The organism is Gordonia sp. ABSL11-1 (assembly GCF_030315685.1).
In the GTDB taxonomy this organism is placed as follows: Bacteria; Actinomycetota; Actinomycetes; order Mycobacteriales; family Mycobacteriaceae; genus Gordonia.
Window position 1 is genome coordinate 1 of sequence record NZ_JASXSI010000008.1, and the last position, 115343, is coordinate 115343.

A 115343-nucleotide genomic window follows, 5' to 3' on the forward strand; every position below is an offset into this window, starting at 1 on the left:
CCGCTCCGGATACGTCCATTCACACCCCCACATCCCGGCCGTTCCGACGATCTCGCGAAACCGGTCGGCGATCCGAGGTTCCGTGTCGGCAGTTAGCTTAGCGTAAGCTAACTTCGCTGCGAACGGTGTGGTGAGTGTGTATCGACGGTGTCGACCAGGTGCGCGTCGGCGCGCCTCAGCTCACGGTCGCGGGCCAGTAGCGCTTGCGGAGTTCACCTTTCACGAGTTTTCCGGTCGGTGTCCGGGGCAGGTCGTCGACGAAGTCGACGGACCGGGGCGCCTTGTACGCTGCGATGGCGTCCCTGGTGAACCCGATCAACTCGTCGGCGAGTTGCGGCGACGGAGAGAACGCCGGATCGAGCTGCACGCACGCCTTGACGACCTCGCCGAGGTCGTCGTCCGGCACGCCGATCACCGCGACGTCGTACACGGCGGGGTGGTTGACGAGGACATTCTCCGCCTCCTGCGGGTAGATGTTCACCCCACCGGAGATGATCATGAACGCTTTGCGGTCGGTGAGGTAGAGGTAGCCCTCGTCGTCGACGTACCCGACATCGCCTGTCGTGGACCAGTTCTGGTGCTCGGGATGCTGCGCCTTGCGGGTCTTCTCCGGGTCATTGTGGTACTCGAAGGCGACCTCGTCGCGTTCGAAGTACACCTGTCCCACCTCGCCGACCGGCATCTCGGCACCGTCCTCGTCGCAGATGTGCACGACGCCGAGAAGCGGTTTGCCGACCGAGCCGGGATGATCGAGCGCTTCCTGCGGGCCGATGAAGGTCGCGCCGGCCGCTTCGGTCGATGCGTAGTACTCGTGGATGACCGGACCCCACCACTCGATCATCGAGCGCTTGACCTCGACCGGGCAGGGGGCAGCGGCATGAACGGCGATCCGCATGCTGCTCACGTCGTATCGGGAGCGTACCTCGGCAGGGAGTTTCAGCATCCGGATGAACATCGTCGGCACCCACTGACTGTGCGTGACGCCATGCTCCGCGATCGCCTGCAGCGCCGTCTCCGGTTCGAAACGGTCGAGGAAGACAACGGTGCCGCCCACTGAGTTCGTCACGCCGCAATACCGCAGTGGCGCCGCGTGATACAGGGGGGCGGGGGACAGGTACACGGTGTCCGTGCCGAATCCGTACATCGGCCCGAAGATCGCCGTGTAGGCGTCGGGGATCTCGTCGACCTGACCCTGCGGGAGGGGAGTCTTGATCCCCTTCGGGCGACCGGTGGTCCCTGAGGAGTAGAGCATGTCCGTGCCGCGGGGCTGATCGGCCCGCGGTGCGTCTGATGCCTCCGCGAGAACCGTGTCGTACGAATCGAATCCGTCGATCGCGCCGCCCCAGACCAGACGACGTCCGGGTGCGGCGAGCGCCGGGATGTCGGCGGTGGTGGCGACCGCATCGGCGACGGATGCGCTCGCGAAGACGACCTTCGCGTTGCAGTCGGTGAGGATGTAGTCGGTCTCGGGCGCGGTCAGGTGGTGGTTGATCGCGGTGACGTACAGGCCGCTGCGCAGCGCGGCCCAGTACACCTCGAACATGTGCAGATCGTTCTGGGAGATCATCGCGATCGTGTCGCCCGGGCGCAGTCCCAGTGCGTCGAGGTGATTGGCCAGACGGGTCGAGTTCTCGTCGAGCTGCCGATAGGTCAGGCACTCTCCGGTGGCGGCACGGATGATCGCGGGCTTGTCCGGAGTGGACTTCGCGAAGACTCCAGGGAACAAGGGTGCACTCCTCTCACGAAGGGACGACCACCCCGATCGCGCACTCTTACCGAGCGATCGATCGGGGTGTCGTGAGTCACAGTACCCCATGGGAGCGAAGCGGTGTCAGTGGGCTGCGAGGAACCTGTCCATCGTGCGTTCGGCGAGTGCGGTGATCGTCAGGGACGGATTGACCAGACCCACTGCCCCAGGGATGAACGAGCCGTCGACGACGTGCAGGTTCTCGTAGCCGCGAACCGCACCGTCCATGGTGGCCGCGGCGCCCATCACGACGCCGCCGAGGCCGTGATATGTGCTGGCCGAACCGAATCCCGTGGCGCGCGACGACACGTGGACCCCGTTGGTGCCGAAGCCGTACCGGGCCTCGGTGCGTTCGTGGAAGCGCGCGATGAAGGCGTTGGCGCGTCGATCGAGATCGTTGCGGTCGGCGGGGTGGGGATAGTTGAGCTGGCCCCGCCGGGTGGCGTGGTCGAAGTCGATCGTGCCGCGTTCGTCGGTGTGCGCCTGCACGAGGTGAGTCGTGGCCGCCTTGCCCAGCGGTGCGGGCAACGGTGTGGCCTGGTAGACCATCGACACCGGCCCGCCAGAGAGATCATCCTCGTAGATCCGCGCATATCCGGGTCCGCCCTGGATGGCGCCGAAGTCCTCACGCGGGTTCGCGCGAATCGTGAGGAAGTCACCGTTGACCCCGAAACCGTCGCCGATCCGCGGCGAGAGGCGGGGCAGGGTGCCCTTGGCGCGTGCCTCGACCAGAAGGCGGGTGGAGTGGAACGAGCCGGCGGCCATGAAGAGGTGATCCGCCTCGGCGGTCACCGTTCGGACCGTGCGACCCCGCTCGTCCAGGACGCGCGCGGAGACGACGAATCCCTTGCTGCGAGAGCGGGGTCGGATGTCGAACACCTCGTGCATCGGTTTGATCGTGACATTGCCGGTTCGCTCCGCTGCCGCGAGATAGGTGCGATCCAACGACTTCTTGGCGCCGCTGTTGTTGCCGTAACTGGACTCGCCGATCGACACCGACGCGGTCCTGCGACCGGCGAGCTCCGCACGGACGATGTCCCAGTCGATGGCGAAGTCGAAGAAGTGGGGCGTCGCGCCGTAGCGGTCGACCACCTTGAGCCACGAGCGGGCGCCGACGTAGCGAGGATGGGCGAGGATGTCCGCCGGGAGCGGTGCGACGCCGAGTCGCTGCTTGGCGCGCGGGTAGTAGGTGGCGGCGAGCTCGGAATAGTCTGCCGCAGCGGGGAAGATGTGCTCGAAGTCCTGACGTCGCGGTACCGGTGTGAACGACCCGAACACCAAGGAACCGCCGCCGACCCCTGCGCCGTAGACGGCTTCGACGCCGTTGCCCATGACGTGATCGAGGACTCCCGGATACGGTTCCACCGGAAGCGCGGTCGCAGCACTCGGTCCGGCGGGACTGCCGAACCACGCTGCGCGCCTGTCCGGGTTCGTCGTCGTCGCAAACGTGTTGCCGTCCGGGCGGATCGGCCACCGACGACCACGCTCGAACACCGTGGTCGTGACCCCGGCCTCACCGAGGCGACGGGCGGCGACGGCCCCACCGAATCCGGTTCCGATGACGATGGCGGTCCGTCCGTCGCGCGGGGCGGCAGTCGCCCCGGAACGGACGGTGGACAGGGCGCCGAGCGCGGACAGGCCGGCGACGCCACCGACGAAGGCGCGGCGGGAGACCGGGTGCCCGGTCCGAGGGGTTTCATTCACCGGATGAGAATACCGGATGAGGATAGCCTCAGCTTAGTGATCCAGGACACGGCGTGGGTCACTGATGAGCGCGGACCGACTCCTCCACCAGGTCGAGGACGTCGTGGAGATCGTCGGTGGGCTGCCCGGAGGCCAGTCGGGTGATCAGGCCGTCGAGTACCAGGTCGAGGTATTTCAGCAGGACATCGGTCGGCACATCGTCGCGCAGGCGGCCCGCCTGTCTGCCGCGTTCCAGGCGGCGCAGGGTCGCCTGTTCCAGCTCCGCCGACCTCGCCACCCATTCGGCACGAAAAGTGTTGTCGGTCCGGAGTTTTCGGGCGATCTCCAGTCGGGTCCCGAGCCAGTCGAAGTCCTGTGGGCGGGCGAGCATGTCTCGCATGACCTGGACCAGACCTTGTTCGGCCGCGACGTCGGCCATCCGTTCGGCGTCCTCGCGTGCCAACGCGAGGAACAGGGCTTCCTTGTCCCGGTAGTGGTGAAAGATCGCACCACGGGAGAGGCCGGTCGATTCCTCGATCCGTTTGACGGTGGCACCGTCGTAGCCGTACTCCGCAAAGCAGTGCCGCGCGCCGTCGAGGATCTCTCGACGACGCGCAGCCAGCCGGTCATCACTGACCTTGGGCACCATGTGCTCCTGGTCGTTCGTCGATCAAGTCGGTCAGCTCTTGATCATGTTGCGCAGCACGTACTGCAGGATTCCTCCGTTGCGGTAGTAATCGGCCTCACCGGGGGTGTCGATGCGCACCTTGGCGTCGAACTCGATGCTCGAGCCGTCCTCCTTGGTGGCGGTGACATGCACGGTCGACGGCGTCTCGCCGGAGTTGAGCACCTCGATGCCCGAGATGTCGAAGGTCTCGGTGCCGTCGAGGCCCAGCGACTTGTGCGACTCGCCCTCCGGGAACTGCAACGGGATGACGCCCATGCCGATCAGGTTCGAGCGGTGGATTCGCTCGAAGCTCTCGGTGATGACCGCCTTGACGCCGAGCAGACGGGTGCCCTTGGCGGCCCAGTCACGCGACGAACCGGTGCCGTACTCCTTGCCACCCAACACCACGAGCGGGACGTCCTTCTCCGCGTAGTTCTGCGCGGCGTCGTAGATGAACGACTGCGGACCGTCCGGCTGGGTGAAGTCGCGGGTGTAACCGCCGGTGACGTCGACCAGCTGGTTCTGCAGGCGGATGTTGCCGAACGTCGAACGGATCATCACCTCGTGGTTGCCACGCCGTGCACCCAGCGAGTTGTAGTCCTTGCGGGCCACACCGTGTGCGTCGAGATACTGCGCGGCCGGGGTGCCGGGCTTGATCGTCGACGCGGGGGAGATGTGGTCGGTGGTCACCGAGTCACCGAGCTTGGCCAGCACGCGTGCACCCTTGATGTCGGACACCGGTTCCGGATCGAGCGCCATGCCGTCGAAGTACGGGGGCTTGCGCACGTAGGTCGACTCGTCGTCCCACTCGAAGGTCTTGCCGTCCGGGGTGGGCAGATTCCGCCACCGCTCGTCGCCCTTGAAGACGTCCGCGTAGTCGGCAGCATACTGCTCGGCCGAGATGGATTCCGCGATCGTCTGCTGGATCTCCTCGTTCGACGGCCAGATGTCCTTCAGGAAGACGTCGTTGCCGTCCTCGTCCTGACCCAGCGGATCCGACTCGAAGTCGAAGTCCATGGTGCCGGCCAGCGCGTAGGCGATCACCAGCGGCGGGGACGCCAGGTAGTTCATCTTGACGTCGGGGTTGATACGACCCTCGAAGTTGCGGTTGCCAGACAGGACGGCCGTCGCGGTGAGGTCGTTGTCGTTGATCGCCGCGGAGATCTCCTCGGGCAGCGGGCCCGAGTTGCCGATGCAGGTGGTGCAGCCGTACCCGACGAGGAAGAACCCGAGCTTCTCGAGGTAGGGCCAGAGGCCCGCCTTCTCGTAGTAGCCGGTGACGACCTGCGACCCGGGGGCCATCGACGTCTTGACCCAGGGCTTGGCCGTCAGACCCTTCTCGACGGCCTTCTTCGCGAGCAGGCCCGCGCCGAGCATGACCGACGGGTTCGACGTGTTGGTGCAGCTGGTGATCGACGCGATCGTCACGATGCCGTGGTCGAGGACCATGTCGCCACGCTCGGTGGACGAGACCTTCACCGGCTTCGACGGACGTCCTTCGGAACCCTTCGATGCATTGTGCAGGGGCTCGGCGTCGTCGTCGGCAAACGAGAGTTTCGCGGCGTCCGGGCTGACCGACGGGGCGTCGGAGGCCGGGAAGCTCTCCTCGTTGGCCTCGTCGACACCGTTGTGGGCGGGGGTGTTGCCCTCTTCGACGTAGTTGTGGATGTCCTTACGGAACGCGTTCTTCGCGTCCCACAGCTCGATGCGGTCCTGCGGGCGCTTGGGGCCGGCGATCGACGGCACCACCTCGGCGAGATCGAGCTCGAGGTACTCCGAGTACTGGGCCTCGGCAGCGTCCTTCTCGAGCCACATGCCCTGTTCCTTGGCGTATGCCTCGACCAGCGCGAGGGTCTCCTTCGACCGGCCGGTGAGCTCGAGGTACTTGATGGTCTCCCCGTCGATCGGGAAGATCGCGCAGGTCGAGCCGAACTCGGGGCTCATGTTGCCGATCGTGGCGCGATTGGCCAGCGGGACCTCGCCGACGCCGTTGCCGTAGAACTCGACGAACTTGCCGACGACTCCGTGCTTGCGCAGCATGTCGGTGATGGTGAGGACGACGTCGGTCGCGGTGACGCCCGGCTTCGCGGAGCCGGTCAGCTTGAAGCCGACGACGCGAGGGATGAGCATCGAGACGGGCTGACCGAGCATGGCCGCCTCGGCCTCGATGCCGCCGACGCCCCAGCCCAGCACGCCCAGACCGTTCTCCATGGTGGTGTGCGAGTCGGTGCCGATGCAGGTGTCGGGGTAGGCGACATCGGTGCCCTCGGCATTGGGGCGGACCATGACCGAGCGGGCGAGGTGCTCGATGTTGACCTGGTGGACGATGCCGGTGCCCGGCGGGACGACACGGAAGTCGTCGAACGCACCCTGGCCCCAACGCAGGAACTTGTAGCGCTCCTCGTTGCGCTGGTACTCGATCTCCACGTTCCGCTCGAAGGCCTGCGCGTTGCCGAAGGCCTCGATGATCACGGAGTGGTCGATGACCATCTCGGCGGGAGCCAACGGGTTGACCTTGTCCGGGTCACCGCCGAGCTGCTTGACCGCGTCGCGCATCGTCGCGAGGTCCACCACACACGGCACACCGGTGAAGTCCTGCATGATCACACGGGCCGGGGTGAACTGGATCTCGATGCTCGGATCGGCGTTCGGATCCCAGTTGGCGATGGCCTCGATGTGTTCTTTGGTGACGTTCGCGCCGTCCTCGGTGCGGAGCAGGTTCTCTGCGAGCACCTTGAGCGCGTACGGGAGTTTCTCGGTGCCCTCCACGGCGTTCAGCCGGTAGATCTCGTACGAGTTGTCGCCCACATCCAGGGTGCCGCGGGCGCCAAAGGAATCGATACTCACGTCTAATCCACTCTCCTCAAGTGCCGGCGGGCTGCGCCGGCCTGCTTCTCCATGGTCCGCGCGACGATCCGGACGGAACCGTTGTGGCCGGTCGGCGAGCGATCGTCTCGGCTCGTCGACGTCGACCGTGTACCGACGGGCTGCGTCGGCGTATGTGCAACGTGCGTCCGTCGTTGCATGGCTGTCACCGTCCGGGTTTCGATCAGCAGGACGCTGCTCGCGGCCGGCGACGACACCGGCCATACTAACAGTACGAGCGTACTGTTAACAAGCCGCCCGGCACCCGACACGCCGATGACGCGCATGATCGGGTACCGGGTTTCTCCGGACCCCATCATTCTGTCGTACCGTGCAGCAGGAGGTTTGGTGAGCCGGAACTGTCCGTGCGAATTTAATGCTCGCGAAACCTCGCCGCCGACCGCGACACGCGACGGGGTGCGCGCCGCGGCGGGTGACCGGTGCGGAGGGTCGAATGACGTGAGGATGGCCAGATGAGTCCGGGTGCGACGACGCAGGGTGTGCTCGCCCTTCCGCCGATGGGTGTGACCGCACCGGCGGTCATCCCCGAGGACGTCGACATGGACGCGCTGCTCGCCGGTATCCGCGACGACGGTGTCGCCGCGCCGTCCGACCAGGTTGCCGGACTGCGCGATGTCGTCGCGCATGCGAAATCCGAGGGGTACGACGTGAGCTTCGTGGTCCTGCCGACGGCGCAACCCAAGTTCACCTACTACCGCGACATCGCGACCGAACTGCAATCCGAGGTGGGCGGCACCGTGATCGTCCTCGGGCCGAATTCGGTCGGCAGTTCGTCGCCCTATTTCAGCCGCGTCCAGCAGGAAGAGGCCACCGACAATCTGACCCTCACCGATCCGCCGCTGGCGGCGCGGCAGATGTGGGATCAGATGAGCGGGCCGTCGATGAACTGGACCGCGATCACCCTGGTGCTCATCGTCGTCGTCGTCATCGGCGCGGCCGTCGCGCGCCTGCGCTCGCGTCGCGCGCACAACCGCGCCACGCCGCCCGGCACCGCGTCGGGGGAGTCGTCGGCGACGACACCGGCAGCGGACGACCCCGCCGCCCCGACCGGGGCGGGCCCGGGCACCACCGACCTCTCGCGCGACCTGCCCTAGTCGGCCCCAGTCGTGCCCTAGTCGTGCCCTAGTCGCGGTCCGTTCACCGGCCGTACATCGCCGGGGCCTCGGCACCGACCGCCGGGACACGGGCCTCACGCGCGTGTACACCCTCCCTCCGAGCGCCAGTCGGGCGACCCGCCCCCGTGGTGCTCTCGTTGCGAATTCGAGACCTCACCCCGCGATGGGTTCTTTGGCCAGTTCACGGCGTTTTCGCAGGTAATCACGCCAATGTAATTCGTGACGACGGTTTTCCGATGTGTCTGATGTGACGTACGGTTCTGATGTCGCGTGTGGTGTCCGAGTGATCGAGGGGCCGCATGTGATGCATGGTGCAGGCCGAGAACGGTCGGGACGGGTGGGCACTGACGTCGCAACGAAGCGGGTGTGGCGGGGCATGCCGCGAACGACAAGGGAGATCTGGTGAGGCGAGGTAGAACCGGTGTGGTGCGCGGGGGTCCACCGCTGGCACGCCTGTGCGCGCTCATGGTCATCGTCGTCCTCGGCGCCTTCGGAGCCGGGCAGGCTGCACTGGGGCCGGCGCTGGCCGCGCCGGCCGGCAAGCAGTCGGGCGTCTCCGGGTTGATCAATCAGATCGCCAAGGCGAATCAGAACATCGCCGACCTCGACAACGCGGTCGCGGTGCGACAGGAGAACGTCAACCGCGCGCTCGTCGACTATCAGAACTCGGTGGCCGCCGAGAAGCTCGCCACCGTCGCCGCGACATCGGCCAAGCGATCGCTCGACGACTCGGGTCGACGGGTGGCCGAGGCGCAGAAGGCCTTCGACCGGTTCGCCCGCGACGTCTACCGGCAGGGCAGCGCCCAGGGGTCGATGTCCAACTACGTCTCCTCCGACAATCCGCAGTCGGTACTGGACCGCGTGACGGTACTCGACCGCGTCGGTCGCCAGCAGCGCGACACCGTCGAGCGTCTCCAGGTCGCGCGCAACCAGCAGGCCAACCGGGTGGCGGCCGTCGAGGCCACCAAGCGTCAGGCGGCGTTCGCGACCAAGAGCGCGGGCACCCGCAAGGACGACGCGCTGGCGGCGGTGGCGCAGGCGCGGTCGGCGGCATCGACCGAACAGCAGCGTCGCTCCGAACTGATCAAGAAGCGCGACAAGGTACAGGCTTCGCTCGACAAGATCCGCGGAGTTGCCCCCAAGCGTCAGGTCGAGGGTCCCAGCGCTTCCGAACTCCTGTCCAACCTCTTCCCGAGTTCGCCCGGTACGCCGGCGACCCCGGCCGCGCCGTCGACTCCGGGTGGCGGCGACAACCAGGCGCTCGCGGTGGCCGCCGAGGCGGCAGGGAAGCTGGCCCTCGACGTCGGCCAGAAGGTCCTCTCCGAGATCGTCGGTCAGCAGCAGCTGCCGCATTCCCAGCTCCTCGACGAGCTCGGCGTGGGCGGATCGGACATGACCGGCAGCGGGCCGGACTCGCTGAGTTCCACGCTGTCCACCGGAAGCCTCGGCAGCCTGTTCGGCAGCTCGTCGGGCGGCGGTGGCATGGTCCGTCCGGGCCTGCGCGGCCCGCAGGCGGTCGAGATCAGTGTTAATCGTGCGCTGTCCCAGCTGAACGTCCCGTACGCCTGGGGCGGCGGCGACGGCAACGGACCGACCCGCGGAATCCGCGACGGTGGTGTGGCCGACAGCTACGGCGACTACAACAAGGTGGGCTTCGACTGCTCCGGCCTGATGATCTACGCGTTCGCCGGAGTGGGGATCGACCTGCCGCACTACACCGGCTACCAGTACACGTCGGGTCCGCAGTTCCCGCTCTCCCAGATGAAACGCGGCGACATGATCTTCTACGGCCCCAACGCGAGCCAGCACGTCGCGCTGTACCTGGGCGACAACAAGATGGTGGAGGCCCCGCAGTCGGGCGACGTCGTGAAGGTGTCGCCGCTGCGGACCGCCGGGGCGATGCCGAACGTGGTCCGCCTCCTCTGACGCGCGCACGACCCTTCTTGGCCGCCTTTCAGGCAACGCGACTACGCTGGCAGCGACACGACAGGCCGCCCCGCGTTGCCGGCCCGCACCGGGTGGTGTGTGCGGCACGTAGACGAACAGGAGCACCGGTTGACCTCTTCGCATCCCCCTGCCGAACCGACGGGCGGAGCAGGCCGAGAAGGTTCGGTCACGCTGTCCCAGGATGACGTCAAGCTGCTGGAACGGGCGATCTACGAGGTCAAACGAGTCATCGTCGGCCAGGATCAGCTCGTCGAGCGCATCTTGGTCGGACTCCTGGCCAGAGGGCACATCCTGCTCGAAGGCGTGCCCGGTGTGGCCAAGACACTCGCGGTCGAGACGTTCGCCACCGTCGTCGGCGGGTCGTTCTCCCGCGTGCAGTTCACCCCCGACCTGGTCCCGACAGACCTCATCGGTACCCGCATCTATCGGCAGGGCCGCGAGGAGTTCGACACCGAACTCGGACCGGTCGTGGCGAACTTCCTCCTCGCCGACGAGATCAACCGTGCGCCGGCGAAGGTGCAGTCGGCGTTGCTGGAGGTGATGGCCGAGCGGCACGTGTCGATCGGCGGCACCACCTACCCGATGCCGGATCCGTTCCTGGTCATGGCGACCCAGAACCCCATCGAGAACGAGGGCGTCTACCCGCTGCCGGAGGCGCAACGGGACCGCTTCCTCTTCAAGGTCCTCGTCGACTACCCGACGGTGGAGGAGGAGCGCGAGATCGTCTATCGCATGGGCAATGTGCCGCCCGCGGCGTCGCAGGTCCTCGATCCCGACACGATGATCCGTCTCCAGCGCACCGCGGCCAACGTGTTCGTCCACCACGCACTCGTCGACTACGTCGTCCGCGTCATCAACGCGACCCGCCGGCCCGCCGAATTGGGGCTCACCGACGTCGCCGCGTGGCTGTCGTACGGCGCATCCCCGCGTGCCACCCTCGGCATCGTCGCGGCCGCCCGCGCCCTCGCGCTGGTCCGTGGCCGCGACTACGTCGTCCCCCAGGACGTGGTCGAGATCGTTCCCGACGTCCTGCGCCATCGCCTGGTCCTGAGCTACGACGCCCTGGCCGACGAGGTCGATGCCGATCAGGTCATCGGCCGCGTCCTGCAGACGGTCGGGCTGCCGCAGGTCGGCGCCCAGCCGGTCGCGGCCGGTGCCCACCCTGGCCCGCAGGCCCCGAATCAGGCTGTGGCACAGCAGTATCCGGGACAGACCAACGGCTCGACGGTGAACCAGACCGCGCCACGGTATGCCGGCCAATAGCGATCTGCCGTCGCTTGGGGCCGGCCTCCTGTCCGAGCCGCAGCTGACCGCTGCGCTCCGGACGCTGGAACTGACCGTGCGACGCAAACTCGACGGCGTCCTGCAGGGCGAGCATCTGGGGCTGATCCCGGGACCCGGATCCGAACCGGGGGAGGCCCGCGCCTATCAGCCCGGCGACGACATCCGGCGGATGGAATGGTCGGTGACCGCACGGACCACGCAGCCGCATGTCCGACAGATGATCGCCGACCGTGAGCTCGAGACGTCGCTGGTGGTCGACGTCTCGGCGAGCCTGGACTTCGGCACCGTCAACTGCACGAAACGCGACCTCGCGGTCGCCGCCGCGGCAGCGCTCGTGCACCTCACATCGGGCGGTGGCAACCGGCACGGCGCGATCGTCGTGACCGGCGACCGACTCGTGCGCGTACCCGCTCGCAGCGGGCGTGCGCACGCGCAGAACCTGCTCAAGGCGATCGCGACGACCACACGTGCCTCGAGCGGGGTACGCGGCGACCTGCACGCCGGGATCGAGGCCCTGCGCAGGCCGCAGCGCCGCCGTGGACTGGCCGTGGTCATCAGTGACTTCCTCGGACCGATCGACTGGGAACGGTCGTTGCGCGCCATCGGCGCACACCATGAGTTGCTTGCCGTCGAGGTACTCGATCCGCGTGACCTCGAGCTCCCGGATATCGGGGAGATCACGCTGGCGGACGCCGAGTCCGGCGAGGTGCGCGACATCACGGTCACCCCGGCGGTACGCCGGGACTTCGCCGCGGCGGCACGCGCCCATCAGCAGAAGGTGCACCGCACCATCCGCAGCTGCGGTGGACCGGTCCTGAGTCTGTCCACCGACCGGGACTGGATCACCGACACGGTCAAGTTCGTCGCGCAGCGCCGGCGTGGACTGGCCGCCGGGGTCGGGTGACGCGGGGTGTCCTTCCTGGCGAGTCCGTGGTGGCTCCTGTTGCTCCTGGTCGTGGCCGGTCTCGGTGCGGCCTATGTCTATGTCCAGCGGATGCGTCGCAAGCGCGCACTGAGGTTCGCGAACCTCGACCTGTTGAACAATGTCGCACCGCCACAACGCAATCGGTGGCGGCACGTCCCGATCGCGCTGCTGATCGTCGCACTGATGCTGCTCGTGGTGGCCGTCGCCGCACCACAGGCCGATCGTCGGGTGCCGCGGAACAAGGCGACGGTGATCCTCGTGATGGATGTGTCGCGGTCGATGAACGCGACCGATGTGTCGCCGTCCCGGATCAAGGCCGCCCAGGATGCGGCCCGTAAGTTCGCCGACGAGCTGACCGACGGCATCAACCTCGGCCTCATCTCGTACGCGGGAACGGCATCGACGCTCGTCTCGCCGACGCCCGACCACAACGCCACCAAGGAGGCGGTCGACAAGCTGCGGCTCGACGACAAGACGGCCACCGGCGAGGGCATCTTCGCGGCTCTGCAGCAGATCAAGACGCTGAACGCCGTCCTCGGCGGTGACGAGGCGGCACCACCCGCCCGCGTCGTCCTGTTGTCCGACGGCAAGGAGACGGTGCCCGACGATCCCGACGATCCGCGCGGCGCGTTCACCGCTGCCCGCAAGGCCAAGGAGGAGAAGATCCCGATCTCCACCATCTCCTTCGGCACGATGAGCGGCACCGTCGATCTCGAGGGCGATCAGGTCCCGGTGCCGGTCGACGACGAGTCGCTGCGCAAGATCGCCAATCTCAGTGGCGGCCAGTTCTTCACCGCGGCGAGTCTCGCCGAGCTGAACAAGGTCTATGAGACCCTGCAGCAGCAGATCGGCTACGAGAAACGCCGAGGGGACAATTCGCGCCCGTGGTTGATCGCCGGTACCTTGTTGGCGCTGCTCTCGGCGTTCGCCGCGCTGGCCATCAACCGGCGACTGCCCTGAGTGGCGCGGTGACCGTCCGCATCGCGCCGACGCGGCGTGCCGACCGACATTTCACACCTGACGCCCATCGCCGGAAGACGAACGGATAAGTTGGCCACCATGGCAGACAGCAACGAAGCTCAGCAGGTCTCCCGTTCGGTTCTGGTCACCGGGGGCAACCGGGGGATCGGCCTCGCGGTCGCCCGCAGGCTCGCGGCCGACGGGCACAAGGTCGCGGTCACCCACCGTGGTTCCGGCGCACCGGACGGACTGTTCGGAGTGCAGTGCGACGTCACCGACAACGCCTCGGTCGAGCGGGCGTTCGACGAGGTGGCCGAACACCAGGGGCCGGTCGAGGTGCTGGTGGCCAACGCCGGCATCACCGACAACATGCTGCTCATGCGCCTGTCGGAGGAGTCCTTCGAGAAGGTCGTCGACGCCAACCTGACCGGCGCCTTTCGCTGTGCCAAGCGCGCCACCAAGGGGATGCAGCGCGCGAAATGGGGCCGGATGATCTTCCTGGGTTCGGTGGTGGCGATGTCCGGCATCCCCGGTCAGGCGAACTACGCCGCCTCCAAGGCGGGCCTCATCGGCCTGGCGCGTTCGATCGCCCGCGAGGTCGGTTCGCGCAACATCACCGCGAACGTCGTCGCGCCCGGCTTCATCGAGACCGACATGACCGCCGCCATGGAGGACCGGTACGTGGAGATGGCCAAGCAGGCCATCCCGCTCGGCCGCACCGGGAAACCGGAGGACGTCGCGGCGGCGATCAGCTTCCTCGCCTCCGATCAGGGCAACTACATCACCGGTGCCGTCATCCCCGTCGACGGCGGCATGGGCATGGGCAACTGACGACGGTCGCCGTCCGCCACGACATCACACCTTTCAAGCATCCAGGAGCACACCCATGGCAGGAATTCTCGACGGCAAGACTGTTCTGATCACCGGCATCATCACCGATGCCTCGATCGCGTTCCACGCGGCCGCCATGGCGCAGGAGCAGGGCGCGAACGTGATCATCACCGGTATCCCGGAACGGCTTCGGCTGATCGATCGCATCGCCAGGCGCCTGCCCCAGGAGGTGCCCCCCGCGATCGGGCTCGACGTCACCGACCCGGAGGGACTGTCCACTCTCGCCGACCGGGTCCGTGAGCACGCGCCCGAGGGCGTCGACGGAGTGCTGCACTCCATCGCGTTCGCCCCGAAGACGCTGCTGGGACCGGACATGGTGCCCTTCCTCGAGGGCCCGGGTCCCGACGCCGCGAAGGCGTTCGAGGTGTCGGCATGGAGTTACGCCTCACTCGCACAGGCGATGCTGCCGGTGATGAACGAGGGCGGCTCGATCGTCGGAATGGACTTCGACCCACGGCGTGCGATGCCGTATTACAACTGGATGAGCGTCGCCAAGGCCGCCTTGGAGTCGGTGAACCGCTATGTCGCACGTGAAGTCGGCACCGCCAAGAAGATCCGCTCGAACCTGGTCGCGGCCGGACCGATCAAGACGCTGGCGGCGAAGGCGATCGCGGGCACAGCCACCGACGACGCCAAGCAGCTGAACATGCTCAACACCTACTGGGACGGCGCGTCGCCGATCGGCTGGGACATCGACGACCCGACCGTGGTCGCCAAGTCGATCTGTGCACTGCTGTCGGACTGGTTGCCGGGCACCACCGGGTCGATCGTCTACGTCGACGGCGGTGCCAGCCACAACCTGTGGTTCCCAGAGGGTTTCGCCGACCAGGTGTGAGCAAGGTGACGAACACCGGCGCCCCTGCTCCGTTCGATGCCGTCCTCTTCCTGTCCTTCGGCGGACCGGACGGCCCCGACGAGGTGATGCCGTTCCTGGAGAACGTCACTCGTGGTCGCGGTGTGCCCCGTGATCGTCTCGAGGCGGTCGCCGAGCACTATCTGCACTTCGGCGGTGTCTCGCCGATCAATCGCCTGAACCTCGACATGATCGACAGTCTGCGCACTGCCCTGCGCACCCGCGGCCACGATCTGCCGGTGTATTTCGGCAACCGCAACTGGCAGCCCATGATCGAGGACGCGCTGGCCAGGATGTACCGCGACGGGCATCGTCGGATCCTCGTGTTCCCGACGTCGGCATGGGGCGGGTACTCGGGCTGTCGCCAGTACCACGAGGACATCTCGCGGGCCGTGTCCGCGCTGGGGCGCCTCGAACCGGCCAGCGTCGACGACCCGGTGCTGCTGCGTAAGCTGCCCCAGTACTGGGACGCCGCGGCGATGATCGAGGCGGGCGCGGATGCCGTGGCGAGGGCGCGCGCAGCACTGCCGCCCGGTCAGGTCGAGCCCCGCCTGGTCTTCACCGCCCATTCCGTCCCGACCGCCGCCGACCGTGCCTCCGGGCCCGCCGCCGGGGGCGGTGGTCTCTACTCCGCGCAGGTCCACGCCGCCGCCACGTCGGTGGCGCGACGTGCCGGCTACACCGAGTTCGACCAGGTGTGGCAGTCGCGATCGGGGCCGCCGCAGGTCCCGTGGCTCGAACCAGACATCTGTGATCATCTGGAAGCGCTTGCAGCGCAGGGGATTACGCAGGTAATCGTCTACCCGGTCGGGTTCATCTCGGACCACCTGGAGGTGATCTGGGATCTTGACAACGAGGCCGCGGAACTGGCCGGGAAGCTCGGGATCGACTATGTCCGGGCCGACACCGTCGGAACGGACTCCCGGTTCGTCGAACTGATCGTCGACCTCATCGAGACCTACGCCGACGGAGATGGTGATCGCACGGCGATGGGATGCGGGGACAACGGTGCGATATGCCGGCCGGAGTGCTGTGTACCGACCGCTCGTCCGCGGCGTACACCTGTGGCTCCGGCGGCGCACTGAGGCTGTGACCCCGGTCGGCGTGGACGGTCGGGTCAGCGGTCGACGGCGTCGGCCGGAAGATGTTCGCGGATGACCTGATTGACCGCGACCGCGCGCGCGGACCGGGCGAGGCCGGCCAGTCTGCGGAGTTCGCCGTCCCCGGCGTCGAGATGTCGTGCGGTGGTACCGAACGTCGGCGCCTGCGACCCGGCCAGGGTCACGATCGCCTCGACCTGCGCCGCGGAGTCGATGACCCGGCTGGCGCGGTGATCGTCGTGCGGCGGCAGGATCACCTGATGTCGGAGGGTCAGTCGGGCGAGCGCGGTCCGGAGGTCGTGGCCGGACAGTCGGGTGCCGCCCGACCCGAGCCCACCGATGATCATCGCGGTGTCGCGGATCGCCTCGCGCAGGTCGAACTCCATCTGCGCCAGCGATTCCGGCTGACGCGGCGGGACAGCGTGTGTGTAACGGCGCAGCGTCCACCGGCACGTGGCATCGGCGAGCGCGGGTATCAGTCCCACGGTGGTGACTCCGACGCCGTCGGTCCCCGCTGAGGCGTGATCGAGCAGCAGGACCTCGCCGGCCCCGAGAGCGTCGGTGGTGACGGGATCGGGTGGCAGGCCCTGCGGATCACCTGCGGTGGGCAGACGCACCTCGATCGTCCGGGCGCGACGCAGCAGCGCCAGCAATGCCAGTCGGGCATCCGCTGGGTGTCCGTCGAGCAGTTCGTCGGCGTCGACGAGTTCGTGACGGTCGCCGAACTCGGTCAGCGTGTCGGTCACGTCGTCGGGTGCACACCGACCGCCCAGCCAGGCGGCCGCCCACGAACCCAGGGCGCAGCCCGGCCACGCCGGTGGCCCGGACACGATGAAGTCTGTGCTGGTCATAGGTTTTCCACGATAGGCCCTCGATGAGGTTGGGGGTAATCCGGCGTGGCTCGGTACGCTCGGTACCCCGACGACCTACGGTGACACATCGTGACCGATGACCGTTATGGACGTGACGTGCTGTCGAGCCCGCGGCCGGCGAGGCCGAAGGCGCCGGAGGTCGCCGCCGACCGCGATCTGGTGGTCGAGGACGCGGCCACCGGATTCTGCGGTGCGATCGTCGGACTGGAGAAGAGCTACTCGGGGGACCTCGTCCGGCTCGAGGACCGGCGCGGCGCCACCCGGGTGTTCCTCATGCACCCGGCCGCCTTCCTCATCGACGGCAGGCCGGTCACCCTGGTCCGCCCACGCACGCGTGGCCCGCAGGCCCGGACCACGACAGCGTCGGGCTCCCGCGTGCTGCCGACGGCGCGTGCCCGGACTGCACGTGCCAGCAGGATCTTCGTGGAGGGTGTGCACGATGCGACCCTTCTGGAGCGGGTGTGGGGAGATGATCTGCGGGCCGAAGGAGTGGTCGTGGAGAGCCTCGACGGGCTCGACAACCTCGCGGCGATCCTCGCCGACTTCGGGCCGGCGGCACACCGCCGCGCCGGTGTTCTCGTCGACCATCTCGTCGCCGGGTCGAAAGAGATGCGCCTGACCGGTGAGGTCGGCGACCACGTACTCGTCTGCGGTCATCCCTACATCGACGTGTGGGAGGCGGTGAAGCCGTCCTCGGTGGGTATCCGGGCGTGGCCGACGATCCCTCGCGGTACCGATTGGAAGACCGGCATCTGCCGTGAACTCCGCTGGGGCACACCGCAGGCCGGGTGGCGAAGAGTGCTCGCCGGGGTTCGTGACTATCGCGATCTCGAAGTCGACCTGCTGCGATCGGTCGAGGAGCTCATCGACTTCGTCACCGCCGCGTCCGACGACCGGTAGGACATTCGCCGGATCTGTCCGGATCGTGTTCTCTGGCACACTGGAGTCATGGCCGCCCTGCTGTGGCTCGCAGCCGCGATAGTCCTGGTGATCGCCGAGATGTTCGGCGGGGACCTGGTTCTGCTCATGCTCGGCGGCGGGGCACTGGCCGCGGCGGGTGTCGACTACGCCCTGGAACCGCCGCTGTGGGTCGACGCGGTCGTCTTCGCGGTCGTCTCGGTGCTGCTCCTGGTGGTCGTCCGTCCGGTGGCCCGACGGCACATGCTGACCCGGCCCACATTGCTCACCAACACCGAGGCTCTCGAGGGCAAGCGGGCGCTGGTGACCGAACAGGTCGACGAGCGAGACGGACGGGTGAAGATCGGCGGCGACGTCTGGTCGGCGCGGACACTCGATCCGGGAGAGGTGATCGAGGCTGGCGCCGAGGTCACCGTGGTGCAGATCGACGGTGCGACCGCGGTCGTGTGGAGAGGATGACGGACATGGAGTATTTCGGGCTCGCCGTACTGGTGCTGCTGGTGCTGCTCGTGGTGGTGGTGCTGGTCAAATCGGTGGCACTGATACCGCAGGCGGAGGCGGCCGTCATCGAGCGACTCGGCCGTTACACACGGACGGTGTCGGGCCAGCTGACCCTGCTGCTTCCGTTCATCGACCGGATCCGGGCGCGGGTCGACATCCGTGAGCGTGTGGTGTCGTTCCCGCCGCAACCGGTCATCACCGAGGACAACCTGACTCTGTCGATCGACACCGTGGTCTATTTCCAGGTGACCAATCCGCAGTCGGCGGTGTACGAGATCGACGACTACATCGCCGGTGTCGAGCAGCTCACCATCACCACCTTGCGCAACGTCGTCGGCGGGATGACCCTCGAGGAGACCCTGACATCGCGCGATTCGATCAACGGTCAGCTGCGCGGTGTCCTCGACGAGGCAACCGGTCGGTGGGGCCTGCGGGTCGCCCGGGTGGAACTCAAGAGCATCATGCCGCCGCCCTCCATCCAGGAGTCCATGGAGAAGCAGATGAAGGCCGACCGCGAGAAGCGGGCGACGATCCTGGCGGCCGAAGGCCAGCGCGAATCGGCGATCAAGACCGCCGAGGGCAACAAGCAGAGCCAGATCCTCGCCGCGGAGGGAGCCAAGCAGGCGGCGATCCTCGGCGCAGAGGGGGAGCGGCAGTCACGGATCCTACGGGCACAAGGTGACCGTGCCGCTACGTATCTGAAGGCGCAGGGTGAGGCGAAGGCGGTCGAGAAGACGTTCGCCGCGATCAAGGCGAGCAAGCCGACCCCGGAGTTGCTGGCGTACCAATATCTGCAGCAGCTCCCGGAGATGGCCAAGGGTGAGGCCAGCAAGGTCTGGGTGGTGCCGTCCGACTTCGGTTCTGCTCTACAAGGTTTCGCGAAGTCCTTCGGGGTTCAGGGCGACGACGGGGTGTTCCGGTACGAGCCGACGAACGACGAACCCAGCGAGTTCGACGAGGCCGAGACCGAGGACTGGTTCTCGCTCGCCTCGGATCCCAAGGTCGCCCAGGCGGTCGCCGAGGCCGAAGCGGTCGCACGAACGCCCGTCGCTCCCGAGGTGACCGCCCGTGGCGCACGAGAACTCTCGTACCAGCAGCCGGCCGATGTCCCGGCGAGCTCGGACCCGCCCGCGGAATGAGACCGTTCGGCGAGGATGTGGCGGTTGCCGAACACGGGCTCAGTGCCCGACGAGGTAGCCGATCCCGGCCATCCCCGTGGCCCACAACACCGAGGCGAAGGTGCCCATGATGAACTGCTCGCTGGCGTGCGGTGCACGTAGTTCGGGATAACGGGCGAGGCTCTTCACCGCGAGGATGACCGCCAGGCCCTCTGGCCATCCGACCAAGAGGGTGGCCGCGACGGCCCCCCGTTCGAGGTAGCCGATCACCCGGCCGCCGCGGAGCGGTCCGGTGGTGTCGGCTTCGGCGGTGTGGGGTCCGGCGGTGTCCGGTTCGCCGATGCCGGTGTCCGGCGAGTCATCGGATTCGTGGACGGCCGGGACCCCGCCGACGCGCAGTACGAGCCGGACGACGAATCCGCCTCCGGCGATCGCAGCCGTCAGGGCGGCGCAGGTGGCGACGACCAGGCCCGTGCCGAGTGCCGGCCCGGCCGCGGCCGCGACGATCGCCGCCGCCGCCGCGAGCGCGGTGGTGACGGCCGTGGTCACGACGTCGACGAGCAGTGCGTGTCGAGGCAGTTCGTGGTGTCGCACGACGCGGGTGCGCAGAACGGCCGGAACCGCCGAGGACACAGCGGTCGCGACCAGAAGGACGATGGCGACTGTGGTCATGCGGTGCCTCTCGGATCGGTTGTGCCGTCGGCTCGGGACAGGAGTTCGGTGACCAGCCGACAGCCGTCGTCGTCGATGTCCCAACGCGCGCTGCGCAACCGTTGGGACATCGCCTGCGGCGTGATGCCGAGTATCTCGGCCCCCTCGGCCTGCGTGACGCCGGTCTGCATCACCCGGACCGCCTCGGCTCCGTGATCGCTGCGACCGGCCGCGACGTCGGCGAGCAGGCGGGCGGCAGTCTGGGCGTGGTGGGTCCACGGCGCCACACCGCCCCTGACCGAGATCGGCACCCGCTGGCGCTTGGCGGATTCGACGGCCTCACGTGCGTCGACGAACGCCGGGCCACGCCCCGACCGGGTGGACATCGGCAAGGGGAGGTCGACACCGCCGATGCCGATACCGACGCTCCAGTGCCCGTCGGCGACGAGCATGATCGCCAGGCGTGCCACGACGGTTGCCGAGTCGGCGACGCCCTGGACCTCGTCACCGGCCGTCCGTTCGAACGGACGGAGCAGTCCGGGCTCGCGCGCGGTGGACATCAGCAGGTCATCGACCCGGTCGACGTCGGTACGACTGCCACGCTGGTCGACGGTGAGGACGAACACAGATACCACCTCCTCGATCAAGGCTAAAGTCTTGATCAGATAAAATCAAGCACTTTTCCTTGACTCTACTGACGGCCTTGATTCACCCAGATCAAGCTCTTCCGCTTGATGGGGCAGGGTTCGGCGTCGGTGTCGACCCGCCGACGGGCATTCGGGTGTCGAGAACCAGGCCGAGGATTCCCACCGCGAACAGGCACGCACTCAGGACCAGCAGGAGTGGATTGCGCTGACCGGCCATCGCATCGCCGAGGAACACCACCGCGGCCGTCCCCGGGGCCATGCCGATCACGCTCGCCACGATGTACGGGACGGTCCGCACCGACGACAGTGCCGAGCAGTAGTTGGCGACCGAGAACGGGCAGGCGGCGATCAGTCGGAGTGAACCGACGGCCAGCCAGCCCCGGCGGCTGAGCCGGTACTCGACCGATCGGGCCACCGGTTTGGTGAGGTACGGCCGAACCCGTTCCCGTCCGAGTCTGCGTACCAGCACGAAGGACAGCATCGCGGCGATGGCCGAGGCGATGATCGCACCGGTGAAGCCGACGACCGGACCGAAGAAGATGCCCGCCATGACGGTGAACGTCGACCGGGGGAACGGGGCGATCGTCACCAGCGCGTAGGCGCCGAAGAAGACCCAGACGAACGCCGGGCCCAGTCCCTCACCCCAGGACCGCACGCTGGCGATCGACGGCATCGGGACGAAGTAGGAGGCGAGGAGGATCACGACGACGACCGCGGTCGCGGTGAGGGCGGGCCGGATGACACGCCGATCGATCCGGCGTCGCGAGGTCACCGATGTCTCCCGGCCGCCGGGATCCGACACATCGTCGGTGGCGGTGGGCTCGAGAGGCACCGGCCCACTGTACTCATCAGCACACAGTGGTATGGGTCACGATGCCCTGGATGTGTGGGCCGAGCGAGCGTTCGGCTAAAGTCGGGTACGCGCTCGACCCGGAGCATCACGGAGGTGCCACGTCCCATGTCGCAGACCCCTGCGTCGACATCCGATCGGTCCGACCGATCGCTCGACGAGGCCTACGAGGCCTGGTCGTCAGCCGCTGCCGCAGTCCTCGCCAAGTCCCGGCGAACCGCCGTCGAGGATCTGCCCGCCGGTGCCGAGGAACTGCTGTCGACGACGACACCCGACGGATTACGTATCCGGCCCCTCTACACGCGCAAGGACGAGGAGGCCGAGTCCGGGCTGCCCGGCGCTTTCCCGTTCGTCCGAGGGGCGGACCCGGACCGCGACGTCGCCCTCGGCTGGCGCGTCACCGAGCGTTTCGGCGACGACGACACTCCGGCCACGACTGTCAACAGCGCTCTCCTGGAGGCGCTCTCGAACGGCGCGAGTGGCCTCTGGCTGTCCCTGGGTGCCGGACTCTCGGCCGAGGATCTGCCCACCGTCCTCGACGGCGTCTACCTCGACCTGATCCCCGTCACCCTGGACGCGGGCGGTGAGGGGATCACTGCTGCACGCGCGTTGCTGAGCGCGCGGGAGAACGCCGTCGCGACACCAGCATCGGCCGCGCCGACCTCGGCGACCATCACCTCGCTCGGATTGTCGCCGCTGACCGCCGCCTTCTCGGGGCGCCCGAGCGTCGACGGAGCCGAGGCGACCGCCCTGGCGGTCGACGTTCCCGCCGGTGTCCGTGCGTTCCGTGTCGACGGCACCGACTTCGCCACCGCCGGCGCCGACAACGGGCTCGAGATCGCCCTGGTCGTCGCTGCGGCGGTGACTCATCTCCGCGACCTGACCGCTGCCGGCGCGTCAGCCGCGGATGCGCTGCGCCAGATCACCTTCGCCGTGGCCGCCGACGACGACCAGTTCGCCACCATCGCCAAGTTCCGTGCACTGCGCACGATCTGGGCCCGGGTGGCCGAGGTGCTCGGCTCCCCGGAGTCCGGTGCGGCGATCACCCACGGCGTCACCGATCTGTCGATGCAGACCCAGCGCGATCCGTGGGTCAACATGCTCCGCACCACGATCGCCGCGTTCGGTGCCGGGGTCGGCGGCGCCGATCAGGTGACTGTTCTCGGTTTCGACGCCGCGATCCCGGCCGAGCGCCGCACCTCGAGTGCGACCTTCTCCCGGCGTATCGCGCGCAACACGCAGTTGCTGCTGTTGGAGGAGTCGAACATCGGGCGCGTCCTCGACCCGGCGGGCGGCTCCTGGTTCGTGGAATCGCTGACCGACGACCTCGCACGGAACGCGTGGACGGTCTTCGCGCAGATCGAGGCCGCCGGCGGCTATCGGGCGGCACTGCGGTCCGGCTGGATCACCGATCGCGTCGGGGCCTCGCTGTCGCGACGAGACGAGTCGGTGGCCCATCGGCGGACCGCGGTCACCGGCGTCAACGAGTTCCCGAATCTCGACGAACGTCCCCTGGGTGCCGACGTCGCCGACAGCACGGACCTGCCGCACGGCTCGCCGCGACTCGCCCGGGTCGGACGCACCTACGAGGAACTACGCGACCGCTCCGACGCGGTGCTCGAGCAGACCGGCAGCCGGCCGTCCGTGCTGATGCTGCCGCTGGGTCCGGTGGCCGAGCACAACGGTCGCACCACCTTCATCGCCAATCTCCTTGCCGCCGGCGGCATCGCGGCCGTCAACCCGGGTCCGCTGGCAGCAGACGACATCGCCGCCGCAGTCGCGGACGCGGGTACACCGATCGCGGTCGTCTGCGGGACGAAGCAGCGCTATGCCGATGACGGCGGGGCCGCGCTGGCCGCCGCACGCGCCGCCGGGCTGTCGACGGTGCTGCTGGCCGGCCCCGACAAGGAATGGCCCGACGGCGACGATCGACCGGACGGCTCACTACGAGTCGGGATCGACGCCGTCGCGACCCTCACCGGACTGCTCGATCAGCTGACCCACGAACCGGCGGGAGCGACGTCATGACCCAGACCGAACCGACCAGCGATCAGGCATCGAACGACGAACCACACTTCGGTGCGGTGCCCAGCTTCGCCGAGATCGACCTGGCCACGGGCGCACCGGATGCGAGCAATACGCCGGAGGCGGCGATCGATCGTCTGGCGCGCGCGCAGGGGCAGAGCGCGGACGAGATCACCTGGACGACACCGGAACAGATCGATGTCCGGCCGATCTACACACGCGCCGACCGCGACGCGGTCACCGCCGACGGTGAGCACCCGTATCCGCTGGACTCCATCCCGGGTGAGGCGCCGTTCGTCCGCGGTCCCTACCCGACCATGTATGTCAACCAGCCGTGGACGATCCGGCAGTACGCAGGATTCTCCACCGCGGCCGAGTCCAACGCCTTCTACCGGCGCAACCTGGCAGCGGGGCAGAAGGGACTGTCTGTCGCCTTCGACCTCGCGACCCACCGCGGCTACGACTCCGATCACCCGCGGGTCGCCGGTGACGTCGGCATGGCGGGAGTCGCGATCGACTCCATCCTCGACATGCGGCAGCTGTTCGACGGTATCGATCTGGGCTCGGTGTCGGTGTCGATGACGATGAACGGTGCGGTGCTGCCGATCCTGGCGCTCTATGTCGTCGCCGCCGAGGAACAGGGTGTGCCGCCGGAGAAGCTCGCGGGGACCATCCAGAACGACATCCTCAAGGAGTTCATGGTCCGCAACACCTACATCTATCCGCCGAAGCCGTCGATGCGGATCATCTCGAACATCTTCGAGTACACCAGCCAGAAGATGCCGAAGTTCAACTCGATCTCGATCTCCGGCTACCACATCCAGGAAGCCGGTGCGACCGCCGATCTGGAACTCGCCTACACCCTGGCCGACGGCGTCGAGTACATCCGGGCGGGTCTCGAGGCCGGCCTCGACATCGACAAGTTCGCACCCCGGCTGTCGTTCTTCTGGGGCATCGGGATGAACTTCTTCATGGAGGTAGCGAAACTGCGTGCCGCGCGGCTGCTCTGGAGTGAGCTGGTGGCGCAGTTCGAGCCCGCGAACGCGAAATCGCTGTCCCTCCGGACACATTCGCAGACCTCGGGGTGGTCGCTGACCGCGCAGGACGTGTTCAACAATGTCGCCCGTACCTGTGTCGAGGCCATGGCGGCGACCCAGGGACACACCCAGTCGCTGCACACGAACGCGCTCGACGAGGCGATCGCGCTGCCGACCGACTTCTCCGCCCGTATCGCCCGGAACACCCAGCTGCTGCTCCAGCAGGAATCGGGAACCACCCGGCCGATCGACCCGTGGGCCGGCTCGAATTACGTCGAATGGCTCACCCACCAGCTGGCGCAGAAGGCCCGTGCACACATCCGCGAGGTCGAGGAGACCGGCGGCATGACGCAGGCGATCAACGAGGGCCTGCCGAAGCTGCGCATCGAGGAGGCGGCGGCACGCACGCAGGCCCGGATCGACTCGGGTCAGCAGCCCCTGGTCGGCGTGAACAAGTACCAGGTCGTCGACGACGAGGAGATCGAGGTCCTCAAGGTCGAGAACTCGAAGGTGCGCGCCGAACAGCTCGAGAAGCTCGCACGGTTGCGCGCCGAGCGCGACGAGACGGCCGTGCAGGCAGCGCTCGCCGACCTGACGCGCGCCGCGGCATCCGATGAGGGTGGACTGGCGAACAACCTGATGGCACTGGCCATCGAGGCGGCCCGGCATCAGGCCACCGTCGGAGAGATCTCCGATGCGATGGAAAAGGTCTATGGTCGCCACCAGGCGGAGATCAAGACCATCAGCGGGGTGTATCGACATGAGGCCGGCCAGGTGAGCAACGTCGACGCGGCGACCGAGATCGTCCGGCAATTCGGCGAGGCCGAAGGACGACGTCCCCGTGTCCTGGTGGCCAAGATGGGACAGGACGGTCACGACCGCGGGCAGAAGGTGATCGCGACCGCCTTCGCCGACCTCGGTTTCGACGTCGACGTGGGCCCGCTGTTCGCCACCCCCGAGGAGGTCGCCGCGCAGGCAGCGGACAACGACGTGCACGTCGTCGGTGTCTCCTCTCTCGCGGCCGGACACCTGACGCTGGTGCCCGCGCTCAAGCAGGCACTCGCCGATGTCGGTCGTCCCGACATCATGATCGTCGTCGGCGGTGTGATCCCGCCGGGAGACTTCGACGAGCTGTACGAGGCGGGCGCCTCGGCGATCTTCCCGCCCGGCACAGTGATCGCCGACTCCGCCGTCGAACTCGTGTCGAAACTCGCTGCCACGCTGGGTCATGAGCTGACCGGGGTCGCCGCCGAGTGATGGCCGATCAACCCGGTGCCGGCGAGCCCGGCGGTGGACCGAACACCGTGGCGACGCGTCGGACAGTCGATGTCGACGCGCTCGCCGCGGCCGTTCTCGAGGATCGACGCGCCGACCTCGCGCGGGCGATCACACTCGTCGAGTCGACCCGACCGGATCACCGTGCGGCCGCGCAGGAACTGTTGCTGGCGCTGACACCGCACTCGGGGAACTCGTTCCGCGTCGGGATCACCGGCGTACCCGGGGTGGGTAAGTCGACCACGATCGAGACGCTCGGCATGTACCTGATCGAGCAGGGCCACAAGGTGGCCGTGCTCGCCGTCGACCCGTCGTCGACGCGGACCGGTGGATCGATTCTGGGCGACAAGACGCGGATGGGCCGCCTGTCCATGTCGAAGGACGCCTACATCAGACCGTCCCCGACATCGGGCACACTGGGCGGTGTCGCGAAGGCGACACGCGAGTCGATCGTGCTGCTCGAGGCGGCCGGTTTCGACGTCGTGCTGGTGGAGACGGTCGGGGTGGGGCAGTCGGAGGTCACCGTCGCCAACATGGTCGACACCTTCACCTTCCTCACCCTCGCCCGGACCGGTGACTCCCTGCAGGGCATCAAGAAGGGCGTCCTCGAGCTCGCCGACGTCGTCGTCGTCAACAAGGCCGACGGCAAGCACCTGAACGAGGCGAAAGGTGCCGCCCGCGAGTTGACCAACGCGCTCAAGCTCATCTATTCACACGACGCGTTGTGGGTGCCACCGGTTCTGACGATGAGCGCCATCGAGAACATGGGTGTCGACGAGTACTGGGATGCGGTGTTGCGGCACAAGAAGACCCTGTCCGACGCCGGACAGTTCACCGCGCGACGCAACCAGCAACAGATCGACTGGACGTGGGCGATGGTCGACGACATCGTGTTGTCGAGACTGGCGAACAGTGCGGAGGTGAAGTCCATCCGCAAGGACGTCGAGCAGCAGGTCCGCACGGGTGATCTCACCCCGGCCCTGGCAGCGCAGCGCATCGTCGACGCGTTCGATCGTCGTTCGCAGTCCTGACCTGCCTGTTGTCCTCGACGGCGGTCATTTCGCCACGCGGTTGTTGTGGAAATGGTCACCGGTCTTGGCCGGCCTGAGACCGACCTGTTACTTTGCTTAGGATCACCTTATCTTGGTGGTTCTTGCCGGGGGTCGATCACACGATCGCGGGCGGCGAGCTGGGGAAGTTCTGGTAGAGAGGTTGGGCGCTTGTTCCGCCGTCTGACAATCATCGTGATGGCCGCCGTCATCACCCTCGGATTCGCCGAGAGTCATGGTTCGCTGGTGGCGCCGGCCGGGGCGGTCCCTGCCTCACCGCCGTCGACGTCGGCTCAGCCGACTACGTCCTCGCCGAACGCGAAGGAGTGTGTCGGTTCAGATTTCGCCACCCTCGGCAAGATCTACGATGCGATCTTCGACTCCTTCCTGCCGTATCTGCCCCCGCAGGTGAAGCGCGACAAGGACAGGATCAAGGCGCAGACGCACCGGGACATGGACCGGCTGCGCATCTCGAACATGCTCGTGTCGAACCATCCGAATCAGCTCGGCGCCCAGCGCGGTGACCCGATCATGAAGTACCGCGACCCCATCTCGCTATACGTCGTGTCGCAGTTGCTGAACGTCCGCCACGGCAAGCAGTTCCAGGCGATCACCGTCGAGAACCTCACCCTGGCCCAGGCCGTCGAGACCGCGTGGTTGCTGATCTACACGACAGTCATCATCCCGCTCACGGTCGTCTTGAGTGCGGTGCCGAACATCGCGCCGATCTGGGGACCGATCAATGTCCGTTTCCTCGTCACCCTGCCGTTCTACATCGGGATCTACGGGGCGCGGTATCTGTACCAGTTCATCTCGAGTGCGCTGGTGAACTCCTGCCTCGTGTCGATGACCAAGGAGGAGCGCGACCGGGCCGGCAAGCCGATCAAGGATCTGCGCTTCTCGGGTTCGGTGCCGAAGTTCATCCAGGACATCGCCGGTCAGGTCGATCTCGCGGACCAGAAGGGTTGCGAGCCCATCGGCAACCAACCGATGTCACGCATCGTCGATCGCACGACGGCGTACTTGACCGACGCCAACAAGGATCCGGCGACTCGCGCTGCGATCGCCGCGATCTCCAAGGACGTCGAGAACCGGATGCGTAACACGTGGGTGCCGGTGAACCTGATACCGGCCGACCCGGCAGACTACAACCAGATCGAGGGCATCATCTCGCTGCTGGGTGGTTATGTGTCGCCGGATATCCCGATCAGCATCGGGGACAACAGCTTCGGAATCGCCACCGGCGGTGCTCCACTCGACATCGTCATCGGGCTGATCCACAACTTCAACCAGGGCAAGAACATGGGGGAGCAGGTCCGACTGTGGGATCTCCCGGTCACGAAGTCGATGACGGCGGCGTACTACACCATGTACTTCAGCATCTACGTCGCTCAGGTCATCTACTCGAACGCTCTGCCGATCGCGCTGCCCGGCGTCGCCAACCTGGTGCCTCGTCCCTTCGGACTGTTCTACGCGCCGTTGAACTTCGGTTTCACCGCGTATCACAACGTCCTGCGGTCGATGTGCTTCGCCGAGGACAAGAAGGTGGAGGCCGCGGTCGCATGATGCGGACAGCGACACGCAGCGCGGCGATCATCGCCGCCGTCGTCCTCGGTGTCCTCGCCCTGGTGGCGGTGCCGCCCGCCCACGGCGCCCCGCAGCAGGGCGCAGGGACGGTGCTCAACACGACGGACATCACCGACCGGCCCGACGCCAAGGTGGCCGGCGCAGGCCGCGTCATCTCGATGACCTATCTGTCCGAGGGGTCGGACGGAAAGATCGTCCCGGTGCGCGGCACGGTGATGATCCCGTCGACCGCTCCTCGTCCGGGTGGCTGGCGGGTGCTCGGATACGCCCACGGCACCGCGGGGCTGGGTGATGACTGCACGGTCACCGACCGCATGGGACATCAAGGGCGGTACGACGATTGGCTCGGTCCATGGCTGAAGGACGGCTACGTCATCACGGCGACCGAGTACGCCGGGATCGGCGGACCGGGCGTACACGCCTACCTGGACGGGGCCGTCGCCGGACGCAATGTGCTCGATTCCGTCCGCGCTGCCCGGACGGTGGTCGCACGGCAGTCGGGGAGCACGTCGAACGGATTCGTCACCAGTGGTGCGTCGCAAGGTGGTCATGCGTCACTCTGGGCGTCGAATCTCGCGCCGTCGTACGCACCGGAACTCACTGACGTCGGCGGTGTGGTCAACTCGCCGCCGGTCGGGCTCGCCGAGTACTTTCAGACCCTGCGGCCGGGCTTCCCGCCGGTAGCGGTCCCCGACTACATCACCTACTTCTCGTATGTCCTGGCCGGACTGAAGGTCGTGCGCCCCGACGCCTACGTCGACTCGTATCTGACGCCGTTGGGTCGCAAGGTCGTCGAGGATGCGAAGACCCTCTGCTATCCCAACCAGGGGCGGGCCACCAAGGGCCTGACAGTCGGACAGCTCATCGCACGACCGTTCGCCGAGGGTCCGTTGATCCCGGCGCTCCGCGAAGCGACGCGGGTCCCGACCGCCGGCTATCGGACGCCGCTGCTGATCCAGCAGGGCACGCTCGATCCGGTGGCATTCGCACCACTCACCGAGCAGTTCGTCTCGCAGGCACGGTCGCAGGGGGCGACGATCGACTTCCGTACCGCTCAGGCGGGCCACGGCCTGGGTGCGTGGTCGGAGACCGCCGCCCTGCGCTGGGCGGATCAACAGCGCTGGCCCTGAGCGAGTCCCCGCTTCGCTCGAGCCCCGCTTCGCTCGAGCCCCGCGTCCGCGTCGACCGTACCTCCCGAATTCGCCGATCGTGCCCTGGATTCCGCCGATCGTGTCCGGAAATTCGCTGACCGTGTCCAGGATTTCGCCGATCGTGTCCGGAGTCTGATCGCTCGGCTCGCGACGTCGCGTCCGGGGCGGCCGGCGAACACGATCGGCGCGATTCTGGACACGATCGGCGTGATCCGGAGCACGGTCGGCGGGGCGCGGGCGTCGCAGAAAGATGTCTCTGACCCGGCTGCCAGGCCTGGTCCGTGCCGACCTCGGTCGGGCCCCGCGCGGGTTCTAGGCCCTCAGCGGGTGCACCCGAGTTCATCGCCCAGGCACGAGATCTCGCCGATCGTGCCCTGGAGTTCGCTGACTGTGTCCTGGATTTCGCCGATCGTGTCCGGCGTCGGGCCTCTTATGTCACGCCGCCTCGTCCCGGGTCCGCCGGTGCGCCCGATCGGCGCGAAGTTGGACACGGTCGGCGGGAACGGCGAGGTTACGGCGGGCGAGGTGTGCCGACGACTCAGGCCCACCGATCCGTTCGGGTGGGCCTGAGTCGTGAGGCGCGCTGTCCGGGTGTCGCTACCGGTGTCAGAGTCGCGCGGCGACGGGGTTCAGCAGTCCGATCACGTAGTCGACCGACGGCGCGCTCGGCACGCCGAAGGCGGGTGCGTTGTCGTTGGTCAGATAGACGACGGTGTCGTCGGAGACCGCGGTGAGGTTGTCCCATCCCGGAACGCGTTGATACACCGAGTCGTCACCGAGGCTCCACGCGACGAGGAGGTCGGAGTCCAGCAGATCGACACGCTCGGGCGAGATGGGCGACCGCGTCGCGCTGCCCTTGTGCTCGGCTGCCAGCCTCGGATTGAGGACGAAGCCGAGTTGGGCGAGCAGCCCTGCAGCGGAGTCCCTCGTCGAGTTGATCGCGCCGATCTGCCCGGTCGGTTGGAACTGCGCGAAGGTGAACGTCTTGCCGACTGCGTTCGGATGATCGGACTTGAACGTCGCGATCTTGGCGTCGGTCTGCTTGATCAGGTCGTCGGCCTCGGATTCCTTGCCGAAGATCTTGCCGGTGGTGCTCGCGACGTCTTCCCACGTGTCCGTGGTGGCGCCTTTCTGCATCACGGGGATGGTCGGGGCGACCGCACTGAGACGGTCGTAGTTCTTCTGGTCGCCGAGGTACCCCGCCAGGATCAGGTCCGGTTTGTAGGCGGCGAGCTCGGAGATGTCGAGAGCGGCGATCGACGGGACCACCTTGACCTCTGAGGTGTGCTCGGGCGTCCATTCGAACGTGTTGTTCGGGCCGGCGTATCCCTGCTCCTTGAACTCGGCCGTGATGGGGATGTCGAGCGCCGCAAGGGTATCGGTCCAGTTGGTGAGCAGGGTGACGACGCGTTCAGGACGCTTGTCGATCGTGGTGGAGCCGTACTCGTGGTCGATCGTAAGCGGCGTGTACGTGGCCGAACTGCTCGACGAATCGTCCTCGGCCGGGGCCGAGCACGCCGAGACGAGGGCGGCGAGGGTGACGAGCAACGCGGTCGCGGCGACGAGAACCGTACGACGACCTCCGGTGCGCATGGTGTTCATGGCGGTACCAATCGTTCAGGTGGGCAGACGAAATCGAGGGACGTGTCACATGTCCAACGTCGCACCTCCGTCGATGCGGAGGTCGTGCATGGTCACGTGTCGTGCGGCGTCCGAGGCAAGGTAGACCACGGCGGCCGCGATGTCTGTCGGAGCCGCGATGCGCTGCAAAGGGATTCCGAGCCGATGCTGTGCCGGATCGCCGGCGAGGACGGCGTCGCGATCGTCATCCGACGTCCACATACCGCGCAGCATCGGCGTATCGGTCGAACCGGGCGAGACGATGTTCACCCGCACACCATGTCCGGCGACGGCGAGGCCGATGCTCCGCGCATACGACGTCGCCGCCGCCTTCGACGCGGCGTACGGCGCCATCCGGGCTCGCGGGGTCGCACCCGCATTGCTGGAGATCACGACGGCACTGCCGCGCCGACGGTCCGTCATCGACTGGACCGCGACATCGAGGATGTTGCGCACGCCGCCGGCGTTGACGGCCATGCAGATGTCCCAGTCCTCGCTGAGGACGCCAGCCGCGCTGACCACGAGATCGATGGGGCCCTCGTCGTTCTCGACCGCCTTCCACGCCATGGCGACGGCCGCACGATCGGAGACGTCCACCGCTCGGACGGCGGCACCGTCGAGGTCCCACCCGTGTACATCCGCGCCGGCCGCGGTGAGGGCGTCGACGACGGCCCGCCCGATCCCGCCGGTGGCGCCGGTCACGACGGCGCGTCTGCCGGTGATTCCCTCGACGTCGGCGACACTCACCGGATGATGCCGCTCGAGACCGTGTGCATGCGGTCGCCCCGGGATTGGGCGGCGGCCGAGAGCGTCTCGGTCACCTGATCGGCGGACACGACGAGACCCGCCCGTTTACCGATGTACTCACCGGCCATCTGGTGTTCCTCGCGGCTGAAGTCGCCCATGGCGTCGATCACGAAGAACGGTTTCACGTCGCTCATGAATGCCTCGGTGGCGCTGATCATGCATCCCATGTGGGCATAGACGCCCACGACGATGAGCTGGTCGCGCCCGTGATGTCCGAGGAGCTGTCGGAGGTCGGTTCGTTGGAATCCGGAATAGCGCCACTTGGTGACCCGGATGTCGCCGTCGTTCGGCTCGAGTTCGGGGACGATGTCCTCGTCTCGACCGGAGACGAGGCCCTTGCCCCAGAAATCGGCAAGGATGCCGCGACGAGACGGATGCTGGTCACCGGGTTGTGCCGTGTAGACGACCGGTACGCCGGCACGACGACAGGCCTCGCGAATGCGGACCATGTTCGGCAGCGCGGTCGCCATCGGCTCCTGGTCGCGCTGGTAGGCGTCGATGAAGTACCGCTGCATGTCGTGGATCAGCAAGGCGCTGCGATGGGCATCCAATGTCCAGTTCACACGAGCGGGAAACGGTCCGCGGGGAATCTCGTAAGGGTTGATCGAAGGAATGGCCACTCCGTTAGGGTAGCCTCACCTCTCGTGAAGGTTTCGCCGTGGCCCCCCGAACTGGTCGACCACTACCGTGCGCTGGGATTATGGCGCGGGGAGACGTTCGACGACATCGTGCGCACCCGTGCCGCCGATCCCGATACCGCGTCGCGGACCGCGGTCGTCGACGCCGAGCGCCGGCTGACCTACCGCGAACTGCACGAGCGCGTGGACCGGCTGGCAGCGGGACTCGCCGCCCTGGGCATCGAGCCCGAGGATCGGATCCTGCTGCAGATCCCGAACCGGGTCGCCTACGTGGAGGCCGTGTTCGCGGTGTTCCGGGCGCGTGCGATCCCGGTGTTCGGGCTGCCGGCCCATCGGGAGGCCGAGCTCGTCGGTATCGCCCGGTCCGCGGGCGCCGTGGCCATCGTCTCGCCTCGCACCCACGAGGGCTACGACCATCGCGCACTCGCCGAGAGCGTTGCGGTGCAGGTGGATTCTGTGCGCCATCTCATCGACGTCGAGGATCTCGAATCGCTGTTCGCCGAACCGATCGAGCATGGTCGCGCGGATCCGTCGGACCTCGCCTTCCTGCAACTGTCCGGCGGCAGCACCGGCATCCCGAAACTGATCCCGCGGACCCACGACGACTACCTCTACAGCGTGCGTCGCAGCAACGAGGTGTGCGGGGTCACCGCCGACACCGTGTACCTCGCGACATTACCGGTGGCACACAACTTCCCGATGAGTTCGCCGGGCATCCTCGGCGCGCTCGTCGCCGGCGGAACGGTGGCGCTCACCGCGTCCCCGACGCCGTCCGTCGCCTGGCAGATCGTGGCTGCCGAACGTGTCACGATGACCGGGCTGGTGCCGCCACTGGCGCGGCTGTGGACCGAGACCGCCGAGCGCGGAACCGATCTCGACATCTCCTCCCTGCAGACGATCCAGGTCGGCGGGGCCCGGTGCCCCGACGAGCTGGCCCGTCGGATCGGGCCGGCCCTGGGCGTCACCCTGCAGCAGGTGTTCGGCATGGCCGAGGGGCTGGTCTGCTACACACGTCTCGACGACCCGATCGACGAGATCTGCACCACGCAGGGGCGTCCCATGTCCGACGAGGATGAGGTGCGCCTGGTCGACGAGGACGGGAACCCGGTCGACACGGGGCCCGGGTTCCTGGAGACGCAGGGTCCGTACACGATCCGGAGCTACTGGCAGGGGGCAGCCTCGGCCTCGTTTGCGCCGGACGGCTGGTATCGCACCGGCGACGTCGTCGAGCGCGATCAACACGGCAACATCATCGTCCGGGGCCGGGGCGGCGACCGGATCAACCGCGGCGGCGAGAAGGTGTCGGCCGAACAGCTCGAAGAGCAGTTGCTCGCGCACCCCGCGGTGCGCGACGCGGTCGTCGTCGCCGTCGCCGACTCCTATCTCGGTGAACGCACCTGTGCCTATCTGATCCCCGAGGATCCGGAGCAGCCGCCCAGTCTGGCCGGGATCCGCGCCTTCGTCCGCGAGGCCGGGCTCGCCGAGTGGAAGCTCCCCGACACCGTCACGGTGATCGAGGAGTTCCCGGAGACGGGCGTCGGGAAGGTCAGCCGCAAGAAGCTGCGCGCACTTCTCGCGGGCTGACCCAGGGCATCACGACACGGACCTCCCGACACCGGGCATCACGACACCGAGGTCTCCTGCACCGCCGGCTCCTTCCGCACCCCCGCCAGCGAGCGCAGCGTGAGAGCGGCGATCGCTGACAGCACGACCATCACGATGCCGTAGTAGATGATGGCCTCGGAGGCAACCCAGATCGTGCCGAACGCACCGGCGACGACGGCGCCGACGGTGACACCCCCGACCTCCTGTGCCATCCAGATGCCGTTCACCCGGCCGAGCAGGGGTCCGGGGGTGTGATGCTGGATGATGGCGTAGCGCAACACTTCCTGGATGGCCTCGATGAATCCGATGACCACAAGCAGCGCCAGCGCGAGCCAGATGATCGGCGCGAGCCCGAAGAGGATCTGGACCACGAAGGTCAACGTCAGTGCACTCACGAGCACCACGCCGGGTCGCTGGACCGCCGACAACCAGCCGCTGGTGAGTGCCGCGACCATCGCGCCGGCCGCGACCGCCGCGTAGAGCAGTCCGGTGGCGCGCGCGTCGCTGTCGAAGCGTTCGGCCACCAATGCGGGCAACAGGGCGACGATGCCCGCGCCCAGCATCGCGAGCACGCCGACGATCATCACACCGGCTACGACACGCTGGCCGACGATGAACCGCACCAGGGATGTCTTTGCCTGCGGTGCAGCGGGTTCGGTCCCGGTCGGCGGCGTCGGTGGCGTGTGGCCGACCACCGGGGCGGTCGGCGGCATCGCCGGCAGACCGGTCAGGATGAGGACTGTGGTGGTCGCCAGGCACGCGGCGATCACGTAGGCCCATTCGACGCCGGCGCCCGCGATGATGAATCCGGCGATGCCGGGTGAGACGGCGGAGCCGATCCGCACGGTCAACGCACTCAGCGCACCGACGGCCACCAACTGATCGCGAGGGATGAGGGTCGGCACCGCCGCCATCAACGCCGATGTCGACAGGGCGCCGATCAATCCGTCGATCCCGGCCAGTCCGTAGAGGACCGCCACGGACGGCGTCCCGGCGATCAGTCCGAACGCGTTGATCGCGAGACCCGCGAACGAGAGTGCCGCTCCGGATCGGCCGATCAGGATCAGACGTTTGCGGTCGAACCTGTCGGCGAGGGAGCCGCCCACGAGCATCCCGACGAAGGTCGTGATGCCGGTGACAGCGGTGGCCGCGCCGACCTGTGCCGAGGACTTCGTCAGGTCGTACATCTGCACCGGCACCGACACCAGCAGCAGTCCGATGCCGATCAGTGAGATGAGCCGCGCGACGAAGATGCGACGAAACGGTGCACTCTCGCGCAAAGGTGAGATGTCGATGAGTAGGGATCGTGCCTTGCTCACAGGGTGTTGCCTCCCAATTGTCCGGAGTCGGTGCCGCCGACGTGCTCGGCGCCGGCCGACTGTTCGCTACCGTCGGCGCCGCCGGCGGTGAGGTCGCGGAGTACCGCGACCCACCGGTCGGCGAGGGCGACGACCGCCTCGCGTGCGATCAGGCCGGGCTGGTATGTCCAGTTCGCCTGCATTCGGGTTCCGTCCGGTCCGTCGAGCGTGGTCACGTCGACGACGAGCCCGTGCCCGGCGGGCATGGCGTCGTCCGGTCCGATTTCGGCCGATTCCGGGGCCATTCCCCAGTCGCCGAACCCGAACGAACGGTACCGGCCCAGATAGTTGAACTCTATTGCGGCACCGGGCAGATCCTGCCGATCGAGATACCGCAGGATGCCGTAGCCGATGCCGCCGTCGGGCAGGCCCGCACGCTGTGCGGTGAGTGCCCGCACCTGCTCGCGCGGCGATCCACCGCCACCCACCCGCACGGGGTGCACGGCCGTGAACCACCCGACGGTGCCGTTCAGATCCGCACCGGGCACGAGGTGCTCCTCCCGACCGTGCCCCTCGAGGTCGACGAGCGTCGGAACGCCGATGGCCACGCCGAACGCTCCGAGCAGCACATCGTCGACGGCGGCGCCGAGTACCGACGGCACCGGCCCCAGGAGGCTCTCGGCGATCTCGACGTCGATCTCGACCCGATGCCGCCGTGCCGTGCCCTGCAGGTCGATCGACGGGTCGAGCGTCCGCATGAACAACGCGTCGGCCGACGGCACCGACCCGCCCAGCAGGTTCTCCCACATCGGCAGTTCCGCCGACCGGTCGAGTGAGACCAGTGCGCGGGCCCACGACGCGAACGCGGTGGGTGCGGCGGGCAAGGAAACCTGCTCGGTACCGTCGTGCAGCTGGGTGTAGATCGCCACCAGTTCCGGTACGAGTGTGCGCCAGGAGACGCCGTCGACGACCAGGTGGTGCACCGCCAGAAGGAGACGCCCGGGGACGTCGGGGCCGCGATCGACCCAGACCGCCGATGCCATCACACCTGCCTCTGGATCCAGGCGTGCGCGGGCTCGTCGCGCGACGGCGGCGATGTCGTCGTCGGTCTCGCGGATCAGGAGTGCGCCGGTCACCGATTCCGGCACCTCGAGACGCCACGGTCCGTCATCCACGACGAGCCTCGCACGCAACATGTGATGCCGGGCGACGAGCCTCGCCAGCGTCGACCGCAGCACCTCGAGGTCGAGGTCGGCGGGTACGGTGAGCAACGCGGATTGATGGAATCCACGGATGAGGTCGACCGGTCGCCCGCCCCTCGTATCGCCGGCCGCCGCGACGCCCGAGCCGCAGTGGCGGACGAGCTCCTCGAGCCACCGGATGATGGGTGTGGCGGGGACCGCACCCGAGGAGATCTCTGGCACTGCACGCACCGCGGGGGCGTCGGCAGGATCGTCGAGCATCTGCGTCAGTTCGCCCGCGGTCTGCCCGGTCATGATGTCGCGCGGCGAGACCACGAAGCCCTCGGCGCGCAGCCGTGCGACGAGTTGCATCGCGACGATGCTGTCGCCACCCAGCTCGCCGAAGTCCTCGTCCAGACCGACCTGCTCGCGCGGAAGGCCGAGGACGTCCGCGATGGCGTGACATATCTGTTGCTGCACAGGGCTTTCCGGAGTGCGAACAGTGGTCTTGAACTCCGGCTCGGGGAGTGCGCGTCGATCGATCTTGCCGTTGGCGAGGGTCGGGAACGAGTCGAGCACGACGACCGACGACGGCACCATGTAGTCCGGCAGCACATCGCGGACCGCCGCGCGCACCACGGATGCGTCGGGTGGGGCGTCGGACCCCGAACCGTCGGAAACGGCCACGGCGTGCCCGACGACATAGCCGACGAGTCGTCCGGAACGCGCCACGGCGAGTGCGGTGTCGACGCCGGGCACGCTGACGAGCGCGGCCTCGACCTCGCCGAGTTCCACGCGGAAGCCACGGATCTTCACCTGATCGTCGCCGCGTCCGCGGTACTCGAGGTTGCCGTCGCGACGACGCCGAACGGTGTCGCCGGTCCGGTACATGCGGGAACCGTCCGCCGAGAACGGATCCGCGACAAAGCGTTCCGAGGTCAGATCGCCTCGCCCCAGATAGCCGCGGGCCAGTCCCGCCCCGGACAGGTACAGCTCACCGTCGACGCCGTGCGGAACCGGCAGCAACGCGCTGTCGAGCACGTATGCCCGGGCGCCGTCCACCGGCGAACCGATGACGGGATGCTCGGCGTCAGAAGCGCGGGCGACGAGGGCGTCGACGGTGGCCTCCGTCGGGCCGTACAGGTTGTAGGCGTCGGAATCGGTGAGTGCCCGCAGCTCCTGCCACTGTGCATCCGGGACGGACTCGCCGCCGAATCCGATGGCGGCCATTGAGCGTTCGGCCCCACCCAGCAGGCGCAGGTGGGACGGCGTCAGCTCCAGGAAATCCCAGGCCTCCGAGGACAATCGGGCGGCCAGAGCCTGTGCGTCCCGCTGTGTGTCCGCGTCGACGATGCTGATCTCGTGGCCGTCGAGCAGCCACAGCTGGGGCTGCCACGAGGCGTCGAAGGCCAGGGACCAGGCGTGACCGACGCGAAGGCGATCACGCCCGGTGCGGGCCCTGGTCGGTTCATGCAGCATCCGCCGATGACTCGCGAACAGATTCGTCAACCCGCGATGCGGGACCACGACACCCTTCGGCACACCGGTGGAACCGGACGTGAAGATCAGGTACGCGGGATGATCGGGACGCAGCGTGCGGATCCGACGTATCGGGGGCACCGGGCCGTCGACCGGTGCGAGCAGCGGATCTTCCGGAGATTCCAGGACGAGGCGCGGACGCGCGGCCGCGAGCATCGAGTTGGCCCGCTCGGCCGGCGTGTCCGGCTCGATCGGGAGATAGGCTGCGCCGGAGTAGAGCACCGCGAGAATCGTCTCGAGCGCGACGACCGAACGCGGTAGGCGTACGACGACGACGTCCTCGGGACCTACCCCGGCGTCGACGAGACGTGCTGCGAGACCACGGACCCGAACATCGAGTTCACCGAAGGTGCGGGTGCCGTCGGGACCGCGCAGTGCCGGCGCGTCGGTATCGCGCGCGACCACGGCGTCGAACAACTCGTCGAATGTGCCCGGCGGAGCCGGCGGACGGACGACGTCGCGGCGCTCGTCGGGGGTCCGCACGTCGAGACCGCGCAGCGACGCATCCGGTTGTGCCGCCATGAATTCCAGGACCGCGACGAGTCGCTGTGCCATGGCCTCGACGGTGGGTCGGTCGAACAGGTCGGTGCTGTACTCGATCACGCCGCCGATCCGCGTTTCGCCCGACGTCGTGTCCTCGGTGAAGTCGAACGACAGATCGAACTTGGCGGTCGTCGGTCGGCCGGATCCGTCGCCACCGGCGATGTCGGGATCGGGCAGTCGGCCGTCGACATAGACGACCATGGTCTGGAACAACGGGTTCAGCGCCGACGATCGTGACGCCGACACTGCCTCCACGACCTGTTCGAACGGGATATCGCGATGATCGAACGCCGCGAGGTCGGTGGCACGAACCCGTGCCAGCAACTCTCGAGGGGTCGGGTCGCCCGACACGTCGGTCCGCAGGACCAGGGTGTTCAGGAAGAAGCCGACAAGGCGGTCGAGGCGTGGATCGTTGCGGATCGTCACCGGCGTGCCGACCGGGATGTCGGAGCCACCGCCGAGTCGGGAGAGCAGCACTGCGACCGCCGAGTGCATCAGCATGAACATCGAGGTCCCGACACCATCGGCGAGGTCCCGCAACCGACCGGCCAGGTCGGGCTCGAGGAGCACGAAGACGCCGTCGCCGCGCCCGGTCGGACGTGGTGGACGAGAACGGTCATACGGAAGTGCGAGTTCGTCGGGCACGCCGGCCAACTCCTCGCGCCAGTACTGCAGCTGTCGCTCCCGTCGGTCACCGGCGACGGTCTCCCGCTGCCAGGCAGCGAAATCGGAGTACTGCAAGGGCAATTCGTCCCACTGCGGGTCGACGCCGGACAGCCGGGCGGCGTACGCCACATCGAGGTCGGCGCGCAACGGAGCCGCCGACCATTCGTCGGTCGCGATGTGATGGATGGTCACCACCGCGACAGCGTCGGTGGCCGTGACGCGGATCGGGATCTCGGTGGCGAGGTCGAACGCATGCGCGGCGCCGGCGAACAGTTCCTCGCCACCCGCGGCGTCGGTGACGACCACTCGAGGCCGGTCGACGAGCTCCGGCATCCCGTCGGGGTATCGGGTGCGCAACACCGTGTGCCTGCCGACGACATCGGCGATCGCCGCGCGCAGCACGTCGCGGTCGATCGGTGCCGTACCCGTGGGTCCGCCCGGGCGCCACAGCATCGGGACGTTGTATGTCGCCGACGGCCCCGACATCGCGTGCAGTGTCAGCATCTGCTCCTGCCCGAACGAGAGGACAGGACTGTCCTCGGGGCGGCGCAGTAGTTCGACGACACCGGCCGGGTCGACCGTGTGGTCCGCGGATTCGAGGTGACCGGCGAGGCCGGCGACAGTCGGGTGATCGAACAGGACCCGCACGCCGAGGTCATACCCCAGCGTCGCGCGCACGAGATTCGTGACCTTGATCGCGAGCAGCGAGTGTCCACCGAGCGAGAAGAAGTTCGCGTCCACGTCGTTCACCGGTGCGCCGAGCGCCGCGCCGAAGATCTCGGCGAGGTCCGCCTCCAGCGTGGTCCGGGGCGACGTGCCCGTCGCCGAACCGCGCGCGGGCAGCGGCAGCGCCCTCCGGTCGAGCTTGCCGGTGTGATTGAGCGGCAACGCATCCACCACGACGATGGGTGCCGGGACCATGTGGGCGGGTAGCGTCGCCGCCAGTCTGCTGGTGATGGCCTCGACGAACTCCTCGGACGTGACGGTGACCGCCTGGTCACCGACGACCCAGCCGATCAGCCGGTCTCCGTCGACGGCGACCGCGGCGCCGGACACACCGGGCAGCGATCGGATCGCTGTCTCGATCTCGCCGAGTTCGACCCGGTTGCCGCGCAGCTTGACCTGCGTGTCCGAGCGTCCGATGTACTCGAGTAGTCCGTCACGGCGTCGGACCAGATCACCGGTGCGATAGACCCGTGCACCCGGGATCTCACCGGTCGGGTCGGCGACGAACGTCGACGCGGTGAGGCCGGAGCGCGCGAGATAGCCACGGGCGAGGGATGTCCCACGCACATGGAGTTCACCGACGGTACCGTCGGGTACCCGCCGCAGGGAGGTGTCGAGCACCAGGAGTTCGGTGCCGGCGATAGGGCGCCCGATCGGGACCGTCCGGGTGGTGGTGTCCGGTTGTGCGGTGTGGTCGGTGACGACCACTGTCGTCTCCGTCGGACCGTAGGCGTTGATCAGTCGCAGGTCCGGCGCCTTGGTCAGGACGCGGTCCGCGAGATCGGCGGTGAGGGCCTCGCCACCGGCGATGATCTGACGCAGCCCGGGCACCGAGCCCAGATGCGGGACGAACTGCTCCAGCAGGGACGGCACGAACACGGCTGTGGTCACCTCGTGTGCGGCGATGATCTCGGCCTGGCGCCGGGGATCGAGCTGGGCGCCGGGCTCGGCGACGACGCCCGTGGCGCCACAGACGAACGGCAGCAACAGCTCCCAGACGGCGCCGTCGAAGCCGACCGGTGTCTTCACCAGGACGGCGTCCCGCGGGCCGGGTGTACCGCCGGGCATGCTCTCGAGCCGCCAACGCAGCAAGTTGACGAGGTTGCGGTGGCTGACGACGACGCCCTTGGGCCGTCCGGTCGATCCCGATGTGTAGATGACGTACGCCGGGTTGTCGGGGGCGGGTGTACCCGGAATGGGCACGGTGGGCTCGTCGACCGTCGGATCGGTGCTCGACGACAGGTCGGCGACGACGTCGTCGGACAGCGTGATCTTCGGCAGGTCCGCAGGCAGCGGGAGCGCGGTCGCCACCGTCGACGCGTCGCAGATGATCGCCGCCGGCGTGCTGTCGTCGATCATCAGCGCGATCCGGTCGGCGGGGAGGTCGGAGTCGACGGGGAGGTAGGCGGCCCCGCTGTAGAGGACCGCCTGCAGCGCCACCAGCTGCCCGATGCTGCGATCCATGATGACGGCGACGACGTCCTCGGGCCCGACGCCGAGGTCGTGCAGGGTGATCGCGATCCGGGTCGCGGCCCGACCAAGTGCGCCGTAGGTCAGGGAGCGACCTGCGGTGTCGCGCAGCGCGAGCTGATCTGTATGCGCCGTCGCGGCGGCGCGGAGGAAGTCGACGACGGTGATTCCCGGGACACCGGCCAACTGCTCAGGGCCGCTCTCCAGCTCTCGGAGGGCGTCGAGTTGCATCTCGTTCATCAGGTCGATGGTGTCGATGCGGACGTGGGGGTCGACCGCGACCGCGGCGAGGACGTGACGCAGGTGATCGAGCAGCATCCGGGCGGTGGCGGGGTCGAACATGTCCGTGGCGTACTCGAGTCCGACGGTCAGTTCGCCGGTGGATGTGATGTCGACAAACGTGAACGCCAGATCGAACTTCGCCTGAACCGCGGAGATCGGCTCGAATGTGGCCGGTGCGCCGAGGAATTCGCCCGGGACGGCATCGAGCGGGAGGTACCCGACGGTGACCTGGAACAGCGGGTTGCGTCCTCGGACCCGCGGCGGGGCCAACCGCTCGACGATCTGTTGGAACGGGACGTCGGCATGATCGAACGCCGCCAGGTCGACGGTCCGGACGCGATCGAGGAGTTCGTCGAACCGTGGGCGTCCGCCGACGTCGGTCCGCAACACCTGTGTGCCGACGAAGAACCCGACGAGATCGTCCAGGGCGGGATCCGTTCGGCCCGACACCGGTGTGCCCAGCGGGATGTCGTCGCCGGCGCCGGCCCGGTGCAGCATCGTGGCGACCGCCGCCTGCACGAGCATGAACATGCTCGCCCGGCGGGAACGGGCGATCTCGTGCAGCCGCGCCCGGCTCTTCGCGTCGAGCGTGATCGTCTCGGTCGCTGCGGATCCCGGGGAACCGGCCGGTCGGGGCCGGTCGCGGGGGAGCAGGAGCTCGTCGGGCAGATCGGCCAGGGTCTGCTGCCAGAAGTCCAGTTGGGCGGTGCCGCGCTCGGCGACACGACGTTGCTGCCAGATCGCGTAGTCGGCGTACTGCACCCGCAGCGGGGTGAAATCCGGTGACATCCCTGCGATCCGGGCCGCGTACGCGATCGTGAGATCGGTCAGCAACGGACGGTCGGACCATTCGTCGGTGGCGATGTGATGCAGGGCGATGGTCAGCACGCCGGTCGCGAAGTCGTGGTCTCCGCCGGTGATCTCGTCCAGGCGGATCCGGATCGGTGGCGCCGTCCGGAGTGCGAACGGTCGGGTGAGGGTCTGCCGCGCACGCTCGGTCACCATGGCCACGACGCCCTGCTCGTCCCCGTGGTCGGCGATGTCGACCTCACCGAACTCGACGACCTCGGGGATCTCCTCGACCGGGAGGACACGCTGGGCGGGTTCCCCATCGACGCTCTCGTCGATGACCGTCCGCAGGCTCTCGTGACGGAGCAGCAGATCGCGCACCGCCGCGCGCAGGGCCGTGCTGTCCACGGCCGCCCGCAGCCGGATGACGTGGCCGTAGTGGTAGGACACGTCGGTGGGATCGACCGCGTGCAGCACCCACAGCCGCTCCTGGGCAGGCGACAGCGGGATGCGGTCCGGTCGGGGGCCGACGTCGATGTCGGTGGCCGAACCGGTCATCCGTGCGCGCAGGGCCAGTTCTGCCGGGGTCCGTGCCTCGAAGAGGTCCCGGATGGCGACCTCCGCGCCGAGTTCGGTGCGCAAGGCCGCCGCGAGCTTCATCGCCGCCATCGAATGGCCGCCGAGCTCGAAGAAGTCGTCGTCGACGCCCACGGCACATACCGGTGCCCCGTCGTCGTCGTGCTCGTCGGCGATGCCGAGGACGTCGGCGAAGATCGCACACAGGTGACGCTCGAGGTCGGTCTCGGGCGCCCGTCGTGTGCCAGTGCGTTCGGGTTGCGGCAGCGCACGCAGGTCGAGCTTGCCGTTGACCGTCATCGGGAACGCGTCGACGGCGGCGAACAGGGTAGGCACCATGTAGTCGGGGAGCCGTGTCGCGAGCCTGCGCCGGATGTCGGCGAAGTCCGGCATCGCATCCGATTCGGTCGGGATGACATAGGCGACGAGGCGTTTGACGTCTGGAGCCGCCGGATCCGCGGTTGCGACGACAGCAGACGACGCGATTTCCGGGAATGCGGTCAACGCCGCGTCGATCTCGCCGAGTTCGACCCGGTGACCCCGGACCTTGACCTGGTCGTCGGTGCGGCCGAGGAAGTCGAGGTTCCCGTCGTCGCGGACCTTCATCAGGTCCCCGGTGCGGTACAGGCGGCCGCCGACGGCGAACGGATCGGCGACGAACCGTTCGGCGGTCAGATCCGGTCGGCCGAGGTACCCGCGGGCCGACCCCGCTCCGCTGATGTAGAGCTCGCCGGCGATGCCGGCAGGTACTGGCCGGAGCCACGGATCGAGCAGATGCGCGGTGGTGTTCCAGATGGGCGTCCCCACCGAGGAGGTGGGTGACTCGTCGGTGCCGATGCCGAGCGTGTTGATGGTGTACTCGGTCGGACCGTAGAGGTTGTATCCGAAGGTATGTGGGTGTTCGCGCAGGCGGGTCCAGACCGGCTCGGAGACCGCTTCGCCACCGAGGAGCACGAGGGGTGGGACGTGGTCGACGCCGTCGAGGAGGCCGTCGGCGAACAGTTGTGCGGCGTAGGTCGGGGTGACGTTGACGACGTCGATCCGGTGGTCGAGACAATAGGCGACGAGGGCGGCCGAGTCCCGCCGCAGGTCCTCGTCGCAGACGTGCACCTCGTGGCCCTCGACGAGCCAGAGGAGTTCCTCCCACGACATGTCGAAGGCGAAGGAGACGGTGTGCGCGATGCGGAGACGTCCGTGGATGCCTGCTCGACGGGCCACCGCGATCGCGGGTTCGAAGACCTTCTCGCGGTGATTGAGCTGCATGTTGGTCAGGCCACGATACGGGGTGACAACGCCCTTGGGCCTGCCCGTCGACCCGGACGTGTAGATGACGTAGGCGGGTGAGTCCGGATCGACCTGCGGTGCAATCCATTCCGGCTCGATCGGCGCGGGTGGGCGATCCGCCGTCAGTACCGCGAGGCCGAGGCCGGCGAACCGGCCGGCGACCGCCGAGTGGGTGAGGATCAGCGACGGTGACGCGTCGTCGAGGATCGCGTGCAGGCGGTCGTCGGGGTGGTCGAGCTCGAGCGGCAGGTAGGCGCCGCCGGCACGCAGGATCGCGAACAACGCCACGACGGTCTCGATGCTACGCGGGATGGCGAGGGCGACAACGGATTCCGCGCCGACACCGTGATCGTGGAGGGCGTGGGCGAGGCGATCGACATCGGACTCGAGTTCGGCATAGGTGCGACGACGATCGTCGGACACGAGTGCGTCGGCGTCGGGGATCAGGGCAGCACGATGTGCGAGCAACTCGGACACGGTCGTCCGCGGCAGCGGGTGGACCGGACCGACGAGGGGGCGATCGGTCGGCAGGCCGGAGTCGAGAGACGCCACCGGCCGCGTCAGATTCCGCCCGATGCCGTCGAGCAGATACCGGAACCGGCGCACCACTGCGCCGGCGGCGTCGTCGGTGATGAGATCGTCGCGGTATTCGAGTCGGAAGCGGATCGAGGCGCCCGGGGTGACGACGAGGGCGAGCGGGTAGTGCGTGTGGTCGAGGCTGCCCTCACCGATCAGACCGTGCAACTGCGATTGGGTCCGCTCCTCCTCCTCGGTGCGGAAGTTCTGCAGGACGTAGAGCACGTCGAAGAGCACCGGGCGGCCGGTCTCCTGTTGCAGCCGTGCCAATCCGATGTGGTCGTGGGACATCAGGGTGACACGGTCGTCCTGGGCTCGGCGGAGGAGATCGCCGACGGTCTCGTCGGGACGCAGCACCGTCCGGACAGGCACCGTGTTGAGGAACAGGCCGATCACCGTGTCGATACCCGGCACCTCGGTCGGCCGTCCGGCGACGGTCGATCCGAACGCGATGTCGGTGCGGCCGAGTACCCGGGAGAGGGTGAGGGTCAACGCCGTCGACACGATCGTGTTGAGCGTGACACCGGCCGTGCGAGCATCGTCGCGCAGACGCGCGGACAGGTCCTCGCCGAGATCCACCTCGATGCGCCGTGGCGCACGCGGCGTCAGACCGACCGCGCGAGGCGCGACGAGCGCGGGCTCGTCGTAGCCGGCGAGATGATCGCGCCACGCGGCGATGGAGGCCGCGTCGTCGGTGCCGTCGATCCACGCCAGATAGTCGCGCAGCGACGCCTCTCGCGCCGGCACGGGTGTGCCGTGCAGATGAGCGAGGAGCCGCGACACGAACACGCCTCCGGACCAGCCGTCCCACAACAGGAATCGGCGGTTGACGACGAGCCGGTCGTGTCCGCCGGGCAGGCGGATCAGCGTCATCCGCCACAGCGGGGCGTGCTCCAGCGCGAAGGGCACCGTGCGGTCGGCGGCGAGGACCCCCGCGATCCGCTCGTCGAGGGCGACGCCGTCCGGTGCCGTGGACTCGGTGTCGGTGAGGTCGACGACGGCGAGTTCGGGCTCGACGGTCGTCATGATCAGCTGGAGTGGCCGACCGTCGTGGTCGACGAACGCCGCACGGAGTTCGGGATCGGTGCGCATCAGTTCGGCCGCGGCCGCGCGGAGCGCATCGGCGTCGATCCGGTGACCGAAGTCCAGCCAGAACTGTGCGGTGTAGATGTCGGCGTCGGAGTCGACCCGGGCCTGGTAGTAGAGACCTTCCTGCAGCGGTGTCAACGGCCACACCTCGTCGACGTCGCCGAAGCGGTCGCGCAATGACGCCATCGCGCGTTCGTCGAGCGGAACGAGGCGGGTGTCGGCCTCGAGGGCGACTGCCGTGGTGATCGCCTCGGCAACCGGCTCGGCGTCGTCCACGCGTGCCGGGTCGATGTCGACGTCGACCGCCCAGCCCGTGTCCGACCGCGTGACGGCAACGCTCAGGGCGTGATCGGTCGGCAGGCCCAGATCACCGATCAGGACAGTGGGTTCCACGATGTCGCCGCCGGAGATCGCGGCCGTGAGCGCTGTACCGATCTGCGGCGACAGGTGCCTCAGGACGTCGAACGCGGGCCCGGGTATCGCGTCAGGAACGGGATCGTCGGTGTTCAGCCGCGCCGGAGAGAGGGCTTGCAGTGGGCCCGCTGTGCGCTCGGCGCCGACTGGCCGCAGATCCCTGACCAGATCGACCAGCAGGTCGTCGGGCATGCGGGTACCGAACACCCCGGCGAGTGCGCGCATGACGACCCGCGCCAGTACCGTCGGCGTCGCAGGTCCCGGTCGATGATCGGCCGGAGTGGTCAGCTCGACCCGTCGGACGATCCGGCCCGCGCGGGGATCGTGCAGCGGGACCGGCAGTGTGGCTCCGGGTGCGAGGATCTCGAGCCACCGCGGCAACGACGACGGATCCGCGGCGGCGGCGCTCAGCTCGGCTGTGACCTGTGCGAGAGTGCGCCGGACCGGGTCGATCTCGATATGGCGACCGACCGCGAGGTCGTCGAGGGCAGTCTGCAGGTCTGACGAGATCACCTGGGCTGAGCGAGGATCGATCACCGCGGCGTCGGCGGCGATGGTGAGCTCGCCGGTCGACGGATCGAAGGTCGCACCCGACCCCGGTCCGCCCGCGTGACCCGTGGACACGGGCAGCGGGCACTGTCCTGAGGGCAGGGTGGACAGCATCCACAGGACGGGGACGGGACGCTCGAGTGTCGTGCGCAGCGCGGCATGCCGGTCCACGATCGCGTCGACGACCGACTGGACCTGGTCGAGCGGTGTACCCGGTACCGCACGGGCGTACAGCAGACGTGGTGCCAGCACGGTGGGATCGACACCGGCCAGGCGCAGCCGATGCAACGCCGGCGTCAGGGCCGACGGTCCGCCGGTGGCGTCTCCTGGTTCGTCGGGACGGTCGTCGCCGAGCATGCCGTCGCCGAGGGCCTGTAGTCGGGCGTGCGGACGGGCGGCGAGCGCATGGAGGAATGCGGCGAGGTCGTCGGCGAGAGCCGCCACCTCGGAGCCGACCGACTCGACGCCCCGCAGCACGACCTCGGCGGGACGGTCCTTGCGGCGCAACTGGATCTGGATCTCGACGTCGGATACCGGACCCGACGCGAGAGCGTGCGCGGTGAGGACATGCCCACCGATCATCTGCCGCGAGGTGTTCGACATGACGTTCACGCCTAGCCCGAACATCCGGTATGGAGCAGTGCCGGAGGCGGTTTCGGATCTACCGGCGGAGGCCAGTGCGCGACCGAGATCCTCGCCGCGGAACCGGCTGTGGGCGATGAGCGAGAACAGAGCGGAGTCGACTCGCCGTGTGATGTCGGCGAGGTTGTCCCGCCCGTACGCCCGGACCCGCAGCGGCAGCACGCTCGTGACCATGGACGGGGCGGTGCGCATCGCCCGGTCGAGCCGCCCGGTGACGGGCAGTGCGAGAGTGAGATCATCGCGTCCCGTGCGTATCTGAGCGAAAGCGGTGATCGCGGCGATCATCAGCACCGTGGGACGCACACCGATCTCGGACGCCAGCGCACGCAACGGCACGAGGTCGGACACCGGCACCTCGAAACGCGCATGGATGTGACCCTTGCCCGGCGGTGGTTCCGCCGCGAGCAGCCGGACCGGCTCGGGTCGATCGCCCATCCGCTCGGTCCAGTACGTCTCGTCGGCGCGGAATCGCTCGCTCGACCGGTAGTCGGCCTCCGCGGTGGCGATGGTCGTCACGTCCCATGCCCGTTCGGCGGGCCTGCCGTCATAGTGCTCCTGCACGGCCTGCAGGAAGTGGATCAGCCCGACGCCGTCGCAGACGAGGTGATGGACCTTGAGATAGATGACGACGTCGTCGTCGGAGACGCGCAGAATGGCGAACTGGGACAGAGGCCCTGCATGGATGTCCATGGGCTTGGCCATGTCCTCGGCCATCCAGGTGTGGGCATCGCCATCTCGCAGGTCGAGGAACGACAGCGACCACCGGTCGGCGGGCAGGAGCCGCTGACGCAACTCGCCGCCGTCATCGGCGAAGACCGCCCGCATCGCCTCGGCCGACTCGAGGGCGGCCTCCAGCGATGTCTGCAGACGGGCGTGGTCGAGGTCCGCGGAGACCTCCGCGTAGAGACCGGTGTTGTAGAGGGTGGGATCCGGGGCCACCTGCATTGCCAGATAGATATCGCGCTGCCCCGCGAGGGTGGGCAGGGTGTGCAGGGAGGTCGAGGTCACGCGTGCGCTCCGGAATCGATCGGGGCCGACAGGGATTCGAGCGCGGCGCGCCACGCCCCGGCGAGGGCGCGGACGGAGTCGGAGCTCAGTTGATCGGGCAGGTGGGCGAAGGTGGCTGCCAGGACGGGTCCGTCGGTCTCGTCGCGACACACGATGTCGATCTCCAGGGGATATCCGCACCCGAGGCCGTCATCCGGGGTGGCGGCGAGCGACGTCGACTCGGCCGACGGCTGCCAGTCCATGCCGCCGCCGACCGGGAAACGGCCGAGATAGTTGATCAACACTGACGCGCGTGACAGTCCCGCCAGCGCGGCCGACAGCTGCGGGTTGAGGTATCGCAGCATCCCGAAACCGGCTCCGGCCGAGGGTATCTCGCGCCACAGTCGTTCGGCGTCGCTGACTGCTGCCGACAGATCGTGGCAGACCGGTAGGCGCAGGGGGGCGACGGTGGTGAACCAGCCCACCGTGTGCGACAGATCGAGATCACCCAGCCCCGCGCCCTCGGTGTCACGGCCATGGCGTTCGGTGTCGATGAGGAGGTCGGCGGTCTCGAACACCTGCGTCGCTGCCATCCGCAGTGCGCCGATGAAGACCGAGGTGATTCCGACCCCCAATCGTGCGGGAGTGTCGGACATCAGAACCGATGTGGTCTCCGCATCGAGTGTGACGACCTGGTGGCGCTGGTCGCCGACCTGCCCCCCCGACGGCGGTGCGCCGGGTATCAGATCGGCACCCGGGGCGAGGACGGTGGCCCAGTGTGTGGCCTCGTTCAGCAGTGCGGGATCGTCGGCGCGGGCGGCGACGACGGCAGCGAAGTCGTGCAGGGTCGTGGTCTCCGGCAGCGGTGTGGGTGCGAGCCCGGCTGCGGCATCGGCGTGGAACGACGCGAGGTCGTCGAGGAGAATCCGGCGGGACACCCCGTCGACGGCCAGGTGGTGGATGACGAGGACGAGGCGACCCCGATCACCTACGCACGGCTCGAGGAATGTGGCCGCCAGCATGGTGCCGGCAGTCGGATCGAGACGTCCGGCGGCACGGCCGGATTCGATCCGTACCGCGGTGGTGACGTCGGTGTGTGTGCCGTGCGGCACCACCTCGAGCACCTCGGCGGCGCTGACCGTGCCGGGTGGCCCCGCCTCGAGACTCCAGACGACACCGGCGACGACCGTCAGCGTCATTCGCAGCGCCTCGTGGGTGTCGATGATCGACTGCAGTGCCGCCTCCAAGGATGCGCGGTCGGCATCGACGGGGGTGTCGACGACCAGCGACTGGTTGAATCGTGCGATCGGACCACCGAGCTCTCGCAGTCGATGCACGACGGGGAGCAGGGGCACCGCGACCGCGGCGAGCCGGGTCGCATCGGATCCGGGCCCAGCCGCATCGCGGTCGGCCTCCGGGTCGTCGTCGATCCATCGGGTCACGGCGGCGAGACCCTCGATCGTGCGGTGGGTGAACACATCTCGGGGCGTGAGCTGCAGCCCACGCCTGCGGGCACGATTGACCATCGTCGTCGAGACGATGCTGTCGCCGCCGAGCGCGAAGAAGTCGTCGTCGACGGACACCGCGGGGAGGCCGTCCTGGTCGCGCTCGATGCCGAGGCTGTCGGCGAAGACGTCGGCGAGCGCGCGTTCGAGGTCGCTGGTGGGACGCCGACCGCCGACGCTGCTCAGGTCCGGATCCGGCAGGGCGGACGTGTCGGTCTTCCCGTTCACGGTGAGGGGGATGGCGTCGAGGACGACGACCGCCGCCGGCACCATGTGCTCGGGCAGTCGACTGCTCGAGCCGGCGCGGACGGCCGCGGGGTCGAGACTGTCACCGACGACGTACGCGAGAATCCGGTCGTTGCCGTCCGGTCCCGGCCGGGTGATCACCGCGACGTCGTCGACGGCGTCGAGTGCGGCCAGGGCGGAACGGATCTCGCCGAGTTCGATCCGGAATCCACGGACCTTGACCTGGGTGTCGGATCGGCCCTGGTAGAGCAGTCGCCCGTCCGTGGTCCGACGGACCAGGTCGCCGGTGCGATACAGCACGCCACCGTGGGAACCGGGATCCGCGACGAATCGCGCCGCGGTGAGCGACGGACGATTCAGGTACCCGGGCGCGACCTGAGGACCGGCGAGGTACAGCTCACCGCTCGCGCCGTCGGGGACCGGGCGCAGGTACTCGTCGAGCACTGCGCCGGAGAAGCCGGGCAGCAGTGCACCGATGTCGCTGCCGGGTGCCGTGCGCGCGGTCTTCTCGTCGACGGTGAGATGGCTGGCGTGCACGGTGGTCTCGGTGATGCCGTACATGTTCACCGGCGTCACGTGGGGGTGTCGGGCCATGAAGTCGGGCAGCCGACGCAGATCGAGGGCCTCGCCACCGAAGATCACGTACCGCAACGCGGACAGGTCGACGTCCCCGCCCGCGCGAACAGCGGCGTCGAGCGCGAAGAACGCCGACGGAGTCTGGCTGAGCACCGACACCCGTTCGGCGGCGAGCAGTGCGCCGAACTCATCCGGTGCCCGGGTCACCGATCGATCCGGGATCACGATGCACGCACCCGTCGACAGCGGACCCCACAGCTCCCACACCGAGAAGTCGAAAGCGTACGAATGGAACATCGTCCACACATCGTCGGCGGTGACGTCGAACAGGCCGTCGGTGGCGTCGAGCAGTGCGACGACGTTTCCGTGGGTGACGGTGACGCCCTTGGGTCGACCGGTCGAGCCTGACGTGAAGATGACGTACGCGAGGTGATCCGGGCCGATCTCCGGCAGCGTCGCCGACTCGGATCTGTCGGTGGCTGTTGCCGCGAGGTACTGCCCGTCCACGATCAGTCGCGGGTGCGCGTCCTCGATGATTCCGGTGACCCGCTCGGCGGGATGATCGGGATCGATCGGCACGTAGGCGGCGCCGGTCCGCAGTATCGCGAGGAGGGCGATCACGAGATCGGCCGAACGCGGCACGCGCAGCGCGACGAGGTCGCCCGGCCCGACGCCGTCCGCGATCAGCCGGTGGGCGAGTGCCGCGCTGCGACGGTCGATCTCGGCATAGGTGAGGCGTTCGCCGCCCGCGACCACCGCCGTCCGCTCGCCCGACCGTCCGAACGTCGTGCTCATGATGTCGACGAGAGTGCGCGCCGTGCGACCGATCCGGAGGTCTGCGCCGACGAACGCACGGGACGACGCGACTCCGGGGAGACTCTGTGGCGTGGTCAGTCGCAGGTCGGCCATACGTGTGCCAGGGGCGGCGGCGAGCAGGTCGAGCACCGCGGTGACACGGCCGGCGAGCTCGTCGGCTGTGCGGCGATCGAAGAGTTCGGTCGCGTACTCGAGGCGTAGCCGGATCCCGGCGCCGTCGGCGAGCTCGGCGAATTCGAAGGTCAGGTCGAACTTCGACGTGGTCGTCCGTGGGAAGAGCGGAACGGCCGTGAGGCCGTCGAAATCGGGTGCGACGATGGGGTCGCGATACTGGACCATCGTCTGGAACAACGGGTGACGTGCCAGCGACCGGTTCGGGGCGAGCGCTGTGACCACCTCGTCGAAAGGGACGTCCTGATGGTCGTAGGCGGCGAGATCGGCGGTCCGCACGCGTGCCAGGACCCCGGCCAGATCCGGGTTGCCGGACAGATCTGTCCGCAGGGTCAGGGTGTTCACGAACATGCCGATCATCCGGTCCGCGGAGGCCGCAGACCGCCCGGCGACAGGAGTCCCGACGACGATGTCATGCCCGGCGCCGGACGCCGAGATGGCCACGGCGACAGCGGCATGCGTGACCATGAACATGGTCGCGCCCCCATCACGCGCGCGAGCGCGCAGCCTTGTCAGGCGCTCGGCGTCGATGACGCGCACGATCTCGTCGCCGCCGTGTCCGCGGTCAGCGCCGCGTGGTCGATCGACCGGAAGGTCGAGTTCCTCAGGCGCCCCGGACAGTTCGCGACGCCAGAACTCCAGTTGGGTGTATGCGCGCGATCCGGGTTCGTCACGGCTGCCGAGGCGCTGCAACTGCCAGACGGTGTGATCGGCGAACTGGATCGGCGGGGGCGCCACCTCCAGACCGTTGTAACCCGCTGCGAGTTCGTCGAAGAGCCGGCCCGCCGACCACTCGTCGGCGGCGATGTGATGCACCGTGATCAGCAGGATCGACGTCGACGGTCGTGACATTGTTGACGTCGCCGACTCCGTCGACCCGACGGCGCCCAGCAGGTCGGCACGGATGGGCAGGTCGGCGGTCAGGTCGAAGGGTCGCGCGATGAGGGCGTCGATCGCCGCCGTCGTGTCGGCGTCGCCGACGACCCCGCCGACCGCGATCTCACCGAGTCCGAGATCGTCGGCGGCCGACGGCGGATCGATGATCTGGGCGCCGTCGACGATTCTGGTCCGCAGGGCCTCGTGGCGGCGCACGATCCCGCGCAGTGCCGTGACGAGGCGGTTCCGATCGGGTTCGCCGGTCAGTCGGACGGCGAACGGGATGGTGTAGGCGGCGTCGTCGACACCGCTCTGGAACCACAACCGACGCTGCGCCGGTGACAGGGGCAACGGACTCGGTCGCACGTCGAGCGCGGCCGGTTCGTCCGGTGCCGTCGTCGAACCGTCCGAAGCGGATGGTGCCGCCTCCAACTCACCGGCGACGAGATCGACGATCTGCGACAGCACCGGATGGTCGAACACCTGCGCGACGGTGAGGACGGCGTCGGTGGTGACCCGGAGGCGGGTCAGCACCCGGGTCGCCGACAGCGAGTGTCCACCGAGGTCGAAGAAGTCGTCGTCGAGCCCGGGCTCCGGGATGCCGAGGACATCGGCGACGATGCCGACGACCGCGCGTTCGAGGTCGTTGGTGGGCCGGCGTCGTCCGGTTCGGCGAACGGTGTCGGGTGTGGGGAGTGCGCGCCGGTCGATCTTTCCACCGGGCGTCAGCGGCAGGCTGTCGAGCCGTGTCCACGTCGACGGGATCATGAACGCGGGCAGGCGTGCGCGGAGTCGCGCCGCGACGTCGGCGGTGTCGGCGCTACCGGTGAGGTAGGCGTCAAGACGGACAGCGACCTCGCCCTGCCCGTCGTCGGACCGGCCGGCGACGACGACGGCGGCATCGACCCCGCCGATGGCGGCCAGCGCGGCCTCCACCTCGCCGAGCTCCACGCGGTTGCCGCGGATCTTCACTTGACCGTCGTTGCGGCCGAGGAGGTGCAGCGTCCCGTCGCCGGCGAGGACCGCGCGGTCACCGGAGCGATACATGCGAGCGCCGGAACCATCGGTGGCCGCGACGAATCGTGCTGCCGTCTCATCCGGACGGCGGTGGTAGCCGCGGGCGAGCTGCACGCCGGCGACATAGAGTTCGCCGGGCACACCCGACGGGACCGGACGCAGTCGGCGGTCGAGCACCCACAGGCGGGCTCCGGGCACGGCGGTACCGATGTGCACCGGGCCGGTGACGATGCCGGTCGCGACGTCACCGGCGACCTCGGAGGAGCCGTAGGAGTTGACGACCTCGGCCGCCGACGTGTGCAGACGCTCGACGACAGTGGACGTCATGGGTTCTCCGGAGACGATCCAGCGGTGTGGCCGCAGCGGCAGGGCGGTGGGCTCCGCTGCGTCGACCATGGCGTGGGCGAGGGACGGGACTGCCGTGATCTGGTCGGCCCCGGTGGCGACGGCGAGCTCGCTCAGTCGTCCGGCGTCCCGTGAGGTCGTGTCGTCGGCCAGGACGACGGTCGCACCGGCCGCGAGCGCCCCGAACAGTTCGGTCGTGCCGTCGATGAATGCGAATGAGCTCTTGGCGAGGACCGTCGTGGCGTCCCAGTGCCGTGCGGCCCAGCCGATCCGGTTGGCGAGGGCGCCGGCGGTGCCGACGACGCCCTTGGGAAGGCCGGTCGAGCCGGAGGTGTAGACGAGGTAGGCGGCGGCGTCGGGACGGATGGCACCGACGGGCATCGTCGACGGGTCGTCGGTCGTCTCCGCGACGATGTCGGCGAGCACGGCGTCGTCGACGACCAGGTCCGGATTCGCATCGGCCAGCATGAACGCGATCCGGTCGGCCGGATAGGCGGGATCGATGGGCAGATAGGTGCCTCCCGTGCGCATCACGGCGACGAGCATCGCCACCGCCGCGGGTGTGCGGTGCAGTGCGATCGCGACCATCGACTCGGCACGGATCCCGCGGCGATCCAGGGCTGCGGCGAATCGTGCTGTCGTGGTCTCGAATTCGCGATAGCTGATCCGTGTGTCACCGGCGACGACGGCGAGCCGGCGGCCGGCCTGTGCCGACATCTCTGCGATCCGTGCCGCGACCGGGCGGAAGGGGAGCGCCGGAATCGGCGCTTGCCGATGCCCGGCGTTGTGACCGGCGAGTCCGCGGCCGGCTCCCTGATCGACACCGTCCGAACCTGATCGGGGCAGTCGGCCGACCGGTACATCGCCGGCGTCGGCGAGCGCGCCGAGAAGGCCCACCAGGGAGTCGAGGAGCCGGGGGTCGACCCCGCGACGTTCGAACACGAGCCGGATCTCCGGGTCGTCTTCGACGATCAGGGTTGCCGAATAAGTGTTCTCGTCATCGATGACCGGACGGACCGAACCCCTCGGGAAGCTCTCGAACACGACGACGGAGTCGAACAGTTCGCCCATCCCCATCGCCGCTTGGATGTCGCCGAGCGCGGTGTGCTGGTGATCGAGGAGTGCGAGTTGCTCGCGCTGGACGCGGGCGAGCAGCCGGGTCGGCGTCTCGGACGGGTCGAGCCTGACGCGCACCGGGATGGTGTTGATCAGCATGCCGACCATCTCGTCGACTCCCAGGACGGCGGGATGACGCCCGGACACCACGGCGCCGAACACGATGTCGTCGCTGTCTGTCAGGTCGGCCAGCACCAGTGCCCAGCTGACCTGGATGAGCGTGTTCAGCGTCGCGCCGGAGCGGTGGGCGAGAGAACGCAGCGCCGACGACCGCTCGGCGGACAGACGATGATCGGCCGATCGGGACGGAATCGATTCCGACGGCTTCCCGGTGAGATGCTGATCGACGAGCGGCAGCCGCGTGGGGCCGCGGAAACCGGACAGCGTCCGCGTCCAGACCTCGGTGTCGGCGGGGCGTGCGGTCAGCCACCCCAGGAAGGTGCTGATCGGTTGCACCGGAGGGAGTTCCACGCCCGTGTAGCCGGCGACGATCTCCTCGAGCACGCGATGGATCGACCACCCGTCGACGGCGACATGGTGTGCCACCATCACCAGGGTCGAGGTGGCCGTCCCTCCTGCCGGCCGATCTGTCACGAGGACGAACCGCACCGGAGGTGGCGACGCGAGGGACACCCCCAGCGAGCGTTGGTCCGCGTGAACCGCGGCGATGTCCGAGGTCGCGTCGAGCTCCTGGTACGACAGCGGGACCTCGACCGCCCCATGCACCCGGGCGACGGGTTGCCCGGTCCGACGACGGGTGTAGGACGTCCGCAGCGAGGCATGGCGTCGCACGACGGTGTCGATCGCCCGCTGCATGACGTCGGTGTCGACGTCGGCCGCGGGGCCCAGGTCGAGGTCCGCCAGGATCAGATAGGGGTCGGTCTCGCCGGCGGCGCGGGGTCGCGTCGAGTGATAGACGATCGCCTCTTGCAAGGGCGTCAGGGGCAGGATGTCCTCGAGGCCCTGCGGACGTGCGGCACTCACAACAGGTTTCCGTCCATCAGCTCGTCCATCTCGTCGGAACCGACACCGGAAGTGGTCATCCGGTCGCTGGTCCCGCTCGTCGAAAACCCGGTGTCGTCCGTGGGCGCAGCGGTGAGGGCGAGCGGGCGCGCACGCGTCGCGAGCGCAGCCACGGTCGGTCCGTCGAAGACGTCGAGGACGGTGATCACGAGGCCGGCGCGAGCCGCACCGGCGACGAGGCGTACCGCGCTGATGCTGTCACCGCCCAGATGGAAGAAGTTCTCGTCGGCACCGACACGAGGAAGCCGGAGGACGGTGGCGAACGCTTCGGCCAACGCGTGTTCGGCGGATGACCGCGGCGCCCGGCCCTGACCGGCCTCTGCAGCGAAGTCGGGAGTGGGCAGCGCCCGGCGATCGACCTTCCCGTTCGGAGTGAGGGGCAGGCCGGGCACCACGAGGACCGCCGCCGGAACCATGTAGTCGGGGAGTAGCGAGGCCGCGTGGTCACGGAGAACCGTCACGTCCACGTCCGTCTCTCCGGTTGGGACCACATGGGCGATCAGCCGTCCGTCGATCGTCGAGGCGACGGCGCGGGCGACCGAATCGTGCTCGGCGAGTGCGTTCTCGATGTCGCCGAGCTCGATCCGGAAGCCCCGGACCTTGACCTGGTGATCGATCCGGCCGAGGCACTCCAGCGCCCCGTCGTCGCCCGCTCGGGCGAGGTCGCCGGTGCGATACATCCGTGCACCCGGGCCGCCGAACGGGTCGGCGACGAACCGCTGGGCCGTCATCGTAGTCATTCCGTGATAGCCGCGGGCCAGCCCATCGCCGGTGAGATAGAGCTCGCCGATCCGGCCCTGCGTTACTGGATACAGGGCGGCGTCGAGGACGCGCACACCGGTGTTGTCGATGGGTGTGCCGATCCGGATCGGGGCTCCGGCCTCGACGTGAGCGGTCGTCGACCAGATCGTCGTCTCGGTCGGGCCGTACATGTTGCGCACCGACCGCGCGTAGGTGACGAGGCTCTCGGCCACCGTGGGCGGGAGTTGCTCACCGCCGACGAGCACGTCGACGCCGGCCAGGGAGGCGCCGTGGCCGCTGTCGAGGACCGCGGTCCACAGTGACGGGGTCGCCTGCATGAGATCGACGCCGTGACGCCCGATGAGCGCGGCCAGCGCCGTCGGGTCGTGGACCTCGTCGGGCGTCGCCAGGACCACGGATGATCCGGCGGCGAGTGGGACGAGTGTCTCCAGGATCGCGATATCGAAGGAGATGGTCGTCACGGCGAGCATCGTCCGGCCTGGGCGCAGACCGATCCGACGGATCATGGCATCGGTGAAGTTCCGCAGGGCCGCATGGCCGACCACGACACCCTTCGGTGTGCCGGTCGATCCGGACGTGTAGATGACGTAGGCGGGGGAGTGTGCCGACGCAACGGGTCCCACACCGGATCGGCGCCCTCGCGAATCCCGCTGGCGTCGGACGATCGGCCTGTCGTGCCCGCTCTCGATCGTCGCCACCGGTCTCGCATCGTCGAGGGTTACACGGAGGCGGTCATCCGGGAAGCCGGGATCGAGCGGCAGAAATGCTGCGCCGCTGCGCAACACGGAGAGGAGGGCCGCGATGAGGTCGACACCCCGGGGCAGTGCGACGGCCACCACGTCCTCGGCATCACATGGCCCGAGTTGCGCGGAGAGCAGGTCGACTCGCCGTCGCAGGTCGCCGAACGTGAGGCGTTCGTCTCCGCACGCGACCGCCGGGAGATGGTCCGGTTGTCCGAGGATGCGGTCGACTACGGGGACCGGGTTCACCGGGACCCGCGCGCGGTCGTCGGCCGCGCGGATCGCGATCCGGCGCGCGTGGTGATCGTCGGCGGCGACGAGGGCCGCGGCGATCGGCGGTCCGTTGTCCGACATCGCGGTCGCGATCATGCCGCCGATGCCACGCGCGATCTCCTCGACCCGGTCCCGGTCGTACAGGGCGGTGTCCGCGTCGAGGACGAGTTCGAGATCCCCGGGGTCCGGGACGCCAAGGTCGAGGGCCGTGACGGACATGTCCACCACCGGACCGCGGGCGAGCGACATGACCCGCGCCGTCGACGTCCCGAAGGCGATCGTGGAGCCGAACGGCTTGATGTTGACGGTCGGGCCGATGGCGCCGTCGACGCCGACGTGTCGCAGATCGCGCACGATGTCCTCGCCCCGATAGCGCGCATGACCGGCGACCGCACGGAGTCGGGCCGACACCCGGTCGGCGACATCGTCGACGGTGTCACTCATGCGCACCTCGACCCGCAGCGGGATCACGTTCACCGTCGAGCACGGGACATTCGCCGCCGGCGAACCGAGCCGGTTCATCATCGGGAAACCGAGCACGACGTCGTCGGTCTCGGCCTCGCCGGCGCAGAAGGCGGCGATCGCGGCGGTGAGTCGGGCGGGCGACCGGGTGATCGCGCCCGCGTCCGGTACGACGGTGCGGACGGTGTGGACATCGGCGGCCAACCGATGGGTCCGAGGACAGCCGGACAGTGTGAGAGGTGCGGTGACGCCGGACAATTCGGATGACCAGAAGTCACGGTCGGAATCCGGCGCGACATCGAAATCGGCGGGCAATGTGGAGATCGAGCGCAGCGCGCGAGCATCGTCGGGGTCGGCGTAGACCGCGGCAATGCGTCGGCCGATCAGGCCCAGGCCGTACGCGTCGAGGACGATGTGGTGGGCGATCAGCAGCAGTGCCGTGTGGTCACCGGCGGTCAGCACGGTGATCGAGGCGCACGGTCCGGCCCCGGGATCGATCACTGTGCACACCGCGGCCCGGGCGTAGCGGTCGATCGCGTCGTCGTCATCTGAGGCACTGCCATCCGGGACGCCCTCATCAGGGAGATCGACCCGGGTCACCGGGATCGCCTCGCCGATCTCCACGGTGACGTCGCCGTCGGTGTCGGCACGGAATCGGCTACGGAGACCGTCGGCCTCGCCGGCAACCCGGCGGGCGGCGGCGAGGAGCCGCGCCGGGTCGGGATCGATGTCGAATCGGAACAACTGGCCGACGGTGAAGACCGGTGAGGTGGGCAGAACCGACTGGGCGAACCACAATCCGCGCTGCGCTGCGGAGGCTCGCATCAAGGTCGTGAACCCGCGACACGACGAAACAATTCGCTGAGGTGATCACGACGGACGATTGCCACATAGCTTAGCCTACCCAATCTTACGGCTCCGATCGAAATCGGGCGCGGGACTCCCGCTGTGCGCGGGGGTGGCCTCACATCAGATCCCAATGAAGGTTAGGCTAAGTAACGTTGTAGTGTTACCGTGCTCCGTCAGCCTCCGTTCATCTGTGGCGCGATGTCTGCCGGGGGCTTGTACCGGAGAGGCCGTCCATGCCGGGACGGCGGAAAAGGGGACATCACCATATGGCGACGACCAGCTCGACCTTGACCAGGGAGCAGATCATCGGCGACATCGCGGAGATCCTGCAGGTTCCCGCGGCCGAGATCGGAGACGAGACCAATGTGCTCGACGTCGGACTGGACTCGGTCCGGCTCATGTCGTTGATCGAACGATGGCGCGCGGCGGGTGCGGTGAAGGCTGACCTCGTCGCGCTCGCATCCGATCCGGTCGTCGGGTCGTGGGTCCGTGAACTGACCGCCAACGCAGCACCCACTGCATCCGTCACCGAGGAGGCACAGCGATGAATGCACCGATCGTCGAGGATGTCGATGTCGTGGTGGTCGGCGGCGGGCCAGGTGGGTCGACCGTGGCGACCCTCCTCGCCAAGAGCGGGCACCGCGTCGTGCAGCTCGAGAAGGAGACCTTCCCCCGCTACCAGATCGGGGAGTCGTTGCTGCCCTCGACGATTCACGGTGTGTGCCGACTGCTCGGCGTGGACCAGAAGATCAAGGACGCGGGCTTCATGCACAAACGGGGTGGCAGTTTCCGCTGGGGTAAGAACCCGGTGCCGTGGAACTTCCTGTTCGCCATCTCTCCGGAGTTCGCCGGCGAGGGCTCCTATGCGTATCAGGTCGAGCGGATGAAGTTCGACAACATCCTGCTCGAGAACTCGGCAGAGTGCGGCGTGGACGTCCGCCAGAACTGTCGTGTCAACGGCACCGAGCAGGACGAGGCCGGGCGGGTCGTCGGTGTCCGGTACCTCGATGTCGACCGCGGTGAACACCACGTGCGGGCGAAGTACGTCGTCGACGCATCCGGCAACACCACCCGGCTCTCGAAATACGCCGGGGGAGAGCGCATCTACTCCGACTTCTTCCAGAACGTCGCCGTCTTCGGCTATTTCGAGGGCGGCAAGCGTCTGCCCGCGCCCGACTCCGGCAACATCCTGTGCGCAGCGTTCGACGAGGGATGGATGTGGTACATCCCGCTGTCGGACACCCTCACCAGCGTCGGCGCGGTCATCTCGAAGGAGAAGGCCGAACACGTGCTCAACGCACAGGAGGAGACGCTGAACCACTACATCGATCGCTGCACGATCGTGAAGGACATGCTCGGCGACGCCACCCGGGTCACCGAGGGCACGTACGGGGAGATCCGCATCCGCAAGGACTACTCGTATGCCAACACCCGGTTCTGGGGCAACGGGATTGTCCTGGTCGGTGACGCCGCCTGCTTCATCGACCCCGTGTTCTCCACCGGTGTCCACCTCGCCACCTATTCGGGAGTGCTCGCGGCGCGGTCGATCAACAGCGTGCTGTCGGGAGCGATGGCCGAGGAGCGTGCCTTCGACGAGTTCGAGGGGCGCTACCGCCGGGAGTACGCGGTGTTCTACGAGTTCCTGTCGGCGTTCTACGACATGGAACAGTCCGAGGACTCGTACTTCTGGAAAGCTCGTAAGGTCACCAATTTCGACCGCACCGACCTCGCCGCGTTCGTGTCGCTCGTCGCCGGCGGCTACTCCGGCGAGGACGTGCTGACCGATCCGGAGAAGATCGTCGAGAAGTTCAGCGCATCCACCAAGGCGCTCACGGAGGCGACCGAGAAGACCGGTGGTATGGACACCGATTCCGGTCAGCGGATGGGACATATGTTCAGTGCGCCGGTGGTCCGCGACGTCATGGAGGAGATGAACGCCTTCCAGGCTCGCGGCGCCAGCGGCGATGGCGCGATCGAACCGCCGTTGCTCGACGGCGGTCTGGTGCCGTCGGACGACGGTCTGGCGTGGGCCGAGCCCGCGACCGTCGACGCGTGACCCGGCGACGATGCTGACCCAACTCGCGATCATCCTCTGTGCCGCGGTGGTGCTGGGGATGATCGCGAGGCGGCTCGGGCTGCCCGCCATGGTCGGCGAACTGCTCGCTGGGGTCGTCCTCGGCCCGTCCCTGCTCGGCTGGCTGCTCCCGGCGGCGCACGACCGCCTGTTCCCCGATGACGGGGCTCCGTCGGCGTTGGTCGGGGGGATCGGCCAGGTCGGTGTGTTGTTGCTCGTCGGACTCGCTGCGGCTGAGCTCGACTTCACCGTGTTGCGTCGGCGCGGCAAGGTCATCGCATCGGTCAGCGTGTGGTCATTCGCGATTCCACTCGCCTTCGGGATCGGAGTCGGGTTCCTCGTACCCGAGCGGTTCCACGGGATCGACTCCACGCCAGTGGAGTTCGCACTACTGCTCGGAACCGCGATGTCGGTGAGCGCGATCCCGGTGATCGCGAAGATCCTCACCGACCTCGATCTGCTGCGCAAGGAGGTCGGGCAGGTCATCCTGACCGCCGGCACCCTCAGCGATGTCGGTGCATGGATGCTGCTCGCGGTCGTGTCGGCGATGACGACGGTCGGCCTCCGAGGGTGGCAACTCCCGCTGACCGCCCTGTACCTGGGCGCGGCGCTTGCCGTCACCTGGCTGCTCCGTCCGTGGGTACACAAGGCACTCGACCGTGTGGAGGCATCGTCGAATGCCCTGTACGTCAACGGAATCGTGGTGGTGATCATCGTCGGCGGAGCCGCAGCCACCGACGCACTGCATCTGGAGGCCGCGCTGGGCGCATTCCTCGCCGGCCTGATGGTCGGCCGCCGCGGGCGCGGGGTGCTGGGGCCGCTGCAGACGGTCACCGCCGCCGTGCTGGCGCCGGTGTTCCTCGCCACGGCGGGTCTTCACCTGGACCTGGCCGAACTCGGCCGGCCCGGCGTCGCGGTGCTCGCGGTCGTCGTGCTCGTCGTGGCCGTGGCAGGGAAGCTGATCGGCGGATACCTGGGCGCACGTATGGTCGGTGTGTCCCGTTGGGAGTCGCTCGCGCTCGGATCGGGTCTCAACGCGCGGGGGATCGTGGAGATCATCCTCGCGACCATCGGGCTGCAGATCGGGGTGTTCTCCGAATCGGTCTTCACGATCGTCGTCCTGCTGGCGCTGGCCACGTCCATCATGGCCGGTCCTATGCTCGTGTTCGCCACGCGCCGTTTCGAATCCGACCCGGTCCCGCCCGCGCGTCCGGCGGCCGTCGGTGCGGATCCCCACTCCAGTCACATGCACATGGGCAACTGACATCCGCTGGGGTTGTTCCCATGTGGATCGATTGTCCCCTCCGTGTGCTTGACCCATTTCGCTGACCGACGAGGGCGATGAATCACGACCACGTTGCTTAGGGTAGACTTACCTTCCGTCTGGATAACGAGTGCGCCTTACCCATCGGTCAGCACAGTCGCAGAACGACGTAGAGGAGCAACGCTTGTGCAGTGATCTTTCTCCGTTGGTCGACGTGGTCGGCATCGGATTCGGACCGTCGAATCTGGGGTTGGCGATCGCGATCGAGGAGCACAATCTGACCGCGGGCCCGCAGCAGACGGTCACCGCGAAGTTCTTCGAGAAGAAGGATGCCTTCGGCTGGCACTCCGGCATGTTGCTGCCCGGGACCACCATGCAGGTGTCGTTCCTGAAGGACCTTGCCACGCAACGCAATGCACGCAGCGAATACACCTTCCTGAACTACTTGACGGAACGCGGTCGACTGACCCACTTCATCAACAGGCAGGACTTCTTCCCGCTGCGCGCCGAGTTCCACGATTATCTGTGCTGGGCCGCCGACCGGGTGAGGGTCCCCGTCGAGTACTCGACGGACGTCACCGCGGTGCACTGGGACGGTGACCACTTCGAAGTGGTGTCCGACTCCGGTGTGGTGCGCGCACGCAACCTGGTTCTCGGGGGCGGACTCCGGGCCAAGCTGCCGGCGGGGATCACTCCCGGTCCTCGGGTGTTCCACAACCATCGGATGCTCCGTCACTTCGCCGACCTGCCCAGCAGGCTCAACGGCCGGTACGCCGTGATCGGCGCGGGTCAGAGCGCCGCCGAGGTGGCCGCCTACCTGCACGATGAGACCGGCGCGGATGTGCACGCGGTGTTCGCGAAGTACGGGTACACACCCGCCGACGACAGCCCGTACGCGAACCGGATCTTCGATCCGGAGGCCGTCGACGAGTACTTCGCCGCCGAGGACGGCTGGCGTGAACGACTGCTGCACTATCACCGCAGCACGAACTACTCCGCGGTCGATCCGGAGCTGATCCAGGATCTCTACCAACGGGAGTACACCGAGCACGTCGACGGACACCGACGGCTGTTCGTGCACGGCGCCACCGAGCTGCTCGACATCGTCGAGTCCGGGGACTCCGTCCGGATCCGGGTCGCACATCGGCTCACCGGGACGGAGACCGAACTCGACTGTGACGCCGTGGTGTTCGCCACCGGCTTCGAGCCGACACCGCTGTCGGACATGCTCGGCGACCTCGCCGAGAGCTGCGGCGAGGACCGGCACGGCCGACCCGTCCTGGATCGGCTCTATCGGGTGCAGACGACCGACGACATCACCGGCCAGATCTTCGTGCAGGGCAATTCCGAGCACACCCACGGGCTGACCTCGACGCTCCTGTCCAACGTCGCGGTCCGTTCGGGCGAGATCGTGCGGGCGCTCGCGGAGGACCGTCCACTGGTCGCCGCCGGCGCCGCACCGAACGGGTTCGCGGACATCACCGGCGAGGCCGCGGTGGGTCGGGACGGACATCGGTGACTCACTCCGACTCGGCGACGGTGGATCTGACGCCGCACGACACCGAGCTCCGGTTGACGATGTACGACCTCGTCCCGCGCACGGTCGAGGTCGTGGCCACCAGGGACCTGAGCGCCGAGATGCGACGGGTCACGTTTCGGATCACGTCCCCGGACGACTTCTGGTTCGTCGAGATGGCGCCCGACGACCACATCAAGCTGTTCTTCGCCGATGAGACCGGCGAGATCGTGATGCCCGGGGTGGGGCCGGACGGGATGCGCCTGCCAACACAGGGGTGTCATCCGATCTACCGCGACTACACCGTCCGATCCTATGACCGCGATTCGGCGTTGCTCGACATCGACTTCGTGCTGCACACGCACGGCGTCGCGGGTTCGTGGGCGATGCGGGCGGCCGCCGGGGACCGGTTGGGGATGCTGGGTCCGCGTGGCTCGCACATCTACCCGGTCGGCTACGACTGGTACCTCCTCGGCGCCGACGACACCGCACTTCCGGCGCTCGCCCGCTGGCTGGAGGAGCTGCCGGCGGGCAAACCGGTGATCGCCGTCGTCGAGGTGTCGGGACCGGAGTCGGAGATCGACCTGCCCGCGCGCCCCGGTGCGCAGATCCACGTGGTGCACCGTGGCGACGCGGCTCCCGGGAACAGCGCCCTGCTCCACGATGCGATCCGTTCTCTGGAACTGCCGGCCGGCACCTGCTACGCCTGGGTCGCCGGTGAGGCCAACTCGCTCAAACCGATCCGGCGCCACCTCCGACGAGATCTGGGGCTGCCGAAGGAGCGGGTGAAGGTCGACGGCTATTGGCGCGCCGGGACCGTCAACCTCGACCATCACGAGGCCGAGGACGAGTAACCGCCGCGGCACCGCGTCGTCTGTGGACCAGCGATCAGCCGACGAGCGGTGCCAGCGTACGGCCCAGGAGCGAGACCCGGCCGTGCACATGCCCGTTGGCGGGCGCGTTGACCGTGACGCCGTCGATTCCGGTCGCGAGCAGGTCGGCGACGCGCGCGCCGACCTCGTCCGGATCGCCCACGATGGTCGACGCGCGGCGTACCTCGGCGGCCGGATTCCGCTGCAGATAGTCCTCGAACTCGGCGACCGCCTGATCGTGGGTCGGGGCGATGCACGCCGAGGTCTGCAGGCTCACCGTGATCTCGGAACGAGTGCGGCCCAGCCGGTCACAGTGTTCCGCCAGCGCATCGAGTTTGCGCGGGATGTCCTCGACGGCACAGATGAGGTTCGACTCGTCCGCGTACTGGGCGACCATGCGCAGGGTCTTCTTCTCGCCGCCACCTCCGATCATCACCGGGATCTTCGACAGAGGGGCGGGAACATTGAGCGCCTCGCTCACTCGGTACCACCGGCCGTCGAGGCTCGGCGCTGTGCCCGCCAGCATGCCGAGGACGATCTGCAGGGATTCCTCGAGCCTCTCGAACCGGTCGGTGAAGGTGCCGAATTCGTATCCGAGCGAGTCGTGTTCGAGTTCGAACCACCCCGCACCGATGCCGAGTTGCCCGCGACCGCCGGACACCAGGTCGAGGGCGGTCACCGTCTTGGCCAGCAGGGTCGGGTTGCGGTAGGTGTTTCCGGTGACGAGCGAGGACAGGCGCACGGTCGAGGTGTGCTGTGCCAGGGCCGAGAGCAGCGTGTAGCACTCGATCATCGGTTCGTCGGGGGCGCCGAGGATCGGCAGTTGATAGAAGTGGTCCATCACCAGGACGGTGTCGAAACCGGACTCCTCGGCCTCGACCGCCTGCCCGACGATCGTGGGGAAGAGCCGGTCCGGGGCGGTGTCGGGATAGGTGAAATTGGGGATCTGGTAACCGAGCTTCGTCACACCTCGACGCTACGCTCACCGTGCCTGGGCCGCACCGGTTCTCCGCGGTGTATCTCCACGGCCCTCGGTCGACACATCCTTGTGGCTGTCCGAATTGTCCGATGGGGCAAGTGTTCTCGCCAGCGTGGCGATCCGGTCGAGCAGCTCGTCGAACACCGCGTCGACATCGGTGGCCGTCGCGATCCGTGCGTTCGGGGCGCCGGTCATAGACCGTTCGTCGGCCACGGTCATGCCCCTGGTCAGCCGCCCGGCCAGCTCGACGCCGACCCGCGCCCCGATGGTGGTGACGATGCCGGGAGAGAGGGCGACCAGTGCCGCGAACGGATCGTGGAGGTGGGCGATGTATCCCTCGTCGTGGGCGTGATGGAACTCGAGGTAGAAGCGCAGGGCGTCGACGAGGTGGCGGATCAGGGGATTGCCGGCGACCGAACGCAGCCCCGGTTCGTCGCCGGGATCGGGGCACTCGACCGGGCTGCTGCCCGCGGCGGCGGCGAGACGGACCAGGTGGTCGGGGGTGAGGGCCACCGACTCGGTGAGGTCGAGCGGGCACACGATGGGCGGCGCCGCGTCGTCGGATCCGAATGCGGCGAAGACCTCCGCGGCGGCCTCGGGGTCGACGGCGACGTTCCATTCCGCGACGGGGGTGGTATTGCCGTGGACGTGGAACGCACCGCCCATGATCACCAGTCGGGCAACCCGGCCCGGGAGTGCCGGATCGCGCCGGATGGCCGTCGCCAAGGAGGTCAGGGGTCCTGTGACCAGGCCGATCAGCTCGCCCGGATGTGCGAGGGACGCGTCGATCCATGCGTCCGCGGCGTCCACGTGGCTCTCGCTGGTCGTCGCGGGCGGCAGTTCCGCGTACCCGACACCGGCCGGGCCGTGGGTGTCCTCGGTGGTCATGAGTTCGGCGACGAGCGGGACCGGAGAGCCGGCGTGGACCGGGATGTCGGTGCGACCGCACAGTTCCAGCCAGGCGAGGTTGTTCGCGGTCACCGTGTCGACCGGGACGTTGCCGGCGGTGGATGCGATCCCGATCACATCGACGTCGGTGCGCGCGAGCAGGTACAGCAGCGCGAGCGAGTCGTCGATCCCGGTGTCGCAGTCGAAGAAGAGGCGGGTCACACCGTCATTGTGACAAGTCCACCTCGCGGGGCGCCGGACTGGACATGTGCTGTCAGGTTTGTACCGTCGGGAGGATGACGGCTCAACACATCGCATTCGAATGGACGGAGACGAATCGCGAGTGGATCATCGAGAATCCGATCCGCATCGCGACCTACATCATCGTCGCACTGATCGTGCGATTCCTGCTCCACCGCGCCATCGACCGGGCAACCAGGCGCCCGCAACCCTCCGGGGTGAGCGGAGACGTCGAGGCGCGCAAACCAGCGCTGCTGAGGCATCTGCGGGAGAAGACGCCGTCGTCCGCCCGCAGCGCCGCGGTCGCCGAACGTCGCGCCCAGCGAGCGAAGACCATCGGTTCCGTGCTGAAGTCCACGGTGTCGATCATCCTGCTGGTGTGGGTCGTGCTGTCGGTGCTCAGCGTTCTCGGCGTCAACATCGCGCCGTTCATCGCCTCGGCCGGTGTCGTCGGTCTGGCAATCGGTTTCGGCGCGCAGAACCTCGTCCGCGATTTCGTGTCCGGCGTGTTCATGCTGCTCGAGGACCAGTACGGTGTCGGTGACATCGTCGACCTGGGTGAGGCCTCGGGCGAGGTCGAGTCCGTCGGTCTGCGGATCACCACCCTGCGCGACATCGACGGCACGCTCTGGTACGTGCGCAACGGCGAGATCATCCGGGTCGGCAACATGAGCCAGGAGTACGCGGTGGCGCGGGTGGAACTGCCCGTGGCGCTCGGCGCCGACCTCGACCGCGCCCAGGCGGTCGCGTTGGAGGCGGCGAACAAGGCGCTCGCCGACGACGCCGCGGCGGCCGACGTCCTCGGCGTCCCCGAGATGCTCGGCATCCAGGAGGTCGGACCGGACCAGGTCACCCTGCGGATGACGGTCAAGACCAAGCCGAACGCACAGTGGGCCACCCAGCGCCTGCTGCGCCGCGCCGTTCTCGCGGCTTACGACGAGCACGGGATCTCCCTGCCGCACCCGTTGACCAGGCTGGTCGGCGCCACCCCCAGCGAGTGACCGGACACAATGAATGGACCCAGGCCGATCGGCCTGGGTCCATTCATTGTGTCCGAGGGGGGACTTGAACCCCCACGCCCGTTAATAGGGCACTAGCACCTCAAGCTAGCGCGTCTGCCATTCCGCCACTCGGACCTGCGTTCGTAGCGGGCACAACCTTAACCGAGGTTGCCCGTCTACCCCAAATCCCGTAGGAGTGGGGGGTGACTTTCCAGCCCGAGGCCCCGAACGCGGTCGACGAGGTCGTCGACATCGTCAGTCGTCTCATCCGATTCGACACCACCAATACCGGCGAACCGGAGACGACGAAGGGCGAGGAGCAGTGCGCCAGGTGGGTGGCGCAGGTCCTCGAGGAGGTCGGATACACGACGCAGTACGTCGAGTCGGGCCGACCGGGTCGAGGCAATGTGTTCGCCCGTCTGGCGGGTCCTCCCGACTCCGACCGTGGCGCGCTGCTCGTGCACTCCCATCTCGATGTCGTGCCGGCCGAGCCGTCGGATTGGAGCGTGCACCCGTTCTCGGGATCGGTGTCGGATGGATACATCTGGGGCCGCGGCGCCGTGGACATGAAGGACATGGTCGGCATGGCGCTGGCGCTGGCCCGCCAGTTCCGACGTGACGGCACGGTTCCGCCGCGCGAACTCGTCTTCGCCTTCCTCGCGGATGAGGAGGCGGGTGGTACGTGGGGTTCGCACTGGCTGGTCGAGAACCGTCCGGATCTGTTCGAGGGCGTCACCGAGGCCGTCGGCGAGGTGGGTGGCTTCTCGCTCACCGTCGACCGGCCGGACGGGGAACAGCGCAGGCTGTACCTGGTGGAGACCGCCGAGAAGGGCTTGTCCTGGATGCGCCTGACGGCGAACGCCTCGGCCGGCCACGGATCGTTTCTGCACGAGGACAACGCGGTCACCGAGGTGGCGGAGACGGTGGCCCGGATCGGGCGCCACACGTTCCCGCTCGTGATGACCGAGTCGGTCGGCGAGTTCCTGGCCGCGGTATCCGACGAGACGGGTCTCGACCTGCGTCCGGACGCGCCCGATCTCGACACCACGCTCTTCAAACTGGGCAACCTCGCCCGCATCATCGGTGCGACGCTGCGTGACACCGCCAACCCGACCATGCTCGAGGCAGGATACAAGGCCAACGTCATCCCACAGAAGGCCGAGGCGGTCATCGACTGCCGCGTCCTGCCCGGACGGCAGGCCGAGTTCGAGAAGGAGATCGACGAACTACTCGGGCCGAACGTGACCCGCGAGTGGATCACCCACCTCGACTCCTACGAGACGACCTTCGACGGCCACCTCGTCGACGCGATGAACGACGCCATCCTCGCGCACGATCCGCAAGGGAAGGCCGTGCCGTACATGCTCTCGGGCGGCACCGACGCCAAGGCCTTCGCCAAGCTCGGCATCCGATGCTTCGGGTTCGCGCCGCTGCAGTTGCCGCCGGATCTCGACTTCGCCGCGCTGTTCCACGGGGTCGACGAGCGGGTGCCGGTCGACGCCGTGGTGTTCGGTACGAAGGTCTTCGAACACTTTCTGTTACACAGTTGATGTCCCCGATCATGGGTGCTACGCCGTCGCCTCGTAGAGGCGCCGGAGTGCCCGCAGGAGAAAGGTGATCTGATGTCGTCGTCGTTCAACCCCTACGACCCGCTCCCGAGTCTGCCCGGCTTCACCCTGACCTCGGAGAGCCTCACCGACGGACAGGGTCTGCCCAACGCCCAGGTCAGTGGGATCATGGGTGCCGGTGGCGAGGATCTGTCGCCGCAGCTGAGCTGGTCCGGATTTCCTTCGGACACCAAGAGTTTCGCCGTCACGGTGTATGACCCGGACGCCCCCACCGCGTCCGGCTTCTGGCATTGGGCCGTCGCCGACATCCCGGCGTCGGTGACGTCGCTGGCCGAAGGCGCCGGTGACGAGACCGGAGCCGGCCTCCCCGAGGGTGCGGTGACACTCCCCAACGACGCGTCCGCCAAGCGTTTCATCGGGGCGGCCCCGCCGCCCGGACACGGCCCGCACCGCTACTACGTCGTCGTCCATGCCGTCGACGTCGAATCGCTGGGCCTGCCCGACGGGGCGACGCCGGCCTACCTGGGCTTCAACCTGTTCTCCCACGCGATCGCGCGTGCGAGCATCGTCGGTACCTTCGAGCAGGCGTCCGAGAACGTCTGAGCTCCCGCGCTCCGGCGTCCGATCGCACGGGCGCCGGAGGCGCGCCCTGGCCGCTGAGGAGCGAAGCGTCACGAAGGACCCTCTGACGCTTCGCTCCTCAGGGAGCCTTGACGCCGAGCTCCTCAGGAGCGGTGTCGGCTGTCGGAACCGACGGCGTCGGCGAGACTCGCGAAACCGCCGGCACGGACCCGGGCCGCGATCCCGTCGTGGATCTGCTTGGCCCACAACGGCCCGCCATAGATGAAGCCGGTGTAGCCCTGCAGCAAATCGGCGCCGGCGCAGATGCGTTCCCACGCCTGGTCGGCGGTCTCGATGCCGCCCACACTGACGAGCGCGACACGGCCACCCACGCGGGCGTGCAGCCTGCGCAGGACCGCGAGGGAGCGGTCGGCGAGAGGGGGCCCGGACAGACCGCCCGCACCCATCGCCGAGACCTCTCCGGCGGGCGTGCGCAGGCCGTGCCGGCCGATGGTCGTATTGGTCGCCACGATCCCCGCAAGCCCCAGCTCGACGGCCAGGTCGGCAACGGCGTCGATGTCGTCGTCGGCGAGATCGGGAGCGATCTTCACCAGCACCGGCACCGAGACCTCGTCGAGCACGGCACGCAGGATCGGCCGCAGCGAGTCGACCGCCTGCAGATCACGTAATCCCGGGGTGTTCGGTGAACTCACGTTCACCACCACGAAGTCGGCGAGGGGCCCGAGAGTCCGTGCGCTGAACCGGTAGTCGTCGACCGCATCCTCGACGGGCACGATCTTGGTCTTGCCGATGTTGGCCGCGATGGGCACGCTGACGGGGCCGGGGCGCAGGGCCGCCAGGTGTGTGGCAGCGAGCTCCGCGCCGGGATTGTTGAAACCCATCCGATTGACGAGTGCACGGTCGGCAGGCAGACGGAACAGTCGCGGGGTGGGATTGCCCGGTTGTGGAGCACCGGTGATCGTGCCGACCTCGGCATAGCCGAAGCCGACCTGACCCCACGCGTTGACGGCCGACGCGGACTTGTCGAAACCCGCCGCGAGACCGAGGGGAGCCGGGAAGTCGATGCCGAAGACACGCTGCCGGAGCACGGGATCATGCGAGGCCAGGATCTTCGCGGCGAGGTACCGCAGCAGCGGATTGCGGCCGGTGATGCCCAGGGCGCGGGCGGCGATCCCGTGGACACGTTCGGGCGCGAGCAGGAACATCATGCGCAGCAGCACCGGATACACGATGCCGTTGATCCGGCTCAGCACGCCTGCGCACCCGCCTCGGTGTCGTTGCCGAAGCGGCGCCCACGGGGCGGTTTCTTGCGGCGCAGCAACACTTTTCGGGTTCCGTCCGAGTACAGTCGGACACGTTTGAGTTCCCAGCCGCCGAACTCTGCCTCGATGGAGAGTCGCATCGACGCGGTCACCCGCGTGACATCCGGGGGCAGCGTCAGCAGCACGCACTCGTGATCGTCGGTGGTGACCTCCCAACCGCGAGGATGACGCGAACCGAAACGTGAACCCGCGGGACCCATCCGGGTCGTGCCGGCATCGGCGGTCGGATCAGGCGACATGCTCACCCTCCCGACGGACCGACGGTGACGACGCCGCGCAGGGCGTTCTGAGGTGTGGCGACCTGCAACCCGCCGCGCGCCGACAACACGTAGACCGTTCCGGTCGCGTCGTCGACGGCGATGCTGTCCGGTTGTGCGACTGCCGGGAACCGATGTTTCTCCTCGGGCTCACCCCCGGACAGGTCATAGGCCACCACCTCGTTGTTCGCCGTCGTCGACACCCACGCCAGGTTGCGCGTGTCGTCGTAGTCTACGGCGTACGGGCCGTTGGCCACGGGATAGCGGAACCGCATCACGAGCGGTGACCCGAAGAAGCCGATGAGCTCGTCGTCGCGCGTGTTGGCCACCAGGACACGGCCGTAGCGATCGACCGTGGAGGTGGTGGCGCCGTTACCCGCCCGCAACGCCGGACCGAGATTGCCGTCCGACAGTGTGACGGGGGTGACCGACGACTGTGCCCGGTCGAGGACGACGACCTGTTCGCCGGGCAGGTCTGCGTCTTCCGGGGAGACGGTGATGTCGTCGACCCGGACGAAACCGTCGATGACCCGACCCGGCCGGAGATCGCGGTCGAACACGAGTACGCGACCGTCGGCGGTGCCCACCAGCACCTGCCCGGAGGCGGTACGGGCCAGTGCCGTCGGGTCGGCGACCTCGGTCGGTGTCGTGGCGACCGCGCCGTCGGGGGAGATGCGTGCGATCACGTCGGGTCCGACGCCGACGAACGAGCCGTCACCGCTGCCGACGAGCCGGGTCAGGGGCGGTGTCGTGGACCGTTGCGGTTCGGCACCCGGAAGGGCGTCGCGGTAGCGGAGCACGGTTGTCCCGGCGGGATCGAGCACTGCGACGACGCCGTCGTCGACGGCCAGTCCGCGACTGCCGGCGGGTGTCGGCAGAACGATGCCGGCCGGTGCTGCAGCCGGGCCCGGGGGCGCGGCGGGCGCGGTGGCCGGTGTGACAGTCGGCACATCGGGTGCGGACGGCGTGTCCGACGGCCCGCACGCGGCCAGGGTCACCGCGACTGCGATCACGCTGAACCCGACGGCAAGAGGTCGGGACCGCGACACCATGTCGAAAAGGCTGGTCGGGTGCTTCGATCTGGCCGCGTGCATGCCACCATCTTGCGTCACGTCACCGGCGACGACGGATCGGGGTCGGGGGTCGCGACCACGCCGGATCTGCCGCGGATGCCGGGAAACGCCGACGCCGAGGATGCGGTGGGACCCTTCGATTGCACGTAGCATCTGCGGCCGTGAGCGACACCATGACATGGGCCCAGGCGATCGTGCTCGGTGCTGTGCAAGGCGTGACCGAGTTCCTGCCGATCTCGTCGTCGGGTCACCTGCGGATTGCGTCGGAGTTGATGTTCGGGGAGGACGCCGGAGCGTCGTTCACCGCGGTCACGCAACTCGGCACCGAGGCGGCCGTCCTCGTCTACTTCGCCCGGGACATCGTGCGAATCGTGACGGCGTGGTTCGGGGGTCTGCTCCAGAGAGACGAACGCGGTCTCGACTACCGGATCGGGTGGTACGTGATCTTCGCGACCATCCCGATCGGTGTGCTCGGGTTCTTGTTCAAGGATCAGATCCGCACCACCGGCCGCAACCTGTGGCTCGTGGCGACGGTGCTCATCCTGTTCGCCGGGGTGATCTGGCTCGCCGAGCGGTACGGCCGCAAGGAGCGATCCATGGATCAGCTGACCCTGCGGGACGGTCTGGTCATGGGTCTGGCGCAATGCCTCGCGCTGGTGCCGGGCGTGTCGCGCTCCGGCGCGACCGCCAGTGCCGGGCTGTTCCTCGGCCTCGAACGCGAGGCCGCGTTCCGCTTCTCGTTCCTGCTCGCCATCCCGGCGGTCACGGCCTCGGGACTGTTCAGCCTGCCCGACGCCTTCGATCCGAGTGGTGAGGGCATGGAGGCGACCGGATCCCAGCTGTTGATCGCCACGCTGATCGCCTTCGTGATCGGGTACGCGTCGATCGCGTGGCTGCTGCGTTTCGTCAGCGCCCACTCGATGAACTGGTTCGGTGCGTACCGCGTGATCCTGGGCCTGACCGTCATCGGTCTGCTGTCCGCAGGCGTGATCAGCGCGACCTGAGCCGTAAGGTTGGACCCATGACCGTGATTTTGGTGCGGCACGGACGTTCCACGGCCAACACGTCGGGTGTGCTCGCCGGCCGGACCCCCGGGGTCTCGCTCGACGAGAAGGGGCAGGAGCAGGCATCGGCACTGCTCGAGCGGCTCGGGGTGTGCATCGGCGAGATCAGCGCCGTCGCCCGCTCGCCGCTGGACCGCTGTGCGCAGACCGTGGCCCCGCTGATGGCCGCTCTCGACGCCGACCCCGATCGCGACGTCCCCGAACTCGTGGTGGACGCGCTGGCCGAGGTCGACTACGGCGCATGGACCAACCGGCCGATCAAGGACCTGCTGAAGGAGCCCCTGTGGAAGACGGTCCAGCAGCATCCCTCTGCCGCCGTCTTCCCGGACGGGGAGGGACTGGCGAACGTCCAGGCGCGGGCGGTCACCGCCGTTCGTGACCTCGATCGTCGTTTCGGCGGCGAGGACGGCAGCGGCGTCTGGGTGGCCTGCTCGCACGGTGACGTCATCAAGGCGATCATCGCCGACGCGATGGGTATGCACCTCGACTCGTTCCAGAGGATCGTCGTCGAGCCGGCATCGGTCAGCGTCATCCGCTACAGCGCCACGCGACCCTACGTACACACCATCAACAGCACGGCGGTGCTGTCGGTGCCGCCGCCGCACAAAGAGAAGCCGGCGCAGACCGCCCCGGACAGCGACGGGGACGCGTCCGCCGACGACGCCGTCGTCGGCGGATCGACGGGAGTCGACGACCGTGATCGCGGTGTCCGGACTGCGGCCACCCCACTCGCACGCGGATAATGGACCGAACAGACAAGGAGGTGTGATGTCTCGCGCGATACACGTGTTCCGGACCCCGGATCGGTTCGTCGCCGGCACGGTCGGCCAGCCGGGGGACCGGACGTTCTACCTCCAGGCCGTACACGAGACCCGGATCGTCAGCGTGCTCCTCGAAAAGCAGCAGGTGGCGATCCTCGCCGATCGCATCGGCGCATTGCTCGAGGAGATCCATCGCCGGTTCGGCACGCCGATCCCTCCGGAGGACGATCGGGTGGGTGATCTGAGCCCGCTGGTCATGCCGGTGGATGCCGAGTTCCGGGTGGGCACGATGGGGCTGGGCTGGGACGCCGAGTCCGAGGCGGTCGTCGTGGAACTCCTCGCGATCACCGAGGGCGAATTCGACGAGAGCGTGGTGCTCGACGACACAGATGAGGGACCGGACGCGGTGCGGGTGTTCCTCACCACCGAGGCCGCCCGGGAGTTCGCGGCACGGTCCTCGCGGGTGATCTCCGCGGGCCGTCCGCCGTGCCCGCTGTGCCACGAGCCGCTCGATCCGGATGGTCACCTGTGTGTCCGTACCAACGGCTACAAGCGGGAGGCCGAGTTGAGCAAGTCGCTCGACTTCGTCGACCCGGAGGTGTTCCGCAACCTCACCGCCATGCAGGACGACACCGGATACCTCGACCCGGAGCCCGACCCCGGATCGGAGGGGACCGAGCACGGTCCCGAGTCCGGGGATGACACCGAGCCCGGCTCGTCGCAGGACTGATGTGACCGTCGGCGAACCGTCCGCTCCCGGGTCCGGCCCATCGGCCGACGCACCGCGGGATTCCGACGACCGGCGCGGTTCCGGGGACGGCCGAACCGACGCGCTGCGCACCGGGGAGCTGGTCATCATCGGGCGCATCCCGTCCGCGAGCAATGCCACGCTGGTCTGCGACGCCGTGCTCGGGGAGACCGAGGTGCGGTGCGTGTACAAACCCGTGCGCGGTGAGGTTCCGCTGTGGGACTTCCCGGACGGCACACTGGCCGGTCGCGAGGTCGCGTCCTACCTCGTCTCCGAGGCGCTGGGGTGGTCGGTCATCCCGACGACCGTGCTGCGCGACGGCCCGCTCGGGCCGGGCATGGTCCAGCGCTGGGTCGACACCGCCGACAACGAGGAGCACCCGGTCCATGTCGGCGGCGCCACGGAATTACCGTCACCGCGGATCGAACTCGTCGATCTGTGTCCCGCCGACACCGTCCCGGTCGGCTACAAGGCCATCCTGCGGGCCATCGACGCCGGCGGGGAACCGGTGGTACTCGTGCATGCCGACGACCCACGACTGCAGCGGATGGCCGTGCTCGACGTCGTGTTGAACAACGCCGACCGTAAGGGCGGGCATGTGCTCGAAGGACTCGACGGCGGTGTCTACGGCGTCGATCACGGCATCTGCCTGCATCCCGACGACAAGCTGCGCACCGTGCTCTGGGGCTGGGCGGGAGAGCAGATCCCGGCCCATCTGCTGGCCGACCTCGTCGAGCTCGGCGAGCATCTCGTCGCGCCGGGTCATCCGCTGGCCGAGGAACTGTCGGGCCATATCACCGAGGACGAGGTCCTCGCCCTGGCCGAACGGGTGGACGATCTGGTGACCACGTCCCGGATGCCGATGACGCCGGGCCATCGACCCATCCCGTGGCCGCCCTTCTGATCTCCCTCTGTCTCTGTCGGATCATCCCTCCGGCCCGGGGCCCGCGTAAGGCAGCTGTGTGACAGTCATGGGTGGACGGTCCCCGCGCGATCGTCCACAGAGCGGGCCATACAGTGGACCCATGCAGTCTTGGCCTGACCCCGCCCTCCCGGCCGTACCGGGTACCGGGCCGGCACTCCGCCTCTTCGATACCTCCGACGCACAGGTACGTCCCGTCAGCCCCGGTGCGACCGCCACGATGTACGTCTGCGGGATCACCCCGTACGACGCGACACACCTGGGGCATGCCGCCACCTATGTCACGTTCGATGTCGTCAACCGGGTGCTGCGCGACCTCGGCCACGACGTTCACTACGTGCAGAACGTCACCGACGTCGACGATCCGCTGTTCGAACGGGCGGAGCGCGACGGTGTCGACTGGCAGGATCTCGGCGCCCGCGAGACCCAACTGTTCCGCGACGACATGGCGGCCCTGCGGGTGCTGCCGCCTCGTGATTACATCGGTGCGATCGAGTCCGTGGGCGAGGTCATCGAGGTGGTCGGCAAGCTCCTCGCATCGGGTGCCGCCTACGTCGTCGACGATCCCGAGTTCCCCGATGTCTACTTCCGCACCGATGCGACCGAGCAGTTCGGCTACGAGTCCGGCTATGACCGGGCGACCATGGAGCGGTTCTTCGCCGAGCGGGGCGGCGACCCCGATCGACCGGGCAAGCGCGATCCCCTCGACGCACTGCTGTGGCGAGCCGCCCGCGACGGCGAACCGTCATGGGAGTCGCCGCAGGGACCGGGCAGACCGGGGTGGCACATCGAGTGCTCGGCCATCGCCCTCAACCGACTCGGCGTCGAGTTCGACATCCAGGGCGGCGGCAACGATCTGATCTTCCCTCATCACGAGTTCTCGGCAGCACATGGTGAGGCGTTGACCGATTCGCGGCGCTTCGCCCGTCACTACGTCCACACCGGCATGGTCGGTCTGGACGGTGAGAAGATGTCGAAGAGTCGGGGCAATCTCGTCTTCGTCTCCGTACTGCGGCGCGACGGAGTGGATCCGGCGGCCATCCGTCTGGCCCTGCTGTCGTCGCACTACCGGGCCGACCGGATGTGGACCGACGCCATCCTCGACGACGCGCGCACCCGCCTCGACCGCTGGCGAGCGGCGACCTCGGCGCCCGCCGGTCCCGATGCCGCGCCGGTCATCGCGCGGGTCCGTGAACACCTCGCCGACGATCTCGACACCCCGAAGGCCCTCGATGCGATCGATGGCTGGTGTCGCGACGTCGAGGCGGGTATCGGCCGGTCGGACACGGCGCCTCACGAGATCTCGCAGGCCGTCGACGCCCTGCTGGGAGTCGAACTCGCCTCGCGGTGACTCCGCCCGTTCTGTCCGGAACGGTCTCGGTACAGTTCTCCCGTGGCACGCACGCAGCACATCGACCCAGACACCACCGCCGGGGTATGGACGGTGGTCACCCGAACGTCGACCTATCTGCTGGACTTCGACGAGATGACGTTGCTCCGGGCGCCCGGCGTGGGCGGGACCGAGAGCGAGGAGTGGGCGGTGAGCCGTCTGCGCCGCGACTCCGAGGACATCCCGCTGCTCGGTGTGAAGTCCTGCCGCGTCGGTGAGTCCGCGCAGTTCTGGGTCCGCGCGGCCGACGATCCGGACGTCCGGACCTGGCGCATCACCACGCCCGTCGTGTCGATCGAGCGGATCGGCTGAGGCTCCACCCCACGCGTTCTCCGAGCGCGCCGCCGTCGAACCCGCCGCCGTGCCCGACCCGCGGTCAGCTCCCGAACGATCCCGGCCCCCGTCCGGCGTCGCCGGGACCCCGGCGTTTCAGATAGCGCTCGAACTCGGCCGCGAGGGCGTCCCCGTCGATCTTCGCCATCACCTCGTCGGCATCGAGTTCGGCGTCCCCGCGCTCCTCGAGCCCGCGGACGTACTCCGCGATCTCCTCGTCGTCCTCGGTCATCTCGGTGACCGCCCGCTCCCATTCCTCGGCCTGTTCCGGCAAGGTGCCGAGCGGCACCTCGATGTCGAGGACCTCCTCGACCCGGTTGAGCAGGGCGACGGTGGCCTTCGGGTTCGGCGGGGTCGACACGTAGTGCGGTACCGCCGCCCAGAACGACACAGCGGGCAGTCCGGCCTGCACGAACAGATCCTGCAACACCCCGGTGATCCCCGTCGGACCCTCGTAGCGGCTCTCGGCGAGGTTGAACCGCGCCGCGGACTCACTGCTGTACGCGGTGCCCGTCACCGGGACGGGACGCGTGTGCGGGGTGTCGGCGAGCAGCGCACCGAGCATCACCGTCGTCTCGACGTCCAGGTCCCGCGCAAGGTCGACGATCTCGGCGCAGAAGCCACGCCAACGCATGTTCGGCTCGATACCGCGGACGAGTACGATGTCACGGTCCGCACCCTGGGGGGTGCAATACGAGATGGACGTGGTCGGCCAGTCGATCCGGCGGGTCACACCGTCGATCTGCTTCACGGTGGGCCGGTTCACCTGGAAGTCGTAGTAGTCGTCGGAGTCGATGTCGGCCAGGGGGACGGCGTCCCAGGTGAGGGCCAGGTGCTCGACGGCACTGCTCGCCGCGTCCCCGGCGTCGTTCCACCCCTCGAATGCGGCCAACAGAACCGGCCTGCGCAGCTGGGGAAGGTTCGACCTCTGCTCAGCGTTCACTGAACCAGCCTACGACCGAACCCCGAGAGAGGGCGAACTACGCTGTCAACCATGTCCACCCGTGCCACCGACCAGGACTCCGGCCTGCCGCACCATGCGCCCCCGGCCGATTACGACACGACATTCCTCACGGCGATGTCGCGTCGCGTGCTGATCGGCGACGGTGCCATGGGCACCATGTTGCAGGCGGCCGACCTCACGCTCGACGACTTCAACGGTCTCGAGGGCTGCAACGAGATCCTCAACGACACCCGCCCCGACGTGCTCGCCGACATCCATCGCGCCTACTTCGAGGCCGGCGCGGATGCGGTCGAGACCAACACCTTCGGGTGCAACCTGTCGAATCTCGGTGATTACGACATCGCCGACCGGATCCGCGAACTCGCCTACAAGGGCACCGGGATCGCCCGCGGCGTCGCCGACGAGACGGGTCCGACCGCGGATGGGACGGCACGCTTCGTGCTGGGTTCGATCGGTCCGGGCACCAAGCTGCCCAGCCTCGGGCACACGACGTTCGAGGTCATCCGCGACGCCTACTTCGAGTGCGTGGCCGGCATGCTCGACGGTGGTGCCGACGCGATCCTGGTGGAGACCTCCCAGGATCTGTTGCAGGTGAAGGCCGCGATCGTCGCGGCCCGCCGGGCGATGGCCGAACTGGGCCGGCACATCCCGATCATCAGTCACGTGACGGTGGAGACGACGGGCACGATGCTGCTCGGCTCGGAGATCGGTGCGGCGCTGGCCGCGATCGAACCGTTGGGCGTGGACCTGATCGGTCTGAACTGCGCGACCGGCCCCGCCGAGATGAGCGAGCATCTGCGGTACCTCTCCAAGCACGCGCGGATCCCGGTCTCGGTGATGCCCAACGCCGGACTTCCCGTCCTCGGGCCCAGCGGTGCCGAGTACCCGCTCCGACCGGACGAATTGGCCACGGCGCTCGGCGATTTCGTGTCCGATTTCGGGCTGTCCTTCGTCGGCGGGTGCTGCGGCACCACGCCGGAACACATCCGGCAGGTGGCCGACCGGATCGCCGAGGTCACCCCGGCGTCGCGACGCCCCGAACACGTCTCCGAGACGTCGTCGCTCTACAGCGCGGTACCGTTCGACCAGGACTCCAGCTTCCTGGTGATCGGGGAGCGGACGAACACCAACGGCTCCAAGGCGTTCCGCGAGGCGATGATCGCCGAGGACTATCAGCGGTGCCTGGACATCGCGAAGGACCAGACCCGCGATGGCGCCCACATGCTCGACCTCAACGTCGACTACGTGGGCCGCGACGGTGCGGTCGACATGACGGCACTGGCGACGCGCTTCGCGACGTCGTCGACGTTGCCGATCATGCTGGACTCCACCGAGCCCGCGGTCATTCGCGCCGGACTGGAAGCGCTCGGTGGGCGCTGCGCGGTCAACTCGGTCAACTACGAGGACGGCGACGGGCCGGATTCCCGGTTCACCCGCATCATGCAGCTGGTCGTCGAACACGGCGCCGCTGTCGTTGCGCTGACCATCGACGAGGAGGGACAGGCGCGGACCGCGGACTGGAAGGTCCGGATCGCCGAGCGGCTCATCGGCGACATCACGGGCAACTGGGGACTCGCCGAGGAGGACATCATCATCGATGCCCTCACCTTCCCGATCTCCACGGGGCAGGAGGAGGTCCGCCGCGACGGCATCGAGACCATCGAGGCCATCCGGCGGTTGCACGAGGCCCATCCCGAGGTCCATTTCACCCTGGGCATCTCCAACATCTCGTTCGGTCTGAACCCGGCGGCACGACAGGTGCTCAACTCGGTGTTCCTGCACGAGTGCGTGCAGGCGGGTCTGGACACGGCGATCGTGCACGCGTCGAAGATCCTGCCGATGGCGCGGATCCCGGAGGAGCAGCGCGAGGTCGCCCTCGATCTGGTCTACGACCGCAGAAGGGATGGCTATGACCCGCTGCAGAGGCTGATGGAGCTGTTCGAGGGGGTGTCGGCGGCGTCGGCGCGGGAGTCGCGGGCCGCCGAACTCGCCAAGCTGCCGCTGTTCGAGCGACTCGAACGCCGCATCGTCGACGGTGAACGCAATGGCCTCGAGGACGACCTCGACGAGGCGATGACCGAGAAGCCGCCACTGTCCATCATCAACGAGACACTGCTGTCGGGGATGAAGACCGTCGGCGAACTCTTCGGTTCCGGACAGATGCAGCTGCCCTTCGTGCTGCAGTCGGCCGAGGTGATGAAAACCGCTGTCGCGCATCTGGAACCGCACATGGAGTCGACCGGCGAAGACGGCAAGGGACGCATCGTGCTCGCAACGGTGAAGGGCGACGTCCACGACATCGGCAAGAATCTGGTCGACATCATCCTGTCCAACAACGGTTACGAGGTGGTGAACCTCGGGATCAAGCAGCCGATCAACACCATCCTCGAGGCAGCCGCCGACAAACGCGCCGATGTCATCGGCATGTCGGGTCTGTTGGTGAAGTCGACCGTGGTGATGAAGGAGAACCTCGAGGAGATCAACGGTCGCGGGGTCGCCGACAGCTACCCGGTCCTGCTCGGGGGTGCGGCACTCACCCGCACCTACGTCGAGAACGACCTGGCGGAGGTCTACGACGGTGACGTGCACTACGCACGTGACGCTTTCGAGGGTCTGCGCCTGATGGACGAGATCATGGCGACCAAGCGCGGCGAAGGGCCCGACCCCGACAGTCCGGAGGCACTGGCCGCCAAGAAGAAGGCCGATGAACGACGGGCGCGTCACGAACGGTCGAAGCGGATCGCCGGGAAGCGCAAGGCGGCCGAGACACCGGTCGAGGTGCCGGCACGTTCGGATGTGTCCGCCGACAACGCGATACCGACGCCACCGTTCTGGGGCACCCGGATCATCAAGGGTGTGCCGATCGCGGATTACCTGCAGCTGCTCGACGAACGCGCACTGTTCCTGGGGCAGTGGGGATTGCGTGGCGCCCGTGGGGGAGAGGGTCCCTCGTACGAGGAGCTCGTCGACACCGAGGGACGCCCCCGGCTCCGCTACTGGATCGACCGGCTGTCGACCGAGAACATCCTGCAGCACGCCGCCGTCGTCTACGGGTACTTCCCGGCGGTCAGCGACGGTGACACGGTTCATGTGCTGACCGAGCCGAGGCCGGATGCCGATGTGCGACACAGCTTCACGTTCCCGCGCCAGCAACGCCCACGGTTCCTGTGCGTCGCCGACTTCATCCGCTCGCGCGAGGAGTGCGAGAAGAGCGGTCAGGTGGACGTCTTGCCGTTCCAGCTGGTGACGATGGGCCAACCGATCGCCGATTTCGCCAACAGGCTGTTCGCCGACGACGCCTACCGTGACTATCTCGAGGTGCACGGTATCGGTGTGCAATTGACCGAGGCGCTCGCGGAGTACTGGCATCAGCGTGTCCGCAGCGAACTGACCGTCGAGGGTGCGTCGTTCGCCGGTGAGGATCCGGCAGATGCCCAGGGGTTCTTCGACCTCGAGTACCGCGGTGCCCGTTTCTCCTTCGGCTACGGCGCATGTCCGGACCTCGACGACCGAGCGAAGATGGTGGAACTCCTGCAGCCGGAACGGATTGGCGTCGAACTCTCCGAGGAACTGCAGTTGCATCCGGAGCAGTCGACCGACGCGTTCGTGTTGCACCATCCGGAGGCGAAGTACTTCAACACCTGACGTCGCACCTGTGCCCGACGCGCAGGTGTCCCTGCACTGATGTTCCGGTCAGCGCTGGCCACAATTCAGTTGTAGTCGTACAATGGTTGTATGACTACAACTGACTCGGCGGGTTCCACCCGGGTCCCGACGGCGACCGAGCTGTGGTTCGCGATGAACAGCTTGGTCCGTGATCACGCGGCGGAGTCGCGCGCGCGAATCGACGACCGCATCGACATGCCGTTCAGCCGGTTTCGCGCATTGCGGAGAATCGCGGTACAAGACCTGACCCAGAGCGACCTGGCGCGACGACTCGGCATCGACGCCCCGGCGACCAGCGTCATCGTGAACGACCTCGTCGAACGAGGACTGGTCACCCGGGTGGAGCATCCCACCGACCGCCGCTTCAAGGTCGTCACCATCACCGACGCGGGTCGTGGCGTGGTGGAATCGGTGGTCGCCGATCAGAGCGCGGCGCCGGACATGTTCGCCGCGCTCGACGACGACCGGCGCCGTCAGCTCGCAGCGCTGCTCGACACGTTGCGTGAGGCGTCCGAATCATGAACGCGCCCACGGTGTCCGCGCCCGCCTCCGACATGTCGCAGTTGGGTTCGCGGCGTCGGCTCGCGATCCTCGCGACGTGCTGTCTGAGCCTGTTCATCGTCGGCATCGACACCTCCGGGGTCAACGTCGCACTGCCCGCCATCGGCTCGGAACTGGGCGCCTCGGCGTCTCAACTCCAGTGGGTCATCGACGCCTACACCCTCGTACTCGCCAGCCTGCTGATGCTCGGCGGATCGCTGGGGGACCGGCTCGGTCGCAAGCGGGTGTTCCAGGTGGGCCTCACCGTCTTCGGGCTCGGCTCCGTCCTGTGTTCGCTGTCGGTGTCGCCGGAGATACTGATCGGCGCACGCATGCTGCAGGCCGTCGGTGGGGCGATGATGAACCCGGTGGCGATGTCGATCATCACCAATGTCTTCACCGAACCACGGGAGCGGGCGCGAGCCATCGGCATGTGGGGGACCGCGATCGGGGTGAGCATGGCCCTGGGCCCACTCGTCGGCGGCGCGCTCGTCGACGGCATCGGATGGCAGGCCATCTTCTGGCTGAACGTGCCCGTGTGCCTGGCCGCCTGCATCCTGACCGCGATTCTGGTGCCGGAGTCACGCGCGCCACATGCGCGTCGTCCCGATCCGGCCGGTCAGCTGCTCGTCCTGGTCTTCCTCGCCACGCTCACCTTCGGCATCATCGAGGGGCGCGGTCTCGGCTGGAGTTCGGCTCCCGTCGTCGCCGCGTTCGGGGTGGCCGCGGTGTCGTTGGTCGCGTTCCTCGTCGTCGAATCACACAGGCGCGAGCCACTGTTGGATCTGCGCTTCTTCCGTAGCGTGCCCTTCAGCAGCTCGGTCGCCGGTGCCGTGCTCGCCTTCAGCGCGATGGGCGGATTCCTCTTCCTCAACACGCTGTACCTGCAGCAGGTGCGGGGCCTGAGCCCGCTCGAGGCCGGTCTGATGACCCTGCCGATGGCGGTCGCCAACGCGGTCTTCTCGCCGTTGTCGGGACGACTCGTCGGCGACCGCGGCGCCCGGCTGCCGATGGTGGGTGCGGGTGCGATGGTGATCGTCAGTGGCTTGATGCTGACCCTGGCCGGGCACGACACCAGCATGTGGTATCTCGGTGTCGCCTACCTGTTCCTGGGCATCGGGATGGGCCTGGTGAATGCGCCGATCACCAACGCTGCCGTGTCGGGGATGCCTCCGGCGCAGGCCGGTGTCGCATCGGCCATCGCCTCCACCAGCAGGCAGGTCGGGATCTCGCTCGGTGTCGCGGTGTTCGGCGCCATCGCGTTCGCGGGAATCGACGGGCCGGTGGCCGACGGACTCGCCTCGGCCGCCCACCCGGCCTGGGTGCTGATGGCGGTCTGCGGGGTCGGACTCGTCGGCGTGGGATTCGTGTCGACCGGGACGTGGGCGCTGGCCACGGCACAGCGCACCCGGGAGCGGATAGCCGCAGACGCATCGGCGTGAACCTCCCAGCCGGCTGACACCGGCACCACAGGTTCGGGCCGGACAGTGGGCTGATGTCCTCGGCCATCTCCACTCTCGATCCCACAGCCACTGCCGCGCCGGTCGTCGGTGCGCAGCGTCAGTCCATCCCTCGTCGGCTCCGCTGGGCGGTGCTCGGCGTGATCGTCGTCGTCGCCCTCGGTGTCCGATGGTGGTTTCTCGACGTGGAGACACTCGACTATCGGGCCTTCCTGAGCCGTTGGTACGAGACGCTCGACGACCAGGGATTCGGCGCCTTCCGGGAGCGGTTCGCCGACTACAACTATCCGTACCTCTATCTCATCTGGCTGCTCACCGTCGTCAAGATCCCGGCTCTGGTGGGCATCAAGGCGATCTCGATCGCCTTCGACCTCGTCCTCGGGTTCTTCGCGTACCGGATCGTCGCCCTGCGAACGGACCGGTTCTGGCCACGTGCCTCGGCTTTCGGGGCCGTCCTGCTCCTGCCCTCGGTGATCGCGAACAGCTCGTACTGGGGTCAGGCCGACTCGATCTACACGGCGTGCGTCGTCGGCGGCGTGTACTTCCTCGTGCGAGCACAGCGTGACGCATGGCGCCGGAATTCGGTGTGGGCGTGCGTGTTGTTCGGTCTCGCGATCTCGTTCAAGTTGCAGGCGGTGTTCGTGCTGCCCGTACTCGCGTGGTTGCTCGTCCGTCGGCGCCTGCCGTGGTCTGCGGTGTTCGCCCTTCCGGCCGTGTATCTCGCACTCGATGTCCCGGCCGTCCTCGCGGGAGCCTCCTGGCCGACAGCGTTGTCGGTCTACCTCGATCAGACCGACAGCTACCGACAGCTCACGCTCGGCGCCGCCAACCTCTATCAGCTCATCGCGATCAACGGGGATGCGACATGGCTCGCCCATCTCGGAATCGTCTCTGCTGCAGCCATTGTCGTTCTCTTTCTGGCATGGTCGGTGTGGAGGCGCCCGGAGGTGACACCGACCTCGATTCTCGTCGTCGCGACCGCATCGTCGGTGATCGTGCCGTTCCTCCTCCCCGCGATGCACGACCGGTACTTCTACGTCGCCGAGGTCCTGACGGTCATCATGAGCTTCTATCTGCCCGCGCGGTTCGTGCTCATCCCGATCCTGGTGCAGGCCGCCGCGATAGGCGTCTACCACTCGTCACTCACCGGGGACCAGGGCCAGGCGATGGCTGGGCCGGGCGGCGGGGCCGGACCCGGCGCGGGCGAGGCGATGTCCCAGGCGGCCGGGGACGGACCAGGTGGAGCCGGGGCCGGATCCGGCGGGTCCGGGGCGTCCGGGGGTGGAGCCGGTGGGCATGGTGGACCCGGCCTCGGACGGGACGGTGGGTACACGTCGGGTCGGGGCGACGGAGAACTGGCGATCTACGCGTCGATGATGGGGCTGGCTGTGCTCGCAGTGGTGTACGCCGTGGCCGACACGTTGCGTCGCGCCGGTTCGCGCACGGGCTCTCGGGTGGGGCCGGCCGGGACCTGAGCCCCAGCCCACCAACGCACGATGTGCTCGACGACGACGGCGGGCGACCGGGCCCACTGCACGTGTCCTGCCGAATCGCCCGGCGGACACTGCTCGACCGTGTACGTCCACGACGACAACGCGTCCGGGTCGACGTAGCGTTCGAAATGGTCGGCCGCCGCGGGCGTCACCAGGCGGTCGCCGCCCAACCGGACGGCCAAGGTGGGAATCCGGATCGGCGGGCCGTCGTCGGACGGTGTCACCCCCGTCCGGACCATCCGGGCCCACTCGCGCATCAGGGTCCGCGGCGCCGGAGCCCCGAAACCCGGTGTCGGCCAATAGCCGGCGGCAGCCGTGACGGCCGGGACGGCGATGCCGGTGGCGTATTCGACCAGCCCGCCACGCGGATAGTGCCGGAACCACGGCACCGATGCGGCGACCGTGACGAGCGCATCCGGCGCCGATCCGTCCGCGCGCCGTCCGAGGATCGCGCACAGGTGCGCGCCGAGGCTGTGACCGAGCACGAGAACCGGACGGTCCGGGCGTTCGGTGCGAGCGCGGGCACCGCGGCAGCGAGATCGTCGGCCTCGTCGGCGTACGACCAGTCGTTGCCGCGCGACGCCCGCCGCGTACCGTCGCCGATCCCGCGGCGAGAGACGATTTCGACGCACCCGGCGACATCGGTCAGGCATTCCACCAGGGGGCGGTAGTACCTGCTCGGCACGGCCATCGCCGGCGAGATCAGGACGGACGGGGCGGTGGGTGACGTCGTCATGTCCGCAGCATGCGCTCGGCACAGCGGCGAATCCACTACCCGAGAGGTCATCGAGATCAGTCCCGACGCGAACTACGATGACCGTCATGGCGGTCGGCGTGGGGACATTGTTGCGGCAGTGGCGGTCACACAGGTCCATCAGCCAGCTCGACCTCGCCTACGACGTCGGTGTGTCACCCCGCCACCTCAGTTTCGTCGAGACCGGTAAGTCGACTCCGAGTCCCGGTCTCCTCGATGCGCTGGCCACTCGACTCGACATCCCGTTGCGGGAACGCAATGCGCTGCTGCTCGCGGCCGGACACGCACCCCGCTACACCGAGAAATCGATCGACGCGGCGGCCATGACGCGCATCCGCCGATCGGTCCAGCGAGTGCTCGACGCGCACCATCCGTATCCCGGCCTCGCTCTCGACCGCAGCTGGAACGTGGTGCTGGCCAACGACTCCGCGTCCGAGCTCGCTGCCCTGCTGCCCTCCGAGGTGCGCGGTCCGCCGGTCAACCTGTTCCGCGCCTCGCTGCACCCGGACGGATTCGCACACATGACCGCGAACTTCGACGCCTGGGCCGGCTACCTGCTCGACACCCTGCGACGGCTCGTCCGGGTGACCGGGGATCCCCGTCTGATCGACCTCGAGCGCGAGGTCCGCGAGTACGAGACCGTGGCCGATCTCGATCGGCGGACGGCGGCGACCACATCGAGGCGGTCGACCGAACCGGCTCTCCTCGTGCCGTTCGAACTGCTCCTCGGAGATCGCCGGCTGTCGTTCTTCACCACCCTCACCACCTTCGGCACCCCGCGCGACATCACGCTCGAGGAGATGACCATCGAGCTGTTCTACCCGGCGGACGAGACGACCGATCGTGCGGTTGCGATGATGCAGGGGTGACCGCACCCGCACCGCTCGCTCCCGCCGCCGTCCTCTGGGACATGGACGGCACACTGCTCGACTCCGAACCCCTCTGGGACATCGCGATGGCTGACCTCGCGGTGCGTCACGGCATCGTGATGAGTGCCGAACTGCGTGAGTCGACGCTGGGGAACTCCCTGCCCGACGCGATGCGCAAGGTCTACTACGCCGCCGACCTGGCCCCGGCCGATCGGGACGAGCGGGGCGACGAACGCTGGCTGCTCGACCATGTCGCCGAACTGTTCGGAGCCGGACTGCCGTGGCGTCCCGGTGCGGCAGACGTGCTCGAACTCGTCGCCGCGGCGGGACTGCCGACCGTGCTCGTGACGAACACGGTGCGCGAACTCACCGAGGTGGCGCTCGAGACCCTCGGACGGCACCGGTTCACGGCCACCATCTGTGGCGACGAGGTCGCGGTCGGCAAACCGGCGCCCGACCTGTATCTGCGTGCAGCCGAGATGGTCGGGGTCCGCCCGGGTGCGTGTCTGGCCGTCGAGGACTCACCGACCGGGACGGTCGCGGCCACGGCCGCCGGATGTCCGACGCTCGTGATCCCGTCGGCGACACCGGTTCCCCGCGGCAGCCTGCGCAGCTTCCGGGAGACGCTGGTGGGGGTGACCATGGACGACCTCACCGATGCCTGGACCGGGGAGCACCGCGGTCACCACGACATGCAAAGATGACAGATCGTGAAGACATTCGAGGAGCTGTTCGCCGAACTGGGCGACAAGGCCGCGAACCGTCCTGCGGGCAGCGGAACGGTCGCGGCCCTCGACTCCGGGATCCACACCCTCGGCAAGAAGATCATCGAGGAGGCCGGCGAGGTCTGGCTGGCCGCCGAACACGAGTCCGACGAATCGCTCGGTGAAGAGATCTCCCAGCTCGTCTACTGGCTGCAGGTGATGATGATCAAGCGGGGTCTGTCGCTGGAGGACGTGTACCGACATCTGTGACCGGGTAGTCCCGGACACGCCGTCACCCACTCACGAACTCCCTGAAGGACACACCATGTTGCGAGTCGCCGTGCCGAACAAGGGCGCACTCTCCGAATCCGCGGGCACCATCCTCGCCGAGGCCGGGTACCGCAAACGCACCGATGCCAAGGACCTGACCGTCCTCGACAACGCCAACGATGTCGAGTTCTTCTTCCTGCGTCCCAAGGACATCGCGATCTACGTCGGCGCGGGAACCCTCGATCTCGGCATCACCGGACGTGACCTCGCGCTCGACTCCGGCGCCGCGGTCGACGAACAACTGTCCATGGGCTTCGGATCGTCGACGTTCCGCTACGCCGCCCCCGCCGATCAGACCTGGTCGGTCGACGGTCTCGCCGGCACGCGTATCGCCACCTCGTATCCGAATCTGGTTCGCGCCGACCTCGATCGGCGCGGTATCGAGGCCACCATCATTCGGCTCGACGGCGCCGTCGAGATATCGATCCAGCTCGGCGTCGCCGACGCGATCGCCGACGTCGTCGGCTCCGGGCGGACTCTGCGAGCTCATGGCCTCACCGCGTTCGGTGACTCGCTGTGTGACTCCGAGGCCGTGCTGATCTCTCAGCAGGGTGTCGAACAGAGCAAGGCCGCGCGGCAGTTCATCGCGCGTGTGCAGGGCGTCGTGTTCGGTCAGCAGTATGTGATGATCGACTACGACTGCCCGCGCACTCTGCTCGAGGAGGCCTCGAAACTCACGCCGGGTCTCGAATCGCCGACCGTGGCGCCGATGGCCGATCCGGACTGGGTCGCGGTGCGCGCCATGGTTCCCCGCAAGATCCACCAGAGCCTGATGGACGAGTTGTCGGAGCTGGGCGCCAAGGCGATCCTGGCCACCGACATCCGGTCCTGCCGGTTCTGACCGGACGACCATACCGGCGGCGCCGGTGTCAACGTTCGGCCAGCAGGACCGTCTGCGCCGAACGCCCGATGAAACCACCGGCATCGTAGAGGTCGGCGAAGGTCGCACCGAAGCCCTCGGGGCCTTGGACCATGTCGGCGTCGATGCCCACCCACGGGCCGCGCGGTGTCCGGGTCAGGTGCACCGTGGTGTCGGTGTTCATCCACGTCCACTGATCCGTGTGCAACCGGGTGCCCAGCCCGTTGGCGATGTCGATGACGGTGAAGATCGACTCCAGATCCGTGATCTGCTCGCCGCCCACCAGGGAGATCGCCGGACGCACCCACACCGCCGGCGTGTCGCCGACGCGCCCCGGAATGGCCGCCGATTCGATGGAACCGATGAAACCGACTGTACCCCAGTCGACACCGAGGTCGTCGCTCTCGGTGACACCCGTCACCGGTGTCAGATCCGCGGGTCCCGGACGCAGCGGCTCCGGCTCGTGCGCCACCTGCGTGGTGTCGGCGGTGCGCAACCGCCAGCCCACCGATCGGGCGGCGAGCCGGAACGATCCGTCCGCCTGGGCGACCTCCAGATCGGTGCCGACCAGACTGATCTGGCGTCCCGGACGGATCACCTGGGTGCGCAGCCGATTCACGTCCAACCCGATCGGTCCGAGGATCTCGGTCGTGACCCGGGTGAAGCGTTGCGCGGGGGAGGGGTCGCATCTCAGGAGCGATCGCATCATCAGTCCCGATGGGGGGCCACCGTGCTGCATGGTGGATGCCCACACGCTCTGCGTCGCCTCGGTCGGTTGGAAGTATTCGTACCCCGCGTCGTGTTCGGTGGCCGGCCGATCGATCGGGACGTAATAGCAACTCTCCACGACAGCACCGTATGCCTACCGTCATAGTCGCCTGGTCCGGGGGTAGAACTCCGGGATGTGGCGCGTGGACCGCGGAGCCGATGGAACGGACCGCGGCGTGCAGGACTTCCCTTAGCCGAGGAAGCCCGGCGGTGGCCCTGGGTAGGGCGGGATCTCGCCGCCGAACTCGGGGCAGCGTGCCTTGTGCTCGCAGGAACCGCAGAGTCGGGACGTCTTCGGGCGGAAGTCGCCGGTGGCCACGGCGGCCCGGATCGCCGTCCAGATCGCCTTGAGGGTCCGGCCGAACCGGTCGAGCTCCTCGCGGTCGGGCGCGTAGGTCAGTTGCTGACCGTCGGAGAGGTACATCAGCTGCAGCCGCGCCGGGACCACGCCGCGGAGGCGAAGGATGGCGAGGGCGTAGAACTTCATCTGGAACAGTGCCTTCGCCTCGTAGGCCTCGCCCGGCGATCGTCCCGTCTTGTAGTCGACGACCCGCACCTCGCCGGTCGGGGCGACGTCGATGCGGTCGATGAACCCTCGCATGAGCACATTGTCCATGTCGATCTCGACATGCTCCTCGCAGGAATCCGCGTCGAAGGCCGTCGGGTTCTCCATCGTGTAGTAGGTCGCGATGAGTTTGTGGGCCTCCGCGAGCAGTCGCTCGGGATGCCCGTCGACGATGTCCGCCAGGTGCGGGTCGGCCTCACACATCGCCGCCCAGGCCCCCTCGACGAGGAGATCGGCCGACTCCCGTGTCCGGAGTTCGGCGGGCATGTCGAAGAGGTTCTCCAAGGCTGCGTGCACGACGGTGCCGCGGGTCTGGGCCGTCGTCGGAGTCTCCGGGAAACGGTCGATCGCGCGATACCGGTACAGCAGAGGACATTGCTTGAAGTCGGCGGCCCGCGACGGCGACAACGCCAGCGGCCGACCCACCAGACCCCGACCCGCTGACGTACTCGCCGGATCCGTCGCGGTCCGATTCGTCGCCGCCGGAGCCGTCGTCGGTCGGTTCGGCGCTGCCGTACCCGACCGCTCGACGTTGGCGGGAGCGGCCCCAGCGTCCATCGTCGTACTCACAAATGGCAGGGTAGGTCGCAACAGTGACAGGTTCGGGGATCGACACCCCTGACCCCGCCGGAAGGACCCGATCACCCGATGCCGACCACCGGCCCGTTCGACGTGGGTGACCGCGTACAGCTGACCGACGCCAAGGGACGGAAGTTCACCGTCCACCTCGAGGCGGGAAAGCTCTTCCACACCCATCGCGGCGCGATCGCGCACGATGACCTCATCGGTGCGCCCGAGGGCAGCATCGTCTCCGCGACGAGTGGCACCCAGTACCTCGCGCTGCGCCCCCTGCTCGTCGACTACGTCCTGTCGATGCCGCGCGGCGCACAGGTCATCTATCCGAAGGATGCCGCCCAGATCGTCACCGAGGGGGACATCTTCCCGGGTGCGCGGGTCCTCGAGGCGGGCGCCGGATCCGGTGCCCTGACCTGCTCACTCCTGCGCGCGGTCGGACCCGGGGGCAGCGTGACCTCCTACGAGGTCCGCGACGATCACGCCGAGCATGCGGTCCGCAACGTCGACACCTTCTTCTCGGGTCATCCGGACAACTGGGACCTCGTGGTCGACGACCTGGCTCATCTCGACGTGGAGAACCTCGCCGAGGGGCGTCGCTACGACCGCATCGTCCTCGACATGCTGGCCCCGTGGGAGCCCCTCGACGTCGTCCGGCGGGCGATCACCCCGGGCGGGGTGCTGATCATCTATGTGGCAACAGTCACTCAGTTGTCGCGGATCATCGAGGCCGTGCGCGAGCAGGAGTGCTGGACTGAGCCCCGGGCGTGGGAATCGCTGGTCCGTGACTGGAGTGCCGTGGGCCTGGCGGTCCGTCCGGAACACAAAATGCAAGGCCACACCGCCTTTCTGATCACCACCCGGCGCCTCGCCGACGGTGTCACCACGCTGCGTCCGCAGCGCCGCCCGACACGCGGCTGACCGACCTTGCGCTCGGGCTGCGTGTAAGCCGTAACGGGTCGAAACGTCGCGAATACGTTGCGAATACGTAGAATTAACAACCCGTCAACATCGCGGATTGCGCGGTGCACGGCGTTTTCACGGCCGCACCGGTAGCGTGGGGATACGGCGCAAACACTTCATGTGGAGAGTGTTTGCCGGGGAGAGGAGTCAGTAATGACCGAATCTGACCGCCAGGGTGCCGGTGGCGCCGAACACTCCGGGGCCTCGGGAGTCCGAGACCAGGGACCCGACGACTCCGCCCAGCTGCCCGACGAGGGTTTCGTCCCCGCGTACGCCTCGCCGATCGCACGGGCCGAGTCCGGACGCCCGAACTTCGGTCGGCCCGCGGACAAGGATCTGCAGGAACGCGTCGACAACCTGACCGCACGTAATGCCAAGCTGCTCGACACGCTCAAGGAGGCGCGGCAGCAACTGGTGGCCCTGCGTGAGGAGGTCGACCGCCTCGGTCAGCCGCCGAGCGGATACGGCGTCCTGCTGGAGATCTACCCCGACAGCACCGTCGACGTCTTCACCTCCGGCCGCAAGATGCGCCTCACGTGCTCGCCGAACATCGATCTCGATGCATTGCACAAGGGGCAGACACTGCGTCTGAACGAGGCGCTCACGATCGTCGAGGCGTGCGAGTTCGATTCGGTCGGGGAGATCAGCACACTGCGTGAGATTCTCGGCGACGGCCGACGCGCACTGGTCGTCGGCCACGCCGACGAAGAGCGTGTCGTCTGGCTGGCCGAACCACTGCTGGGTGAGGTCGACGGCGAGGACGGCAAGCGCCGCAAGCTGCGGCCGGGTGACTCGCTACTGATCGACACCAAGGCCGGCTTCGCGTTCGAGCGCGTGCCCAAGGCCGAGGTCGAGGACCTGGTGCTCGAGGAGGTTCCCGACGTCGGCTACGAGGACATCGGTGGTCTCGGCCGTCAGATCGAGCAGATCCGCGACGCCGTCGAGCTGCCGTTCCTGCACAAGGACCTGTTCCGCGACTATGCGCTGCGCCCGCCCAAGGGGGTGCTGCTCTACGGTCCGCCCGGCTGTGGCAAGACGCTCATCGCCAAGGCGGTCGCCAACTCGCTGGCCAAGAAGATCGCGCAGGTGCGCGGCGACGATGCCAAGGAGGCGAAGTCCTACTTCCTGAACATCAAGGGTCCCGAGCTGCTCAACAAGTTCGTCGGTGAGACCGAGCGACACATCCGCCTGATCTTCCAACGGGCACGGGAGAAGGCGTCCGAGGGCACCCCGGTGATCGTGTTCTTCGACGAGATGGACTCGATCTTCCGGACCCGCGGGTCCGGTGTGTCGTCGGACGTGGAGACGACCGTCGTCCCGCAGCTGCTCAGCGAGATCGACGGGGTCGAAGGTCTCGAGAACGTCATCGTGATCGGTGCGTCCAACCGTGAGGACATGATCGATCCGGCCATCCTGCGGCCCGGTCGTCTGGACGTGAAGATCAAGATCGAACGGCCCGACGCGGAGTCGGCGATGGACATCTTCTCGAAGTACCTCACCGAGACGCTCCCGGTGCACGCCGACGACCTCAACGAGTTCGGCGGCGACCGCACGGCCTGCGTCAACGCGATGATCGAGAAGGTCGTCGAGCGGATGTATGCGGAGAGTGACGACAACCGGTTCCTCGAGGTCACCTACGCCAACGGCGACAAGGAGATCATGTACTTCAAGGACTTCAACTCGGGCGCGATGATCCAGAACGTCGTCGACCGGTCGAAGAAGTACGCGATCAAGTCCCAGTTGGAGACCGGCGCACCGGGTCTGCGGGTCCAGCACCTGTTCGACTCGATCCTCGACGAGTTCGCCGAGAACGAGGACCTGCCCAACACGACCAACCCGGACGACTGGGCGCGGATCTCCGGCAAGAAGGGTGAGCGGATCGTCTACATCCGCACCCTGGTCACCGGCAAGAGCGCGGGCGCGAGCCGCGCGATCGACACCGAGACCAACACCGGCCAGTACCTGTAGGCACGTCACACGACAGAGGGCCGACACCCGCAACGGGGAGTCGGCCCTCTGTCGTCGGACTGCTCAGGATGCGCCGGGCACCAGCACGGTCTCCGTACGACTGGGTCCGGCGTCGTCCGCGGTGCCCACCGGGTATCGGACCAGACCCAGCTCGGCGTCGTCGGACAGCTGCGGATGCCGGGGGAGGACCCGCGCGGTGTACCCGTGGCGACCCGATCGGGTCGGCGTCACGGCCGCTGCGAAGAGGGTGCGCCCGGACGGATCCACCGCACCGGTCGGCGACATCGCGACCGCTATCGGCTCCCGGATCTCACCGTCGTCGGTGACCCGGCCGACCAGCGCCTGGACCGCGACCTCGTCGGGGGTGAGCTCGCCGAGCGCGACGTGGGCGGTCAGGGTCAGGCTCGCCGGCCGAGCGCGATCGTCGCCGCCGGTTCCGCTCACGGGGGAGTCGGCCGCGGTCTCCGTCCAGCCGGACTCGTCGAGGCCCGCGATCTGCACGGCGGTCCACCCGCGGTCGAGCAGTTGTCGGTAGGACGCGAGATCCCGTGCGGGCGCGTACGCGTCGGCGCAGATCGAGGCGTATTGCGTCGCCGCCGGGCCGTAGAGCGCAGTCGTGTACTCGCGCACCATACGGGAGGCCTGGACGTCCGGGCCGAGCCGACTCACGGTGTGCCGGACCATCTCCACCCAACGCTCCGGCACACCGTCGGCAGACCGGTTGTAGAACAACGGGATCACCGATTCCTCGAGCAGTTCGTAGAGTGCCTCCGCCTCGAGGTCGTCGCGCCGATGGTCGTCGGTGACGCCCTCCGCCGACGGAATCGCCCAACCGTTCTCGCCGTCGGCCATCTCATCCCACCAGCCGTCGAGGATCGACAGATTCAGACCGCCGTTCATCGCCGACTTCATCCCTGACGTCCCGCACGCCTCCATCGGACGCACGGGGTTGTTCAGCCAGACATCGCAGCCCGCGTAGATGTCACGCGCCATGGAGATGTCGTAATCCGGCAGGAAGACGATGCGCTCGCGCAGCTCGGGGTCCTCGGTGAACCGGACCACCTGCTGGATGAGGGATTTGCCGCCGTCGTCGGCCGGATGGGCCTTGCCGGCGATCACCAACTGCACCGGACGATCGGGGTCGGTGAGGATCCGCCGCATCCGCTCCGGATCGCGCAACATGAGCGTCAGCCGCTTGTAGGTCGCGGCGCGGCGGGCGAACCCGATGGTCAGCGCCGCCGGATCGAAGATGTCGGCTGTCCAGCCGAGCTCGGCGTCGCTGAACCCGCGGTCACGACCGCTGGCGTGGGTCCGCCGCCGGACCTCGTCGACCAGGTGTGCCCGCATGTCCGAGCGCAGGCGCCAGATCTCGTCGGAGGAGAGCGAGGTCACGGCTCTCGCGACCGCTTCCTCGTCGCCACCGGCGGCCTCCTGCCACCGGCGGGCGGTCCAGGTCGGACCGTGGACGCCGTTGGTGACCGAGCCGATCGGCACCTCGTCGCTGTCGAAGCCCGGCCAGAGGTCGGCGAACATCTCGCGGCTGACGGCGCCGTGCAGGCGCGACACCCCGTTGCTGCGTTGCCCGAGACGAAAACCCATGTGCGCCATGTTGAACACACCCGGATCACCCTCGTCGCCGAGATCGACCACGGTCGCCACCGACAGGCCCGGAAGCAATCGCGACGTCCCCGTCCCGTCACCGTCGAGGTAGTGGCGCACCATGTCGCGCGGGAACCGGTCGATCCCGGCGGGCACCGGCGTGTGCGTGGTGAAGATGTTCGACGCGCGCACGACCGCCTCGGCGGTGTCGAAATCGAGACCGGCCGGGCCGCTGGACAGTTCCCGGATCCGTTCCACACCCAGGAACCCGGCGTGCCCCTCGTTCATGTGGAACACCGACGGTTCCGGATGGCCGGTGATCCGCACGTACTCGCGGACGGCACGCACGCCCCCGATGCCGAGGAGGATCTCCTGTTTGATCCGGTGATCCTGATCCCCGCCGTAGAGGCGATCGGTGACCCCGCGGAGTTCCTCGACGTTCGCCGGGACGTCGGCGTCGAGCAACAGCAGCGGGATCCGGCCGACGGTGGCGACCCAGACCTGGGCCCGGAGGGTGCGCTCGCCCGGCATCGCGATGGACACCACGACCGGGTCGCCGTCGTCGGTGAGCAGGGTGAGCGGCAGGGACGTCGGGTCGTTGACCGGGTACCGCTCGATCTGCCATCCGTCGCGGGAGAGACTCTGGTGGAAGTAGCCCGACCGGTAGAACAGTCCGACACCGATCAGGGGCAGCCCGAGATCCGAGGCCGCCTTCAGGTGGTCGCCGGCGAGGATGCCGAGGCCGCCGGAGTAGATGGGCAGCACCTCGGAGATGCCGAACTCCATCGAGAAGTATGCGATGGCTTGCGGCGCAACCTGTTCCGACGACAACCCGCTGGCGTAGTCGGCGAACCAGCGCGGCTCGCCGGTGTAGCGGGCGAGGTCGTCGCGCACGGCGGCCAGGCGATCGAGGAAGTCACGGTCGGCGGCCAGCTGGGCGAGACGCGCGGGGTCGATCTCGGCCAGCAGCCGCAGGGGATCCCCGGTCTGTGACCACAGGTCGGGGTCGAGAATCGCGAACAGATCCTGGGTGGGCTGATGCCATGCCCAGCGGAGGTTGTGGGCGAGTCGGGAGAGGTCGGCGAGCTCGGTCGGCAGGGGCACCCGAACCGTGAACCGGCGGAAGGCTTTCACCGCGTAGACGCTACCCAGACCGGGGCGAGGGTGCGACCGGTACCAGATGAACATCTACGCTCGTAGCATGCAGCGAATCATCGGCACCGAGGTCGAGTACGGGATCTCCGCTCCCGGCGACCCGACCGCGAACCCGATCATGACGTCGACCCAGGCGGTGCTGGCCTATGCCGCCGCCGCCGGGGTACCACGCGCCAAGCGCACCCGATGGGACTACGAGGTGGAGTCGCCCCTGCGTGACGCCCGCGGATTCGACCTCGGTCGGGGATCGGGCCCGGCCCCGATCATCGACGCCGACGAGATCGGCGCCGCCAACATGATCCTCACCAACGGCGCCCGCCTGTACGTCGACCACGCCCATCCGGAGTACTCGGCTCCCGAGGTCACCGATCCGATGGATGCGGTGATCTGGGACAAGGCAGGTGAGCGGGTCATGGAGGCCGCCGCGCGTCACGTGGCGAGTGTGCCGGGCGCTCCGCGCCTGCAGTTGTACAAGAACAACATCGACGGCAAGGGTGCGTCCTACGGCACCCACGAGAACTACCTGATGAACCGCGAGACGCCGTTCACCGCGGTGATCGCGGGTCTCACCACGTTCTTCGCGTCTCGACAGGTCATCACCGGATCCGGCCGGGTCGGCATCGGCCAATCGGGCGACGAGTCCGGCTACCAGCTGTCGCAACGTTCGGACTACATCGAGGTCGAGGTCGGCCTGGAGACCACCCTCAAGCGCGGCATCATCAACACCCGCGACGAGCCCCACGCCGACCCCGAGCGGTATCGCCGACTGCACGTGATCATCGGCGACGCCAACCTCGCCGAGACGGCGACCTACCTGAAGGTCGGCACGACCGCGCTCGTGCTCGACCTCATCGAGGCGGGTGTGGACTTCTCCGACATCGAACTGGCCCGTCCGGTGCAGGCGGTGCACACGATCAGTCACGACCCGGGGCTGTCGGCGACCGTCGCCCTCACCGATGGACGCGAGTTGACGGCGCTCGCCCTGCAGCGCGAGTACCTCGAGCGCTGCATGAAGTTCCACGACGCCGAACACAGCGACGACGAGCGCGCCGCCCATGTCCTCGAGACGTGGGCCGACGTCCTCGACCGACTCGAGCGGGATCCGATGGAGTGCGCCGACATCCTCGACTGGCCGGCGAAGCTGCGGATCCTGGAAGGGTTCCGTCAGCGGGAGGGCCTGGGGTGGTCGGCGCCCCGGCTCCAGCTGATCGACCTGCAGTACTCCGACGTCCGACTCGACAAGGGGCTCTACAACCGGCTCGTCGCGCGCGGCTCGATGAAGCGACTCGTCGACGAGACCGACGTGATGCGAGCGATCAGTCAGCCCCCGGAGAACACCCGCGCCTACTTCCGTGGCGAATGTCTGCGCCGATTCGGCGCCGACGTCGCCGCGGCGAGTTGGGACTCGGTCATCTTCGATCTCGGTGGCGACTCGCTGGTGCGGATCCCGACGCTCGAACCACTCCGCGGCACGCGGGCACATGTCGGGAAACTGTTGGACTCGGTGGCCTCCGCCGCCGACCTCGTCGACCAGCTCACCACGACCTGACCGACCACCCCGGCGACGCGGCGCCGCGGGCGTGTTCGCTTCCGCCCGCACGGCCGAGGACACCGGTAGTGTGTGGAAATAATGATCGTCAGGCCCGGCCACGTAGACGCCGGGTCGGTGGCCGAGAAGGACGGATCGGTGCCGGGGACGCAGCACGCGTCGCGGGTGAGTCGAAGGAGGCAGCAGATGGCGCAGGAACAGACCAAGCGCGGTGGCGGCGACGACGATGGTGACATCGGTTCGGACGGCGGCGCCGGCCAGGAACGTCGCGAAAAGCTTGCCGAGGACACCGACGACCTGCTCGACGAGATCGACGACGTGCTCGAGGAGAACGCCGAGGACTTCGTCCGCGCCTATGTGCAGAAGGGCGGCCAGTGAGCGACCGGTTCACATCACCAGGTTCCTCAACCCCATTCCACTCCACCCTCCCGCTGCGCGCGGACATCTCGTCCTTCGCCGACTACCTACGTGAGCATGCTCCCGAGCAGCTCCCGCACAACCGGGTGGACCCGATGAGCATCCGCGCCGACGCTGCCGCCGACATCCCGCACGGCACCACGATCGTCGCGGTGTCGTTCGCGGGCGGTGTCGTGCTGGCCGGTGATCGTCGCGCGACGATGGGCAACCTCATCGCCACCCGCGACGTCCAGAAGGTGTACATCACCGACGAGTACTCGGCGGCCGGGATCGCCGGCACGGCGGGCATCGCGATCGAGATGGTGCGGTTGTTCGCGGTAGAGCTCGAGCACTACGAGAAGATCGAGGGCGTCCCGCTGACGCTGGACGGCAAGGTCAGTCGTCTCGCGTCGATGGTGCGCGGCAACCTCGGCGCCGCGATGCAGGGCCTCGCGGCGGTGCCGCTGCTCGTGGGTTTCGACATCGATCACGACGATCCCAACGAACGCGGGCGGATCTTCTCCTTCGACATCGCAGGCGACCGGCACGAGGAGTTCGGCGGTTATCAGGCGATCGGCTCCGGGTCGATGTTCGCGAAGTCGTCGCTGAAGAAGCTCTACCGCGCGGACCTCGACGCCGACAGCGCGCTCGCGGTCGCCGTCGAGTCGCTGTACGACGCGGCCGACGACGATTCGGCGACCGGTGGCCCCGACATCGTGCGCAAGATCTTCCCGACCGCCGTCATCGTCGGTGCGCAGGGTGCACGCGAGGTCGAGCCGGAGGCGATCGAGGCCGCCGCGCGTGCCGTCGTCGAACGACGGGCCGCCGAGCACGGGGGGGAGGCGCGATGACGTTCCCGTATTACGCCAGTGCCGAACAGATCATGCGCGATCGCTCGGAGCTGGCCCGCAAGGGCATCGCCCGCGGACGCAGCGTCATCGCGCTCACGTACGCCGACGGTGTGCTGTTCGTCGCGGAGAATCCGTCGAACACCCTGCGCAAGACCAGCGAGATCTACGATCGCATCGGGTTCGCCGCGGTCGGCAAGTACAACGAGTTCGAGAGTCTGCGCAAGGCGGGCATCCAGCTCGCCGACATGCGTGGCTACAGCTACGACCGCGCCGACGTGTCCGCGTTGTCGTTGGCCAACACCTACGCCAACGCCCTCGGTTCGGTGTTCACCGAGCAGGCCAAGCCGTACGAGGTGGAGCTGTGCGTCGCAGAGGTCGCCAAGTTCGGGAAGCCGCGTCCGTCGCAGCTGTACCGGATCTCCTACGACGGGTCGATCGCGGACGAAACACGCTTTCTCGTGATGGGCGGCGCGAACGACGCGATCACCGCCGCATTGCGCGAGTCCTATGAACCCGATCTCGATCTGTCGGCCGCGCTGTCGGTCGCCGTCGCCGCGCTCGCCACGCCGGTGGAGTCGGGGAGCAGCGGCTCGTCGGGAAGCTCGTCGGCGCCGCCCGCCGCCCCGCGTGAGCTCGCCGCGTCCGATCTCGAGGTCGCAATCCTCGATCGCAACCGTCCGCGCCGCGCGTTCCGCCGGATCACCAACGCCGTGCTGGCCGATCTGATGCCCGCGCCCGAGACGACGTCGTCGGCGCCCGAGGCCGACGCGTCCGCCGACACCGGATCGTCCACGGACGACAGCGGAGCCTGACCGCCACGACCCGGCCTCGCGACCTGCCGTCGCGTCGCCGGGTCTGTGCGGTTCTCCCCGGGTAGGGTTGACCCTGTGCAGCGTCGAATCATGGGTATCGAGACCGAATTCGGTGTCACGTGTACCTTTCACGGCCATCGTCGACTGAGCCCGGACGAGGTCGCCCGGTATCTGTTCCGGCGGGTGGTGTCGTGGGGACGCTCCTCCAACGTGTTCCTGCAGAACGGCGCACGCCTCTACCTCGACGTGGGTTCCCATCCGGAGTACGCGACCGCGGAATGCGACAGCCTGATCCAGCTGATCAACCATGACCGTGCGGGTGAACTCGTGCTCGAGGATCTGCTCATCGATGCGGAACAACGCCTCGCCGACGAGGGCATCGGTGGCGACATCTATCTGTTCAAGAACAACACCGACTCGGCCGGAAACTCCTACGGCTGTCACGAGAACTACCTCGTGGTGCGGGCCGGGGAGTTCTCCCGGATCTCCGACGTCCTGCTCCCGTTCCTGGTCACGCGACAGTTGATCTGCGGCGCGGGCAAGGTGCTGCAGACCCCGAAGGCGGCGACGTTCTGCCTGTCGCAGCGCGCCGAGCACATCTGGGAGGGCGTGTCGTCAGCGACCACGCGCTCGCGCCCGATCATCAACACCCGCGACGAGCCGCATGCCGACGCCGAGAAATATCGCCGGCTGCACGTGATCGTCGGCGACTCGAACATGGCGGAGATGACGACCTTGCTGAAGGTCGGCTCGGCGGCGCTGGTCCTCGAGATGATCGAGGCCGGGGTGTCGTTCCGCGATTTCGCCCTCGACAACCCGATCCGGGCGATCCGCGAGGTCAGCCATGATCCCACCGGTCGCAGGCCCGTCCGGCTCGCGGGTGGCCGACAGGCGAACGCGCTCGACATCCAGCGGGAGTATCACGCCCGTGCCGTCGAGCACATGACCAACCGGCGACCTGATCCGGAGATGGACAAGGTCGTCGACCTGTGGGGCCGCATGCTCGATGCAGTCGAGAGCGGCGACTTCTCCACCGTCGACACCGAAGTCGACTGGGTGATCAAGCGCAAGCTGTTCCAGCGATATCAGGACCGCTACTCGATGGAGCTGTCGGATCCGAAGATCGCGCAGCTCGACCTCGCCTTCCACGACATCAAGCGCGGACGTGGTGTGTTCGACGTCCTCACCCGCAAGGGATTGGTCGCCCGCGCCACCACCGACGAGGACATCGCCACCGCGGTCAACGAGCCGCCACAGACCACCCGGGCGAAACTGCGGGGCGACTTCATCTCCGCCGCGCAGAAGGCGGGCCGGGACTTCACGGTCGACTGGGTGCACCTCAAGCTGAACGACCAGGCGCAGCGAACGGTGTTGTGCAAGGACCCGTTCCGCAGCGTCGACGAGCGAGTCGACCGTCTGATCGCATCGATGTGACCGTAAGCTGTCTCAGGTGGCAACCCCGAAAGTTGAGCGCCTACTCAACCTCGTGATCTGCCTGCTGTCGACACGCCAGTTCGTGACCGCGGACTACATCCGCCGCAACGTGAAGGGCTACAACGACGACGGGCAGTCGGACGAGGCCTTCAACCGCATGTTCGAGCGCGACAAGACCGAATTGCGCGATCTCGGCATCCCCCTGATCACGGGCCGCGAACGCCTGTCCGGAGGGGCAGACGGCTATCGCATCGAGCGCGACTCCTACGAACTGCCCGAGATCACCCTCGACCGGCCGGAGGCGGCCGTCGTCGCGATGGCCGCCGCGCTGTGGGACGCGCCGGAGATCTCGGCGATCTCCCAGAACGCCCTGCTGAAACTCCAGGCGGCCGGCATCGACGTGCGCGCCGAGGACGAGATCGGTTTCTCCGCGGCGACCTCGGCCCGCTCGCTGGGTTCCGAGTCGGGACTCGCGGCCGTGCTGTCGGCGATCGGGTCGTCGCAGGCGGTGACCTTCACCTACCGGCCGGGTGCGGCGTCGACGTCGGCTGTCCGGACGCTGGAACCGTGGGGTGTGGTCACCCATCGCGGCCGGTGGTATGTCGTCGGCCACGACCGTGACCGCGCGGCCACCCGGACGTTCCGCCTCTCCCGCATCTCGGACGTGGCGACCACCGGTGCGCCCGGGGACGTGTCGGTGCCCGACGGCACCGACATCCAACAGATCGTCGCGGCCGCCGTCGAGTCGGCCGCGGGCTCCGACGGTCGGATCGCCACGGTCTGGGTGGCGACCGATCGCGCCGCGGGCCTGCGTCGACTCGCCACGCGTACCGAACCACGCACCCATGACGGCGAACCGGGGGACGTCCTGGAGATCGAGATACGGTCGCTGCCGACACTGGCCCGACTCGTCCTCGGTGCCGGCCCGGATGCGGTGGTCCTCACGCCGCCGGAACTGCGCGACACCGTCGTCGCCGCATTGGACCGCATGGTGGAGGTGACCGTCTGATGGCGCCCCGCCCGGACCGCTTCAGTCGACTACTCGCCCTGGTGCCCTATTTCGCCGCTCGACGGGGCATCGCCGTCGAGCAGGCCGCACGTGATCTCGGGATCACCCCGAAGCAGTTGACCAGGGATCTCGAACTCCTGTTCGTGTGCGGACTGCCCGGTCATTTCCCGGACGACCTCATCGATCTGCAGTTCGAACAGGGATATGTGGAGGTCGGTTTCACCGCCGGCATGGACCGGCCGCTGCGACTGACGACGACCGAGGCCAGCACCATGCTCGTGGCATTGCGCGCGTTGCTCGACATGCCGGGCGCCGTCGACCGCTCTGCCGCCCGCCGCGCGATCGCCAAGATCGAGCAGGCCGTCGGTTCATCCGAGCCGCCGGTCCAGGCGGCTCCCGACGGCGACACCGACCCCGACGGAGGGACCTACGCCACGATCCGCGAGGCCGTCAGGTCGAACCGGGCATTGACGATCCGGTACTACTCGGCGACCCGCGACAGCGTCTCCGAACGCACCGTCGACCCCATCCGCCTGCAGACGATGGACAACAACACCTATCTCGAGGCGTGGTGTCGCAAGAGCGACGGAGTGCGGCTGTTCCGGTTCGATCGGGTCGAGACGGCAGAAATGCTCGACGAGCCGTCGGCGCCACCGGCCGAGGCGACCGGGCAGCAGCAGTCGGCCATCCTCGCGGAGAACCCCGACCTGCCGTCGGCCGAGATCGAGATCGACCCGAGCGAGCTGTGGATCCTGGACTACTACCTGATCGACCCGGTTGACCCCGTCGAGGACCGCGCCGACCCGCATGGCCCGGTGCGGGCGCGGCTCGTGTACGGGTCCCCGGAGTGGCTCACCCGCTTCCTTCTCGGGTTCGGCGGTCGCGTTCGGGTGGTGTCTGCGCCGCAGATCGCTGATACCGTCGTCACCACGGCAACAGCCGCGCGAGCGCGTTACGCGTGAGGTCGGGGGATCGGCCATGCACGCCGCCGTCCCGGTGGGCTCGGGTAGCATTGACAACATCGCGATTCGGAGGTTGAAACATGGGTGCACTGTCCTGGTGGCACTGGGCGATCGTCCTGGTGGTCCTGGTGGTCCTGTTCGGTTCCAAGAAACTGCCCGACGCCGCACGCGGTCTCGGCCAGTCGCTGCGCATCTTCAAGAGCGAGGTCAAGGAGATGCAGAACGACGGCAAGGACGCCGACGAGACGGCGACCCCCGCGAAGCGTGAACTCCCGCCGGGCGACGCCACGCCGCCCTCGTCGCAGACCTCGTCCGACGATGTGAAGAAGTCTGCGTAGATCCTCTCGGGAACCCGAAAACCAGGGCATTCGTGTGCGCATCTCTCTGGACCCGAGGCGCCGTAAGCGCAAGGTGAATCCCGACGGCACCATGTCGTTGGTCGAGCACCTGTACGAACTCCGGACCCGTGTGGTCATCTCGCTGCTGGCCATCGTCGTGACCACGATCGTCGGATTCGTCTGGTACACACACGGTTTCCTCGGCATACCCTCCCTCGGTGACCTGCTCCGAGGGCCCTACTGCGATCTGCCACCGTCGTCGAGGGCCCAGCTGACTGCCGACGACTCGTGCCGTCTTCTCGCGACCGGACCGTTCGACCAGTTCATGCTCCGGCTGAAGGTCGCACTCACCGCGGGCGTCGTGCTCGCCTGCCCCATCTGGCTGTATCAGCTCTGGCAGTTCATCACCCCGGGACTGCACACCAACGAACGGCGCTACGCCGTCGGCTTCGTCAGTTCGGCCGCCATCCTGTTCGTCGGCGGCGCGGTCCTGGCCTACCTGGTGGTGGCCAAGGCCTTCCACTTCCTGCTCACGGTAGGCAACGACGTCCAGGTGACGGCGCTGGCCGGTGACCAGTACTTCGGGTTCATGATCCACTTGCTGATCATCTTCGGGGTCAGCTTCGAGCTGCCACTGCTGATCGTGGCGCTCAATGTCATCGGCGTCCTGAAGTACGAGAAGCTCAAGGCCTGGCGTCGCGGTCTGATCTTCGCGCTCTTCGTTTTCGCGGCGATCGTGACCCCGGGGCAGGACCCGTTCACGATGCTGGCCCTCGCGCTCGCGCTCACAGTGCTGATGGAGTTCGCGATCCAGTTCGCCCGCATCCACGACAAGCGGCGCGGGCGGAACACCCCGGACTGGACGTCCATCCCGGACGATCAGGCCAGTCCACTGCCGAGTACGGGGCCGGCCCCGTCGGCGTCCCGCATCGATCCCGTCCGCTCCGTACCGGGTGCGGATTCCTCGGGTGCCCGCACCTCCGTCCGCGATCGCGACACGTTCGACGACATCCTGTGAGCCGGCTCGACGACTTCACCGCACGGCTGACCTTCCGCCTCGACGACTTCCAGCGACGGGCGTGCGTCGCGCTCGACGCCGGGCACGGCGTGCTCGTCTGTGCCCCCACCGGCGCGGGCAAGACGATCGTCGGGGAGTTCGCTGTCCATCTGGCACTGGCGAGCAGGACGAAGTGTTTCTACACCACCCCGATCAAAGCCCTGAGCAATCAGAAGTACGCCGACCTCGTCGCCATCCACGGCCCGGAGTCCGTCGGTCTGCTCACCGGTGACAACTCGATCAACCCGGACGCCCCGGTGGTCGTGATGACCACCGAGGTGGTCCGCAACATGATCTACGCGAACTCACGGGCACTCGACGGTCTCTCCTATGTGGTGATGGACGAGGTACACTTCCTCGCCGATCGTTTCCGCGGAGCGGTGTGGGAGGAGGTCATCCTCCATCTCGACCCGTCGGTGCGGGTGGTCAGCCTCTCCGCGACCGTCAGCAATGCCGAGGAGTTCGGCGACTGGATTCAGGCGGTCCGCGGCGACACCACCGTCATCGTCGACGAACACCGCCCGGTGCCACTGACGCAGCACATGCTCGTGGGCACGCGGATGTTCGATCTGTTCGACCCGAGCCGACACGTCGATGCGGCGGGCAGAGTCGAACGCCCACAGGTCAATCCGGAGCTCAAACGCTACATCCGACATCGCACGCTGCTCGCCGACGACGACCGTCGAGGCGGTCGGGGGCGTCGCGGACAGACGTCGCGGGGGCCTCGGCGGGGTGGTGGGCCGCGCCCGCCGTCGCGGCCCGATCTCGTCGCACGACTCGATCGCGAGGGCCTGCTCCCGGCGATCGGTTTCATCTTCTCGCGCGCCGGGTGCGATGGAGCGCTGGCCCAGTGCCTGCGCTCCGGACTCACACTGCTCACACCGGAGGAGTCGATGGCGGTCGACGAGGTCGTCGATCGCCATCTGCAGGAGTTGTCGCCCGCCGACGAGGACATCCTGGGCGTGGCGGAATGGCTGGCCGGACTTCGTCGGGGTTTCGCGGCTCATCACGCCGGCCTGCTGCCCACGTTCCGGCACACCGTGGAGGAACTGTTCACCCGCGGTCTGGTGAAGATGGTCTTCGCGACCGAGACCCTTGCGCTCGGCATCAACATGCCCGCCCGCACGGTCGTCCTCGAGCGGCTGGTCAAGTTCAACGGTGAGGCCCACGTGGACCTGACCCCCGGGGAGTACACCCAGCTGACCGGACGCGCCGGGCGTCGCGGGATCGACATCGAGGGACACGCCGTCGTCGTGTGGACGCCGGAGGCGGTGCCGGATCAGGTGGCCGGGCTCGCCGGCGCTCGGACGTTCCCGCTGCGCAGCTCGTTCCAGCCCGAGTACAACATGGCGGTCAACCTCATCGGACGTCTCGGACTCGAGGGATCGCGCGAGCTGCTGCACCGCTCCTTCGCCCAGTTCCAGGCGGACCGGTCGGTCGTCGGGCAGGCCCGAAAGGTCGACGAGGCACGTCGCCGACTACGGAAACTCGACGTCGAGCTCAGTGCGACGGCGCAGAAACGGGACATCGATCCGGGGGTCGTCGTCGGCGACGACCCCGACGACGACGGGCAGACCGAGGCCGACCCGTACGCCGGATTCCTGGGATACATCCAATTGCGCGAGGACATCCGGCGCCGCGAGCGCGACCTGAGGTTCGAACGTCGCTCGGCCACCACACAGTCGACAGTGGCCGACCTCGCGGCACTCAAACGCGGGCACGTGATCGGTCTGCACGGCGGCCGGCACCGTGGTCTGGCCGTCATCCTGGAACCTGCGACGCAGTCGGCCGACCCCAAACCGCTCGTGCTGGCCGAGGATGCCTGGTGCGGTCGGGTCGGGACCAGGGATTTCGTGAACCCGCCACAGGTGCTCGGAAACATGCGTTTGCCCAAACATGTCGACCGCCGCACGGGCCGCGGCCGACGGGACCTGGCGTCGGCGCTGCGGTCGACGGGAATCGAGATGCCGAAGGGCCGATCCAAGAAGCGTGCCGCGGCGGCCGACGACCGGGAGTTGGCCGGTCTGCGCACAGCGCTGCGCTCTCACCCGGCGCATCGACTCGACAACGGTGACGAGCTGTTTCGCCTCGCGGAGCGCCGAAACCGGGTGGTGCGCGAGATCGTCACCGCCGACCGGGTGATCTCCGAGCGGACCTCGACCCTGGGTGTGCAGTTCGACCGAATCGTCGCCGTCCTCGCCGACCTCGGCTACCTCGAGGTCGGGAAGGCACGCGGCGAGGGCCCGGGGCCGGTCACGGTGACCGCGGCGGGTCATCTGCTCGGCCGAATCTACAGCGAGAGCGATCTGCTCGTCACCGAGTGCATCCGGGCCGGGATCTGGGACCGGCTGGCGCCCCACGAACTCGCCGCCGTGGTCGCCGCGATGGTCTTCGAGACGCGGCGTGAGAGCTTCGCCGGCGCGGACGCGATGTCCGGAAACGTCGCTCTGCGCACGGCACTCGCGCGCACCGTGGACACCTGGCGCGACGTCACGCACGTCGAGTCGCGTCACCGGGTCGATCCGACCCGCGAGCCGGACACCGGATTCTCGGTTGCGGTGTCGCTGTGGGCATCCGGGCGTTCCCTGACCGAGTCGTTGGCGGTTGCCGGCGAACGCGGCCAACTGCTGTCACCCGGCGACTTCGTGCGCTGGAACCGTCAGGTCGTCGATCTGCTCGAGCAGATCCGCCTCGGCGTGGGACCAGAGGCACGCCTGGCATCGTCGGCGAGGTCCGCGGTCGGTGGGATCCGGCGGGGTGTCGTCGCCGCGGAACTCGGCTGACGCGTCGCGAGGGCGTGCTGCCGGTCGATCGAAGCCCACGTCACACGGACCGCGCTTCGGTGATCGACCACCCGCCGTGAGGTAACCTTCTCCACGCGGTCGGGAGTGCAGGTGAGCCGGTCCGGCGCTCCACCTGTGTGACGCCCGGGGTGGAGCAGATCACTCACCGACCAGGACATTCGAGGCATGACATCCAGGCGAATCGGTGAGCTGTCACCGGGCAGATCGGGAGGGACCCCATGACTGAGCCGCACGATCCGACCCGTCCGAGCGGAGACCCCCAGCCGGGCGAGGAGGCGCCACGATCCGCCGACCCGGACATCTCCGAGGCCGCCCGGACTCCCGAGAGCGCCGGGGACGCCGGCGCGGCCCCGTTTACGGGGCCCGGTGCCGAATACTCCCAGCCCTCCGCCTACGGACAACCCACGCCGACGACCCCGTACGGTGCACCCGATCCGACATCACCCCAGGACCAGCCGCAGGCCCAGGGGCCGACGCAGCCTCAGGCGTACGGTCAACCGAACTACGGTCAGCAGCCCTACGAGCCGCAGGCAGCATACGGACAGCCGGGATTCGGGCAACCGGGATTCGGGCAGCCGGGATTCGGGCAACCGGGATTCGGGCAACCGGGATTCGGGCAACCGACATACGGCGAGCAAAGCTCCTCTCAGCCCGGCTACGGCCCACAGAACCAGGGCCCACAGAACCAGGGCCCACAGAACCAGGGCCCACAGAACCAGGGCCAGCACTACCCCGGCCAGCCCACCTATGGGCAGCCGCCCGCATACGGTGCGCCCGATCCCCAGGCGCAGACCGGGCAGTACGGGGCCGCACCTCAGGGTGCCTACGGTCAGCAGTCGGCGTACGCTCCGACCGGCCCCCAGCAGCAGTACGGCGGCCAACAATACGGCGGCCAGCAATACGGCGGCCAGCAGTACGGCGGGCAGCAGTACGGCGGGCAGCCCGCTGGGGGACAGCCGCCCCACGGTGGTCAGTTCGGCGGCGGCGACCAGTTCTCCGCCATGGCAGCGCCATCGGGGAGAAAGGGTCTGCGCACTGTGTTGCTGATCGGTGGTGGCCTGGCCGTGCTGATCGCCGCGATTCTGCTCATCACCGCGTTCGTCGTGCCGGGCTGGGCACCGAAGACGATCTCCCAATCCGCCGTGCAGGACGGCGTGAAGAAGGTCCTCACCGAGGACTATCAGGCGACCGAGGTGTCCGACGTGCAGTGCCCGTCGGGCCAGCGGGTCGAGCAGGGTCAGTCGTTCAGCTGCACGGCGACTGTCGGCGGTCAGCAGCAGACGGTCACCGTCACCTTCCTCGACGACGACGGCAAATACGAGGTGTCGCGTCCGACGAGCTGACCGCTCGACTCAGGACGCCTCGGCGACCGCGGGCCAGCCGAGGGCCTTGGCCAGCCGGGCCACCGACGCACCGATGCCCAGTTCATCCACGAGATCGGCGAGCCCGCCGGGATCGGCGGGCTCGGCCGGAAGCCGATCGTCGTCGGTGCTGTCGATCGTGTCCGCGTCGGTCCGGACCAGGACCACGGTGCGGGCAGCGGTGAGGTACTCCGTCGACGCGATCAGCGACTTGCGGCTCCGCGCCGGCACCGACGACCCGCTGTCGGCCGCCGCGGCCTCGAGTGCGTCGAGGCTGCCGAACTCACTGATGAGCTTTGCCGCGGTCTTCTCGCCGATGCCGGGGACACCCGGCAGGCCATCCGACGGATCCCCGCGCAGCATCGACATCTCAGCGTAGGCCATGCCGGCACGCTCGGTCGGCACCGCGTACTTCTCGGCGACCTCGACCGGCCCCATCATCTCGGCCTTCGCGAGACCGCGCCCGACGTAGAGCACCCGGACGGGCACCGGATCGTCCGAGACCACCTGCAGCAGATCACGATCCCCGCTCACCACGACGACCGGGTCGGTCGCCTCGTCGTAGGCGAGCGTGCCGATGACGTCGTCGGCCTCGCAGCCGACGGCGCCAGAGGTGGCGATCCCGGCGCACCGCAGCACGGCCATGATCATGTCGACCTGTGGGGTCAGCGTGTCGGGGACCTCCTCGACATCGACCTCCCCATCAGCGATCCCGCCGGTGTCGGCACTGTCGCCGGTGTGCGGTGCCTCCTGCGCCACCCGATGCGCTTTGTAGGACGGGATCAGGTCGGTCCGGAACGCCGGGCGCCAGTCGAGATCGAGACACACCACGAGTCGCGTCGGCTGCTCACGGGTGACCAGCGAGGCGATCGTGTCGATGAATCCGCGCACCGCGTTGACGGGTCGCCCGTCGGGCGAGGTCATCTTCTCGGGCAGTGCGAAGAACGAACGGAACCACAGACTCGCCCCGTCGAGGAGCATCACTGAACCGGCCATGGGTCAACTCTGTCATGCCGGGGGTCGTCGGTACGGGCGGTAGGCTGCGCTCATGGCCTACCGGTTCTCCTCCGACGTGTACCGCCACCGACTCGACCGCGCCCGGATCCTCACCGCCGACGCCGGTCTCGACGCCCTGGTCGTGTCGACGGGTCCTGATCTCCGTTATCTGACGGGTTCTCGTGCGGACACCTTCGAACGCCTGACCGCACTGGTGGTCCCGGCTGCCGGGGCGCCACGGCTGGTCGTGGCACGTCTGGAGTTGGCGTCGATACGTGATTCGGCGATCGGCGATCTCGGCATCGAGGTCGCTGACTGGGTGGACGGCGAGGACCCGTACGCGCTGGCGCTGTCGGGACTGCCCGGCACCGCCCGGCTCGCCGTGTGCGACACCATGCCGGCCCTGCACGTCGTACCGATCGCCGGACACACCGGCAGCGCCCCGGCGCTGGCCACCGACGTCCTGCGAGAGCTACGGATGATCAAGGACGACAGCGAGATCGACGCGCTGCGCGAGGCCGGCGCCGCGATCGACCGGGTCCACGCACGGATGGGGGAATGGTTGCGTCCCGGACGCACCGAACGCGCCGTCGCCGACGACATCCGCGCCGCGATCCTCGCCGAGGGGCACACCGAGGCCGCCTTCATCATCGTCGGCTCGGGACCGCACGGCGCCGACCCTCATCACGAGTTCTCCGACCGTGTCATCGAATCCGATGACATCGTGGTCATCGACATCGGTGGTCCGGTCGATCCCGGATACAACTCCGACTCCACCCGCACCTACTGTTTCGCGGATCCGCCCGCCGACATCGCCGATGCCTACCGGGCGCTGCAGGCCGCCCAGACCGCGGCCGTCGCGGCGGTGCGACCGGGGGTCAGCGCACAGCAGATCGACGCGGCCGCACGGGGTCTCCTCGCTGAGCACGGACTGGCCGAGCACTTCATCCACCGGACCGGTCACGGCATCGGGCTTTCCGTCCACGAGGAGCCCTACATCGTGAACGGCAACGACATCACGCTGCGACCCGGGATGGCGTTCAGTGTGGAACCGGGCGTCTACTTCGACGGCCGGTGGGGCGCCCGCATCGAGGACATCGTCGTCGTCACCGACGACGGATGCGAGTCCATGAACACCGGCCCGCACGACCTCGTCGTGCTCTGAGCAGCCAGGAATACGGTCAGTCGAACAGACGAGCCGACCCGAGTACGCGGGACACCGTGATCTCGATGACCACCCGGCGTGGATTGGGTTTCGGTTCGCGGTAACGGCCCGCATAACGCACCTCGGCATCGCGGACCTGCTCCGGCTCCCGGCGGACGACGGCCGGCCCCTCGAGGGTCAGCCACCGCGGGCCGTCGATGTTGGTCACCGACGCGTACCCGTTCCGTTCGACGTTGCGGACCTTCTGCTTGCCGTCGGAGGTGATGATGCGCGCGATCCCGCGCTCCGGGTCCCAGGTGAAGCCGACCGCCACCACGTGTGGGCTGCCATCGGCACGCAGGGTCGCCAGGGTGGCGAGATGTCGTTCGGCGAGGAACTCGGCTGCGGCCGGCCCCAGATCAGCGGCGGTGCGGGTCATGGATGCCACGCTAGCGGGCGATGCGATACTGGCACCCATGACCCCGCGATCGACTTCCGGAACGATCGTGCTGTTCGGTGGTCGAAGCGAGATCGGGGTCGCCGTGGCGTGCCGCCTCGCGGCCGGGCGCACAGTCGTCCTGGCCGCTCGCCGGCCCGACGACCTCGAGGCGGAGCGAGCACAGTTGCTCGACGCCGGTGCGATCGAGGTGCACACGGTGGCCTTCGACGCCGACGCCACCGACACGCACCTGGATCTCGTGCACTCCCTGATCGCTCACGGACCGATCGACACCGCGATCGTCGCTTTCGGGATTCTCGGTGACCAGGTCCGCGCCGAGAACGACGTCACGCATGCCCTGCAGATCGCGCACACCGACTATCTCGCGCAGATCAGTGTGCTGACTCCGTTGGCCAGTGCTCTGCGGGCCCAGGGATCCGGCACGATCATCGTGTTCTCGTCGGTCGCCGGCATCCGGGTGCGGCGCGCGAATTACGTGTACGGCTCCACCAAGGCGGGACTCGACGGATTCGCGAGCGGGCTCTCGGACGCGTTGCACGGCAGCGGGGTCCGGCTGCTGCTCGCACGCCCCGGTTTCGTCGTCGGCACGATGACGAAGGATCTGATGGCGTCCGGGGTCGCCCCGGCGCCGTTCTCTGTGACCGCCGGCCAGGTCGCCGACGCCGTGGTCCGTGCTCATCGCCGCGGGCGTGGCGAGGTGTGGATTCCGTGGGTGCTGCGGCCGATGTTCGTCGGAATGCGCATGCTTCCACGCGCCGTGTGGCGGCGGCTCCCGCGATGAGTCGCAGATTCGTCGTGATCGGCATCGGCGCCGACGGCTGGGACGGTCTCGGCTCCCGAGCGCGAGACGAGCTGTCCGCCGCGACGGTTGTCCTCGGTTCCACCCGCCAACTGGATCTGCTACCTCGGCTCGCCGCCGACATACATCCGTGGCGCTCGCCGATGAGCGCCCACCTGCGTGACGTCCTCGACGATCCGTCCGACGACACCGTCCACATCGTCGCCAGCGGCGACCCGATGTTCCACGGCATCGGGACCACCGTGGCGCGGGCCGTCGGGATCGAGCGGGTGCAGGTCATCCCCGCCGTCTCGAGTGCGAGCCTGGCCTGTGCACGACTCGGCTGGGACCTCAGCGGGGTCTCGATCGTCAGCACCGTCACCCACGACGTCGACAGCGTCGTCGACGCCCTGTCCGACGGCCGGGACCTGCTCGTGCTCAGCCGGGATCAGAACCCCCCCGTCCAGCTCGCACATCTGTTGACCGCCAACGGTTTCGGACGGTCGTCGATGACCGTCCTGGAACAGCTCGGAGGTGACCGTGAACGGACGGTCCGCGGTGTGGCGCGCACCTGGCGGGAGCCGGCCGGAGACCCGCTCAACATCGTCGCCGTCAGCTGCGTGGGTTCCCGGCGCAGCAGGATGCCGGGACGGCCCGACGACGACTACCTCCACGACGGCCAGATCACCAAACAACCGATCCGTGCACTCACTGTCTCCGCACTCGTCCCCGGACACCGACAATTGCTGTGGGACATCGGGTCCGGCTCGGGCAGCGTCGCCATCGAATGGCTTCGGGTCGAGCCGACCGCCCGCGTCGTCGCGTTCGAACGCGATGCCACCCGCAGCGAGGTCATCGTCGAGAACGCGCGACGCCACGGTGTCCACGACCGGCTCACCGTTCTCGGCGCCGTCCCGGACGCGTGCTCCGATGCTCCCGACCCGGACACGGTCTTCGTCGGCGGCGGCCTCGACACCACCGTCCTCGACGTCGCCTGGGACGCCCTGGTGCCGGGCGGTCGGCTGGTCGCGAACGCGGTGACCGTGGAGAACCAGACGATCGTGGCCGACCGGTATGCGCGACACGGTGGTTCACTGCGCCGATTCTCGGTCGAGACGGCCGGGCCACTGGGCTCGATGACCACCTGGCGTCCGTCGTTGCCGATCGTGCAGTGGGTGGTGGACAAACCGTGACCGTCTATGTCATCGGAGCCGGGCCGGGGGCGGCCGACCTGATCACCGTGCGCGGCGCGGAGATCCTCGCACGGTGCCGGACCTGCTTGTACGCAGGCTCACTGGTCCCGGCCGAACTGCTGGATCGGTGTCCGCCGGACGCCGTCCTCATCGACACGGCGCGGATGCCACTGGCCGAGATCGTCGAGCACATCGTCCGCGCCGACGCCGCCGGACACGATGTGGCCCGGCTGCATTCGGGTGATCCCTCCTTGTACTCGGCGATGACCGAGCAACGCCGGGAGCTCGTCGCGCGGGGGATCGCCGTCGAGGTCGTGC

84 protein-coding genes and 1 tRNA gene (1 of these 85 running past the window's edge) are annotated in these 115343 nt (G+C 68.2%); 57 read left to right on the forward strand and 28 right to left on the reverse strand.

Annotated elements, in window-relative coordinates:
- Positions 1–175: 175 nt before the first annotated feature.
- The 4 genes from QSJ19_RS10815 to QSJ19_RS10830 all read right to left on the reverse strand — a co-directional run bounded on the left by QSJ19_RS10815 (position 176) and on the right by QSJ19_RS10830 (position 6944).
- On the reverse strand, positions 176–1726 hold the full coding sequence (locus QSJ19_RS10815; protein ID WP_286320318.1) for an acyl-CoA synthetase: 1551 nt from the start codon (positions 1724–1726) through the stop codon (positions 176–178).
- 105 nt (positions 1727–1831) lie between these two features.
- Positions 1832–3451, reverse strand: coding sequence for a GMC oxidoreductase (locus QSJ19_RS10820; RefSeq protein ID WP_286320320.1), 1620 nt, complete (start codon positions 3449–3451; stop codon positions 1832–1834).
- A gap of 58 nt (positions 3452–3509) precedes the next feature.
- The gene (locus QSJ19_RS10825; RefSeq protein WP_286320321.1) at positions 3510–4076 is read right to left on the reverse strand and encodes a TetR/AcrR family transcriptional regulator; all 567 of its coding nucleotides are present in this window, start codon (positions 4074–4076) and stop codon (positions 3510–3512) included.
- Between the two features lie 33 nt (positions 4077–4109).
- Positions 4110–6944: an aconitate hydratase gene (locus QSJ19_RS10830; protein WP_286320322.1), complete on the reverse strand. Its 2835-nt coding sequence runs from the start codon at positions 6942–6944 to the stop codon at positions 4110–4112.
- A 491-nt stretch (positions 6945–7435) separates the two neighbouring features.
- On the opposite strand from QSJ19_RS10830, the gene QSJ19_RS10835 reads away from it, so the two are divergent.
- The 8 genes from QSJ19_RS10835 (at position 7436) to QSJ19_RS10870 (ending at position 16043) form a co-directional block, all read left to right on the forward strand.
- A complete protein-coding gene (locus QSJ19_RS10835) occupies positions 7436–8077 on the forward strand; it encodes an Rv1476 family membrane protein (protein WP_286320324.1) in 642 nt (213 codons plus the stop codon).
- A 423-nt stretch (positions 8078–8500) separates the two neighbouring features.
- Entirely contained in the window at positions 8501–10024 is a 1524-nt protein-coding gene (locus QSJ19_RS10840) for an NlpC/P60 family protein (protein ID WP_353507139.1), read from the forward strand.
- 129 nt (positions 10025–10153) lie between these two features.
- Positions 10154–11308: an AAA family ATPase gene (locus QSJ19_RS10845; RefSeq protein WP_286320326.1), complete on the forward strand. Its 1155-nt coding sequence runs from the start codon at positions 10154–10156 to the stop codon at positions 11306–11308.
- On the forward strand, positions 11295–12233 hold the full coding sequence (locus QSJ19_RS10850; protein ID WP_286320328.1) for a DUF58 domain-containing protein: 939 nt from the start codon (positions 11295–11297) through the stop codon (positions 12231–12233). The genes QSJ19_RS10845 and QSJ19_RS10850 overlap by 14 nt, the downstream gene beginning before the upstream one ends.
- Before the next feature lie 6 nt (positions 12234–12239).
- Entirely contained in the window at positions 12240–13214 is a 975-nt protein-coding gene (locus tag QSJ19_RS10855) for a VWA domain-containing protein (RefSeq protein WP_286320330.1), read from the forward strand.
- 99 nt (positions 13215–13313) lie between these two features.
- Positions 13314–14045 (forward strand): 3-oxoacyl-ACP reductase FabG1, encoded by a 732-nt coding sequence (fabG1, locus tag QSJ19_RS10860; RefSeq protein ID WP_187582392.1) that lies wholly within the window; start codon positions 13314–13316, stop codon positions 14043–14045.
- Between the two features lie 55 nt (positions 14046–14100).
- On the forward strand, positions 14101–14940 hold the full coding sequence (inhA, locus tag QSJ19_RS10865) for an NADH-dependent enoyl-ACP reductase InhA (RefSeq protein WP_286320332.1): 840 nt from the start codon (positions 14101–14103) through the stop codon (positions 14938–14940).
- Positions 14941–14945: 5 nt separating this feature from the next.
- Positions 14946–16043 carry a ferrochelatase gene (locus QSJ19_RS10870; RefSeq protein ID WP_286320333.1) on the forward strand — a complete coding sequence of 366 codons (1098 nt, stop codon included), beginning with the start codon at positions 14946–14948 and terminating at the stop codon, positions 16041–16043.
- Positions 16044–16075: 32 nt separating this feature from the next.
- Here QSJ19_RS10870 and QSJ19_RS10875 read toward each other — a convergent pair whose 3' ends face one another.
- Positions 16076–16909 (reverse strand): Rv1486c family protein, encoded by an 834-nt coding sequence (locus QSJ19_RS10875; protein WP_286320334.1) that lies wholly within the window; start codon positions 16907–16909, stop codon positions 16076–16078.
- 90 nt (positions 16910–16999) lie between these two features.
- Between QSJ19_RS10875 and QSJ19_RS10880 the strand changes: the two genes are divergently transcribed.
- Genes QSJ19_RS10880 through QSJ19_RS10890 form a run of 3 tightly spaced genes read left to right on the forward strand, consistent with a single transcriptional unit; the run spans position 17000 to position 19488 of the window.
- Positions 17000–17830: a DUF3097 domain-containing protein gene (locus QSJ19_RS10880; RefSeq protein WP_286320335.1), complete on the forward strand. Its 831-nt coding sequence runs from the start codon at positions 17000–17002 to the stop codon at positions 17828–17830.
- A gap of 48 nt (positions 17831–17878) precedes the next feature.
- A complete protein-coding gene (locus QSJ19_RS10885; RefSeq protein WP_286320337.1) occupies positions 17879–18307 on the forward strand; it encodes an NfeD family protein in 429 nt (142 codons plus the stop codon).
- On the forward strand, positions 18304–19488 hold the full coding sequence (locus QSJ19_RS10890; RefSeq protein ID WP_286320338.1) for an SPFH domain-containing protein: 1185 nt from the start codon (positions 18304–18306) through the stop codon (positions 19486–19488). Before QSJ19_RS10885 ends, QSJ19_RS10890 begins: the two co-directional genes overlap by 4 nt.
- A 39-nt stretch (positions 19489–19527) precedes the next feature.
- Here the strand turns inward: QSJ19_RS10890 and QSJ19_RS10895 are convergent, their stop codons facing one another.
- From QSJ19_RS10895 to QSJ19_RS10905, 3 genes are all read right to left on the reverse strand, one after another.
- Complete coding sequence (locus QSJ19_RS10895) at positions 19528–20139, reverse strand: hypothetical protein (RefSeq protein ID WP_286320339.1); 612 nt, start codon at positions 20137–20139, stop codon at positions 19528–19530.
- The gene (locus QSJ19_RS10900; protein WP_286320543.1) at positions 20136–20744 is read right to left on the reverse strand and encodes a hypothetical protein; all 609 of its coding nucleotides are present in this window, start codon (positions 20742–20744) and stop codon (positions 20136–20138) included. The genes QSJ19_RS10895 and QSJ19_RS10900 overlap by 4 nt, the downstream gene beginning before the upstream one ends.
- A gap of 91 nt (positions 20745–20835) precedes the next feature.
- On the reverse strand, positions 20836–21597 hold the full coding sequence (locus tag QSJ19_RS10905) for a TVP38/TMEM64 family protein (RefSeq protein WP_502876136.1): 762 nt from the start codon (positions 21595–21597) through the stop codon (positions 20836–20838).
- Positions 21598–21723: 126 nt separating this feature from the next.
- On the opposite strand from QSJ19_RS10905, the gene QSJ19_RS10910 reads away from it, so the two are divergent.
- From QSJ19_RS10910 to QSJ19_RS10930, 5 genes are all read left to right on the forward strand, one after another.
- Positions 21724–23643: a methylmalonyl-CoA mutase family protein gene (locus tag QSJ19_RS10910; RefSeq protein ID WP_286320341.1), complete on the forward strand. Its 1920-nt coding sequence runs from the start codon at positions 21724–21726 to the stop codon at positions 23641–23643.
- The gene (gene scpA / locus QSJ19_RS10915; protein ID WP_286320342.1) at positions 23640–25934 is read left to right on the forward strand and encodes a methylmalonyl-CoA mutase; all 2295 of its coding nucleotides are present in this window, start codon (positions 23640–23642) and stop codon (positions 25932–25934) included. The genes QSJ19_RS10910 and scpA overlap by 4 nt, the downstream gene beginning before the upstream one ends.
- Complete coding sequence (gene meaB / locus QSJ19_RS10920) at positions 25934–26983, forward strand: methylmalonyl Co-A mutase-associated GTPase MeaB (protein WP_286320343.1); 1050 nt, start codon at positions 25934–25936, stop codon at positions 26981–26983. Before scpA ends, meaB begins: the two co-directional genes overlap by 1 nt.
- Before the next feature lie 216 nt (positions 26984–27199).
- A complete protein-coding gene (locus tag QSJ19_RS10925; protein ID WP_286320345.1) occupies positions 27200–28567 on the forward strand; it encodes a hypothetical protein in 1368 nt (455 codons plus the stop codon).
- Complete coding sequence (locus QSJ19_RS10930; protein WP_286320347.1) at positions 28564–29718, forward strand: lipase family protein; 1155 nt, start codon at positions 28564–28566, stop codon at positions 29716–29718. The genes QSJ19_RS10925 and QSJ19_RS10930 overlap by 4 nt, the downstream gene beginning before the upstream one ends.
- A gap of 627 nt (positions 29719–30345) precedes the next feature.
- Here the strand turns inward: QSJ19_RS10930 and QSJ19_RS10935 are convergent.
- From QSJ19_RS10935 to QSJ19_RS10945, 3 genes are read right to left on the reverse strand one after another with little or no spacing between them, the layout of a single operon-like run.
- Positions 30346–31341: an ABC transporter substrate-binding protein gene (locus QSJ19_RS10935; protein WP_286320349.1), complete on the reverse strand. Its 996-nt coding sequence runs from the start codon at positions 31339–31341 to the stop codon at positions 30346–30348.
- A gap of 45 nt (positions 31342–31386) precedes the next feature.
- Positions 31387–32106 carry an SDR family oxidoreductase gene (locus QSJ19_RS10940; RefSeq protein WP_286320350.1) on the reverse strand — a complete coding sequence of 240 codons (720 nt, stop codon included), beginning with the start codon at positions 32104–32106 and terminating at the stop codon, positions 31387–31389.
- Positions 32103–32786, reverse strand: a complete 684-nt coding sequence (locus tag QSJ19_RS10945) for an isochorismatase family protein (protein WP_286320351.1) — start codon at positions 32784–32786, stop codon at positions 32103–32105. Before QSJ19_RS10945 ends, QSJ19_RS10940 begins: the two co-directional genes overlap by 4 nt.
- Positions 32787–32810: 24 nt before the next feature.
- Between QSJ19_RS10945 and QSJ19_RS10950 the strand changes: the two genes are divergently transcribed.
- Positions 32811–34388: a (2,3-dihydroxybenzoyl)adenylate synthase gene (locus QSJ19_RS10950; RefSeq protein ID WP_286320352.1), complete on the forward strand. Its 1578-nt coding sequence runs from the start codon at positions 32811–32813 to the stop codon at positions 34386–34388.
- Between the two features lie 38 nt (positions 34389–34426).
- Here the strand turns inward: QSJ19_RS10950 and entS are convergent, their stop codons facing one another.
- From entS to QSJ19_RS10970, 4 genes are read right to left on the reverse strand one after another with little or no spacing between them, the layout of a single operon-like run.
- Positions 34427–35728 (reverse strand): enterobactin transporter EntS, encoded by a 1302-nt coding sequence (gene entS / locus QSJ19_RS10955; RefSeq protein WP_286320353.1) that lies wholly within the window; start codon positions 35726–35728, stop codon positions 34427–34429.
- Positions 35725–49041, reverse strand: a complete 13317-nt coding sequence (locus QSJ19_RS10960) for a non-ribosomal peptide synthetase (protein ID WP_286320354.1) — start codon at positions 49039–49041, stop codon at positions 35725–35727. Before QSJ19_RS10960 ends, entS begins: the two co-directional genes overlap by 4 nt.
- A complete protein-coding gene (locus QSJ19_RS10965; protein WP_286320355.1) occupies positions 49038–56672 on the reverse strand; it encodes a non-ribosomal peptide synthetase in 7635 nt (2544 codons plus the stop codon). Before QSJ19_RS10965 ends, QSJ19_RS10960 begins: the two co-directional genes overlap by 4 nt.
- On the reverse strand, positions 56669–59773 hold the full coding sequence (locus QSJ19_RS10970) for a non-ribosomal peptide synthetase (RefSeq protein WP_286320356.1): 3105 nt from the start codon (positions 59771–59773) through the stop codon (positions 56669–56671). The genes QSJ19_RS10965 and QSJ19_RS10970 overlap by 4 nt, the downstream gene beginning before the upstream one ends.
- Before the next feature lie 290 nt (positions 59774–60063).
- Between QSJ19_RS10970 and QSJ19_RS10975 the strand changes: the two genes are divergently transcribed.
- The 5 genes from QSJ19_RS10975 (at position 60064) to QSJ19_RS10995 (ending at position 65505) form a co-directional block, all read left to right on the forward strand.
- A complete protein-coding gene (locus tag QSJ19_RS10975) occupies positions 60064–60345 on the forward strand; it encodes a phosphopantetheine-binding protein (protein ID WP_286320357.1) in 282 nt (93 codons plus the stop codon).
- Complete coding sequence (locus tag QSJ19_RS10980) at positions 60342–61853, forward strand: tryptophan 7-halogenase (RefSeq protein ID WP_286320359.1); 1512 nt, start codon at positions 60342–60344, stop codon at positions 61851–61853. The genes QSJ19_RS10975 and QSJ19_RS10980 overlap by 4 nt, the downstream gene beginning before the upstream one ends.
- Before the next feature lie 10 nt (positions 61854–61863).
- Positions 61864–63135 carry a cation:proton antiporter gene (locus QSJ19_RS10985; RefSeq protein ID WP_286320360.1) on the forward strand — a complete coding sequence of 424 codons (1272 nt, stop codon included), beginning with the start codon at positions 61864–61866 and terminating at the stop codon, positions 63133–63135.
- A gap of 184 nt (positions 63136–63319) precedes the next feature.
- Positions 63320–64654, forward strand: a complete 1335-nt coding sequence (locus tag QSJ19_RS10990) for a lysine N(6)-hydroxylase/L-ornithine N(5)-oxygenase family protein (RefSeq protein WP_286320361.1) — start codon at positions 63320–63322, stop codon at positions 64652–64654.
- Positions 64651–65505: a siderophore-interacting protein gene (locus QSJ19_RS10995; RefSeq protein ID WP_286320362.1), complete on the forward strand. Its 855-nt coding sequence runs from the start codon at positions 64651–64653 to the stop codon at positions 65503–65505. The genes QSJ19_RS10990 and QSJ19_RS10995 overlap by 4 nt, the downstream gene beginning before the upstream one ends.
- Before the next feature lie 34 nt (positions 65506–65539).
- Here the strand turns inward: QSJ19_RS10995 and QSJ19_RS11000 are convergent, their stop codons facing one another.
- Positions 65540–66490: an LLM class F420-dependent oxidoreductase gene (locus QSJ19_RS11000; RefSeq protein ID WP_286320363.1), complete on the reverse strand. Its 951-nt coding sequence runs from the start codon at positions 66488–66490 to the stop codon at positions 65540–65542.
- A 15-nt stretch (positions 66491–66505) separates the two neighbouring features.
- A complete protein-coding gene (locus QSJ19_RS11005) occupies positions 66506–67612 on the reverse strand; it encodes a nucleoside hydrolase (RefSeq protein ID WP_286320367.1) in 1107 nt (368 codons plus the stop codon).
- Between the two features lie 74 nt (positions 67613–67686).
- Here QSJ19_RS11005 and QSJ19_RS11010 point away from each other — a divergent pair, with 74 nt between their 5' ends.
- Positions 67687–68631 carry a mechanosensitive ion channel family protein gene (locus QSJ19_RS11010; protein WP_286320368.1) on the forward strand — a complete coding sequence of 315 codons (945 nt, stop codon included), beginning with the start codon at positions 67687–67689 and terminating at the stop codon, positions 68629–68631.
- A 49-nt stretch (positions 68632–68680) separates the two neighbouring features.
- Here QSJ19_RS11010 and QSJ19_RS11015 read toward each other — a convergent pair.
- Positions 68681–68766, reverse strand: a tRNA-Leu gene (locus QSJ19_RS11015).
- Positions 68767–68834: 68 nt separating this feature from the next.
- Between QSJ19_RS11015 and QSJ19_RS11020 the strand changes: the two genes are divergently transcribed.
- Together QSJ19_RS11020 and QSJ19_RS11025 are read left to right on the forward strand one after the other, a co-directional pair.
- Positions 68835–70181, forward strand: coding sequence for a M20/M25/M40 family metallo-hydrolase (locus QSJ19_RS11020; RefSeq protein WP_286320369.1), 1347 nt, complete (start codon positions 68835–68837; stop codon positions 70179–70181).
- Between the two features lie 72 nt (positions 70182–70253).
- A complete protein-coding gene (locus QSJ19_RS11025) occupies positions 70254–70802 on the forward strand; it encodes a YbhB/YbcL family Raf kinase inhibitor-like protein (RefSeq protein WP_286320370.1) in 549 nt (182 codons plus the stop codon).
- Positions 70803–70924: 122 nt separating this feature from the next.
- Here the strand turns inward: QSJ19_RS11025 and QSJ19_RS11030 are convergent, their stop codons facing one another.
- The 3 genes from QSJ19_RS11030 to QSJ19_RS11040 are packed head-to-tail and all read right to left on the reverse strand — an operon-like array spanning position 70925 to position 73412.
- Complete coding sequence (locus tag QSJ19_RS11030; protein ID WP_502876142.1) at positions 70925–71989, reverse strand: quinone-dependent dihydroorotate dehydrogenase; 1065 nt, start codon at positions 71987–71989, stop codon at positions 70925–70927.
- A gap of 38 nt (positions 71990–72027) precedes the next feature.
- The gene (locus tag QSJ19_RS11035; protein WP_286320374.1) at positions 72028–72342 is read right to left on the reverse strand and encodes a DUF5703 family protein; all 315 of its coding nucleotides are present in this window, start codon (positions 72340–72342) and stop codon (positions 72028–72030) included.
- A 2-nt stretch (positions 72343–72344) separates the two neighbouring features.
- The gene (locus QSJ19_RS11040) at positions 72345–73412 is read right to left on the reverse strand and encodes a YncE family protein (protein WP_286320376.1); all 1068 of its coding nucleotides are present in this window, start codon (positions 73410–73412) and stop codon (positions 72345–72347) included.
- Positions 73413–73448: 36 nt separating this feature from the next.
- Here QSJ19_RS11040 and QSJ19_RS11045 point away from each other — a divergent pair, with 36 nt between their 5' ends.
- From QSJ19_RS11045 to QSJ19_RS11075, 7 genes are all read left to right on the forward strand, one after another.
- Entirely contained in the window at positions 73449–73583 is a 135-nt protein-coding gene (locus tag QSJ19_RS11045) for a hypothetical protein (protein ID WP_286320377.1), read from the forward strand.
- 11 nt (positions 73584–73594) lie between these two features.
- Complete coding sequence (locus QSJ19_RS11050; protein WP_286320378.1) at positions 73595–74437, forward strand: undecaprenyl-diphosphate phosphatase; 843 nt, start codon at positions 73595–73597, stop codon at positions 74435–74437.
- Positions 74438–74454: 17 nt separating this feature from the next.
- Entirely contained in the window at positions 74455–75240 is a 786-nt protein-coding gene (locus QSJ19_RS11055; protein ID WP_286320379.1) for an MSMEG_4193 family putative phosphomutase, read from the forward strand.
- 25 nt (positions 75241–75265) lie between these two features.
- Positions 75266–75988 (forward strand): DUF3090 domain-containing protein, encoded by a 723-nt coding sequence (locus QSJ19_RS11060; protein ID WP_286320380.1) that lies wholly within the window; start codon positions 75266–75268, stop codon positions 75986–75988.
- Position 75989: 1 nt separating this feature from the next.
- Entirely contained in the window at positions 75990–76910 is a 921-nt protein-coding gene (locus QSJ19_RS11065) for an SCO1664 family protein (RefSeq protein ID WP_502876137.1), read from the forward strand.
- A 121-nt stretch (positions 76911–77031) separates the two neighbouring features.
- On the forward strand, positions 77032–78279 hold the full coding sequence (gene mshC / locus QSJ19_RS11070; protein WP_286320381.1) for a cysteine--1-D-myo-inosityl 2-amino-2-deoxy-alpha-D-glucopyranoside ligase: 1248 nt from the start codon (positions 77032–77034) through the stop codon (positions 78277–78279).
- A 42-nt stretch (positions 78280–78321) separates the two neighbouring features.
- Positions 78322–78630, forward strand: coding sequence for a hypothetical protein (locus tag QSJ19_RS11075; protein ID WP_286320382.1), 309 nt, complete (start codon positions 78322–78324; stop codon positions 78628–78630).
- Positions 78631–78694: 64 nt separating this feature from the next.
- Here QSJ19_RS11075 and QSJ19_RS11080 read toward each other — a convergent pair whose 3' ends face one another.
- Positions 78695–79594 carry a PAC2 family protein gene (locus QSJ19_RS11080; protein ID WP_286320383.1) on the reverse strand — a complete coding sequence of 300 codons (900 nt, stop codon included), beginning with the start codon at positions 79592–79594 and terminating at the stop codon, positions 78695–78697.
- Positions 79595–79645: 51 nt separating this feature from the next.
- Between QSJ19_RS11080 and metH the strand changes: the two genes are divergently transcribed.
- From metH to QSJ19_RS11100, 4 genes are all read left to right on the forward strand, one after another.
- Entirely contained in the window at positions 79646–83260 is a 3615-nt protein-coding gene (metH, locus tag QSJ19_RS11085) for a methionine synthase (protein WP_286320385.1), read from the forward strand.
- A gap of 90 nt (positions 83261–83350) precedes the next feature.
- Positions 83351–83803, forward strand: a complete 453-nt coding sequence (locus tag QSJ19_RS11090) for a MarR family winged helix-turn-helix transcriptional regulator (protein ID WP_286320386.1) — start codon at positions 83351–83353, stop codon at positions 83801–83803.
- Positions 83800–85263 (forward strand): MFS transporter, encoded by a 1464-nt coding sequence (locus QSJ19_RS11095; RefSeq protein WP_286320388.1) that lies wholly within the window; start codon positions 83800–83802, stop codon positions 85261–85263. Before QSJ19_RS11090 ends, QSJ19_RS11095 begins: the two co-directional genes overlap by 4 nt.
- A gap of 53 nt (positions 85264–85316) precedes the next feature.
- Positions 85317–86756: a glycosyltransferase 87 family protein gene (locus QSJ19_RS11100; protein WP_286320390.1), complete on the forward strand. Its 1440-nt coding sequence runs from the start codon at positions 85317–85319 to the stop codon at positions 86754–86756.
- On the opposite strand, the gene QSJ19_RS11105 is transcribed toward QSJ19_RS11100, so the two are convergent.
- Entirely contained in the window at positions 86645–87259 is a 615-nt protein-coding gene (locus tag QSJ19_RS11105) for a hypothetical protein (protein ID WP_286320391.1), read from the reverse strand. The two genes, QSJ19_RS11100 and QSJ19_RS11105, sit on opposite strands and share 112 nt — an antisense overlap.
- A gap of 337 nt (positions 87260–87596) precedes the next feature.
- Here QSJ19_RS11105 and QSJ19_RS11110 point away from each other — a divergent pair, with 337 nt between their 5' ends.
- Genes QSJ19_RS11110 through hisG form a run of 4 tightly spaced genes read left to right on the forward strand, consistent with a single transcriptional unit; the run spans position 87597 to position 90272 of the window.
- Positions 87597–88397, forward strand: a complete 801-nt coding sequence (locus tag QSJ19_RS11110) for a helix-turn-helix transcriptional regulator (RefSeq protein WP_286320393.1) — start codon at positions 87597–87599, stop codon at positions 88395–88397.
- Positions 88394–89101: an HAD family hydrolase gene (locus QSJ19_RS11115; protein ID WP_286320394.1), complete on the forward strand. Its 708-nt coding sequence runs from the start codon at positions 88394–88396 to the stop codon at positions 89099–89101. The genes QSJ19_RS11110 and QSJ19_RS11115 overlap by 4 nt, the downstream gene beginning before the upstream one ends.
- Positions 89102–89107: 6 nt before the next feature.
- Positions 89108–89371, forward strand: coding sequence for a phosphoribosyl-ATP diphosphatase (locus tag QSJ19_RS11120; protein WP_187582458.1), 264 nt, complete (start codon positions 89108–89110; stop codon positions 89369–89371).
- Positions 89372–89426: 55 nt separating this feature from the next.
- Positions 89427–90272: an ATP phosphoribosyltransferase gene (gene hisG, locus QSJ19_RS11125; RefSeq protein ID WP_286320396.1), complete on the forward strand. Its 846-nt coding sequence runs from the start codon at positions 89427–89429 to the stop codon at positions 90270–90272.
- A 28-nt stretch (positions 90273–90300) separates the two neighbouring features.
- Here hisG and QSJ19_RS11130 read toward each other — a convergent pair whose 3' ends face one another.
- Together QSJ19_RS11130 and QSJ19_RS11135 are read right to left on the reverse strand one after the other, a co-directional pair.
- A complete protein-coding gene (locus QSJ19_RS11130; RefSeq protein WP_286320397.1) occupies positions 90301–91137 on the reverse strand; it encodes a thioesterase family protein in 837 nt (278 codons plus the stop codon).
- A 111-nt stretch (positions 91138–91248) separates the two neighbouring features.
- The gene (locus tag QSJ19_RS11135) at positions 91249–92193 is read right to left on the reverse strand and encodes a RecB family exonuclease (RefSeq protein WP_286320398.1); all 945 of its coding nucleotides are present in this window, start codon (positions 92191–92193) and stop codon (positions 91249–91251) included.
- A gap of 78 nt (positions 92194–92271) precedes the next feature.
- On the opposite strand from QSJ19_RS11135, the gene QSJ19_RS11140 reads away from it, so the two are divergent.
- Both QSJ19_RS11140 and arc read left to right on the forward strand, forming a co-directional pair.
- Positions 92272–93117: a tRNA (adenine-N1)-methyltransferase gene (locus QSJ19_RS11140; protein ID WP_286320399.1), complete on the forward strand. Its 846-nt coding sequence runs from the start codon at positions 92272–92274 to the stop codon at positions 93115–93117.
- Between the two features lie 195 nt (positions 93118–93312).
- A complete protein-coding gene (gene arc, locus QSJ19_RS11145; RefSeq protein WP_286320400.1) occupies positions 93313–95127 on the forward strand; it encodes a proteasome ATPase in 1815 nt (604 codons plus the stop codon).
- A gap of 63 nt (positions 95128–95190) precedes the next feature.
- On the opposite strand, the gene glgP is transcribed toward arc, so the two are convergent.
- The gene (glgP, locus tag QSJ19_RS11150) at positions 95191–97860 is read right to left on the reverse strand and encodes an alpha-glucan family phosphorylase (protein WP_286320547.1); all 2670 of its coding nucleotides are present in this window, start codon (positions 97858–97860) and stop codon (positions 95191–95193) included.
- A 67-nt stretch (positions 97861–97927) separates the two neighbouring features.
- Between glgP and dop the strand changes: the two genes are divergently transcribed.
- The 11 genes from dop (at position 97928) to QSJ19_RS11205 (ending at position 110436) form a co-directional block, all read left to right on the forward strand.
- Positions 97928–99430, forward strand: a complete 1503-nt coding sequence (gene dop / locus QSJ19_RS11155) for a depupylase/deamidase Dop (protein ID WP_286320401.1) — start codon at positions 97928–97930, stop codon at positions 99428–99430.
- A 186-nt stretch (positions 99431–99616) separates the two neighbouring features.
- The gene (locus QSJ19_RS11160; RefSeq protein ID WP_007624191.1) at positions 99617–99808 is read left to right on the forward strand and encodes a ubiquitin-like protein Pup; all 192 of its coding nucleotides are present in this window, start codon (positions 99617–99619) and stop codon (positions 99806–99808) included.
- Entirely contained in the window at positions 99805–100677 is an 873-nt protein-coding gene (gene prcB, locus QSJ19_RS11165) for a proteasome subunit beta (protein WP_502876138.1), read from the forward strand. The genes QSJ19_RS11160 and prcB overlap by 4 nt, the downstream gene beginning before the upstream one ends.
- Positions 100674–101489 carry a proteasome subunit alpha gene (prcA, locus tag QSJ19_RS11170; protein WP_286320402.1) on the forward strand — a complete coding sequence of 272 codons (816 nt, stop codon included), beginning with the start codon at positions 100674–100676 and terminating at the stop codon, positions 101487–101489. The genes prcB and prcA overlap by 4 nt, the downstream gene beginning before the upstream one ends.
- Before the next feature lie 75 nt (positions 101490–101564).
- Positions 101565–102923, forward strand: a complete 1359-nt coding sequence (gene pafA / locus QSJ19_RS11175) for a Pup--protein ligase (RefSeq protein ID WP_286320403.1) — start codon at positions 101565–101567, stop codon at positions 102921–102923.
- 16 nt (positions 102924–102939) lie between these two features.
- A complete protein-coding gene (locus QSJ19_RS11180) occupies positions 102940–103932 on the forward strand; it encodes a helix-turn-helix transcriptional regulator (RefSeq protein WP_286320404.1) in 993 nt (330 codons plus the stop codon).
- The gene (locus tag QSJ19_RS11185; RefSeq protein ID WP_502876143.1) at positions 103929–104894 is read left to right on the forward strand and encodes a helix-turn-helix transcriptional regulator; all 966 of its coding nucleotides are present in this window, start codon (positions 103929–103931) and stop codon (positions 104892–104894) included. Before QSJ19_RS11180 ends, QSJ19_RS11185 begins: the two co-directional genes overlap by 4 nt.
- Positions 104895–104974: 80 nt before the next feature.
- Positions 104975–105232, forward strand: coding sequence for a Sec-independent protein translocase subunit TatA (gene tatA / locus QSJ19_RS11190; protein WP_286320406.1), 258 nt, complete (start codon positions 104975–104977; stop codon positions 105230–105232).
- Between the two features lie 34 nt (positions 105233–105266).
- Positions 105267–106250 (forward strand): twin-arginine translocase subunit TatC, encoded by a 984-nt coding sequence (tatC, locus tag QSJ19_RS11195; protein WP_286320407.1) that lies wholly within the window; start codon positions 105267–105269, stop codon positions 106248–106250.
- Positions 106247–109072, forward strand: a complete 2826-nt coding sequence (locus QSJ19_RS11200) for a DEAD/DEAH box helicase (RefSeq protein WP_286320408.1) — start codon at positions 106247–106249, stop codon at positions 109070–109072. Before tatC ends, QSJ19_RS11200 begins: the two co-directional genes overlap by 4 nt.
- 239 nt (positions 109073–109311) lie before the next feature.
- The gene (locus QSJ19_RS11205; protein ID WP_286320409.1) at positions 109312–110436 is read left to right on the forward strand and encodes a DUF4333 domain-containing protein; all 1125 of its coding nucleotides are present in this window, start codon (positions 109312–109314) and stop codon (positions 110434–110436) included.
- Between the two features lie 9 nt (positions 110437–110445).
- Here the strand turns inward: QSJ19_RS11205 and QSJ19_RS11210 are convergent, their stop codons facing one another.
- Entirely contained in the window at positions 110446–111435 is a 990-nt protein-coding gene (locus QSJ19_RS11210; RefSeq protein ID WP_286320550.1) for a 5'-3' exonuclease, read from the reverse strand.
- Positions 111436–111502: 67 nt separating this feature from the next.
- Between QSJ19_RS11210 and QSJ19_RS11215 the strand changes: the two genes are divergently transcribed.
- Positions 111503–112615, forward strand: a complete 1113-nt coding sequence (locus QSJ19_RS11215) for a M24 family metallopeptidase (RefSeq protein WP_286320410.1) — start codon at positions 111503–111505, stop codon at positions 112613–112615.
- A gap of 16 nt (positions 112616–112631) precedes the next feature.
- Here QSJ19_RS11215 and QSJ19_RS11220 read toward each other — a convergent pair whose 3' ends face one another.
- Positions 112632–113033 carry a PPOX class F420-dependent oxidoreductase gene (locus QSJ19_RS11220; protein WP_286320411.1) on the reverse strand — a complete coding sequence of 134 codons (402 nt, stop codon included), beginning with the start codon at positions 113031–113033 and terminating at the stop codon, positions 112632–112634.
- Positions 113034–113070: 37 nt separating this feature from the next.
- Between QSJ19_RS11220 and dprE2 the strand changes: the two genes are divergently transcribed.
- The 3 genes in view from dprE2 to cobM are tightly spaced (each overlapping or abutting the next) and all read left to right on the forward strand, a layout consistent with a single transcriptional unit that may run on beyond the window.
- The gene (dprE2, locus tag QSJ19_RS11225; protein WP_286320412.1) at positions 113071–113835 is read left to right on the forward strand and encodes a decaprenylphospho-beta-D-erythro-pentofuranosid-2-ulose 2-reductase; all 765 of its coding nucleotides are present in this window, start codon (positions 113071–113073) and stop codon (positions 113833–113835) included.
- Positions 113832–115025 (forward strand): precorrin-6y C5,15-methyltransferase (decarboxylating) subunit CbiE, encoded by a 1194-nt coding sequence (cbiE, locus tag QSJ19_RS11230; protein WP_286320413.1) that lies wholly within the window; start codon positions 113832–113834, stop codon positions 115023–115025. The genes dprE2 and cbiE overlap by 4 nt, the downstream gene beginning before the upstream one ends.
- Positions 115022–115343 carry the start of a precorrin-4 C(11)-methyltransferase gene (gene cobM, locus QSJ19_RS11235; RefSeq protein WP_286320414.1) on the forward strand. Its footprint extends 446 nt past the window's final position, so only the first 322 of its 768 coding nucleotides appear in the window; the start codon lies at positions 115022–115024; its stop codon lies beyond the right edge, outside the window. Before cbiE ends, cobM begins: the two co-directional genes overlap by 4 nt.

Coding starts and splice junctions, on each gene's coding strand:
- QSJ19_RS10930 (WP_286320347.1), top strand. CDS start 28,564: ATGATGCGGACAGCGACACGCAGCGCGGCGATCATCGCCGCCGTCGTC.
- QSJ19_RS10885 (WP_286320337.1), top strand. CDS start 17,879: ATGGCCGCCCTGCTGTGGCTCGCAGCCGCGATAGTCCTGGTGATCGCC.
- QSJ19_RS10895 (WP_286320339.1), bottom strand. CDS start 20,139: ATGACCACAGTCGCCATCGTCCTTCTGGTCGCGACCGCTGTGTCCTCG.
- tatA (WP_286320406.1), top strand. CDS start 104,975: ATGGGTGCACTGTCCTGGTGGCACTGGGCGATCGTCCTGGTGGTCCTG.
- QSJ19_RS10910 (WP_286320341.1), top strand. CDS start 21,724: ATGTCGCAGACCCCTGCGTCGACATCCGATCGGTCCGACCGATCGCTC.
- QSJ19_RS11160 (WP_007624191.1), top strand. CDS start 99,617: ATGGCGCAGGAACAGACCAAGCGCGGTGGCGGCGACGACGATGGTGAC.
- QSJ19_RS10835 (WP_286320324.1), top strand. CDS start 7,436: ATGAGTCCGGGTGCGACGACGCAGGGTGTGCTCGCCCTTCCGCCGATG.
- cbiE (WP_286320413.1), top strand. CDS start 113,832: ATGAGTCGCAGATTCGTCGTGATCGGCATCGGCGCCGACGGCTGGGAC.
- QSJ19_RS10875 (WP_286320334.1), bottom strand. CDS start 16,909: ATGACCAGCACAGACTTCATCGTGTCCGGGCCACCGGCGTGGCCGGGC.
- QSJ19_RS11215 (WP_286320410.1), top strand. CDS start 111,503: ATGGCCTACCGGTTCTCCTCCGACGTGTACCGCCACCGACTCGACCGC.
- QSJ19_RS11025 (WP_286320370.1), top strand. CDS start 70,254: ATGTCGTCGTCGTTCAACCCCTACGACCCGCTCCCGAGTCTGCCCGGC.
- meaB (WP_286320343.1), top strand. CDS start 25,934: ATGGCCGATCAACCCGGTGCCGGCGAGCCCGGCGGTGGACCGAACACC.
- QSJ19_RS10850 (WP_286320328.1), top strand. CDS start 11,295: ATGCCGGCCAATAGCGATCTGCCGTCGCTTGGGGCCGGCCTCCTGTCC.
- QSJ19_RS10985 (WP_286320360.1), top strand. CDS start 61,864: ATGCTGACCCAACTCGCGATCATCCTCTGTGCCGCGGTGGTGCTGGGG.
- QSJ19_RS11035 (WP_286320374.1), bottom strand. CDS start 72,342: ATGTCGCCTGATCCGACCGCCGATGCCGGCACGACCCGGATGGGTCCC.
- QSJ19_RS11140 (WP_286320399.1), top strand. CDS start 92,272: ATGCCGACCACCGGCCCGTTCGACGTGGGTGACCGCGTACAGCTGACC.
- QSJ19_RS11060 (WP_286320380.1), top strand. CDS start 75,266: ATGTCTCGCGCGATACACGTGTTCCGGACCCCGGATCGGTTCGTCGCC.
- arc (WP_286320400.1), top strand. CDS start 93,313: ATGACCGAATCTGACCGCCAGGGTGCCGGTGGCGCCGAACACTCCGGG.
- QSJ19_RS10935 (WP_286320349.1), bottom strand. CDS start 31,341: ATGAACACCATGCGCACCGGAGGTCGTCGTACGGTTCTCGTCGCCGCG.
- prcA (WP_286320402.1), top strand. CDS start 100,674: ATGACGTTCCCGTATTACGCCAGTGCCGAACAGATCATGCGCGATCGC.
- QSJ19_RS11095 (WP_286320388.1), top strand. CDS start 83,800: ATGAACGCGCCCACGGTGTCCGCGCCCGCCTCCGACATGTCGCAGTTG.
- QSJ19_RS10970 (WP_286320356.1), bottom strand. CDS start 59,773: ATGCGAGCCTCCGCAGCGCAGCGCGGATTGTGGTTCGCCCAGTCGGTT.
- QSJ19_RS10890 (WP_286320338.1), top strand. CDS start 18,304: ATGACGGACATGGAGTATTTCGGGCTCGCCGTACTGGTGCTGCTGGTG.
- scpA (WP_286320342.1), top strand. CDS start 23,640: ATGACCCAGACCGAACCGACCAGCGATCAGGCATCGAACGACGAACCA.
- QSJ19_RS10980 (WP_286320359.1), top strand. CDS start 60,342: ATGAATGCACCGATCGTCGAGGATGTCGATGTCGTGGTGGTCGGCGGC.
- inhA (WP_286320332.1), top strand. CDS start 14,101: ATGGCAGGAATTCTCGACGGCAAGACTGTTCTGATCACCGGCATCATC.
- QSJ19_RS11030 (WP_502876142.1), bottom strand. CDS start 71,989: ATGATGTTCCTGCTCGCGCCCGAACGTGTCCACGGGATCGCCGCCCGC.
- QSJ19_RS11010 (WP_286320368.1), top strand. CDS start 67,687: ATGACGGCTCAACACATCGCATTCGAATGGACGGAGACGAATCGCGAG.
- QSJ19_RS11205 (WP_286320409.1), top strand. CDS start 109,312: ATGACTGAGCCGCACGATCCGACCCGTCCGAGCGGAGACCCCCAGCCG.
- QSJ19_RS10975 (WP_286320357.1), top strand. CDS start 60,064: ATGGCGACGACCAGCTCGACCTTGACCAGGGAGCAGATCATCGGCGAC.
- metH (WP_286320385.1), top strand. CDS start 79,646: ATGTCCACCCGTGCCACCGACCAGGACTCCGGCCTGCCGCACCATGCG.
- dprE2 (WP_286320412.1), top strand. CDS start 113,071: ATGACCCCGCGATCGACTTCCGGAACGATCGTGCTGTTCGGTGGTCGA.
- dop (WP_286320401.1), top strand. CDS start 97,928: ATGCAGCGAATCATCGGCACCGAGGTCGAGTACGGGATCTCCGCTCCC.
- QSJ19_RS10925 (WP_286320345.1), top strand. CDS start 27,200: ATGGCCGCCGTCATCACCCTCGGATTCGCCGAGAGTCATGGTTCGCTG.
- hisG (WP_286320396.1), top strand. CDS start 89,427: ATGTTGCGAGTCGCCGTGCCGAACAAGGGCGCACTCTCCGAATCCGCG.
- mshC (WP_286320381.1), top strand. CDS start 77,032: ATGCAGTCTTGGCCTGACCCCGCCCTCCCGGCCGTACCGGGTACCGGG.
- QSJ19_RS11110 (WP_286320393.1), top strand. CDS start 87,597: ATGGCGGTCGGCGTGGGGACATTGTTGCGGCAGTGGCGGTCACACAGG.
- QSJ19_RS11100 (WP_286320390.1), top strand. CDS start 85,317: ATGTCCTCGGCCATCTCCACTCTCGATCCCACAGCCACTGCCGCGCCG.
- QSJ19_RS11090 (WP_286320386.1), top strand. CDS start 83,351: ATGACTACAACTGACTCGGCGGGTTCCACCCGGGTCCCGACGGCGACC.
- QSJ19_RS11210 (WP_286320550.1), bottom strand. CDS start 111,435: ATGCTCCTCGACGGGGCGAGTCTGTGGTTCCGTTCGTTCTTCGCACTG.
- QSJ19_RS11055 (WP_286320379.1), top strand. CDS start 74,455: ATGACCGTGATTTTGGTGCGGCACGGACGTTCCACGGCCAACACGTCG.
- fabG1 (WP_187582392.1), top strand. CDS start 13,314: ATGGCAGACAGCAACGAAGCTCAGCAGGTCTCCCGTTCGGTTCTGGTC.
- QSJ19_RS11220 (WP_286320411.1), bottom strand. CDS start 113,033: ATGACCCGCACCGCCGCTGATCTGGGGCCGGCCGCAGCCGAGTTCCTC.
- QSJ19_RS11040 (WP_286320376.1), bottom strand. CDS start 73,412: ATGGTGTCGCGGTCCCGACCTCTTGCCGTCGGGTTCAGCGTGATCGCA.